A 113,945-nucleotide genomic window follows, 5' to 3' on the forward strand; every position below is an offset into this window, starting at 1 on the left:
GCTCCGGCGGAGGGCCGCCCTCGGCGCCGTACCGGGGTCCGTCACGGACGCCATCATTCCTCCGAGGGGCGGTCGGTTCGTACGTTCGCCCCAGTCTGTGCCGAACGGGCGACGCCCGGCCTCCTGGAGACCCCCGTACGATGGACCGCATGACTGCTGCCGCCCCTGTTCCCGCTTCCCGACGCGTCCTGCTCGCCGCCCCGCGCGGCTACTGCGCGGGCGTGGACCGAGCCGTGATCGCCGTCGAGAAGGCTCTCGAGCAGTACGGTGCGCCGGTCTACGTCCGCCACGAGATCGTGCACAACAAGTACGTCGTCCAGACGCTGGAGAAGAAGGGCGCCATCTTCGTCGAGCGGACGGAGGAGGTGCCCGAGGGCTCCATCGTGATGTTCTCCGCGCACGGCGTGGCTCCGGTGGTGCACGAGGAGGCGGCGCGCGGCAAGCTCGCGACGATCGACGCGACCTGCCCGCTGGTCACCAAGGTGCACAAGGAGGCCATCCGGTACGCGAACGAGGACTTCGACATCCTCCTCATCGGCCACGAGGGCCACGAGGAGGTCATCGGCACCTCGGGCGAGGCCCCGGACCACATCACGATCGTGGACGGCCCGGACGACGTGGACAAGGTCGTCGTGCGCGACGAGTCGAAGGTCGTGTGGCTGTCCCAGACCACCCTCTCGGTCGACGAGACCATGGAGACGGTCGACGCGCTGAAGACCAAGTTCCCGCTGCTCGTCTCGCCGCCGAGCGACGACATCTGCTACGCCACCTCGAACCGCCAGGCGGCGGTCAAGGTGATGGGCGCCGACTCCGACCTGGTCATCGTCGTCGGCTCCAAGAACTCCTCGAACTCGATCCGGCTGGTCGAGGTCGCCCTCGACGCCGGCGCGGGCGCCGCGTACCTCGTCGACTTCGCGAGCGAGATCGACGAGGCCTGGCTGGAGGGTGTCACCACGGTGGGCCTGACCTCGGGCGCCTCGGTGCCGGAGGTGCTGGTCGAGGAGGTCCTGGAGTGGCTGGCGGCACGCGGCTACGCGGACGTGGAGATCGTCAAGACCGCCGAGGAGTCGATCGTCTTCTCGCTGCCGAAGGAGCTGCGCCGCGACCTGCGCGCTGAAGCGGCCTCGCTGGTCGCCGAGAAGTAGACCGCTTCGTTTCGTACCGTGATTCCATGCAGATCTTCGGCGTGGACATCGGTGGTTCAGGGATCAAGGGCGCTCCCGTGGACCTGGACCGTGGCGAACTGGCGCAGGAGCGCCACAAGGTACTGACACCGCAGCCGGCCACCCCCGACGGGGTGGCCGGCTGCGTCGTCGAGGTGGTGCGCCACTTCGACTGGGACGGCCCCGTGGGGGTGACGTTCCCGGGGGTGGTCAGCGGCGGGGTCACCCGTACGGCGGCCAACATGGACCAGGGCTGGATCGGCGTCGACACGGCCACCCTGCTGTCGCGGCGGCTCGGGGGCCGGCCGGTCACGGTGCTCAACGACGCGGACGCGGCCGGGATCGCGGAGATGACGTACGGCGCGGGCAAGGGCCGCGGCGGGACGGTGATCATGCTGACGCTCGGCACGGGCATCGGCAGCGCGCTGTTCACGGACGGCCGGCTGGTGGCTAACACGGAGCTCGGCCACTTGGAGCTGAAGGGCCACGACGCGGAGAAGCGGGCGTCGGTCAAGGCCAAGGAGGACGGGGAGCTGACCTGGGAGCGCTGGGCGCACCGGGTGCAGCGCTACCTGGAGCACGTGGAGATGCTCTTCTCCCCGGACCTCTTCATCATCGGCGGCGGCGTCAGCCGCAAGCCGGAGAAGTTCCTTCCGCTGATCGAGGACGTACGGGCCGAGATCGTCCCGGCGAAGCTCCAGAACAATGCGGGCATCGTGGGCGCGGCGATGGCGGCGAGGGCGGCGGGGGGTTCGGCGACTTAGCCGGTCCGGCGGGGGAGCCTGCGCCGGGAGATAAGCACGGCCTTGCGTACGACGACGATCAGCGCGGAGACGAGGGTCCCCCCGTACAGCCAGCCGGCGTGCAGCGACAGGGCGGACACGATGCCCATGAGCTCCGCGCCGAAGCCACCGGAGCCGCCGGAGATGGGCCACAATCCGGCGGCGAAGGCGATCGGGGCGGAGATCGGCGCGGTGATCAGGTCGGCCGGGCGCACCCAGAGGGCGGTGGCGGCCGTGACGGGCAGGAAGAGCAGCCCGTACGCGAACAGCGAGCCGCCGAAGAGCAGCCAGGCGATCCCGGCGGCCAGGGTCATCGCGACGCAGGCGAACAGCCCGCCGCCGAGCCCGGTCAGGCGTGGCCGCGGCAGCCGCCGTGCGGGCGCGGGCCGGGGCCGGCCGCCACCGCCCTGGGCGGGTACGCCGCCGATGGGCTGCGCCGCCGGGGCCGGGCGGCGCGGCTGTTGCTGTCGCTGCGGGTGATCCACCGAACGCGTCCTGTAGTGCTCCACCCCACCACGCTAGGCGGGCCGAGCGCGGTATCGGTGTGGGGACACGCGTACAACGACTGCCACTCATCGGAAAGTAAACTGTCCGGTGGCCCACTCCCGGGCCGCCGCCCCCTCCAGCTACGGGAAGTCGCCAACGTGTCGCTCACGATCGGAATCGTCGGCCTGCCGAATGTCGGCAAGTCGACCCTGTTCAACGCCCTGACCAAGAACGACGTGCTGGCGGCCAACTACCCGTTCGCCACCATCGAGCCGAACGTCGGCGTCGTCGGCGTCCCGGACCCGCGCCTGGCCGTGCTCGCCGGCATCTTCGGCTCGCAGCGCATCCTCCCGGCGACGGTCGACTTCGTCGACATCGCGGGCATCGTGCGCGGCGCCTCGGAGGGCGAGGGCCTCGGCAACAAGTTCCTCGCGAACATCCGCGAGTCGGACGCGATCTGCCAGGTCATCCGTGCCTTCAAGGACGAGAACGTCGTGCACGTCGACGGCAAGGTCTCGCCGAAGGACGACATCGAGACGATCAACACCGAGCTGATCCTCGCCGACCTGCAGTCCATCGAGAAGGCGGTGCCGCGCCTGACGAAGGAGTCCCGCCTCCAGAAGGACAAGGTCGCGGTCCTGGCGGCGGTCGAGAAGGCCCAGAAGATCCTCGAAGCGGGCGACACCCTCTTCTCGCACGGCATCAAGAAGGGCACGGAGCAGGGCGACCTCCTCCACGAGCTGCACCTGCTGACCACGAAGCCGTTCCTCTACGTCTTCAACGTGGACGAGGACGAGCTGGTGGACGACGCCTTCAAGGCGGAGCAGAGCGCCCTGGTCGCCCCGGCGGAGGCCATCTTCCTGAACGCGAAGCTGGAGCAGGACCTCTCGGAGCTGGACGACGAGGAGGCCCTGGAGCTCCTGCAGTCGGTCGGCCAGGACGAGCCGGGCCTGGCCACCCTCGGCCGCGTCGGCTTCGCCACCCTGGGCCTGCAGACCTACCTGACGGCCGGCCCGAAGGAAACCCGCGCCTGGACGATCAAGCAGGGCGCGACGGCCCCCGAGGCGGCCGGCGTGATCCACACCGACTTCCAGCGCGGCTTCATCAAGGCCGAGGTCATCTCCTTCGCGGACCTGGTCGAATGCGGCTCGGTCCCCGAAGCCCGCGCCAAGGGCAAGGCCCGCATGGAGGGCAAGGACTACGTCATGCAGGACGGCGACGTAGTCGAATTCCGCTTCAACGTCTGATTGGATGTGTACAAACGGCCTGACCTGTGAGAAAGCAGGTCAGGCCGTTGTGCCGTCCGCAGCAGTCCGCAGAACCTGGAGTGGCTACGTGTCGTAGAGCGTGGAGCCGTGTCCGACGTGTACGACCCACACCACCAGCTCCCCGTTGTCGATCGTGTAGACGACACGGCAGTCGCCGACCCGTAGGCGGCGGCGCTCAGGCTGGGATACGAGTGCGGTGGTGTTGAAGCCGAAGGGGTCGCTCTTCAGCTCTGTCAGTTTGGCCAGGATGCGAAGCGCCATGTCACGCGGGATCTTGCACAGCTCGGCCTGGGCCTCGGGCCGGAACACCGTGCGGTAGTCACTCACCGCGTGCCAGTGTCTCCCTCATCACGTCCTCGATCGGGACGCCGGCGGCCGGGCTCGCCATGCGCTTGTCGATGACGCGGTTGATCTCGCGCTCTTCCCACTCCTGGTACTTGCGCAGTACCTCGATCGAGACCACGGCGGCGACCTGCTTGCCGCGACGGGTGATGGCAGTGGGCACGTCGTCGCGGTCGGCCCGTTCGACGGCCTCGGCCAAGTGGGCGCGTACGTCGCGGATGGACTCCATGTGCAGCGGCTGAGTCATGCCTCAAGGGTGCCGAGTGTGCCATGTGTACACAGCGGCTTCGGGCCACGGTCGGCGCCGGGGGTGGGGCTCAACATGCAGGCCGGCTCCGTCGCGTTCGGTCCGGGTGCACCGGCTGCTCACCACCCGCGGGGTGGACGAGCGGATGCCGGAGATGCTCAAGAACAAGACCCGACTGTTCGACGCGTACGCACGCCGCAGCGCGGTCGCCGAGTCGACGCCGGACGCGGCGGACGTCGACCCCTCCACCTGGGACACTTCAAAGGGACTCGGCCCCAACGACGCCAACGTCCAGAAGGTGTACGACATGCTGCCTGCCTATCGACGTCTTCTCCGCGACAATCCGGCGGAAGCGAAGCGGCTCATCGCCCTGCCGTTGAACGAGCGCGCCAAGGAGTTCCGGCGCATCACGCTCAACGGCGAGGGCTGATCCGGGATGCCGTACCGCGCCCGGCCCCTCGTCATCACCTTCGCCGCCGTCTCGGCCGCACTGCTTCTTCTTGGGTACCTGTACACGGCCCGGGAGGAGCCCAGTTCCGTGAAATGGGACCTGAGTCACAGTCATGCCAAATCGGATGTCAACTGGTCCGGCAAGAGCCGGAGTACCTGGGAAATCTCCTCGGCCGAGTACGACATCACGTTCTCCGGCGGAATTCACCTCACCGGAAAGCGCATGCTCCGGCTCGACGCGGACCCGGACACCGGCACTGTCGAGTCGGTGCACATCATTTATCCGAAGATGAGCACCGATGACGCCTACCGGGCCGCGAAGGAGCTGGCCAAGGAGCTGTCGATGGACACCGTGAACGTGGACCGCTGGTACAAGCAGCGGACCGGCGGGCGCGAGGCCGGGCACGAGGAAGTGGTGTCCACCAGCGGCATGTCTCCCGCGAAGCACACGCCGGGAACGCCATACATCGACGCATCCCTGCTGTACTCCTTCGACGAGGAGAAGCCGACGTTCATCGACCTCTCCTTCTACTGGCCGAAGACGGAGAAGTGAGCCAGGAGAAGTGAGCCTCTGAGGCAACGGCATCGGCCCTCGATCTCCGGATGGGTCAGGTGACCCGGATCTCCAGGACGTAGTCCCTGTTTCCGCCGAGGATGAGGCTGCCCGACCGATAGGTCATGCCTGGGGGCAGTGCACACTGCAGTTGCAGCGCGTCCATCGGATGCTGAATACGGCAGGGGCTGCCGGAGCTGATGCCGGGCTTCTCACGCGTGAGGACTTCGGCCCTCCCGGAATGGAGGTGCAGGACCGCGCCGTTGGAGCCCGACGCGTCGTAGACCTGCGCGAACATGCCGCTCGCGCCGTCGCCGGTCAGCCACGTCACCTTCAGCGAGGCAGGGGATCCGGGCAGCCCGGGGATCTCCGAGGGCAGCAGCGGCTTGCTCAACAGGCCGTCGGCGGCGATCGCCACCACATCGCCGAGACGTCCCGGCACGCGCTCAGGCACCTCAGGGGACACATACGCCGTGCCGGACGCGTCGACCGCGTTGTCCCAGCCGAGCAGGAGCGGCTCGCCGTCCGGAGACGTCGCGGTGGTGCGGTAGAGCTGTCTGAGTGTGCCGTCCTTGAGAGCCCACAAGACATCGTGATCCGCGATCAGAATGGTTCCGTCGGGCCTGACCCCGAACGGGCTCGGCGTAGCGCTGAAGCGGAATCCGGCGGCGGGTGCCGACACCGGAACGGGCGTCCCCGTCGTGCGGGCGGACCCGGAAGCGCCGGCCAGGACCGACACGCCGCCGTCCGGCCCCAGCTTCTTCACCTGTCCTTCGATGCCGAGCACAAGAGAGCCGTCGGCCAGCGCCACGACGCCGGTGGCGGCGCCCTCCTTCTCGCGGGCGAATTCGACCGTCGACACCGTCCGGTCGCGCTTCATCCGGACCAGCTTCTGTCCGAGTACGTAGACGCTGCCGTCCTGGCCGGTCGTCATACCGCCCGGGAAACCGTTGAAGCCGTAGAACGCCACCGTCCTGAGACTCGCGTCCCGGCCTTCGTCGGAGAAGTCCAGCAGCGCCGCGGCCTGGCCTTTGGCGGGCGCGGTCCAACTGCTGTCGTCGCCCCCGGCCGTGCAGGAGACGGCAGTGCCGCAGAGGACTGCCGTCACCACACCTGTCAGCACCTTGCGCAGCGTCATTCGGAAGTGCCTTTCATCTGTGCAGTCTTGTCGATGTGCCGGACGGCGGGCCATGGATTTCAGCGGCACCGGCCGCCGACGCGAGAGGGAAGACGCCTGCGTGCCGGCCGCCGTCCCGTCCTGCGTATCACTACTGATCGCGACCTGCCCAGACGGTCGTGGACCGGAGTCGGTGCGGCATGTTCCAGCCCCCGGCGAGTCTTGACGGGTGGACGTTGTCTCCCCCGCCGAAGAACTCGCAGAACTTCATGATCAGTGGGTCCCAGCCGAGCGGGTCCACGTAGTGGGTCCCCGGGATGACCAGGTCCTCCTCGACATGGGCGCGAAGGACCTCGACCTCGAAGGCGGTGGCGTGCGGTTCGCGACCCCCGAAGGGGCGGGCCGAGACGACTTCGCATTCCAGCTGGACCGGGCATTCCGCGACCCTGGGAGCCCGGACCAGGTCCGATGCCTGTTCGGTGAGGTGTGCTGCCGAGAACTTGTCCGGCTCGTACCGGTAGCCCTGCTTCGCCTTGTGGTCCGGCACGGCCGGCTTCCCGGTGGTGAGCGCGATCCGGTCGACGGCATCGACCATCGCCGACGAGGGCAGATTGAGCACGCACTCGCCCTCCCGCAGCAGGTTCGCGGTGGTCTGGGCATTGTTGCCGAGACCGAGCATGCAGGACTGGCCCAGCCACCATGCCGAGGACATCGGCGCGAGGTTCGCTGTGCCGTTCTCGTTGAGTGAGCTGATCAGCACCACCGGAGTTCCGAAGTACAGGACCTTGAGCCCGGGGACGACGTGCATGGCTGTGCCTTTCGCGGAGCGCCGGACGGACAGGCCCGCGATCAACAGCACGAGCCGTCGCTGACCCTCTCGTGAACAGGACCACCGACGCTGGCGGAAATGCGACTTCACATTTTCGGACGAGTGCGGCGATCGTCCGACGGTGAGCATGGTGACGAGGCCGGGCGAATGGGGTGGGTGGGCGGAGAGCCTCGTTGACGGGTGGATCTTGGTGAGTAGGGTCACGGAGCGCACGCGGTCTCGACAGCAGACCTGGGGGAAGCGTCGGCGCTCGGGAGGCTCGGGCCGTGACCAGATGTCGATTGCGCACGCGGCTGTGGACCGCGGTGACCACCACCGGCCTGTTGCTGGCCCTGACACCCGGACTGGCCACCGCCGCCCCGCAGGATGCCGCGGATCCCGCCGATCCGACCCTACGGCGTGATCCCGCCACCGGGCACGCCCGGATGATCTTCAACTCCGGGGGGTACCTGACCCCGCCGTCCAAGCGGGCTCCCGAGCACGTCGCGCTCGCCTACGTACGCGACCACCGCGGGGAGTTCGGGCTTTCCGCCCGGCAGGCCGAGCAGCTCGTCGTCGTCTCCTCGTACCCCACCCGGCACAACGGGGCACGGCAGGTGACGCTCGGCCAGAGCATCGACGGCATGCGCGTCCACGGCGGGCTCCTCACCGCCACCGTCGACAGGCGCGGCCGCCTCGTGATCCTCGGCGGCGCCGTCGTGACCGCCGAGCCGGCCGGCACCGTCGAGCTGACGGCCAAGCAGGCCCTCGACCAGGCGGCCGAGGCCCAGGGCGCGCGGCCCCAGCACACGATGACCGGCACCGACAACCGCGACAAGGGCCGGCAGAAGTTCAAGAACGTCTACGCCAAGCGGCTCACGAAGCCCAACGACGTGACCGCCGAACTGGTCTGGTTCCCCACCGACTCCGGCCGTGAGCTGCGCCCCGCCTGGCTCACCGACATCGAGGTCTCCGGTACGTCCTGGTACGAGACGGTGGTCGACGCCGCCGACGGCCGGGTCCTGAGCCGCGAGAGCCGGTACCACCACGCCGGCCCGGAAGGCACCGTCTTCACGGCCCAGCACCCCGACATCAGCGGCGCCACCCGCACCGTCACTCCGCTCACCGGCCGCGACGGCTCCTGGGTCGCGGACCGGCTGACGCAGGGCAACAACGCCAACGCCTACCGGGACGAGGACGGCGACAACACGGTGCCGGACACCGGGAACGACGCGCTGCGCCCGCAGTCCCCGGCGAGCGGCGACCCGGACTACCAAAACTTCGACTACACGTTCAACGACACCTGGCGCACCGACGCCGGCGCGACGCAGGCCAACCTCGACGCCGACATCGATCCGGTCATCACGCAGCTCTTCTACTACACCAACGTGATGCACGACTACCTCTACGACCTCGGGTTCGACGAGGCCTCGCGCAACTTCCAGGCCGACAACTTCGGCCGCGGCGGCTCGGGCAACGACCCCGTACTGGCCGAGGCGCAGGACGGCTGGGACCTCGGCTGCCTCGACGACGCCACCCCGCCGAACGCGATCCGCTGCACCAACAACGCCAACTTCGCCGCCCCCGCGGACGGCTCCAGCCCGCGCATGCAGATGTACATGTGGCAGCCGCCGGGCCGGCCGTTCCGCGACGGTTCGCTCGACGGCGACGTCATCGCGCACGAGTACGGACACGGCGTGTCCAACCGCCTCGTCGGCGGCGGCCACCTCGGCGGCGGCTCCCAGACCGGCGCCCTCGGGGAGGGCTGGAGCGATGTGATCTCCTTCCTCAAGTGGGGCGACGCGACGGTCGGCGAGTACGTCACCGGCAACACCGCCACCGGCATCCGCTCGCAGGCGTACGACACGTCCACGGAGAAGTGGGGCACCTTCAACCCCGCCCGCGGCGTGCACCGCAACGGCGAGATCTGGGCCGCGACGGTGTACGACATCCGAGAGGCGAAGGGCGTCGGGTTCACCCAGCAGCTCGTCATCGACGGCATGAAGAACACCGTCAGCACGCCGAGCTACCTCGACGCGCGCGACGGCGTCCTGGCCGCCGACATGACCAACAACGCGGGCGCGAACCAGTGCCTCCTGTGGCGGGTCTTCGCAGGTCGCGGCATGGGAGCGAACGCCGCCTCCAGTGCGGACCAGAACACCGTGACCGCCGACGAGACCGTCCCGGCCGCCTGCCTGCCGACCGAGAAGGCGGGCGGCCCGTACACGACGAACGAGGGGACGGACGTCACGCTCAGCGCGGCCGGCTCCACCAAAGGGACCGCGCCGTCGGCCGGGAACCCGACCGCGTACGCCTGGGACCTCGACAACGACGGGCAGTACGACGACGCCACCGGGGTCACCACCACCTTCGACGCGGTGGGCCAGGACGGCGTCTCCACCATCGGGCTGAAGGTGACCGACGCCGCCGGCAACACCGACACCGACTCGACGACGGTCACCGTCGCGAACGCCGCACCCGTCGTGACGCTCCAGCCGGTCCCCCCGGCCGGGGAGAACAGCCCCGTCACCCTCACGGGCAGGATCAGCGACCCGGGCTGGCTCGACCCGCTGACCGCCACGGTCGACTGGAAGGACGGAGCGGGCCCGCAGGAGCTCACCGGCACGCCGGAGAACGACCGCCCCGACGCGACGCTGACCTTCACCGCGGAGCACACGTACGGGGACGACGGGACCTTCCCGATCGAGGTCTGCGGCAGTGACGACCACACGAGCACCTGCCGGACCGTCGACGCGACGATCGCCGATGTCGACCCGACCGCGGCGATCTCGGGCGACGGGCAGACCACGTACAACGGGCAGAAGGCCTTCATCGCCCACGCCGGCACCCCGGTCGCCGTCACCGGCGCCTCCGCCGACCCGGGCAGCGACGACCTGACCCTGAACTGGCTTTGGGGCGACGGGGCCTCGGACGACCTGGTCTCGCTGGTCAACCCGCCGGCCACCGACCCGGACCCGAGCCCCTCGATCCAGCCGCGCGATGTGACGGAGACGAAGTCGCACGCGTACCCGGCCGCCTGCCTGTCCACGCTGACGTTCACGAGTACGGACGACGACGGCGGCTCCGCCTCCGACACGGCCTCCGTCATCACCACCGGCAATGTGAAGTGGGCACACGACCAGGCGTACTGGATGAAGGAGTTCGGCGGGCCTTCGCCGAAGCACTTCACGGCGGCGCAGCGGGCCTGCCTGCTGAGCGTGGCCTCCTTCATGAGCGCCGTGTACGGGCCGCTGACCGACGCCCAGGCGTACGCGATCCTCGGCTCGGGCTCCCCGCAGCCGCGCCCGCTGGTCTCCCAGCAGCTGCTCGCGGCGTGGCTCAACTTCGCGAACGGGTCGTACGACCTGTCCACGCCGGTCGACACCAACGGCGACCGGAGGACGGACTCGACCTTCGGGGCGGCGGTGGCCAACGCCGAGGCGGTCTACAACAACCCCGCGTCGACGCGGAACCAGCTGCTGAACCAGGTCGACGTACTGCTGCGCTTCAACGTGCGTGACGGTGGCTGACCGGCGCCTGGTTTGCCTCGCCGCCCTCGCCCTCTTCACGGGGTGCGGGGGCGGCGAGGTGCGTCCGCCGGCGAAAGGGACGCACGGGCCGGACGGTACGGGTGACCCGGCCGTCACCGGCGGTACGGGTGCCACGGCGGCCGGCGCGGCGACCCCGGCGCAGGGCCGCGTGCTCACCGGGGCCGACGACGGCTTCGCGGGGCGGCTCGCCGTCGGGCAGACGGCCCGCCTGCGCCTGCCCCTCCCGGAGGGCGGCCCGGAACCCACCGCCCGGGGCGATGCGGTGCTGCTGATCCGCATCAGCAACGTGACGGGCTCGGGCCACCGCGAATGGGAGCTCCGCGCGGTCCACCCGGGCACCACCCGCATCACCGTCCCCCGCCCCGCCGCCTCCCCGGCCACCCTGACCCTCACCGTCACGTGACCGGCGGAGACCGGTGGAGCCGGCGGACGGCATGATCCACAAGACGCCCCTAGGCGAAGTGGGCCGAGGCCAGGACCGAGCCTTCCGGGGTGAGGAGGCGGGCGCCGGCGAGGGTGGTGGCGTTCACGTCGGCCGTCGCGACCCAGTAGCCGTAGCCGTCCCGGAGCGAGAACGTGCCGAGGCGGGTCATCGTGCCGTCCCTGTGGTCCAGGACGCAGCTGATCTCGGGCATCGGCTTCTCCAGGTCCACCGACATGTACACCCAGCCCTGCGCGCCCGGGTGGGCGAAGACCCGGCCCACCTCCCGGCCGCCGGTGACCAGCGGGGCCTGGAGCAGCTCGGCGCCCGCGCGGGCGGTCGGGGACGCGGGTGGCGCCGAGGCCTGCTGGATCGCCGTGCCGGCCGCCCAGCCGCCGAACCCGCACGCCACCGCCAGCGCGGCCGCCACCGCCGCGACCCGGGGCCGCAGCAGCCACCGCCGGGCCGGAGCCGGGGCGGACGCAGGGGCCGGGGGCGGCGGCTGGAGGCCGGCCGTGACCCGGCTCTCGAAGCCGACCGGGGGCTCCGTCCCCGGCAGCAGGCCGAGCAGGTCGTCGCCGACCAGCGCCAGCTGCTCGATGTGCTCCCGGCAGCCGGGGCACTGGTCCAGGTGGGCGACGGCACGGGCGCGCTCCCGGGCCGGAAGGATGCCCAGCGCCAGCTCGGCGTCGCATTCCCTCAGCTGCTCGCAGGTCATCTCGCTCATCGCCGGACCTCCTCGGTCCCCAAGGTCCTGCGGAGCTTGTGCATCGCCGTCCGGATCCGCGTCTTGGCCGTCCCCAGCGGGACCCGCTCCATGTCCGCGATCTGCTGCGCGGTCAACCCGTAGATGCCCGCCATCACCAGGGCGCGAGCCTGCTCCCGGGGCAGGGCCGCCACGGCCGCCCGTACTCCGGCCGAGGTCTCGGCGGCCACGGCGTGCTGCTCGGGGGTCTCCGTCACGATGTCGAGGAGGGCGTCCAGGTCCTCCGGGGCGACCGGATTGGCCCGGCGGGCACGGACCGCGTCGATCGCCAGATGGTGGGCGATCGCCGTCAGCCAGGTCCGTACCGAACCGCGGCGCGAGTCGTAGACCTGCGCGTGCCGCCACGCCCGCTCGAACGTCTGCTGCGCGATGTCCTCGGCGAGCTGGGCGTCGCCGACCACGGCGATGGCCACGCCGAAGACCGTGCGCTGGAAGCGGCGCACGAACGCGACGGCGATCTCGGGATCACCCGTCGCAAGGCCCGACAGCAACGCTTCGTCCGGCGCACGCCCGAGCGGGAGGCCCATTCTCTGCACGTCAGTGGATACGTTCGGCCTCCCCGAATGGATTGATTCGGGTTCGTGCGGAAACACCCCTTCATTCTCCTCCTGTCCCCGTTCCCGCTCCTGTCCGCGGTCACCCGGCCGCCGCGCGCAGGTCACGGGGGACCCCGCCGGCGGCGGTAGGTTGCCTGCAGTCGGCCGTGCAGCAGGCCGTCACCCGGCGCGGCCGGGGGCAGTCGGGGGGTGAGGGGCATGCGGCGCAGGGCGGCGGTCGAGGTGATCGGCGCGGGCGAACGGCTGCACGCGGCCGCCGGCGCGCTGCTGGCCGACCACCGGCGGGCCGTCGAGGCCGTACGGGAGGCCTGGGCTCCGATCCACGCCGACCTGGCCCGCTCCGAGCTGCGCCGGATCCCCGCCGACCGGCTGGCCCACGTCACCGAGGGGCGGCTGCGGGCGGGTGCCGTGGCCGCCATCGAGGCGGCCGGGTTCGACACCGTGCAGCGGGTACTGGACGCCGGGCGCCACCGGCTCCGGCAGATCCCCGGGGTCGGGCAGCAGACCGCAGACCAGGCGCTCGGCGCCGCGCGGCAGCTCGCCGAAGCCGTCGGGGAGACCGTCGCCGTGCACCTCGACGTGGACCGCCCCGAGCCCCGGACCACCGCCCTGGTCGCCGCCCTGCACCCGCTCGTCGAGGCCGGGCCCGACGCCCGCCGGGCCGTCGAGGCGGCCACGGCCCTGGACGCCGGGCTCGGACCGCTCCTCGCCGGCGCCGGACCCGCCGCCGGCCGGCTGCGGGGGTGGTTCGCGGGCCGGGAGCGGCGCGAGCGGGCGCTCGCCGCCCTCGCCGAGATCGGCCGGCGGACCGGGCGGGCCGCCGCCGACGGAGTGCCCGTCCTGCTCGGGCAGGCCTCGGTGGACCTGCTGCGGGGCCCCGCCGACGAGGCGGCCGCCTGGGTCGACTTCGAGCTGCGCTCCGCCGAGTACTACGGCCTGCTCGCAGAGGTCATCGAGCGGCCCGGTGGCGGCGCCGACCCGGCCGCCGCCCAGGGGTTCCTGCCCGAGGCGCTGGTCGAACGCGTCCGCGCCCAGGCCCTCGACGGCACGTACCGCCGGGTCTCGCTGCGCGGATACCAGTCCTTCGGCGCCCGCTTCGCCCTCGCCCAGCGGCGGGTGATCCTCGGCGACGAGATGGGACTGGGCAAGACGATCCAGGCACTCGCCGCCCTCGCGCACCTCGCGGCGCAGGGGCACCGGCACTTCCTGGTGGTCTGCCCGGCCGGAGTCCTGATCAACTGGACCCGCGAGATCGAGGCGCGCAGCACCCTGCGCGCGGTCGCCCTGCACGGCCCCGACCGGCACGACGCCTTCGCGGACTGGCGAGGCGAGGGCGGGGTGGCCGTGACGACCTTCCAGGCACTGACCGGATTCCCCGAACCGGCCGAGGGCGGGCTGGGCATGCTCGTCGTGGACGAGGCGCACCACGTCAAGAACCCGCAGGCGCAGCGCTCGCTCGCGGTCGCCGCCTGGGCCGCGGGCTGTGCGTACGTCCTCTTCCTCACCGGCACCCCGATGGAGAACCGGGTTTCGGAGTTCCGCAGTCTCGTACGGATCCTGCGGCCCGAGGTGGCCTCCGGGATCGGCGACGTCGACACGGTGGCCGGGTCCAAGGCGTTCCGCAAGGCGGTGGCGCCCGCGTACCTGCGGCGCAACCAGCGCGACGTACTCGCCGAACTGCCCGAGCTCCAGTGGACCGACGAGTGGGAGGAGCTGAGCGCGGCCGACCGGGAGGCCTACCGGGCGGCGGTGCGGGCCGGCAATTTCATGGCGATGCGCAGAGCCGCGTACGCGGAGCCGGAGAAGTCGGCGAAGCTGCGGCGGCTGCGCGAACTGGTGGCGGAGGCCGCGGCCAACGGGCTGAAGGTCGTGGTGTTCTCCGCCTTCCGCGAGGTGCTGGGGGTGGTCGAGGAAGCGCTCGGCCAGCCGCCGCACACGGGCGGTGGTGACGGTGACGGTGGCGGCGCCGGCGTCCTCTTCGGGCCGATCTCCGGCAGCGTGCCGCCCGCCCGCCGCCAGCGGCTGGTCGACGGGTTCGGGGCGGCGGCCGGGCACGCGGTGCTGCTCGCGCAGATCGAGGCGGGCGGCATCGGGATCAACCTCCAGGCGGCGTCGGTGGTGATCCTGTGCGAGCCGCAGGTCAAGCCGACCACGGAGCAGCAGGCCGTGGCCCGCGCGCACCGGATGGGCCAGGTGCGCGCGGTACGGGTGCACCGGCTGCTCGCCACCGACGGCGTGGACCAGCGGATGCTGGAGGTGCTGGACCGCAAGGCGCGGCTCTTCGACGCGTACGCCCGGCGCAGCGTGGTGGCGGAGTCGGCGCCCGAGGCGGTCGACGTCTCGGACGCCTCACTGGCCCGCCGCATCGTCGAGGAGGAACAGGCCCGCCTCGGCGCCGCCCGCTGACGCTGCTGATGCCGCGGGCCCCGGCGGGCGGGCCGGCTACAGGCCGCGGACCGAGGCGATCGTGAAGGCCGTCGGCGTACCCGGGCCCATCGGGCCGCCCTTGTCGAACTGGGAGCGGACCACGAGCGTGCGGCCCGGGGTGTGGCTCAGCGTGGTCGGGATCTGCAGCGACGGGTCCGTGATCGTCCGGGTCAGCCGGGCCCGGGTGCCGTCGGGGCTGACGTGCCACCGGGTCAGGGTGTTCGTGATGTTGTGGGCCACCCGCAGGGTGCCGTCGGGCGCCAGATCGAGGCCGTCCGCGTGGGTGAGGTCCCCGCCCTGGAGGGCGACGCGGGAGATCGCGCCGGTGCGCAGGTCGATGCGGTGGAGGTCGCCCGCGGTCATGTCCACGGCCAGCAGGAAGCGGCCCGCCGGGTCCGAGACGATGCCGTTGAGGGCGAAGCTGCCCGCCGGGGACGGGGTGAGGTGCCCCTTCAGGTCGTACGCGGGGAGCAGCGCGCCCGAACCGGCCGCGAGCTGGGCCGGGGTGACCCGGTAGATCACCGAGCGCACGCTGTCGGTCAGGTAGGCGGTGCCGTCCGTGGTGATGGTCAGGTCGTTGACGAAGAGCCCGCCGGTCCCGGCGACCTCGAAGTGGGCCAGGCGGCGGCCGGACGCGGTGTCGTACACGGCGACGCCGGAGGTGGAGTCGGTCACCCACAGCCGGCCGCGGGCGTCGACGCGCAGGCCGTTCGCCGTGTGGCGGCCGTCGGTGCCGGCGGGCAGGAACACCTCGGCGGTGCGCTGCCCGGGGCGGGCCCGGTAGACGGTGCCGTCGGCGTACGAGCCCACGTAGACGCTGTGGTCACGGGGGTCGGTGGCTATGCCCTCGGGGTAGACCTTCCCGCCGGGGAGGGTGAAGGCGGTGGAAACGCGGCTGTCGGAGACCGGTGCGGCCGAGGAGGCGGCCGGGGCGGCCTGCGAGGCGTGCGCCGCCGGGACCGCGCCCAGCGTGAGCGCCGTGGTCAGGGTCAGGAGGGTCGCGGGCAGGAGCTTCTTCAGCACAGCAGGTGTCCTCTTCCGTGTGGGTGAACACGAAGATATGTTAGAGCTCTAATGCATGCAAGGGCCTTAGGATGCAGCAATGACCTCCATGCCTCCCGAGGAGCGCATCGGCTCGCACGTCAAGCGCGCCGAACAGGCGCTCCTCGCGGCCAAGAACGCCGCGCTCAAGCCCGCCGCGGTGACGGTTCCGCAGTACGCCGCGCTGCTCTGGCTCTCCGAGAAGCCGGGGATCTCGGCCGCCGCGCTCGCCCGCCTGTGCGGGGTGACGCCGCCGACGATGAACACCGTGCTGAAGAACCTCCAGGAGCGCGCGCTCATCGAGCGGACCCCGCACGAATGGCACCGCAACGTGCTCGAAACCCGGCTGACGGAGGAGGGGCGGATCGCGATGGAGCTCGCCGACGCCGGCGCCGTACGGGTGGAGCGGGCGCTGGCCGCCGCGTTCTCGGCGGAGGAGCGGGAGCAGCTGATCGACCTGCTCGGGCGGTGCGCGGAGGTACTCGGCGCCCAGCGGTGAGTTCTCGTACACCAGGACCAAGGCGATACCCAGCCGTTCTGTCCCGACCGGGACGGCGATGACCGTTCGGAGCGAAGTTCGTGCACCAGTCCCCGCCCGCCAGGCGCTCACGCCGCGCGATATGGATATCCGCCGCCGTGGCCTTCGCGCTCCTGCTCGGCGGCGCCGGCTTCGCCGCCTGGAAGCTCGAATGGCTCTCCGGCAACGGTGGGTCCGTGAGCTTCGGCAAGGCCCCCGCGTCCGATGCCTCCGCCTCCGCCGCCCCCGACGCGGGCAAGCCGTCCCCGGGTGCGCCGTCGCCCTCCGCCACGCCCGGCGGCGATCCGGACGTACTGCTGCCGACCGGCCCGAGGTCCGACTTCAAGCAGACCGCCAAGCTGGACGACGGCACGGTCATCGCGAAGGCCCGCCTCGCGGGCGCGAAGTCCGGCTTCGAGGGTGACGTCTGGGTCTGGACGCCCAAGGAGTACAACGAGGCGAAGTACGAGAAGAGCGCCTTCCCGGTGCTCATCGCCCTTCCCGGCGGCAACGGCTTCCCGAGCAACTACTGGTCCGACCGCAGCCTCGGACTCCAGAAGGCCATCAGCGAGGGCGTCCAGGCCGGCACCAGCCTGCCGTTCGTCGTGATCATGCCGGTGCTCAACCCGGACAGCAAGTACTACTACGACGGCGCCGACATCCCCGGCCAGCCCAAGATGGGCACTTGGATCGCCGAGGACGTCCCGGCCTTCACGAAGGCCAACTTCCGTACGTACAAGTCCCGCGACGGCTGGGCCTTCATGGGCTCCTCCTCCGGCGCCTTCGTCGGCATGAAGACCGTCCTGCAGTACCCGGACCGCTTCAAGGCCGTGATCGCCAGCGGCGGCGAGATCGTTCCCGACTCCCCGCTCTGGAAGGGCCACCAGGCGGAGATGGACGCGAACAACCCCGAGAAGCTCGCGAAGAAGCTGATCGACGGCAACGGCCCCGAGGTCTACATCAACTTCCAGATCGGCACCAAGGAGTCGGGGAGGGAGCGGATGACCAAGTTCCAGCAGTCCTTCGGCAAGGGCCCCGTCAAGACGACCATCCGCGACATCCAGAACGGCGAGCACAACGGCTGGCACTACGTCCGGGGCATGAAGGAAGGCTCCCTGGAGTGGATCAGCAAGGTACTCAAGGCCCCGCAGCCCTCCACCGGCTGACCGGCCCGTACGCACGGTGTGCCCGGACCCGCGTGGGACGCGCCACGTCCCGCCGGTCCCAGGCAACCCATCCGATCGTTGACACCTCTGTAAGGGGTGAAGGGGGACCGATCGGTCCGACCCGCGCTCTTCGGGAGCGCCGGAGAAGGAACGGGACAAATCCGTGCAGCATGACCAGCTTCAGGGTGATGGCGACCTCATGACCGAGGAAGGCCCGCAGACCACGGGCCGCCGCCGTCCCAAGCGCCTGCGCAGGCTTCTGATCAGTGGTGCGCTGGCGCTCACGCTCGCCGCCGGGGGCGGCGCCGCGGCGTACAAGTACGGGCTCTTCTCGGACATAGGGGATCCGGTCTCCTTCGGGAAGGTCCAGGAGTCGGCCGCCGCGGCCGAGGAGATCCGGCCGGGGGTGATCATGCCGACCGGACCGAAGGCCGACTTCGTCCGGACGTACCGGCTGCCCGACGGCACGCAGATCGGCCGGACGACCCTGACCGGCGCGAAGTCCGGGTTCACCGGTGACGTGTGGGTCTGGGTCCCCAAGCAGTACGACGACCCGAAGTACGCCAAGAGCGCCTTCCCGGTCCTGATCTCCCTGCCCGGAGGCCGCGGCTACCCCACGAACTACTGGGGCACGGGCCCCGGCCTCGGCCTCCAGAAGGCGGTGAGCGACGGGGCGAAGGCAGGTACGAGCCTGCCCTTCATCCTGGTCATGCCGGTGCACAACGCGGACACCAAGCACCACTTCGACGCCTCCGACATCCCCGGCGAGCCCAAGATGGGCACCTGGATGGCCGAGGACATCCCGGATTTCACGAGGGCCAATTTCCGGACCTTCGCCTCCCGGGACGGCTGGGCCTTCATGGGCTCCTCCGCGGGCGGTTTCGGCGCGTTCAAGCACGTCCTGAAGTACCCCGACCGCTTCAAGGCGGCCATCGCGAGCGGGGTCGACATCGTCCCCGATTCCCCGCTGTGGAAGGGGAACACGCAGGCCATGGACGAGAACAACCCCGAGAAGCTCGCCGAGAAGCTGATCAAGGAGGGCGGTCCGGACGTCTACATCAACTTCCAGATCGGCACCAAGGAGACCGGCCGCGAGAAGGCCGAGAAGTTCATGCAGGAGTACGGGAAGGGCCCCGTGCACACCACGCTCCAGGTGATCCAGGATGGTGAGCACAATGGGAAGTCGTACGTCCGCGGTATGAGGGAGGGTGCTCTGGAGTGGATCAGCAAGGTCATGCTGGCACCGACCCCCGATCCCGCCGTGCGATGAAGGCGGTCGTCCGGGGCGCCTCCGCGGCTGCCGCCGCCACCGTGGCGGCGGCCCTGGCCGTCGGCTTCGTCAAGGCGACGGACGAGGACCTGAACGCCGTGCACGCCTTCCCCGGTGTCGGCGTGCTCATGGCGAACGGCGAGCACTGGTGCACGGCGAGCGTCGTCGACAGCCCCAAGGGCACGGTCGTCGCCACCGCCGCGCACTGCGTGGCCCCGGCGGGCGAGGACGGTGTGCCCGGAGCGGTCGCGCACGACGGCATGGCCATCGGCACGCTCTCCTTCGCCCCCGCGTTCACCGGTGAGGGCGGGGGCCGCCAGCCCCTCGGGGTGTGGAAGGTCCGCGCGGTCCACGTGGACGAGCGTTGGACCAGATGGGGCGAGGACACCGCCGACTTCGCCTTCCTCAGCATCGAGCCGGACGAGGACGGCCGGACGGTGCAGCAGGCGGTCGGCGGCGCCGACGAAGCCCCGAAGCCCGACTGGACCTCCGGGTACGAGCGCGAGGTGACGGTCGTCGGCTATCCGGAGTCGGACCGCAACCCGCAGAACAAGCCGGTCTCCTGCACCACCCAGACCGGCCACGACCAGGAGGACCCCGCGATGCTCTACATCAGCTGCGCGGGCTTCTGGTCGGGCACCAGCGGAAGCCCCTGGATCGCCGACCGCGGCGGTCCGGGGAACCCGGGGCGGCTGATCGGGGTGCTGAGCGGCGGGGAGACGGACGTGGACTCCACGGCCGCGCTGTTCGACGAGAAGGCCAAAGCGCTGTACGAGCGGGCCGCGCGGGACTGAGGTCGCCGCGTACGGGCTCCTCGATACCGGCGTCTCAGCCCTTGAGAAGAGCGTTCAGCTCGCCGTACGGGAGGCCCGGGTCGAGCGCGGTGTACGTGCCGCCCGTGAGCAGCTCCTCGGTGGCGCGGCGGACCACGTCGTACGCGGCCGACGCGACCCCGGAGCCGAGGCTGACGCGGGCGACGCCGAGGGCGCCGAGCTCGGCGACGGCCGGGGCGCCCGGGCCGGCGAGGAGGTTGAGCGGGGCGTCGATGCCCTTGACCAGCTCGGTGACGGTGGCCGGGTCGGTGACGCCCGGGACGAAGATGCCGGAGGCGCCCGCGCGCAGGCACGCGGCGGCGCGGGCGAGCGTCTCGTCGAGGCGGTTCTCCTCCTCGCCGAGGCCGAAGAGGAACGTGTCGATGCGGGCGTTGATGAACAGCGGCACCCCGGCGGTGTCGGCGGCGGCGCGGGCCGCGGCCACCCGCTCCGCGTGGTCGGCGGGGGCCCGCGTGCCGTCCTCGATGTTGATGCCGACCGCGCCGGCTTCGAGCACCCCGGTGACGGTCTCGGCGACCCCGGCGGGGTCGGCGCCGAAGCCGCCCTCGATGTCGGCGGTCACCGGGACGGAGACGGCCGCGGCCACCCGGGCGATGAGGTCGAGGGCGCGGTCCCGGCTGAGGGCGTCCCCGTCGGGCGTGCCGAGGGACCAGGCGACCCCGGCGCTGGTGGTGGCGACGGCGGGGGCGCCCGCGGCCTCGACGAGGCGGGCGCTGAGTACGTCCCAGGCGTTGGCCAGGGCCAGCGGCGCGGCCGGGGTGTGCAGGGCGGTGAAACGGCGGGCGAGGTCAACGGTGGTGGTCATCGGGCCAGTTCATCAGAGTGGGCGAGGCTTCGGCTGGCGATTTTCCGACACGTACCCCGACGCGCGCGGCGTGATCCGAAAGGCGCGGCCTACGCCAGACCGGCCTTCAGGCCCGCTCCGCACAGCGGGAGGACCGCCGTGCGGCCCCGGAGGGGGTCGGCGGGGGCCAGTGGGCCCACCGCGGCCCAGCAGGCCGCCGCCGTCGGCTCCACGAAGAGTCCGCGTCGCGCCAGGTCCAGCTGAGCCGCGCGCAGGGCCGGGTCCGGGACCGTCAGGAAGGTGCCGCCGGACTTGCGGACCGCCGCCAGGATCTGGCGTGCCCGCGGCGGGGCCGGGATCGCGATCCCCTCGGCCAGGGTGGGCCGCTGCTCCACCGGATCGGCATCCTCCGCGCCCGCCGCGAAGGCCGCGGCCAGCGGGGACACCGCCTCCGCCTGGACGGCGATCAGCGCCGGCGGCTTCACCCCGCGCCGGGCCAGTTCCTCCACCGCCAGCGCGGCCCCCAGCAGCAGGGTGCCGTTGCCGACGGGGACGACGAGGGTCTCGGGGAGCCGGCCGCCGAGCTCCTCCCACACCTCGTACACGTACGTCTTCGTCCCGTGCAGGAAGTACGGGTTGAAGACGTGGCTCGCGTAGAAGACCCCGGGGAGGTCGGCGGCCTCCCGGGCCGCCACCGCCGTGGCCTCCCGGCCGCCCGGTACGACGCGGACCGCCGCCCCGTGCGCCCGGATCTGCTCCGTCTTCTTCTCCGAGGTGCCCTCGGGCACGAAAACTTCACATTGCAGTCCGGCCCGCGCGCAGTACGCCGCCACGGACGTCCCCGCGTTCCCGCTGCTGTCCGCGACCACCCGCTCCGGAGCCAGCCGCCGGGCCACTTCCGCGAGCATCACCGCGCCCCGGTCCTTGAACGACAGGGTCGGCATCAGGAAGTCGAGCTTGGCGTGAATGCGCTCCGCGAGCGGGACCAGCGGGGTGTTCCCCTCCGACAGCGTCACGGAGAACGCCCCCGGCAGCGGCAGCACGGAGCCGAAGCGCCAGAGCGAGTTGGGTCCGGCGGCCGGTTCGAGCGGACTGGCCGGATCCGGCGCGAAGTCGAGATCCCATGGTCCACCGCACAGCGGGCAGCACCAGGGGGCCGTCCGGGCATCGGCGCGCGTGGCGTCTTCGGGGCAGACGTAACCGGGGAGTGCGTGCGTCATGTGCGGAGCGCCTTTGCTCGTTCATGGCCGTTGTATGGCACGGATGTTAAGCGTTCGTCATCCTCTTGTGGGACCGCCGGAGCGTGCGTCAACCTTTCGGCAGCGGCAGCCGGCAGAACATGGGTGTCATTGTCATGGGCATGCCCATGCCTCCTTGCTCATCGCCCGTGGCCCGGATGTCCGCTCTTCATGTCACCGACGAGAAGGACCCCCCACATGTCCGCCATGCGTCACACCCGCCGGAAGATCGCCGGCCTCAGCGCGACCGCCGTCGCCGCCCTCGCGCTGGGCGCGGCCGCAGCGTTACCCGCTTCCGCCGCCGACAACGGGCCCCAAGGCGTCATCGAGAACGCCGGCGCCCCGGGCGCGGTCGCCGAGAGCTACATCGTGACCCTGAAGGACTCGGCCGCCCGTTCCACCGCCGACAGCGGCAAGGCCGTCGCCCGCCGCTACGGCGCGACGATCGGCCGTACGTACAGCGCCGCCCTCAACGGGTACTCCGTCAAGGTCTCCGAGGCGCAGGCCAAGAAGCTCGCCGCCGACCCGGCGGTCAAGTCCGTCGTACAGAACCGGACGTTCACCGTCGACGACGCCCAGGGCACCCAGCCCAGCCCGCCGTCCTGGGGCCTGGACCGCATCGACCAGCACCCGCTCCCGCTCGACAACAGCTACACCTACCCGGACAAGGCCGGCGAGGGCGTCACCGCGTACATCATCGACACCGGTGTCCGCATCAGCCACACCGAGTTCGGCGGGCGCGCCTCCTACGGCTACGACGCCATCGACAACGACAACACCGCCCAGGACGGCCACGGCCACGGCACGCACGTCGCCGGCACGGTCGCGGGCAACTCGTACGGCGTGGCCAAGAAGGCCAAGATCGTCGGCGTCCGCGTCCTCGACAACAACGGCTCCGGCACGACGGAACAGGTCGTCGCCGGCATCGACTGGGTGACCCAGCACGCCGTCAAGCCGGCCGTGGCGAACATGTCGCTCGGCGGCGGCGCCGACCCCGCGCTCGACACCGCCGTCCGCAACTCCATAGCCGCCGGCATCACGTACGCCGTCGCCGCGGGCAACGAGTCCACGGACGCGAGCACCAAGTCCCCGGCGCGCGTCGCCGAGGCCATCACGGTCGGCGCGACCACCAACACCGACGCCAAGGCGAGCTACTCCAACTACGGCTCCATCCTGGACATCTTCGCCCCCGGCTCCTCCATCACCTCCTCGTGGGGCACCGGCGACACCGCCACCAACACCATCTCGGGCACCTCGATGGCCACTCCGCACGTCGTCGGCGCGGCCGCGCTGTACCTCTCGCAGAACCCGGCGAGCACCCCGGCGCAGGTCTCCGCGGCCCTGGTGGCGGCGGCCACCCCGAACGTGGTGACCGGTCCCGGCTCCGGTTCCCCCAACCGGCTGCTGTACGTGGGCGGCGGCACCACCCCGCCGAACCCGGGCAAGCGCTTCGAGAACACCGCCGACTACGCGGTCAACGACAACGCGACCGTCGAGTCGCCGGTCACCGTCAGCGGGGTCACGGGCAACGCCCCGGCGGCGCTGAGCGTCTCGGTCGACATCAAGCACACGTACATCGGTGACCTGAAGGTCGACCTCGTCGCCCCCGACGGCTCGGTCTACAACCTGCACAACCGCAGCGGCGGCAGCGCGGACAACATCGTCAAGACGTACACCGTCAACGCCTCTTCGGAGGTCGCCAACGGGGTGTGGAAGCTCCGCGTGAACGACAACGCGAACGTCGACACCGGCAAGATCGACTCCTGGGCGCTCCAGTTCTGACGCGCTTCTGACGGACTTCTGACGCACCACCCACGCACGGGAACAGCGGGGGCGACCGTTACGGCGGTCGCCCCCTCTGCGTACTATTTCGCGCATTCGTTCGCGCACCACCCGTGATGGAGCCCCTCGCCCCATGAGCACCCCGCCGCCGCCCCACAGGCCCCCTCCGCCCGCGCGGCAGGCGTACGGCGAGCGGGGCAAGGCGCTCGCGATCACGGGCCTGGTGTTGTCGCTCGCGGTGACCGCGGCCCTGGTCCTCGTCACGGACCGGGTGGGGGAGCGGCTCTTCGACCGGCTGGACACGCTGGAGCGGTACCAGGACGTCGAGGGCGAGTTGACCGCCATGGACGACATGCGTGCGGGCGACTGCTTCAACGTCCCCGGCGGGGACCTGCTCGCCGAGCGCCCGTTCATCTACAAGATCGCCTGCACCGAGCCGCACGAAGGGGAGGTCACCTCCTCGACCCGGCTCCCGGGCGGCGCCTTCCCAGGCGACCCCGAGCTGAGGCGGACCTCCGTGGACGCCTGCTGGAAGGCGCAGGACGCGTACGCGATGGACTCGTGGGCGCTGCCCTCGTACGCGGAGATGTTCTACTTCGTGCCCTCGCACGAGTCGTGGGGCGGCGGCGACCGGCGGCTGCTCTGCGTCATCGGCACGGCGGAGCAGGAGCATCGCGGCAGCCTGCGCAAGGACGCCACGATGCTGACGCCGGAGCAGGTGGCCTTCCTGCGCGTGATGAACGAGACCGACCTGGCGCTGGGCGGCGAGCCGGAGGAGGAGATCGACGAGGCGCTGCCGCGGTACCGGGAGTGGGCCGGCGCGGTGGACCGGGCGCTGGGCGTGCAGGCGGGGCTGCTGGACGGGGTGCGGGAGCGGCCGGAGCTGGCCGGCCCGGCGGGGGCGCAGCTCAAGGAGGTCGAGGCGGCGCGCGCGGGGTGGCGGCGGGCGGCGCGGGCGACGAAGCCGGCGGAGTTCCAGGCCGCGTGGGACGAGGCCTCGGCCGCGCTGTCCGTGGACACGGAGAAGGCGCTGCGCGGGGCGTACGGGCTGGCGACCACGGTGCCGGAGTGGCTGGCGGGGCAGTCGGACGGCTCGGACGGCGACCCTGAGGACTCGGACGAAGGCTCGGCGGGGGGCTCGGCGGGCGATGCGGACCGGGCGTCCGCGTCCGTGGTCCGAGGAGCGTCGAGAATAGCGTGATGTAACGCGCGGTAACGGGTTTCAGTGACCTGGCTTCATCACTTCGGGTGAAACTCTGGCCCTTGCTTGCGATGTACAACCGTCGGTTGCCAGGGTGTAGCTGTCCGTCAAGCTGATGGGAGTGGCCAGTGACTTTCGGTGAGCAGCCGGCCTATCTGCGCGTCGCCGGGGATCTGCGACGGAAGATCGTCGATGGGTCCCTGCCCCCGCACGCCCGGCTCCCCTCGCAGGCCCGGATCCGCGAGGAGTACGGGGTCTCCGACACCGTGGCGCTGGAGGCGCGCAAGGTCCTCATGGCGGAGGGGCTGGTCGAGGGCCGTTCCGGGTCGGGTACGTACGTACGGGAGCAGCCCGTGCCGAGACGGGTCTCCCGCTCGGGATACCGCACGGGCGGGGCGTCGACGCCGTTCCGGCAGGAGCAGGCCGAGGCGGGCGCGCGCGGCACGTGGGAGTCCAGCAGCGAGCAGGCGGGCGCACCGGCGGAGATCGCCAAGCGGCTCGGCATCGAGCCGGGCGAGCGGGTGATGCGGACGCGGTACGTGTTCCGCGACGCGGGCGAGGCGATGATGCTGTCGACCTCCTGGGAGCCGCTCGCGGTCACCGGCCGGACCCCGGTGATGCTGCCGGAGGAGGGGCCGCTCGGCGGCTCGGGGGTCGTGGACCGGATGGCCGCCATCGATGTCGTCGTGGACAACGTGGTGGAGGAGGTCGGGGCACGGCCGGGCCTGGCGGAGGAGAACATGCTGCTGGGCGGGGTCCCGGGTCATGTGGTCCTGGTGATCGGCCGTACGTACTTCGCGTCCGGGCTGGCGGTCGAGACCGCCGACGTGGTGGTCCCGGCGGACCGCTACCGCCTCTCGTACCACCTGCCGGTCCGCTAGGCCGTGTCCCGCCGTGAGCGGCGTTCCCCGGGTGGTGTGACCCCGGGGGCCGCCGTCGCGTGACGGGGCGTCATGGACCCGGCGGATTTCGGCGCGATGGTGATCGCCCCCGCCGCGCCGGTCCTCGCCTTCTCCGTGCGTGCGCCCTCTGCGCCGAGGCCCGCGCCCGGTTCCGCGCCGTCCTCGCGGCCGGACTCGCCCTCGCCCCGTGCCTGTTGACCGCGCCATTCGCCGCGCGGTGCGCCGGGTTTGAACCGGCGTACACGGCCCGCTCGTACGCATGGCCGGATGCGTACGCCTGTGAGGTACCTCTTCGTGAAAAACCGTATCCGCTCCGTAAAGGTCGGGCGTAAGGTCGGGCATATGCGCAATGCGGTTTCCCGGGCAGGTACATCGGCGGAGGGTGAAACGCGATGAACGACAGCGGTGCCCTGCTCCCATGGCTGGTCATACGTCAGGACGACAACGGCAACCGCTACCGGGTGGGCCGCTATCCCACCCGGTCCGAGGCCCAGAAGGTCGTCGACAGCCTCGAAGACAAGGGCCACAAGCAGCTGTACTGGGTCGAGCGGATCGGTCAGACGGCCACGACGAACTGAGCGTCCGTGCGTTGACATAGGCTCCGCCCCATGACGGTACGAGTGGTCGTGGGCGGAGCCCTGTGTCATGAGGGCCGCCTGCTGGCCGCCCGCCGCAGCGCGCCCCCCGAGGTGGCCGGACGGTGGGAGCTGCCCGGCGGCAAGACCGAGCCCGGCGAGTCCGTGCCCGAGGCGCTCGTACGCGAACTGCGCGAGGAGCTCGGCGTCGAGGCCGAGGCGCTGGAGCGGATCCCGGGGGAGTGGCCGGTCAGGGCCGGGCTCGTGCTGCACGTGTGGACCGCGCGGCTGCTGTCCGGCGAGCCCGCGCCGCTGGAGGACCACGACGAGCTGCGCTGGCTCGGGCCGCAGGAGCTGGACTCCGTGGACTGGCTCGACCAGGACCGGCCGGCCGTCGCGGAGGTCGGCCGCCGGCTGCGCGGCGAGCGGGCCGGGCGCGATGGGCGCGCCGCGCGCCACGAACGGCACACCGGGTCGCACGGGGGCGCGTGACGCGCGTGCGCTGGGCCGTCTGCGCCACAGTGCGCCGGTGCGTGAGGGATCGGGTGGTACGGCGCCTCGAATATCGGGTATGTGGCTATTAGTCCCTATCGTGTACTGCCCCTCGTGGCTCTGTCCCTGCGGAATCGGACTGGGGCCGTTGCCGGCCCGGGAAGTGATCGGCGTGATCGACACAGACGGTGAATGCGCCGAGTGGGCCTTCCCCGCAGAGCCCGGCGCCGTCCGTACCGCCCGCCACGCCGTACGCGGCACGCTGAGCTCCTGGGGCCTCGACTCCGTCGGCGATGTCACCGTCCTGCTGGTCAGCGAGTTGGTCACCAATTCACTGCGCTACGCTTCCGGCCCCATCGGGGTCCGTCTGGTGCGGCAGAATTCGGCCAGTGGGAGTCCCACGGGGGGCGCCGCGCTGTTGGTGGAGGTATCCGATCCGCTTCCGGATCCGCCCCGCGAGCGGGTCGCGACGCCGGACGACGAGGGCGGGAGGGGGCTTCATCTGGTCTCCGTCTCGGCGCAGCGCTGGGGAACCCGGCACGGGAAATCGGGTAAGACCGTGTGGTTCGAGTTGGCACTTCCTGGTGAGTAACAAGGTGACGGATGGCCGACGATCACGGGGCATGGCTCGAAATAGTCGGGACCTTTTTGTGATCGTGAACGCCGTGCCGTGCGGGGCCGTGGTGCTGAATACTTCGGTCATGGCCGGTCCGGTTGCGGTGAGCTGGAGGGGACGGTCGCGTGAGCGAGATACCTGCGCAGGCACATCAGGCCCGTGTGTCCGGGGAGACATGGCATGACTCCCTGTGGCACAGCAGCCCGCCTGGCTCGATATATGACTACATAAAGGTCGCGTCCTTTTCCATCGGACCCGACGGGCTCATCGACCAGTGGAGCCTGCGCGCCGAGGAGCTGTTCGGGCTGACCGCCGCGCAGACCGTGGGCCGGGACCCGGTGGACGCCTTCATGCCGCCGGAGCTGCGCGCCGGCGGCCACCGCAGAATGGCCGAGATCCTCGACGGCAAGGAATGGACCGGCCTCGTCCCCTTCCGCATTCCCGGCGGGGACGGCGCGCACGGCGTGGCCGAGATCTACGTGATGCCCACCCAGACCGAGACCGCCGAGCGGGCCGCGCTGTGCGTCGTCGTCGACGTACGCGCACTGCGCCGCATCGAATCCGATCTTGCCGCTTCGCAGGCCATATTCGGCCAATCTCCTTTCGGCTTCCTGCTCTTCGGCACGGACCTCACCGTGCAGCGCGCCAACCGCCGTTTCGCGACCGTTTTCGGCGGTGCGGTCGAGGAACACCGCGGCCGCACCGTCCACGACTACCTGCCGCCCCAGGAGGCCGACCGGATGACCGAGGCCCTGCGGCGGGTCCTGGAGACCGGCGACTCCGTCACCGACCTCCGGATCACCGGCGCCGCCCCCGGCAGCCGGGACCACCGTCACTGGTCCATCAACCTCTACCGCGTCCACGGCGGCACCGGCCGCCCCATCGGCGTCGCGGGCCTGGGCACCGATGTCACCCGCCGCCACCTCGCCGCCCGCGAGGCCGCCGGGGTCCGGCGCAATCTCGCCCTGCTCAACGAGGCCGGGCACCGCATCGGGAACTCCCTCGACCTGGAGACCACCGCCCGCGAACTGCTGGACGTGACCGTCCCGGGCTTCTGCGACCTCGCCGCCGTCGACCTCTACCAGGGGCTGCTGCTCGGCGACGACGACCGGCCCGCCCGGCCGCACGGACCCGGCGTACCCCCGCTGCCGCACGGGCGGGGACCCGAACGGGCACCCTCCCCGCCGCTGCGGCGGGTCGCCTTCGCCTCGGCCGTCTCGGACGGTCCGCTGACGAATCCGGGCACACCGGTGTCCGTGGGGGAGGTCCACCGCTATCCGGCGGCCTCGCCGGGGGCGCTGGCCCTGCGGACCGCGCGGCCCCGGCTCATCGAGGGCGGCGGAGCGGACGACCTCGTCCAGTCGACGCTCGTCGTCCCGATGGTCGCCCACGACACCGTGGTCGGGCTCGCCCAGTTCTCCCGTACGAAGGGCAGCGAGCCCTTCGGGGAACGGGACCGGGCGGTGGCCGTGGAGCTCGCCGCCCGCGCCGCCGTCTGCATCGACAACGCCCGCCTGTACCGGCGCGAGCACGAGCGGGCACTGATCCTCCAGCGCAGCCTGCTGCCGCCCGGCGACCCCGAGGCGGCCGGCCTCGACATCGCCTGCCGGTACCTGCCCGGCAACGCGGCCACCGAGGTCGGCGGGGACTGGTTCGACGTCATCGAGCTGCCCGGGCACCGCACCGCGCTGGTCGTCGGCGACGTCATGGGCCGCGGGCTTCGGGCCGCCGTCGCGATGGGCGAACTGCGCACCGCCGTACGGACCCTGGCGCTGCTGGACCTGGAGCCGGCGGAGGTGCTGACCGCGCTGGACGAGATCGCCCGCGGGCTCGGCGCGCCCGGCGGCGCCCAGCAGGCCTCCCGGGCGGCCCTGCACTCGCGGGACGCGGACCGATCGGAGGTGTACCTCGCGACCTGCGTGTACGCCGTCTACGACCCGGTGACCCGGCGCTGCACCATCGCCAACGCCGGCCACATGCCGCCGGTGCTGGTGGAACCGGCGGAACCGGGCGCCCCGCCGCGGCCCGCCCTGCTGCTGGAGGTGCCGCCCGGGATGCCGCTCGGGGTGGGCGGGGAGCCGTTCGAGGAGGTGGAGGTCGACCTTCCCGAAGGCGCCCTGCTGGCCCTCTACACGGACGGGCTGGTCGAATCGCGCGACCACCCGCTGGAAGAAGGGCTGCGCGGGCTGCGGGACGCGCTCGCCGACCCGGTGCGGCCGCTGGAGGACGTCTGCGACCACGTGCTGAACACGCTGGACACGCGGCACGGCGAGGACGACATCGCGCTGCTGATGGCGCGGGTGCAGGGGCTGCCGATGGACGCCGTCGGGGACTGGCAGCTGCCGCGCGAGGCCCGCTCGGTGGGCCGGGCGCGGGAGCTGGCGCGGGCGAAGCTGCCCTCGTGGGGGCTGGAGGGGCTGCTGGACACCACCGAACTGCTGGTCAGCGAGCTGGTGACGAACGCCCTCCGGTACGGCGAGGGTGAGATCCGGCTGCGGTTGCTGCTCGACCGCACCCTGGTCTGCGAGGTCTGGGACGGCAACCTGGTGCAGCCGCGCCGCCGCCGCGCCCGGGACACCGACGAGGGCGGGCGTGGCCTCCAGCTGGTCGGCATGCTGTCGGCGGGCTGGGGTACGCGGCGGACCCACCGGGGCAAGACGGTGTGGTTCGAACTGCCGCTGCCCGGCGGCGGGTCGGAGCCCGTGACGGAGCTCTCCGCGGAGCAGCTGCTGAGCATGTACGGCTGACCGCGGGCGGGCGGGCGGGCAGGCGGGGCCAGTGGGCAGGTCCGCCGGGCGGGTCCGCTGCGCGGGGGGAAGGCCTCCGCGCAGCGGGAGCGTCAGGCGGCCCGGGACTTCAGCGCCGCCAGGCGGGTCTCGATCTCCGAGGACTTGTCGAGGTCGTCCAGGGCCTCGAACTGGGCGTCCAGGGAGGAGGCCGCCAGTTCCTGCCGGCCCAGGGCCCTGGCCTCCTCCCGGCGGACCTTGTCCTCGAAGCGGGAGATGTCGCTCGTCGGGTCCATGACGTCGATGTTCTTCACCGCGTCCATCATCGTGTTCTGCGCCTGCGCGGTCTTCGCCCGGGCCACCAGCTCGTCGCGCTTCGCCGTCAGCTCCGTCAGCTTGTTCTTCATCGAGTCCAGCCCGGACTTGAGCTTGTCCACGATCTCCGTCTGGGCGGCGATCGTCGGCTCCGCCGTCTTCGCCTCCTTCTCCGACTGGAGCTGGCGGCCCAGGGCGACCTTCGCGAGGTTGTCGAACTTGTCGGCGCTGTCGGCGTCTCCCGCCGCCCCCGACGCCCGCAGCCCGTCCGCCTTCCGGCTCGCCGCGAGCGCCTTGCCGCCCCATTCCGCGGCCGCCTCCACGTCCTCCTTGTGGTCCGCCTCCAGCATCCGCAGATTGCCGATCGTGGTGGCGGCCGCCTGCTCCGCCTCCGCGATGTTGTTCGTGTAGTCGCGGATCAGCTGGTCCAGCATCTTCTGCGGGTCCTCCGCCTGGTCCAGCAGCGCGTTGATGTTGGCCTTCGCGAGCTGGGTGACGCGGCCCAGGATGGTCTGCTTGCTCATCGGTGCCCTTTCGTGGAGAGGGAAGATCGGGTCAGAAACGGCCGCCGCCGCCCATGCGGCCGCGGGTGCCCCCGCCGCCGAACGAGCCCGGGCCCGGCCCCCCGCCGCCGAAGCCGCCACCCCCGAAGCCCCCGCCGCCGCCGAACCCGCCGCCTCCGAATCCCCCGCCCCGGCCCCGGCCGCCGCCCAGGATCTCGCCCAGGATGATCCCGCCGAGGACCGCGCCGCCCATGCCCCCGCGCTGCTGCCGCTGCCCGCCGTACGGGTTCTCGTACGCCCGTACGTCCTGCTCCGCCAACTCCTGCGCCTGCCGCGCCAGCCCGTCCGCCCGCTGCGCCTCCGCCAGCGCGCCCGCCGGGTCCGAGCCCGCCAGGGCCGCCGACCGCTCCATGTGCCGCTGCGCCTCCGCGAGCCGGGTACGGGCCTGGCTGGCGACCGCGCCCCGGCTGGTGGTGATGTAGTCCGTCGCCGCGCCGATCGCGCTGCGCGCCGAGAGCACCGCCTGGTCCAGCAGAGCGGCCGCCCGCTGCCGTCCCGTCTCGCGCTCCCGGGCCCCGGCCAGCGCCTCGTCAAGGACGGCATCGGCCTCCTCCACCCGGCGCAGGGCGTCGATCGGGTCGTACCGGCCGGCCGCCTGCTCCCGCCGTACGTCGGCCAGGACCGCCTCCGCCCGGCCGATCCGGCCGCGCAGGTCCGCCGTCGAGGCGCCCTCCGCGGTGCCGCTCAGCAGGCCGCGCGCATCGGCGAGGTCGGTGTCCGTCTCCGTGAGCGCCCCGGGCAGCTTCCCGGCCGCCTCCGCCAGTTCCTGCGCCCGCCGTTCCACCGCGTCGACCAGCGTCGCCGCCTGGTCCACCGCGCCCTCGGCGGCCCGTACGTGCACGGCCGCCTTCCCGTTGTCGCCGCCGTCGATCGCCGCCCGCGCCTCGCCGAGGCTGGTCGTCGCGAACAGCAGCCGGTCCTCGGCCTGTTCGGCGTTGGAGGCCACCGGCGCGGCCGCCGAGTCCGCGTAGCGACCGGCCAGTGCGGTCAGCGTCGCCACGGCCGTCGTCGTACGGCCCGTCAGCGCGCGGAAGTGCGCCTCCACCGTGGCGAGCGCCTGCGGGGCGTTCTTCTCCAGGTCCCGCAGCCGGTCGAAGTCCGCCGACTCGGCGTCGAGCCGCCGGTTCGCCTCGGTGCAGCGGGCCACGATCTCGTCCAGCATCCGCCGCCGCGTCGGATCGTCCTCGGGGTACGCGTCGTCGAGCTGCTGGCGCAGCCGGAACGCGGCCGTCAGCTCGCTCTGCGCGAAGGCCACGGCCTCGGTGAACGTGCCCACCGCCGCGTCGCCGAACTGCGCGGACGCGAAGCCGAGCTCCTCGTTGCTCGTACGGATCGCGTCGTCGGTCTCCACCAGCAGGCTCTTGGCCTTGGCGTCCAGTTCGGGCAGCGGGAGCGCGGTCGTGGTTGCGGGCTGCTCGCCCCAGCCCGTCGTACCGGAGCCGCCGCCCCGGCCGCCCTTGCGCTTGCGGCGGCTGTACGCGTACGCCCCGAGGGCGCCCGCCGCGCCGACGACCACCACCGGCAGCACGTAGTCCCCGGCCCCGCCGTCCTCGTCCGCGCCGCCGCCGGGGTCCGCCACGCCGGGGGTGATCGCCGGCACCGGTACGGGCTTCCCGTCGAGCACGGCCCCGTACCCGTCGGCGGCGCCGATCGCGGCGCCCGCCCAGTCGTTCTGCTTCAGCGCGGGCTCGATGGCCGTGCGGGCGACGTCCGCGAGCTGCGCCGCGGTGAAACCGGAGTCGACATCGGCCGAATAGGCGTACTGGCGGGCCCCGGTCGCCACCGCCAGCAGCACGTCGTCCTGGCCGAGGCCGTTCTTCTGCGCGGTGGCGTCCGCCCAGCTCTGCGCGGAACGCCCGGAGAAATCGTCCACGTACGTCACGAAGAGCTGGATCCGGTGGCCGGCGTACAGCCTCTCCAGCGCGGTGGTGACGGCGGCCGTCCGGTCGCCGAGGGCCCCCACGCGGTCGGTGATCTGCCCCTGCTGTGACAGCGTGACGGGATCCTCGGCCCGGGCGGCCGGAGCCCCGGCCACCCCCCAGCAGCCGAGCCCCAGCAGCGCGGCGGCCAGGACGAGCCCGGCCCGTACGGATATCCCGGCGGTGGTGCGTCGCTTCGACCTGCTCTTGGGCGGCATCACATTTGGGAGGGTATGGGCGGTTCGAGCCCCTCGCACCCGGAGCCGGACCCCGGCTAAGGAAGGGTGTACGCCGACAGCTCCGGGCGGGAGAGGACGAGCCGGTCGCCGACCAGCAGGGCGTCCCCGTCGGCGAGCCCCGGCTGCTCCCACTGGCGGCGCGGCTTGCCCGTCGCCGGATCCAGCACCGCGACGAACGGCCCCGACTCCCGGCCCAGCCGCCCGCGCCGGCCGCGGGCGGCCTTCACGTACAGCCCGCCCGGCCGCAGGCCCAGCAGTTCGAGCGCGCACCCGGTGCTCTCCTCACTCCGCCCCACGGCCCGCTGCCAGCGCAGCGCCCCCGTCTGCACGTCGAGCGCGAACACCTGGTCTCCCTGGCGGGGGTGGCGCGCCGCCGCGTACACCGTGCCGTGCTCGACCAGCAGCCGCTCCGCCGGCGTATACAGATCGAACCGCCACAGTTCCTTGCCGGTGTCGCGGTCCGGGGCGTGCAGGCACCACCCGTCCAGCAGGTGCAGCGGCTGCTGGCCGGACGCCGGCTCGAAGGGCACGTAGCCCCGCCGCCGGGTCCACAGCCGCCGCCCGTTCCGCAGGTCCAGGGCCTGGAGCCACTGGCCGTCCGCCACGACGAGGCGGTCGCCCGCCACCGCCAGGGAACGGGCGCGGTCCGGCAGCGACCGCTGCCACTCCACCTCACCCGTGGTCGCCCGCAGCGCCGTCAGCTCGCCCTGCGCCTCGTGCAGCAGCACCGGCCCGGCACCGCGCAGTGCCGGGCCGGCCTTCGGCAGGTCCCGCCACCACCGCACCCGCCCGTCGCGCGGCTCCCGCGCCACGATCCGTACGCCCGGCCCGTCGTCCCGGCGTACGTCGACGTACACCGTGGCGGCGTCGGCCACGCAGGACACCAGCACCCGCCCGGCCCCCGGCAGCGACGGCGCGGCCGCGCCCTCGTCCGCGTGGGCCGACCAGCGGGTCGCGCCCGTGTCGGCCCGTACGCAGCCCACCTCGCTCCCCGCCCGCCACACCACGTGAGCCCCTGCGGCGTACAGAGCGTCGGGCCGCGCCCCCGTGTGCCAGGCGCGTGTCCCGGGCCCCGCGGGCAGTGCCGCGGGGGCCACGGCGGGCCCGGTGTCCGGACCGCCCAGGGCCGCCGTGCCGGGCGGCGGGGGGCTCCCCACGGCAGCGGCGGCCTCCGCCAGCCAGGGCATCCCGTCCGTCGCCAGGCACTCCCGCGCGGTACGGGCCAGCGCGCGGGCCCGTACCGCCGGGTCCGGCAGAGCGCGGGCGGCGTCCGCGCCCTCCCGGGCCGCCGCCGGGTCCAGCGGCCGCAGGGTCGCCCGCCGGACCTGGTCCCGGGCCTCGGCCAGCGAGGCCAGGGCGTGGCCGGCCTTTTCGTCGCCGGCCTCCTCCGGGTCGTGGCTCAGCAGGGCGGCCGCCTGGGTACGCAGCCGCTCGGACCGTACGAGCCGCCCCTGCTCGGCGTGGTGCGCCGCCTCCTCGCGCAGCCAGGCGGCCCGCTCCTCCAGGAACCGCGGAAGCTCCTCCTCGGCCTGCTCCAGCGCCAGTGACCCGCCCGCCGCGTCCCCGGCCTCGGCGCGGTCGCGCGCCACCTGACACAGAGCCAACAGCCGGGCCCCGGCGGAGCCGATCCGCTCGCTCAGGCGCAGGGCGGTCTCCAGGTCCCGCGGGGCGACGGCCAGCACCGTGTCGTACGTGGCGGCCGCGCGCTGGCCCGGGTCCTGGATCAGGGTCAGCCGCTGCTCGGCCTCCTCGGGCCGCTCCGCGGCGAGGGCCGCCTCGATCCGGGCGCGGAGCCCGCCGGGCGCCGGGCGCCCGCCGAGGTGGTACCCGGCGATCCGGGAGGCCTGTTCGGGGGCCACCTTGATCAGTTCCTCCGCCAGTGCGCGCAGCGGCGCCTCCCGCCGGGAGCCGGGCACCGTGAACAGCGCCTGCTGCGCGTCGGTCAGCAGCCGCCGGGCCCGCGCCGGGGCGTGCGGGGCGGTGTTCCGGGCCAGCGCCGTCAGCAGCCGGGCCACCCGGGCCCCGTCGCCCCCGCCGTCGGCCCACGCCGCGCGCTCGGCGTCGGCCAGCAGCCGGGCCGCGAGGTCCGCGTCGAAGCGGGCCGCGGCGTCGGCGGCGATGGCCAGTACCTCGACGCGGGCGTCCGCGCCACCCGGCAGCTCCCGCAGCGCGTCCTGCGCCTCGGCGAGCAGCCCCCGTACGAACTCCCGCACCCCGGAGCCCGCACCCCCGGCCGCCCCGGAAGCGGCCGCCACCCCGGCCGCCCGCCCGGCGCCGGAGTCGGGCACCGACGCCTGCCCGGCCCCGGGCCCGGCCACTGCCCCGGCCCCGGCCACTGCCCCGGGCCCGGCCACTGCCCCGGCCCCGGCCACTGCCCCGGCCCCGGCCACTGCCCCGGGCCCGGCCTCGGCCACTGCCTCGGCCCCGGCCCCTGGTCCGACCACGGCCTCGGCCACGGACCCTGATCCGGTCGGCTGTTCGCCCCCGGCCTGCGGGCCCGTACCCGGCTCCTGGCCGGACACCAGCCCGTGACCGGACACCGCCTCCCGGTCGGGCGGGGGGTACCCCGGGCCGCCCGGGCCGTCCCCGTCCTCGCCCCCGCGAAGGCCGTGCATCCCCCGCAGCGCCTTGCCCACCGCCTCCGCCGACTCCGGACGGTCCGCCGGGTCCTTCGCCAGCAGGGCCAGCACCAGCCGGTCCAGCTCCGCCGGAACCGGTGTCCCCGCCTCGCGCAGCGGGAGCGGCGCCTCCGCGACGTGCCGGTGCATCAGGACGTACGGCCCCTCGGTCTGCCCGAACGGCGGCGCCCCGCTCACCAGCGCGTACAGCACGCACCCCAGCGCGTACAGATCGCACCGCGCGCCCACCCGCTCGCCCCGCCACTGCTCCGGCGCCATGTACGCGGGGGTGCCGATGATCCGGCCCGTGACCGTCCAGCCCGCCGTCGCGTCCGCGGAGTGCGCGATGCCGAAGTCGCATATCTTGATCCGCCGGCCCGGCAGCAGGAAGAGGTTGCCCGGCTTCAGGTCCCGGTGGACCACGGCCTGTCCGTGCGCGACGGCCAGTGCCTCCGCCGTCTGCGCGGCCAGGTCCACCGCGAGGTCCACCGCCAGCGCACCCTCCCGCGCGAGCCTCGTGGCCAGGTCCTCGCCGGAGAGGAGCTCCATCACGATGAACAGCCGGCCGTCCTGCTGTCCCACGTCGTGCACCACGGTGATCCCGGGGTGCTGGAGCCGCGCCCCGATCGTGGCCTCGCGTCTGAACCGCGCGACCACCTCGTCGTTCGTGGCCGCCTCCAGCAGCACCTTGACCGCCACGGATCGGTCCAGCATCAGGTCGTGCCCGCGCCACACCTCGCCCATGCCGCCCTGGCCGAGCCGTTGCTCCAGCCGGTACCGGCCGGCCAGTTCGTCCCCCACCCGCACCGCAAAGCCCCCTGACATCACGTCATGCGACGTTTTCCCAGGGGGCATTGTGTCCTGCGAAGTGAACGGCCGGGGGTGCTACAGATCAGCGCGCCTGCGGATCTTGCTGCCCAGCCACACCAGCGGGTCGTACTTGCGGTCCACCGCCCGCTCCTTCAGCGGGATCAGCGCGTTGTCGGTGATCTTGATGCCCTCCGGGCAGACCTCCGTACAGCACTTGGTGATGTTGCAGTAGCCGAGCCCGTGCTCCTCCTGGGCCGTGCGCTTGCGGTCCAGGCCCGCCTCGGCCGCCGCGTCCAGCGGGTGCATGTCCAGCTCCGCCACCCGCATCAGGAAGCGGGGACCGGCGAAGGCGGGCTTGTTCTCCTCGTGGTCGCGCACCACGTGGCAGGTGTCCTGGCACAGGAAGCACTCGATGCACTTCCTGAACTCCTGCGAGCGGTCCACGTCCACCTGCTGCATCCGGTACGCGCCGGGAGCCACCCCCTGCGGCGGTACGAACGCGGGGACCTCGCGCGCCTTCTGGTAGTTGAACGACACGTCCGTCACCAGGTCCCGGACGACCGGGAAGGCGCGCAGCGGCGTGACCGTGATCGTCTCGGACCGTTCGAAGGTGGACATGCGCGTCATGCACATCAGCCGCGGCCGGCCGTTGATCTCCGCACTGCACGAACCGCATTTGCCCGCCTTGCAGTTCCAGCGCACCGCGAGGTCCGAGGCCTGGGTCGCCTGCAGCCGGTGGACGATGTCCAGGACCACCTCGCCGTCGTGCACCTCGACGGTGAAGTCCCGCAGTTCCCCGCCTTCCGCGTCGCCCCGCCAGATCCGGAAGCTCGCGTCGTACGTACTCATTGGTGGAGCTCCTCTTCGGCGAGGTACTTGACCAGCTCTTCCTTCTCGAAGAGCGCGAGCAGGTCGGGGCGGATGGGTTCGGTACGGGTCCGGACCAGGGAGATCCGGTCGGCGGCCGGGTCGGCGTCGGAACCGGGTGCCGGCTCCACCGGTCGGCACAGCAGGTTCACCGGGCGCCAGGTGCGCTCCATCGACGGGCAGTCCTCCCGGGTGTGCCCGCCGCGGCTCTCGGTCCGCTCAAGGGCCGCGCGGGCCACGCACTCGCTGACCAGCAGCATGTTCCGCAGGTCCAGGGCGAGGTGCCAGCCAGGGTTGAACTGCCGGTGCCCCTCGACGCCGGCCCGTGCCGCCCGTACGCGCAGGCCCGACAGCCTCTCCAGGGCCTCGGCCATCTCGCCCTCCCGGCGGATGATCCCGACCAGGTCGTTCATGGTCGTCTGGAGCTCCTGGTGGAGCGTGTACGGGTTCTCCGCGCCCTCGGCGGCGTGGAACGGGGCCAGCGCCTCCGCCGCGGCCGCGTCGATCTCCGCCTGGGAGACCGCGGGCAGCGCTCCGGCGAGGCCGTCGGCGTACTCGGCCGCGTGCAGTCCGGCCCGCCGGCCGAACACCAGCAGGTCGGAGAGGGAGTTCCCGCCGAGCCGGTTCGAGCCGTGCATGCCGCCCGCGACCTCGCCGGCCGCGAACAGGCCGGGGACCCCGACGGTGGCGGCGCTGTCGGAGTCCACCGCGATCCCGCCCATCACGTAGTGGCAGGTCGGGCCGACCTCCATCGGCTCGGCGGTGATGTCCACGTCCGCCAGTTCCTTGAACTGGTGGTACATGGAGGGCAGCCGCCGTTTGATCCGCTCGGCCGGCATCCGGGTGGACACGTCGAGGAACACCCCGCCGTGCGGGGAGCCGCGGCCCGCCTTGACCTCGGAGTTGATGGCCCGGGCCACCTCGTCGCGGGGGAGCAGCTCGGGCGGGCGCCGGTTGTGGTCGGGGTCCTCGTACCAGCGGTCGCCCTCTTCCTCGGACTCCGCGTACTTCTCCTTGAAGACGTCCGGGACGTAGTCGAACATGAACCGCTTGCCCTCGCTGTTGCGCAGTACCCCGCCGTCGCCGCGCACCGACTCGGTCACGAGGATGCCCTTGACGGAGGGCGGCCAGACCATGCCGGTCGGGTGGAACTGCACGAACTCCATGTTGAGCAGGGGCGCCCCGGCGAGCAGGGCCAGCGCGTGGCCGTCGCCGGTGTACTCCCAGGAGTTGGACGTGGTCTTGAAGGACTTGCCGATCCCGCCCGTGGCCAGGACCACCGCCGGGGCCTCCAGGACGAAGAACCGGCCGGACTCGCGCTCGTAGCAGAAGGCCCCCGAGACCCTCTGCCCTTCCTTCAGCACGCGAGTAACCGTGCACTCCTGGAAGACCTTGAGCCGGGCCTCGTAGTCCCCGAACTCCTTGAAGTCCTCCTGCTGGAGCTGGACGATCTTCTGCTGGAGGGTGCGGATCAGCTCCAGGCCGGTCCGGTCGCCCACGTGCGCCAGGCGCGGGTACTCGTGGCCGCCGAAGTTGCGCTGGGAGATCTTCCCGTCCGGGGTGCGGTCGAAGAGCGCGCCCCAGGTCTCCAGCTCCCAGACCCGGTCGGGAGCCTCCTTCGCGTGGAGCTCCGCCATCCGCCACTGGTTGAGGAACTTCCCGCCGCGCATGGTGTCGCGGAAGTGCACCTGCCAGTTGTCGCCCTCGTTGACGTTGCCCATGGAGGCGGCGATCCCGCCCTCCGCCATCACCGTATGGGCCTTGCCGAACAGGGACTTGCAGATCACGGCCGTACGCTTGCCCCGCTCGCGCGCCTCGATCGCGGCCCGCAGCCCGGCGCCGCCCGCACCGACCACGACCACGTCCCACTGCTGCCGGTCGACTTGAGCCATCTCAGAAGAACCTCGGATCGGTGAAGGTGCCGCTGGCCAGCAGGTACACGTAGAAGTCGCACAGGGCGACGCTGATCAGGGAGGCCCACGCGAGCTGCATGTGGCGGGTGTTGAGCCTGCTGACCCAGCCCCACAGCCGGTAGCGCACCGGGTGCTTGGAGAAGTGGCGCAGGCGGCCGCCCATGATGTGCCGGCAGGAGTGGCAGGAGAGCGTATAGGCCCAGATCAGCGTGATGTTGACGAGGAACAGCAGCGTCCCGAGGCCCATGTGGCCCCACTCGTAGCGGTCGTTGCGGAACGTCAGCACCGTGTCGTACGTGAGGATGCCCGCGACCGGCAGCGCCGCGTAGAAGAAGTACCGGTGGATGTTCTGGAGGATCAGCGGGAAGCGCGTCTCGCCGGTGTACTTCGCGTGCGGCTCGGCGACGGCGCAGGCGGGCGGCGAGGCCCAGAAGCCGCGGTAGTACGCCTTGCGGTAGTAGTAGCAGGTCAGCCGGAAGCCGAGCGGGAAGACCAGGATCAGCAGGGCGGGGGACAGTCCCCACCAACTGCCGAACAGGTCCAGGTTCGGGCCGCCGCGCATCTCCTGGCAGTTCTCCGCGAGACACGGGGAGTAGAACGGGGACACGTACGGGGCCGCGTAGTAGTCGGCGTTCGCGAAGGCCCGCCAGGTCGAGTAGACGATGAAGGCGAGCAGCCCGGCCGCGGTGACGGCGGGGGCCAGCCACCACCGGTCGGTGCGCAGGTGCCGGGCGGGGATCGCGGCCCGGGAAGCGTCGTGGACGCCGGTCAGCTGCCGGGGTGGTTCCGTGCCTGTGGCCAAAGGGGACTCCGGGTGGAGTGATGAGGGGTGACCCACGAGGCCCAGCCGCGGACGGCTGGGCCGGGTGGGGTGCTGGGGTGTGCGGGGGTGCGGGGCGCGGGTGCGCCGGTGCGCCCGCCGGGTCAGGGTGCCCGGCGGTCGCGGGCGCCGAGACCCTCGTCGTCGACGTCCTTCCACAGCGAGCTGTCGTACGGGGCGTCCGGGACCTGGACCATCGCCTCCTGCCGTGAGGCCCGCGGGGTGGCCGGAGCCTGCCGAGCGATGTCCTGCTCCAGCCGTTCCACCGAGCGGACCAGCTCGTTCAGGTTGCGTCGTACGGCGGTCAAATCGTCTTGCAGGGACATGACTTGCCCTCACTTCCGCTGGTTGCGGTGGCAACGCTCATGTGCGCCTGCGAGTGTCGCGCCTCCCGTCCCCGCTTGTGAAGGGACGTGCAGCGATTGCGGGCGCGCAGGCGCAATCTGTGCGCCCCTCCCTGCTCCCAGTTTGATCCCTCTTACGAGCGAACGCCCGTCCGCGGCGCAAGCCGGATTGGTCCGCACGGGTGGGGTTCGCGGCGTGGCGAGGGTCTGCTGCGAGAGGTGCGGCGAGCTGTGGATTTCAGTGTGTTGCGGCACCCAGTGTGATCAGCTCCATATACCGCCAAACGTGATCAAGCTGCCCCTTTCACGCCCCGCCCCGGAGGTACCACCCATGTCCCAGAGAAGGCGCAGGTCCTTGGCGCTCCTGACCTCGGGAGTCCTCGCACTGCCGCTGCTCGCGGGCTGCGGCTCTGGTGACGACGAGGGCGGCCCGGTGGCCGCCGGACAGGACATCGCGGCGACGGCCCGAGACAAGGTCGCCGACGGCGGCGTGCTGCGCTGGGCCGTGGACTCCCTCCCGGACACCCTGAACACCTTCCAGGCCGACGCGGACGCCACCACCACCCGGATCGCCGGGGCGGTGCTGCCGCAGCTGTTCGTCCTCAACGACAAGGGCCGGCCGGTCGCCAACCCGGACTATCTGGAGAAGGCCGAGGTCGTCGAGCGCGAGCCCAAGCAGGTCGTCCTGTACAAGCTGAACCAGCAGGCGGTGTGGAGCGACGGCCGCGAGATCGGCGCCGCCGACTTCGTGGCGCAGTGGCGGGCCCTGAACGGCAAGGACTCGGCGTACTGGACGGCCCGCAACGCCGGGTACGACCGGATCGAGAAGATCGAGCGCGGCAAGACCGACCTGGAGGTCAAGGTCACCTTCACCAAGCCGTACACCGACTGGCGCTCCCTGTTCTCCCCGCTCTACCCCAAGCAGGTCACCGGCACCCCGGACGCCTTCAACGAGGGCGCCCGCGGCACCATCAAGGTCACCGCCGGGCCGTTCAACCTCGGGGCCATCGACAAGAAGACGGGCACCGCCGCACTGACCCGCAACGCCCGCTGGTGGGGCCGGCCGGCCAAGCTGGACTCGCTGGTCCTGACCGCGGTGCCCCGCGCCGAGCGCCCGGCGGCGCTGGCCGCGGGCAAGGTGGACCTGGCGGAGATCGACCGCGCGGGCGCCGACCGGATCGCGCTGGCCCACCGGGACGCGGCGCGCAGCCCGAGCCCGGGCGGGGCCCCGGCGCACGGGCCGGCCGCGGCGATGACCCCGGCGCAGGCCACGATGTCCTGGGCGATCGCGTACGGCTCCGACGAGGGCAAGGCGGCGACGGAGCGAGAGACCCGGGCACAGAACGCCGAGGCGGCCAAGAACTACGCGGACGAGCAGTCGGCCCTGCGCTCCTTCACGGTCCGCAAGTCCCTGGAGCCGGCCTACACGCAGCTCGCCATGAACGGGGCCTCCGGCCCGCTGGCCGACGAGCGGGTCCGGCGGGCGGTGGCCCGGGCCCTTGACCGCAAGGAATTGGCCGAGATCGTACTGAAGCCCCTGGGCCTCCCGGCGAAGCCGGTCGGCAGCCACGTGGCACTGGCCGGGCAGCGGGCGTACGCCGACAACAGCGACGCGCTCGGCGGCAAGGACCTCCAGGCGTCCCAGGCCCTGCTCGCCGACGCGGGCTGGCGCCGGGGCGGCAAGATCACCGAGCCGGCGGGCGCGAAGGCCGGTCCGGAGGGGGAGGAGGGCCAGGACGACTCGAAGACCCCCTCGGGCCCGGGCACCGGCAACGACGGCCTCTACATCGTGGGCGAGACCGACGGACGCAACGGGGACAGCCTGGAGCGGGGGATCCCGGTGGTGGAGTCCGCGATCAAGACGGGTGCGGAAACGTCTCCCCAGGGCATGCGGGGCGAGCGGATCGACCCGTCGGGCCAGGAGGGCGAGGCCGCCGACCCGGGCGCCGTGGAGGACGACAAGCGGGGCCCCGCCCGCGACGGCCAGGCGCCCGATCCCGGCAAGGCCGCCAGCGCCTCCCCGGCGCCGGCCCCGGCCAAGCAGGTCCGTAACTCCGGAAACATGCTCGCCAAGGACGGCAAGGCCCTCAACCTGCGCTTCGTCCTCCCGGCCGGCCCCGGCTCGGAGGCCCTGCGCACGGTCGGCGAGCGGATCGCCCAGATGCTCAAGAAGGTCGGTGTGAGCACCGAGGTGACCAAGGTCGCCGACGAGAGCTTCTTCAAGGACCACATCGCCTCGGGCCAGTACGACCTGGCGCTCTACTCCTGGCCGGCCACGGCCTACCCGGCCACCGACGCCCGCCCGATCTTCGCCAAGCCGGAGCCGGCCGCGGACGGCTCGCTCCTCGTCGAACAGAACTACACCCGCGTGGGCACCGACCACATCGACCAGCTCTTCGACCAGGCCCTCGGCGAGCTGGACGAGGAGGCCTCGCGCGAGCTGATGCGCAAGGCGGACGCCCGGATCTGGGCCGCCGCCGGGTCCATCCCGCTCTTCCAGCGCCCCGAGCTGGTGGCCGCCAAGCCGAGCCTGGCCAACGCCGGCGCCTTCGGCCTCGGCACCCCCCGCTTCCAGGACATCGGCTGGAAGAAGCCGCCGGCCGCCAAGGAAGACCTGAAGAAGAAGAAGTGACAAAACGGGGCCGGACAGGTTGAGCTTCGGCTCCCAAGCTCAGATGTGACTCAAGTCGCTTGCCCGCCGGTTCTCCGGCGGGCAAGGTCGTTCCATACCCGTTGACCCGCGGCAATACCCGCAGTACCCACAGCCGGGAACCCCCCCACCCCGTACCCGGCCCTCCTCAGCCTTCCGGCCCCTTGACAGACCCCCCGGCGGGCGGTTCCCGCCACGCGACGTACGATGGGGTAAGGCCGTGGCAGGTTTTCCGCCCGGTCGAGGCGCGCGTGCCGGACCGTACGCGCCGCCATCCACGATCCCGGGAGAAGCGCCGAAGTGCCCACGCGCCACGACATCCGTAACGTCGCCATCGTCGCCCACGTCGACCATGGCAAGACGACCATCGTCGATGCCATGCTCAAGCAGGCCGGTGCCTTCGCCGCCCACCAGCACCTCGACGACCGCATGATGGACTCGAACGACCTGGAGCGTGAGAAGGGCATCACGATCCTCGCCAAGAACACGGCGGTGAAGTATCACCCCAAGGACGGCGGGGCCCCGATCACGATCAACATCATCGACACCCCCGGCCACGCCGACTTCGGTGGCGAGGTCGAGCGCGGTCTGTCGATGGTCGACGCCGTCGTTCTGCTGGTGGACGCCTCCGAGGGTCCGCTGCCCCAGACCCGCTTCGTCCTGCGCAAGGCCCTGCAGGCGAACATGCCGGTCATCCTCTGCATCAACAAGACGGACCGTCCGGACTCCCGGATCGACGAGGTCGTCAACGACACGTACGACCTCTTCCTGGACCTGGACGCCACCGAGGAGCAGATCGAGTTCCCGATCGTCTACGCCTGTGGCCGTGACGGCGTCGCCTCGCTGACCAAGCCCGAGGACGGCACCGTCCCCGCGGACAGCGACAGCCTGGAGCCGTTCTTCTCCACCATCCTGGAGCACGTCCCCGCCCCGGTGTACGACGACGAGGCGCCCCTCCAGGCCCACGTCACCAACCTGGACGCCGACAACTTCCTCGGCCGCATCGCCCTGGTCCGCGTCGAGCAGGGTGAGCTCCGCAAGGGCCAGACCGTCGCGTGGATCAAGCGTGACGGCACGATCTCCAACGTCCGCATCACCGAGCTGATGATGACCGAGGCGCTCACCCGCAAGCCGGCCGAGGTGGCCGGCCCGGGTGACATCTGCGCGGTCGCCGGTTTCCCCGACATCATGATCGGTGAGACCCTGGCCGACCCGGAGAACCCGATCGCGCTCCCGCTGATCTCGGTCGACGAGCCGGCGATCTCGATGACCATCGGTACGAACACCTCCCCGATGGTCGGCCGCGGCGGCAGCGGCAAGGGCGCGGACGCCAAGTCCGCGGTCAAGGACCGCAAGGTCACCGCCCGCCAGGTCAAGGACCGTCTGGACCGCGAGCTGATCGGTAACGTCTCGCTCCGCGTCCTCGACACCGAGCGCCCGGACGCCTGGGAGGTCCAGGGCCGCGGTGAGCTCGCGCTCGCCATCCTGGTCGAGCAGATGCGCCGCGAGGGCTTCGAGCTCACCATCGGCAAGCCGCAGGTGGTCACGCAGGAGATCGACGGCAAGACCCACGAGCCGGTCGAGCGCATGACGGTCGACGTCCCCGAGGAGCACATGGGCGCGGTCACGCAGCTCATGGGCGTCCGCAAGGGCCGCATGGACAACATGTCGAACCACGGCTCCGGCTGGGTCCGCATGGAGTTCGTCGTCCCGTCGCGCGGCCTCATCGGCTTCCGTACGGAGTTCCTGACGAACACCCGCGGTACGGGTATCGCCCACTCGATCCACGAGGGCCACGAGCCGTGGTTCGGCCAGCTGGTGACCCGTAACAACGGTTCGCTGGTCGCCGACCGCGCCGGTTCGGTCACGCCGTTCGCGATGATCAACCTGCAGGAGCGCGGCGTCCTGTTCACCGAGCCCGGCACCGAGGTGTACGAGGGCATGATCGTCGGCGAGAACTCGCGCTCCGACGACATGGACGTGAACATCACCAAGGAGAAGAAGCTCACCAACATGCGTGCGGCTTCCGCGGACAACACCGAGAACGTGGTGCCGCCCCGCAGGCTCTCCCTGGAGCAGTCCCTGGAGTTCTGCCGCGACGACGAGTGCGTCGAGGTGACCCCGGAGGCCGTCCGCATCCGCAAGGTCGTCCTGGACCAGAAGGAGCGCTCGCGCACCGCGTCGCGCGCCAAGTCCGGGAAGTAACGCCAAGTCGGTCCGGCCGGGCCGCCGTTGCGTCGGCAACCCCTTCACCACGGTTTCGTGGGGGAGGGGTTGTTGTCGTTTGTCAACCGGATTATTGCGTTCCAGTGTCCGCGGTGTCCGCATACCGACCGTGACGCTCCGGAAGATGAACTAACAGTCCGTTTCGCACGTGTCTGTCTCCTATCCGTTTGTCCGGATTTCGGGTTTTCGCCATGCGGTGATGTTGTGAAAACGAGACCAGTTAAGTGTGGTTTACGGTCAGGCAGTCCCTGAGGATGGCTCCATTGAGCTCGGGTCAATGGGTCACACGCTGTGGGGAGCGTCGACTCACGAGCACACTCGGGGCACTGTTCAACTCGCCGTCAGGGGTGTCGGCGAAACGTATCGGTGTCCTTCACATCAGACAGTGGACTCATGAGGAGGAAACCCATGCGCGGTGCCAAGAGCGCCAAGTGGGTAACGGGCGCGATCGTCGTCGCCCTGGCGGCGACCGCCTGCGGTGGCAACGACAAGGGCGCTGCCGGCAAGGGTGAGGTTGACCCGAACGGCATCTACTCCGTCGAGGTGGGCGAGCCCGAGAAGCTCCTCCAGCCGGCCGACACGATGGAGTCCAACGGCTCGATCGTCATGTCCGGGCTGTTCTCGCAGCTCGTCGACTACGACGCCGACGGCAAGCTCGTCATGGTGAACGCCGAGTCGGTGGACTCCAAGGACAGCAAGCTCTGGACCGTCAAGCTCAAGCCGGGCTGGACCTTCCACGACGGCACCAAGGTGACCGCCGACTCGTACGTCAAGGCCTGGAACTGGGCCGCGAACATCAACAACAAGCAGGGCAACGCGTCCTGGTTCGCGGACATCAAGGGCTACGAGGCGCTCCACCCCGAGGCCGAGGGCGCCAAGCCCACCGCCGAGGCGCTGGAGGGTCTGAAGGTCGTCGACGAGAACACCTTCACCATCGAGCTCGCCAACGCCGTTCCGTACTTCGCGTACAAGCTCGGCTACGAGGTCTTCTCCCCGCTGCCCGAGTCCTTCTACAAGGACCCGAAGGCCGCCGGTGAGAAGCCGGTCGGCAACGGCCCGTACAAGTTCAAGTCGTGGGAGCACAAGAAGCAGATCGAGCTCACCCGCTTCGACGACTACAAGGGCGAGAACAAGGCCAAGAACGGTGGCGTGATTCTCAAGAACTACTCCACCCTTGAGACCGCCTACGAGGACCTGAAGTCGGGCAACGTCGACGTCCTGCGTCAGATCGGTCCGAAGGACCTCCCGGTCTACCGCAACGACCTCGGTGACCGCGCCGTGGACCAGGCGTACTCGGCCGTCCAGACCCTGGCCATCGCGTTCTACGCCGACCAGTGGAAGACCCCGAAGCCGGTCGACCCCAAGGTCATCCAGGGTCTGTCGATGGCGATCGACCGTGACACCATCACCAAGACGGTGCTCCAGGGCACCCGCGAGCCGGCCACGGGCTGGGTCGCCAAGGGCGTCCTCGGCTACACGCCGAACGCCACGGGTGACGTCACCAAGTTCAACCCGGCCAAGGCCAAGGAGCTCATCACCGCCGGTGGTGGCGTTCCGAACAACGAGATCTCCATCCAGTTCAACTCGGACGGCGGTCACAAGGAATGGGTCGACGCTGTCTGCAACAGCATCACCCAGGCCACCGGCGTCAAGTGCACCGGCGACGCCAAGCCGGACTTCCAGGCCGACCTCCAGGCCCGTAAGTCCAAGCAGGTCAAGTCGATCTACCGCTCCGGCTGGGTCCTCGACTACCCGGTGAACGCCAACTTCATCAGCGACCTGTTCCGTACGGGCGCGGGCGGCAACCAGGGTGGCTTCTCCAACGCCGACCTGGACGCCAAGATCGCCGCGGCGGACACCGCTCCGTCGCTCGACGAGTCGGTGAAGGCGTACCAGCAGGTCGAGAAGGACCTGGTGAACTACATGCCGTCGATCCCGCTCTGGTACTACAAGGTCAACGCGGGCTTCTCGGAGAAGGTCCAGAACGTGAAGTACGCCCAGGACGGCGACCCGATCCTCGAAGGCGTCGAGGTCAAGAAGTAAGTCCCACAGCGTAATTCCGCTCGACGGATGTGGGCCGGCGGGGAGCCGGCCCACATCCGGGCCTAAATGCAGAGCCCGGGGGGCCCTTTCGCGACGCAGTGACGGTTCCGTCACGTGCGTGCGTGGCGAAAGGGCCCGTCCGGCTGCCTCTGCCGCATCTTCTACGGAGGCATGATGGGGCGCTATGTCGCACGACGACTGCTCCAGATGATCCCGGTCTTCTTCGGGACGACCCTGCTCATCTTCTTTATGGTCTACAGCCTGCCCGGCGACCCCGTGGCCGGACTCTTCGGCGACAAGGGCGCAGACCCCGCCACTCTGGCCGCACTCCGGCACGAGCACGGGTTGGACTTGCCGTGGTGGCAGCAGTACTACAACTACATGACCGGCATCCTGTTCCACTTCGACTTCGGACAGCAGATCCGCAGTGGACGTGAGATCACGGACGTCATCGGCTCCGCTTTCCCGGTCACGCTCCGACTGGCCTTCCTGGCCTTCGCCATCGAGATCGTCCTGGGCCTGGCCCTCGGGATCGTCGCCGGCCTCAAGGCCGGCAAGCTGGTCGACAACCTGGTCCTGATCCTCACCCTGCTGATCATCTCGATGCCGGTCTTCGTGCTCGGCTTCATCGTCAAGTCGGTGTTCGCCTTCCAGCTGGGCTGGATCGACCCCAACGTCAGCAACAAGGAGACGTGGGCCGAACTCATAGCGCCGGCCATCGTGCTCGGCTCGCTGTCGCTGGCCTATGTGGCCCGCCTGACGCGTACTTCGATGGCCGAGAACCTGCGCGCGGACTACATGCGCACCGCCGTCGCCAAGGGTCTTCCCAAGCGCCGGGTCGTCGGTGTGCACCTGATGCGCAACTCGATGATCCCCGTCGTGACCTTCCTGGGTACCGACATCGGCGCCCTCATGGGCGGAGCCGTCGTCACCGAGGGCATCTTCAACGTCAAGGGCGTCGGTGGTCTGATCTACGACTCGGTCGTCCGCCGCGAAGGCCTGACCGTGGTCGGTGTGGTCACCGTCCTGGTCGTCGTCTACCTCATAGCCAGCCTGCTCGTCGACCTCCTCTACGCGGTCATGGACCCGAGGATCCGGTATGCCTGACATGACCAAGACCGAAGTCGTTTCGACCGAGGGCGCCCTGGCACCCGTCGACGCGATCGCGCCCGTCACCCACGAGAAGGCGCGCAGCCTTTGGGGCGACGCGTGGGCCGACCTGCGTCGCAACCCGTACTTCGTCGTCTCCGCGGCGCTGATCCTCGTACTCCTGGTGATCGCTGTCTTCCCGGGCTGGTTCACCAGCGCCGACCCCACCAAGGGCGACCTGGTCCACCACTTCCTCGGCAAGCCGGAACTCTCCAAGGTCGGTACGCCGGACTGGTTCGGGTACGACGGCCAGGGGCGCAGTGTTTACGCGCGCCTCATCTACGGCACCCGGGCCTCGCTCATCGTCGCCACCTGCGTGACCGCGATCGTGACCCTCGTCGGCGGTATCACGGGCATGATCGCCGGCTACTTCGGCGGCCTGACGGACACGCTCATCTCCGGGATCACCAACATCTTCTTCGGTATCCCGTTCCTGCTCGGCTCGATGGTCGTCCTCCAGGCCTTCACCAAGCGCACGGTGTGGACGGTCGTCTTCGCCCTGGCCTTCCTGGGCTGGACGCAGATCACCCGCGTCATGCGCGGTTCGGTCATCACCGTGAAGCAGGCCGACTACGTGCATGCCGCGAAGGCACTGGGCGCCGGCACCACCCGGATCCTGCTGCGGCACATCCTTCCCAACGCCATGGCACCCGTGATCGTGGTGTCCACGATCGCGCTCGGCGGCTACATCGCGGCCGAGGCCACCCTGTCCTACCTGGGTCTGGGTCTCGCGGCCCCCACCATCTCGTGGGGTGTGGACATCTCCGCCGGTGCCGCACAGATCCGAGTGGCGCAGCACATCCTGCTGTACCCCTCGATCATGCTGAGCATCACCGTCCTCGCCTTCATCATGCTCGGCGAAGCGGTCCGCAACGCCCTCGACCCCAAGCTGCGCTGAGGAGGGCGTACGTGATCACCATGGACAACACCAGCACTGTTCCCTCCCCGCGTGACGGGAACCCGCAGACCCCGCTCCTCGAAGTGCGCGACCTGCACGTCGAGTTCCACACCCGTGACGGTGTGGCCAAGGCCGTCAACGGCGTCAACTACAGCGTGAGCGCCGGTGAGACCCTCGCCGTCCTCGGCGAGTCCGGCTCGGGCAAGTCCGTGACGGCGCAGGCCATCATGGGCATCCTCGACATGCCTCCCGGCAAGATCCCGCAGGGCGAGATCTTCTTCCGCGGCCAGGACATGCTCAAGATGAGCTTCGAGGAGCGGCGCAAGCTGCGCGGCCGGAAGATCGCCATGATCTTCCAGGACGCCCTCTCCTCGCTGAACCCGGTGCTCTCCGTCGGCTACCAGCTGGGCGAGATGTTCCGCGTCCACCAGGGCCTGTCGAAGAAGGAAGCCCGCCTCAAGGCCATCGAGCTGATGGACAAGGTCAAGATCCCGGCGGCGAAGGAGCGTGTGGACGACTACCCGCACCACTTCTCCGGCGGTATGCGCCAGCGCATCATGATCGCCATGGCGATCGCGCTGGAGCCGGACCTGATCATCGCCGACGAGCCGACCACGGCCCTCGACGTGACCGTCCAGGCCCAGGTCATGGACCTGCTCGCGGAACTCCAGCGCGAGCTCAACATGGGTCTGATCCTGATCACCCACGACCTCGGCGTCGTCGCCGACGTCGCGGACAAGATCGCGGTCATGTACGCCGGCCGGATCGTCGAGACGGCCCCGGTGCACGAGATCTACAAGCGCCCGGCGCACCCGTACACCCGCGGTCTGCTGGACTCGATCCCGCGCCTGGACCAGAAGGGCCAGGACCTCTTCGCGATCAAGGGTCTGCCGCCCAACCTCCTGCGGCTGCCGACCGGCTGCTCGTTCAACCCGCGCTGCACCGTCGCGCAGGACATCTGCCGTACCGACGTGCCCCTGCTCCAGGTGGTCAGCGAGCAGGACGGCTCCGAGCTGCCCGGCCGCGCCAGCGCCTGCCACTTCTGGAAGGAGCAGCTCCATGGCTGAGCTCACCAAGAACGCCCCCGAGCGCGAGCCGATCCTCCAGGTCCGCAACCTGGTCAAGCACTTCCCGCTGACGCAGGGCATCCTGTTCAAGAAGCAGGTCGGCGCGGTCAAGGCCGTCGACGGCATCAGCTTCGACCTGTACCGGGGCGAGACGCTGGGCATCGTCGGCGAGTCCGGCTGTGGCAAGTCCACCGTCGCCAAGCTGCTGATGAACCTGGAGCGGGCCACCGCCGGCGAGGTCTTCTACAAGGGCCAGGACATCACCAAGCTGTCCGGGCGCGCGCTGAAGGCCGTCCGCCGCAACATCCAGATGGTGTTCCAGGACCCGTACACCTCGCTGAACCCGCGCATGACGGTCGGCGACATCATCGGGGAGACCTACGAGATCCACCCCGAGGTGGCTCCCAAGGGCGACCGGCGCCGCAAGGTCCAGGATCTCCTGGACGTCGTGGGCCTCAACCCGGAGTACATCAACCGCTACCCGCACCAGTTCTCCGGCGGTCAGCGCCAGCGCATCGGCATCGCCCGCGGCCTCGCGCTCAACCCGGAGATCATCATCTGCGACGAGCCGGTCTCCGCGCTCGACGTGTCGGTGCAGGCGCAGGTCATCAACCTGATGGAGAAGCTGCAGGAGGAGTTCAACCTCTCCTACATCTTCATCGCGCACGACCTCTCGATCGTCCGGCACATCTCGGACCGCGTGGGCGTCATGTACCTGGGCAAGCTGGCCGAGATCGGCACCGACGCGCAGATCTACGAGCACCCGACGCACCCGTACACCCAGGCGCTGCTGTCGGCCGTCCCGGTCCCGGACCCGGAGGCGCGCGAGGGCCGCGAGCGGATCATCCTCACCGGTGACGTCCCCTCGCCGGCCAACCCGCCGTCGGGCTGCCGCTTCCGCACCCGCTGCTGGAAGGCCGAGGAGCGCTGCTCCACGGAGGAGCCGCTGCTGGCGATCCCGACGCGCTTCCAGGGCGTGAACACCCTGGCCGCGCACGAGTCGGCGTGCCACTTCGCGGAGGAGAAGGCCGTCCTGGCCGTCTGATCCCGCCGGAAAACGGTACGGGGCCCAGCCGATCCCGGCTGGGCCCCGTACCGTTTTCCCGCACCACCGAACGTGACTCCCGAGGAGGCAACCACCCATGCGCACAGCGAGCGCCCAGTGGATCGTCGGTGCCGTCGTCGTGGCGATGGCCGCCACGGCGTGCGGCCCCGGCGAGGACACGAAGACCGGCAAGGCCGGCGGGCACATCACCGTGGTCCTCGGCGAGCCGCAGCACGGGCTGGTGGGGCAGGAGACCGCCGAGACCGAGGGCGCCGAAGTCCTTCACGCGCTGTTCACGGGCCTGGTCGCGTACGACACCAAGACCAACGAGCCCAAGCTGGCCATCGCCGAGTCCGTCGACACCACGGACTCGAAGACCTGGACGATCAGGATCAAGGACGGGTACACCTTCCACAACGGCGAGAAGGTCGACGCACAGTCCTTCGTCCGGGCCTGGAACTGGGGTGCCGACCAGGAGAACACCGCCGAGTCGATGGGCTTCTTCTCGAAGATCGAGGGCTCGCAGGAACTGGCCCCGGGCAAGGGCAAGACGCCCACCGCCAAGGAGCTCAAGGGCCTGCGGGTCATCGACGACAGGACCTTCACCGTCACCCTGAAAGCGCCGTTCTCACAGTTCAGGACCATGCTGGGGTACGACGCCTTCTACCCGCTGCCCAAGGCGTTCGAGGCCGACCCGAAGGGGTTCGGCGAGTCCCCGATCGGAAACGGCCCGTTCCGCATGGACGGTACGTGGGAGCACCACAAGCAGATCAAGGTCAGGAAGTACGACAAGTACCCGGCCGAGGGCCGCGCCAAGCTCGACGCCGTGACCTTCAAGATCTACGACAACCTGGACACCGCCTACAACGACCTGCACAAGAACGCCCTGCAGATCACCGACAAGCTGCCGGTCTCCGCGCTCGCCACCGTCTCCGAGGAGTTCGGCGACCGCTACATCTACAAGCCGGAAGCCTCCGTCGGCTACCTCGGCTTCCCGCTGGAGGCCAACCCCGAGGCCTTCGGCAAGGCCGAGATCCGCAAGGCGATCTCGATGGCCATCGACCGGGAGGCCATCTCCAAGAAGATCTTCCAGGGCACCCGGAAACCGGCCGACGACTTCATCAGCCCGATCGTCCCCGGCTACCGCAGGGGCGCCCTGGGCGAGGCCGGCACGTACAACCCGATCAAGGCGAAGGCGCTGTTCCAGCAGGCCGGCGGCATTCCGGGAAACAAGCTGGAGCTCGGCTACAACGACGACGGCGGCCACAAGGAGTGGATCGAGGCCGTCGCCGCGCAGCTGAAGGCGAACCTGGGCATCGAGGCCACCGCCAAGCCGTACCAGAGCTCCGCCGCCCTGATCGACGACGTGAAGTCGCAGAAGTTCAAGGGCGCCTTCCGCATGGGCTGGGCCATGGACTACCCGGCGGCGGAGAACTACCTGCGCCCGGTCTTCTCCAAGGAGGCCATCGCGAACGGCTCCAACTTCGGGCGCTACGGCAACGACGAGTTCGAGGCCGTCCTCGCCGCCGCCGACCGCGCGACCGACCCGGCCGAGAGCCTGAAGCTCTACCAGCAGGCCGACGACATCGTCATCAGGGACCTCCCGTACATCCCGGTCTTCACCTACATGTCGGCCGTGGCCTACTCCAAGACCGTGAAGAACGTCGGGGTCGACGCGCAGGGCCGCATGGACCTGGCGCACGTCGAGCTCAACTGACACCCCACCGGGGGCCGCGCCGAAACGGAGTTGCGGGGGCGCCTCCGGCGGGCGGACAGTGGGCGGGTGACCGCGACACCGTACGGCCGCCGGAGCCGGCGCACGCTGACCCGGCGCACGCTGACCGTACGGCCCGCCGGGCCCGGGGACGCGTCCGACATCTGCGCCCTGCTCAACGCCGTCGACGTCATCGAGATCGGCAGACCGGAGACCGACCTCGCCGCCGTCGAGGCCGACCTCCACCACCCCGACACCGACCTGGCCAAGGACTCCTGGCTGGCCTTCGAAGGCGGCCGGCTCGTGGCCTGCGCCCAGGTGTGGAACGACTCCGGGCCCGGCAGGGTCGACTGCGACCACTACGTGCTGCCCGGCCACCGCGAGGCCGCCGTCCGGCTGCTGGAGCGGACGGAGATCCGGGCCCGCGAGCTCACCGCCGGGACGGGGGACGCCGTCATGCGGCTCCAGCTCAACGCGAAGCCCGTCCTCGACGCCGACGTGCTGCCCGGGCGCGGATACCGGTCCGTGCGCCGCCACCACGTGATGACCCGCGCCCTGTCCCCGGCCGCCGACCCGCCGCCCGCCCCTCCCGGGGGGCTCGTCCTGCGCGACTGCGCCGCCGGCGAGGCCGACCGGCGCCGGGTCCACGCCCTCGTCGAGGAGACCTTCGCCGCCCACTTCGGCCATGTGCACCGCCCGTACGAGGCATGGCTGGACCACCTCGACGCCCGCACCCTCGACTGGTCGCTGGTCTGGATCGCGAGCCTGCCCGGCGCCGGCGACGCCGGCGTCCTGCTGACCCGCGACGACCGCACCAGCATGGCCTGGCTGAGCCACCTCGGCGTCCGCGCCGACCTGCGCGGCCGCGGCATCGGCGGTTTCCTGCTGCGCCATGCCTTCGCCGCCTACGCGGCCCGCGGCCGGGACACCGTAGGCCTCGGCGTGGACACCCGCAACGCGACCGGCGCGCTCGCGCTGTACGAGGCGCACGGCATGACCCTGCACTACGCGGTGGACACCTGGGAGCTGAGTTTGCACTCGCGCGGGTGACAGGCGCGGGACGCGAGGGTGCAATCGGTCCAACCAGGAGCTTTCCGGCCCCCGCATAGGGTGACATTGGGCCCTAAGTGAGTCTTGGGAGCCTTAGGAGGCACTCCATGCGCGGAGCCACCCACGCCAAGTGGGCCGCATGTGCGGTGGCCGTAGCCCTCGCGGCGACGGCCTGCGGCGGTAGCGACAGCGGCGGGGACGGCGGCGGTGGCGCGGGAATCGTCAGCTCCTCCTGGGGTGATCCGCAGAACCCGCTGGAGCCGGCCAACACCAATGAGGTGCAGGGCGGCAAGGTTCTCGACATGATCTTCCGGGGCCTCAAGCGGTACGACCCGAAGACCGGCGCGGCCGAGAACATGCTCGCCGAGAAGATCGATACGACCGACAGTCAGAACTTCACCGTCACGCTGAAGGACGGCTGGAAGTTCAGCAACGACGAGCCGGTCACCGCGCAGTCCTTCGTGGACGCCTGGAATTACGGCGCGGACGTGCGCAACAAGCAGAACAACTCGCCGTTCTTCTCCAACATCGTGGGCTACGACGACCTCCACCCCGCCTCCGGGGAGCCCAAGGCCAAGACGATGTCCGGACTGGTCGTCAAGAACCCCACGACCTTCACCGTCGCCCTGAAGAACAAGTTCTCCACCTGGCCCGAGACCCTCGGCTACCAGGCCTTCTCCCCGCTGCCCAAGGCCTTCTTCACCGACCACGCCGGCTGGCTCAACAAGCCGATCGGCAACGGACCGTACACGGTGGACTCGTACACCAAGGGCACCGGCATGAAGCTGCGCACCTGGGACGGCTACCCGGGCGAGGACAAGGCGCAGAACAGCGGAGTCGACCTCAAGGTCTACACCGACAACAACACCGCCTACACGGACCTGATCTCCGGCAACCTCGACCTCGTCGACGACATCCCCGCGCAGCAGCTGAAGAACGTCAAGAACGACCTCGGCGACCGGTACATCAACCAGCCGGCCCTCATCATCCAGACCCTCACCTTCCCGCTGTACGACCCGCAGTGGAGCAAGGAGGGCATGGAGAACGTCCGCCGCGGCATCTCGATGGCGATCAACCGCGACGAGATCACCAAGCAGATCTTCCGCGAGACCCGCACCCCGGCCAAGGACTGGACCTCCCCGGCCCTCGGCGAGAAGGGCGGCTTCAGCGCCACGCTCTGCGGCGACGCCTGCAAGTACGACCCGGCCGCGGCCAAGAAGCTCATCCAGGACGCCGGCGGGCTCCCCGGCGGCAAGGTCACGCTGACGTCCAACGTGGACACCGGTTCGCACCGCGAATGGATGGACGCCGTCTGCAACAGCATCAACAACACGGTCGGCGAAGGTCCGGTCTGCACGGTGAACCCGATCGGCACCTTCGCCGACTTCCGCAACCAGCAGAGCTCCTTCAAGCTGACCGGCCCCTTCCGCTCCGGCTGGCAGGCCGACTACCCGCTGATCCAGAACTTCCTCCAGCCGCTCTACTACACCGGCGCCTCCTCCAACTACGGGAAGTTCAGCAACCCGGAGTTCGACAAGCTCGTCGACGAGGCCAACCAGGAGAGCGACGCGGCCAAGGCCATCGCGAAGTTCCAGGACTCCGAGAAGATCCTCGCCGCGCAGATGCCCTCCATCCCGCTCTGGTACCAGAACGGCAGCGCGGGCTACGCCGAGCGGCTCACGGACGTGGCGCTCAACCAGTTCAGCGTCCCCGTCTACAACGAGATCAAGGTCAGCTGACCCCCTGTCGGATCGATCCTGGAGCAGTCCATGGGACGTTATGTGATCCGGCGGCTGCTCCAGATGATCCCGGTGTTCATCGGCAGCACGTTCCTGATCTTCTTCATGGTGTACGCGCTCGGCGACCCGGTCGCCGCCCTCTTCGGCGACAAGGCGCCCGACCCCGCCACCGCCGCGCGCATCCGCAAGGACCTCTACCTCGACCGGCCCCTGTGGGAGCAGTACCTCCACTACATGGGCCAGATCTTCCAGGGCGACTTCGGCACCGCCTTCAACGGCCAGCCCGTCACCGAGCTGATGGCCTCGGCCTTCCCCGTCACCCTGCGCCTGACCATGGTCGCGATCTTCTTCGAGGTCGTCATCGGCATCACCCTCGGCGTCATCAGCGGGCTGCGCCGGGGCAAGTCCGTCGACACGAGCGTGCTGGTGCTCACCCTCGTCGTCATCTCCGTGCCCACGTTCGTGACGGGCTACGTGCTCCAGTACCTCTTCGGCGTCAAATGGGGCTGGGTCCGGCCCACCGTCTCCCCGGACGCCCCCTTCAACGAGCTGATCCTGCCCGGCATCGTGCTCGCGCTGGTCTCGCTCGCGTACGTCACCCGGCTCTCGCGCACCTCCATCGCCGAGAACGTCAAGGCCGACTACGTGCGCACCGCCGTCGCCAAGGGCCTGCCGCGCCACCGGGTCGTCACCCGCCACCTGCTGCGCAACTCGCTCATCCCCGTCGTCACCTTCATCGGCACCGACATCGGCGCCCTGATGGGCGGCGCCATCGTCACCGAGCGGATCTTCAACATCCACGGCGTCGGATACCAGCTCTACCAGGGCATCCTGCGCAACAACTCCCCGACGGTGGTCGGCTTCGTGACCATCCTCGTCATCGTCTTCCTGCTGGCGAACCTGCTCGTCGACCTGTTCTACGCGGTCCTGGACCCGAGGATCCGTTATGCCTGAGCGCAGCGAGCCCGCCTACGACCCACTGGAACCCGCAAAGGGGGAGGCCATCGCCCCCACCGGCCAGGGCGGCCCCATGGATCTCGCGCTCGACGAGGCCGAGAGCCTGGAGAAGACGCTCGGCGACGTACCCGGCGGTCCGGGCGAGAAGGCCCGCTCCCTGTGGTCCGACGCCTGGCACCAGCTGGTCCGCAACCCCGTCTTCGTCATCTCCTCGCTGATGATCCTGTTCCTCGTGATCATCGCGATCTGGCCGCAGCTCATCGCGAGCGGCGACCCGCTCCAGTGCGACCTGTCCAAGTCCCAGCAGGGCTCCTCACCCGGCCACCCCTTCGGCTACGACACCCAGGGCTGCGACGTCTACACCCGCACCGTCTACGGAGCCCGCGCCTCCATCACCGTCGGCGTCTGCGCCACCGTCGGCGCCGCCCTGCTCGGCTCGGTGCTCGGCGGTCTCGCCGGGTTCTTCGGCGGCTGGGGCGACTCGCTGCTCTCCCGGGTCGCGGACATCTTCTTCGGCATCCCCGTCGTCCTCGGCGGCCTGGTCTTCCTGTCGGTGGTCACCAGCACCACCGTCTGGCCGGTCGTCGGCTTCATCGTGCTCCTCGGCTGGCCGCAGATCGCCCGCATCGGTCGCGGCTCCGTCATCACCGCCAAACAGAACGACTACGTCCAGGCCGCCCGGGCCCTCGGCGCCGGCAACGGCCGGATGCTGCTGCGGCACGTCGCGCCCAACGCCATCGCCCCCGTCATCGTCGTCGCCACCATCGCCCTGGGCACGTACATCGCCCTGGAGGCCACCCTGTCCTTCCTCGGCGTCGGCCTGCGCCCGCCCACCGTCTCCTGGGGCATCGACATCTCCAACGCGGCCCCGCAGATCCGCAACGCCCCGCACATGCTGCTCTGGCCGGCGGGCGCGCTGAGCCTGACCGTGCTCGCGTTCATCATGCTCGGCGACGCGGTCCGCGACGCCCTCGACCCCAAGCTGCGCTGAGGAGTGGGCACCATGCTGCTCGAAGTCCGCGACCTCCATGTGGAGTTCCGTACGCGGGACGGAGTCGCCAAGGCCGTCAACGGCGTCAACTACTCGGTGGACGAGGGCGAGACGCTCGCCGTGCTCGGCGAGTCCGGCTCGGGCAAATCGGTGACCGCCCAGGCCGTGATGGGCATCCTCGACGTCCCGCCGGGCCGGATCGCGGGCGGCGAGATCCTCTTCAAGGGCAAGGACCTGCTGAAGATGAAGGAGGACGAGCGGCGGAAGATCCGGGGCGCCGAGATGGCGATGATCTTCCAGGACGCCCTGTCCTCCCTGAACCCGGTCCTCAGCGTGGGCGCCCAGCTCGGCGAGATGTACGAGGTCCACCGCGGGATGTCCCGCAAGGACGCCAAGGCCAAGGCCGTCGAGCTGATGGACCGGGTGAAGATCCCGGCGGCGCGGGAGCGGGTGGGGGACTACCCGCACCAGTTCTCGGGCGGCATGCGCCAGCGCATCATGATCGCGATGGCGCTGGCCCTGGAGCCCTCCCTGATCATCGCGGACGAGCCGACGACGGCCCTGGACGTCACCGTCCAGGCCCAGGTGATGGACCTGCTCGCCGAGCTCCAGCGCGAGCTCAACATGGGGCTCATCCTCATCACCCACGACCTCGGTGTGGTCGCCGACGTGGCCGACAAGATCGCCGTCATGTACGCGGGCCGGATCGTCGAGGCGGCCCCCGTCCACGAGATCTACGCCGCGCCGGCGCACCCGTACACCCGCGGCCTGCTCGACTCCATCCCGCGCCTCGACCAGAAGGGCCAGGAGCTGTACGCGATCAAGGGCCTGCCGCCGAACCTGCTGGCCATCCCGCCCGGCTGCGCCTTCAACCCGCGCTGCCCGATGGCGCAGGCGGTCTGCCGCACCGACGTCCCGCCGCTCGCGCAGGTGGGCCAAGGCCGCACGAGCGCCTGCTTCTTCTGGAAGGAGTGCCTCGGTGGCTGAGACCATCCTGGAGGTCAAGGACCTCGTCAAGCACTACCCGCTGACCCAGGGAATCCTGTTCAAGAAGCAGGTCGGCGCGGTCAAGGCGGTCGACGGGGTCTCCTTCGGCCTCGCGCGCGGCGAGACGCTGGGCATCGTCGGCGAGTCCGGCTGCGGCAAGTCCACCGTGGCCAAGATGCTGGTCAACCTGGAGCGCCCGACGGCCGGGTCGATCTCGTACAAGGGTGAGGACATCACCAAACTGTCCGGCAGGGCCCTCAAGGCGGTCCGCCGCAACATCCAGATGGTGTTCCAGGACCCGTACACCTCGCTCAACCCGCGCATGACGGTCGGCGACATCATCGGGGAGCCGTACGACATCCACCCCGAGGTGGCGCCGAAGGGCGACCGGCGCCGCAAGGTCCAGGAACTCCTCGACGTGGTCGGGCTCAACCCCGAGTACATCAACCGGTACCCGCACCAGTTCTCCGGCGGCCAGCGACAGCGCATCGGCATCGCCCGCGGCCTCGCCCTGCGGCCCGAGGTCATCGTGGCGGACGAGCCGGTCTCCGCGCTCGACGTGTCCGTCCAGGCCCAGGTGATCAACCTCCTGGAGCGGCTCCAGAACGAGTTCGACCTGTCGTACGTGTTCATCGCGCACGACCTCTCGATCGTGCGGCACATCTCCGACCGGGTCGGCGTGATGTACCTGGGCCGGGTGGTGGAGATCGGCACCGACACGCAGATCTACGACCATCCCACCCACCCGTACACCCAGGCCCTGCTGTCGGCCGTGCCCGTCCCGGACCCGCAGGCCCGCGCCCACCGCGAGCGGATCATCCTGACCGGCGACGTGCCCTCCCCGGCCAATCCGCCGTCCGGGTGCCCGTTCCGCACCCGCTGCTGGAAGGCCCAGCAGCGCTGCACGGACGAGGTCCCGCTGCTGGCCGTTCCGGAGGCCTTTCCGTCCGGCCCGGCGGCCCACCCGTCGGCCTGTCATTTCGCAGGCGAAATCCGGCCACCCCGCGCGGATTCGCTCCGTTAGGGTCACCTTTCCGCCAACCCGGTTTACATGCAGGCAACTTGACCGTTTCTGTCCCGAGATCTGGGGCGTGCAGCCTGGGTCCCGTGCGGCCGTGCGGGTGCCGACAGCCGGCCGGGGAGGCGTACAGACTCCCCGGCCGGCCTCCCCCGTGACCCTGCGCATGCGCGGCGTGCGCCCCCCGTGCTGCCGGAATTCGATCGATGCGCTGGTACGGATAGTTATGATCCGTAGCGCACGGTGGGTATGTACTCCGCCGAGCACTGAGTACGAGTACGCGTACCGATGTCCGCTCGACGTGGAGGTGAAACGCCGTGGCACTCTCGATCTCGGCCGTGGTGCTGCTGGCGATCGTCGTCTTCCTGCTGGTCCGCCGGTCGGGCCTGAAGGCGGGCCACGCCGCTGTCTGTGTGCTCCTCGGGTTCTACTTGGCGAGTTCGACCATCGCACCGACCCTCAGCCAGCTGACCACCAACGTGGCCAGCATGATCAGCGGCCTCAAGCTGTAGGCCGCACGCCGCTTGATCGTAGGCTTGGCCCCATGAACGGTCTTCCCGCCCGTCGGCTGCTCCTCGTGCACGCGCACCCGGACGACGAGTCGATCAACAATGGCGTCACCATGGCCAAGTACGCGGCCGAGGGTGCCCACGTCACGCTCGTGACCTGCACCCTCGGCGAGGAGGGCGAGGTCATCCCGCCCGGGCTGGCGCACCTGGCGCCCGACCGCGACGACACCCTGGGCCCCCACCGCATCGGCGAGCTCGCCGCCGCCATGGCGGAACTCGGCGTCACCGACCACCGGTTCCTCGGCGGCCCCGGCCGCTTCCGGGACTCCGGGATGATGGGCGCCGAGCAGAACCGCCGACCCGGGTCCTTCTGGTCCACCGACGTGGACGAGGCCGCCGCCCACCTCGTCCAGGTCATCCGCGAGGTCCGCCCGCAGGTGCTCGTCACGTACGACCCGGACGGCGGCTACGGGCACCCCGACCACATCCAGGCCCACCGCGTCGCCACGCGCGGCGCGGAGCTGGCCGCGGAGGCCACGTACCGCCGCGACCTCGGCGACCCGTGGCGGATCGGCAAGATCTACTGGAACCGGGTGCCGCGCTCGGTGGTCGAGGAGGGCTTCGCCCGGCTGAAGGCGGCGGACCCCAAGGCGCCGTTCCCGGGGCTTGCTTCGCCGGACGACGTGCCCGGGGTCGTCGCCGACGACCGGGTCACCGCCGAGATCGGGGCCGACGAGGCGTTCGTGGCGGCCAAGGCGGCCGCGATGCGCGCCCACGCCACCCAGATCGCCGTGGACGGGCCCTTCTTCGCGCTCTCCAACGACCTCGCGCAGCCGCTGTTCACCCGTGAGTACTACGAGCTGGTCGCGGGCCGCCCGGGCGCCCCGGCGGGCGAGCGCGAGCACGACCTGTTCGCGGGGGTGGACGCGTGACCGGCACCCTGACCCCCGGGCGGATCGCCACCCTGCTCGGCCTGTTCGTCGTCGGCCTGCTGACCGGCGCGGCCGGCTGGCTCGTCGTGGACCTGTGGTTCCCCGCCGGGCTGCTGCTGGGCCTGCTGGCGCTCTTCGGGCTGTTCCTCGGCGGCCGGATCGCCGTCGGGACCGGGCTCGGCGTGGGCGCCGGGGCGCTCGGCTGGTTCCTCGCGTACGTGGTGCTCGCCATGCCGCGCCCCGAGGGGGACTTCCTGCTCGGTTCGTCCGGAATCGGCATGTACGTCTACCTTTTGGGCGGGACGGTGCTGGCTGTGATGTGTGCCACGCTGCGCGGCCCGTTCGAGGGGCCGGTTTCGGCCGCGCGGTCCGGCAAGTGACGTGCCGTTGAACACGGTCGGGGTGCGCGTTCACGGGGGTTGGGCGAGGGTCCGCGGGCTGCTCGGAGGGGGCGCGAGGGGGTTGAAGGGGAACCCCTGATTCCCCTAGGACAGTTGCGCGAGGGCGGCGGCCAGTATGGTGGTCGGGCCGCCGAGCTGCCCGCGCACGGCACGCGGGCGGCGGAGCCAACCGGGAGAACCTGCCTTGAGTCGTGAAACCGACAGTTCGTCCTCCGGGCCCCAGGGGCGCGGTGGAGCCGCTTACCCCTCGGGTACACCGCCGTACGGAACCGGCCGGAACCCGTCCTTGCCTGTGCCGCCTGGGCCTGGCGCGGCGACTGCCTCGGAGGAGAACCCTGTGACCTCGAACCCGTCCACGCCCGACACCGACGGGCCGAAGACAGAGACCACCCTGACGACCCGGATCCGGATCAACATCCCGGGTTCGCGGCCGATCCCGCCGGTGGTCGTACGCAAGCCGATGGCGGCCGTCGCCGAGTCGGAGCCGGAGGCCGCGGTCGAGGCCGCCGCCGTTCCCGTCGCCGGGCCCGCCGCGGCGGAGCCCGCCGGGAGCGCGCCCGCCGCCGAGGCCGAGGAGCCGGCCAGCAACTGGTTCGCCCCCCGCAAGCCGGCCGCCCCGGCGCCCGCGCCCGCCGCGGCTCCGGCCCCGGCGCTGCCGACCCGTACCCCGGCCGCGGCCGGCCCCGCGCCCGTACTGCCCACCCGCACTCCGGCCGGTCCCGGCCCGGTGCCGCCCGGCCCGGGGGCCGGCTTCGCGCCGGGCCGCCCGGCCGGCCCGGGTCCCCGTACGGGCGCCCCGGCGGGCCCCGGCTACGGCCCGGGCCCCGGTCCCGAGGCACCGCTCGCCCCCCGGATGCCCGGCGGCCCCGGCGTCGGCACGCCCCTGGGCCACGCCGGCTACGGCGACACCGACGGCGGTCCCGCCACCGAGGCGTTCCCCGCGTACGGCGGCCCGGTCGGTACCGGCGCCCCCGCGGGCCCCACCGGCGGCCCCGCGCTCGGCTCCGTCCCGGTCGGCTCCCCCCGCGGCGACGAGGCCCGCTGGCCCGGACCCGAGCTGGACGACCCGCTCCCGCCGATCCCCGGCCCGGGCGGTCCGCGCCCGGTCCCGACGCCGGTCCCGACCCCGGTCCCCGCCCCGGCGGCGGCGGCCCCCGCACGCCCGAAGCCGGCCTCCATGACGCCGACCAAGGTCAAGAAGGGCCGCTCCAGGCTGGTCCTCCTCGGCGGCGGCCTCATCGCCCTGCTCGGCGTGGCCTACGGCGCCGGGTTGCTCCTCAACCACTCCGACGTCCCCAAGGGCACCACCGTCATGGGCGTCGACATCAGCGGCAGCCGCGACGAGGCCGTCGGCAAGCTCATGACGGCCTTCGGCAACCGCGCCGCCACCCCGCTCGCGCTCACCGTCGGCGGCAAGCAGGTCGAGCTCAAGCCCGAGAAGGCCGGTCTGAGTCTGGACGCCCAGACCACCGTCCGCAACGCGGCGGGCAGCGACTACAACCCCGTCACGGTCATCGGCTCGCTCCTCGGCAACGAGCGCATCGCGGAAGCCGAGTTGCCGGTCGACGAGGAGAAGCTCCAGGTCGCGCTCCAGGAGCTGGCCGGCACCGCCGGTACGGCCACCGAGGGCACCATCACCTTCGACACCGGCAAGGCCGTCGCCGTCCCCGGCAAGCCCGGCACCACCCTGGACGCGGGCGCCTCCGCCGAGCGGGTCAAGAAGGCCTTCCGCGATCTGGTCGCCACCGGCAAGGCGGCCCCGGTCGAACTCCCGGTCACCACCAAGAACCCGGTCGTCGACCAGGCCGAACTGGACCGGGCCATGAAGGAGTTCGCCGAGCCCGCCATGTCCGGCGTCGCCACCGTCAAGGCCGGCGGCAAGTCCCTCCCGTTCGGCGCCAAGTCCCTGCCCAAGATCCTCAGCATGCAGGTCGTGGACGGGCACCTGACCGAGAAGTACGACCTGGAAGCGCTCAAGGCGACGTACGGGAACACCTTCGACGGCGTCCTGATCACGCGCGGTACGGGCGAGAAGACCGCGGTCACCCCGCAGGACGTCGTCGGCGCCCTGCGCCAGGCGCTGCGCGGCAAGACCGCGGCCGAGCGGACGGTCGCGATCAACACCAACGGCAGCTAGCGGCCGAACCGGCCTGCCGGAGCCCCCGTCCGACCTCTCGGGCGGGGGCTGCGCCATGTCCGCCGCCGGCCCGGCCTTGCCTGCTCACAGGGGATGTCATGCCGACCGCATGACATCTGTCATCCACCAGTCACGACCGCAGACACTGCCGCGCACACCCCCGTACGAGGGAATCTTCAGTCATGACGACGACGACCTCGGCGCACACCGCCGCCGCCGCCGCGAAGGACACCGGCCCCGGCGCCGGCCCCGTGGTGGCCTTCCAGAACGTGACCAAGAGCTACGGCTCGGTCCGTGCTGTCGACGGCCTCTCCCTGGAACTCCACCCCGGCGAGACCGTCGCACTGCTCGGCCCCAACGGCGCCGGCAAGTCCTCCACCCTCGACCTGCTGCTGGGCCTGCGCCCTGCCGACTCCGGTACCGTCCGGCTCTTCGGCACCACCCCCCGCGAGGCCATCGCGGCCGGCCGGGTCGGCGCGATGCTCCAGAGCGGCGGCCTGATGGAGGACGTGACCGTACGGGAGGTCGTCGCCCTCGGCTGCGCCCTGCACCCCCGCCGCTACCCGGTCGAGGAGGTGCTCGGCCGCGCCGGGATCACCGAGATCGCCGACCGCATGGTCAACAAGCTCTCCGGCGGCCAGGAGCAGCGCGTGCGCTTCGCCCTCGCCACCGCCGGAGCGAACGACCTGATCGTCCTCGACGAGCCGACCACCGGCATGGACGTCACCTCCCGCCAGGCCTTCTGGGCGACGATGCGGGAGCAGGCCGCCCAGGGTCGCACGGTCCTGTTCGCCACCCACTACCTGGAAGAGGCCGACGCGATAGCCGACCGGGTCCTGGTCCTCAACAAGGGCCGGCTGCTCGCCGACGGCACCGCCGCCGAGATCAAGGCCAAGGCCGGCGCCCGCCGGATCGCCTTCGACCTGGCCGCGGACGCCCCCGTGGACGAGACGGCGCTGCGCGCCCTCCCGCACCTGACGGCCTACGAGCGCCACGGCGACACCATCAGGCTCCAGTCGCGCGACGCCGACGCCACGGTCCACGCCCTCTACGCGCTGGGCCTCTACCCCCGGAACCTGGAAGTCGCCGGGCTGGGCCTGGAGCAGGCCTTCATCGCCCTCACCGAGGCCGAGGAGGCCCACTGATGCTGACCACCGGAACCCTCAAGCTCATCAAGCTGGAGATCAGCCGCGCCCTGCGCAACAAGAAGTACCTGTTCTTCACCGTCCTCTACCCGGCCGCGCTGTTCCTGATGCTCGGCGGCACCCTGAGCGGCACCACGAAGGTCATGGGCACCGAACTGACCATGCCCGCCTTCTACATGGTCGCCATGGCCTCCTTCGGCGCCCTGACCGCCGTCCTGATGGGCAACAGCGAGCGCATCGCCAAGGAGCGCGAGAAGGGCTGGGTCCGCCAGCTGCGGCTGACCGCGCTGCCCGGCCGCGGCTACGTCCTCGGCAAGACCGCCAGCGCGGGCGTGCTCTCGCTGCCCGCCATCCTGGTCGTGTTCGCGGTCGCCGCGATCGTCAAGGGCGTACGGTTCGACGCCTGGCAGTGGCTCGCCCTGACCGGTTCCATCTGGGCCGGCAGCCTGGTCTTCGCCGCCCTCGGCGTGGCGATCGGCTACCTGGCGAGCGGGGACACCGTCCGCCCGATCACGATGCTGTTCTACTTCGGCCTGTCGATCCTCGGCGGCCTGTGGATGCCGACCGCGAACTTCCCCCAGTGGCTGCAGAACATCTGCGAATGGCTGCCGACCCGGGCGTACGCGGGCCTCGGCCAGGCCATCGAGCTCGGGGGAGCGCCGCACCTGAAGGACGTGGCGATCCTGGGGGTGTACTTCGTACTGTTCACCGGTGCCGCCGCATGGCTGTACCGCAAGGACTCGCTGAAGGCATGACGGGTGTGACGAGCGTGACGGGCGTGACGGGTGCGACGGGGACGACCGGTGGAACCGGCGCGGCGGAGCCGATGACCGAGACCGGCCTGATGGGAACGAAGGGCGGGCCCCGGGTCGGGCTCCGCCCCGAGAACCGCCGGCAGAAGATCGTGAAGTCGCTGTGGATCAGCGTCTGGCTGTTCTACCTCAGCGCCCCCGTCACCGACCTGGTCAGCGGCGGACACAGCCTCGGGGCCCGGCTGCTCGGCGGCCTGGGCCTCGTGGCCTTCGTCGCCTGGTACCTGGTCCTGGTCTTCCGCACCGCCCGGCAGATCGAGGCGTGGCGGGTACTGCTCTCGGTGGCGGTCCTCTCCGCGCAGGCCACGATCCTGTCGCTGGCCCTGGGCCGCGAATGGCTCGTCCTCTTCGTCTACGTGGCGATAGCCTCCGGCGCCGCGCTGCCGGGGGAGATCTCCCGGTTCACGGTGCCCGGCGCCACCGCCCTGCTCGCGCTGACGGCCTTGGCCGTGCCGGGCGGCGAGGACTACCTGGCCGGGCTGCTGATCCCGGCCCTGATGGGCGGGTTCGCGATGGTCGGCATCCGCGCGATGATCCGCACGACGATGGAACTGCGCGAGGCGCGGGCCACGGTGGCGCAGCTCGCGGCCAACGAGGAGCGGCTGAGGATGGCCCGGGACCTGCACGACCTCCTCGGCCACTCGCTGTCCCTGATCACGCTAAAGAGCGAGCTGGCGGGGCGGATGCTGCCGGAGCACCCCGAGCAGGCGGCCCAGCAGGTGGCGGACATCGAGCAGGTCAGCCGGCAGGCGCTGGTCGACGTACGGGAGGCCGTGAGCGGCTACCGGCGGCCGACCCTGCCGGGCGAACTGGCGGGCGCCCGCACCGCGCTGACGGCGGCGGGCGTGGTGGCGGACCTCCCGGCGGAGCCGGTGGAGGACCTCCCCGAGGAGGTGGAGTCGGCGCTGGCCTGGTCGCTGCGCGAGGCGGTGACGAACGTGGTCCGGCACAGCGGGGCGCAGCGGTGCACCGTCCGGCTGGAGACCCTGCAGACCCTGGCCGGACCGGTGGTGGAGCTGTCGGTCGCCGACGACGGCGGGGGCGGACCCGCGAAGGCGGGCAACGGGCTGACGGGCCTGACGGAACGCCTGGAGGCGGTCGGCGGCACGCTGTCTGCCGGACAGACGGGCAAGAAGGGCTTCCGCCTGCTGGCCCGCATCCACCTAGGATCGGAATCATGAGCAGACGCCCCATCCGGATCCTCCTTGCGGAGGACCAGTCCATGGTCCGGGAAGCCCTCGCGGCCCTCCTCGGACTGGAGCCGGACATCGAGGTGCTGGCCCAGGTCGCCCGCGGCGACGAGGTGGTGCCGGCGGCCCGGGCGCACGACGTGAACGTCGCACTGCTCGACATAGAGATGCCGGGCATGACGGGCATCGAGGCGGCGGCGGCCCTGCGGACCGCGGTCCCGGATCTCAAGATCGTCGTCCTGACCACCTTCGGCCGCCCCGGCTACCTGCGCGGGGCGATGGAGGCGGGGGCCTCCGCGTTCCTGGTCAAGGACGCCCCGGCCGCGCAACTGGCCGAGGCGGTGCGCAAGGTCCTGGCGGGCGAGCGCGTCATCGACCCCACCCTGGCGGCGGCGGCCCTGGCGGAGGGCGCGAACCCGCTGACGGACCGCGAACGGGAGGTCCTGCGCGCCGCCGAGGACGGAGCCACGAACGCCGAACTCGCGGCCCGCCTCCACCTCTCCCAGGGCACGGTCCGCAACTACCTCTCGACGGCGATCCAGAAACTGGCCTCCCGCAACCGCGCGGAAGCCATCCGCGCGGCCCGCGAAAAGGGCTGGCTGTAGCGGCTGCGGCCCCGCGCCGCGGCGCCCGCCCCGGGGGTCAGTTCAGCAGCGCCCTGGCCGACAGGGCCTCGCTGCGGATCCGCGCCGCGGCCGGCGGATCGATCGCGTCGACGACCTCCGCGTAGGACTCCATCTCGGCGGCGCCGAACGCGAACTGCCCCCGCTCGACCAGCAGCTTCGCCCGTTCGTACCGCAGCGACGCCGGATGCGAGGGCAGCAGCAGCGACAGCTCCAGCGCCCACAGCGCCACCCCCGACTGCTCCGGCCGCGCCGACGCCCACGCCCTGATGTTGTTCAGGATCCGCAGGACGATGTCCAGCGTCCGCGCGGGCGTCCGCGGCTCGGCCGCCTGCTCCGCGGGCCCGGCCCCCAGTGAGGCGCCCCCGGCGAACGGGTCCACCACCAGCCCCTCGTCCGGATCCCCGAACCCCACCACGAAGTGCCCCGGCAGCCCCAGTCCGTACACCGGCGCACCCGCGCGCCGCGCGACCTCCAGCCAGACGACGGACAGGAGGATCGGCAGGCCCCGGCGCCGCCGCAGCACCTCGTGCAGCAGCGAGGACGACAGCCGGTCGTAGTCCGCGGGCGTGCCGTGGAAGCCCATCCGGCCGCCCAGCAGCTCCGTCACCGCCGAGGCCCAGGCCTTCCCGCCGCGCAGTCCGTACGGCAGCATCCCCGCCAGCCGGTCCAGTTCGATCTGCGCCCAGTCCATGGCCCGTTCGTCCAGCTCCGGATCCGCCTCCGCGGCCAGCAGCAGGCACAGCAGGGCCAGGTCCGGACGCTCCGAGCGGGCCTCCTCCGCGAACCGAGCCCGGGACTCCGCGCTCATCGCGCGCCCCCTGCGGCCCGGAACCGGAAGTGGTGGTACGCGTGGTGCGCCGCGAAGCCCAGCCCGTCGTACAGCGCCAGCGCCCCCGCATTGTCCGCCTCCACCTGGAGCCACGCCGCCGACGCGCCCTCCTCCAGCGCCCGCCGGGCCAGTACCGCCATCACCACCGTGCCCAGGCCCCCGCGCCGGTGCTCCGGGTCGACCTCGACCGCGGCGAAGCCGGCCCACCGGCCGTCCACCACCAGTCGCCCTATCGCCCGCCCTGGCAGCGTCGCGAACCACACCGACGGCCCCGCGACCAGTACCCGCCGGGCCACCTCCGGGTCCTTGACCCGCCCGTACATCCCGAGCCACTCCTCGTCCGGGGTGCGGGTCAGCCGTACCTCGGAGGCGGCGGCGCCGGTGTCCACGTCCGCGATCGGCGCCAGCGCCGCGATCCGGACCTCCGCCGACACCTCGTTCACCCAGCCCCGGCGCTCCAGCTCGGCGCCCAGCAGCTCCTGCGTGCCGACCGCGCCGGTCGCCGTCTGCACGTACGCCGGAAGTTCACGTTCCGCGTACCAGGCCGTCACTCGCGCGAGTGCTTCGTCCAGCGGGAGCCCCGGGTCGCCGAGCGGCAGCACGGAGTTCGCCCGCCGGGTGAAGCCGCCGGCCGCCCGCAGCGTCCACTCGCCCAGCGGCTCGCTCTCCAGCGGCTGCCAGGCCCGCGCGCCGACCCGCGCCAGCTCCTCGAAAGAGGCCGCGGGACCCCGCCGCCGGGCCGGCGCCGGGGGCACGATCTTGCCCGCGACCAGCGACGATTCCGAGATGTGGACGGACTCGCCGCTCTTTCGTGTGATCGTCAGCACACCCTGGTCCCAGGATGTGAGAACCCCTACCGTGTCAGTGAACGAGGGCGCCTCGTCCGCCCCGCCCTCCACCCGTCGTACAGAGACTCGTTTACCCACGTCAGCCGGGGTAATACGGATCTCCAGCAGCCCACCGGCAGTGATTTCCACAGCTCTGTCCGCCCCTCCTGTTCGGATCGTGCCCGGGAACGGAGATACTAGGCGTGGGCATCGACGACGCCGCGCTCCCGCGCGATATGGAAAGCCCTACCGAGGAGGAACGAGAGCGTGACCTACGTCATCGCGGAGCCTTGTGTCGACGTCAAGGACAAGGCATGCATCGAAGAGTGCCCCGTCGACTGCATCTACGAGGGCCAGCGGTCCTTGTACATCCACCCCGACGAGTGCGTCGACTGTGGTGCGTGTGAGCCGGTCTGCCCGGTCGAGGCCATCTTCTACGAGGACGACACTCCGGAAGAGTGGAAGGACTACTACAAGGCGAACGTCGAGTTCTTCGACGAGCTCGGTTCGCCCGGTGGTGCCTCCAAGCTGGGCCTGATCGAGCGCGATCACCCCTTCATCGCGGCGCTTCCGGCGGACATCAACCCGAGTCACTGACGACGGCCGGTACCGCCAGAACCGCCCCTCGGTCCCGTACGGCCCTCGTGCCGCGCGGGACCGAGCCGTTTGCCCGCACGCACAGCCGGTACGTCCAGCACCAGTAGAGAGCAGAGAACACCGTGGCCGCAGTATCCGCACGTCTTCCCGCCTTCCCCTGGGACAAGCTGGAGCCGTACAAGAAGACGGCGGCGGCCCACCCGGACGGCATCGTGGACCTGTCCGTGGGCACGCCCGTGGACCCGGTTCCGCAGCTGGTCCAGGACGCCCTCGTCGCGGCCGCCGACTCCCCGGGCTACCCCACGGTGTGGGGAACCGGCGCGCTGCGCGACGCGATCACCGGCTGGCTGAAGGGCCGCCTCGGCGCGAGCGCCGCCGGGCACCGCAATGTCCTGCCGGTCGTCGGTTCCAAGGAGCTGGTGGCCTGGCTGCCGACCCAGCTGGGTCTGGGCGCCGGGGACAAGGTGGCGTACCCCCGGCTCGCGTACCCCACGTACGAGGTCGGCGCGCGGCTGTGCGGCGCGGAGGCGGTCGTCTACGACGACCCCCGGGACCTCGACCCGGCCGGCGTGAAGCTGCTGTGGCTCAACTCCCCGTCCAACCCCACCGGAAAGGTCATCCCGAAGGAAGACCTGGTCCGGATCGTGGCCTGGGCGCGCGAGCACGGGATCCTGCTCTTCAGCGACGAGTGCTACCTGGAGCTGGGCTGGGAGGCCGAGCCCGTCTCCGTCCTGCACGACGACGTCTGCGGCGGCTCGTACGAGGGCATCGTCGCGGTCCACTCGCTCTCGAAGCGCTCGAACCTGGCGGGCTACCGGGCCGCGTTCATCGCCGGTGACGCCGAGGTGCTCGGCGAGCTGCTGGAGATCCGCAAGCACGGCGGCATGATGACCCCGGCGCCGGTGCAGGCGGCCACGGTCGCCGCGCTCGGCGACGACGCGCACGTCGCGGAGCAGCGCGGGCGCTACGCGGCGCGGCGCGAGGCGCTGCGGGCGGCCCTGGAGGCGCACGGCTTCCGGGTCGAGCACAGCGAGGCCAGCCTGTACCTGTGGGTCACCCGGGACGAGCCCTGCTGGGACACGGTCGCCCACCTCGCCGAGCTGGGCATCCTGGTCGCGCCGGGCGATTTCTACGGTACGGCGGGCGCGGAGTTCGTCCGCGTCGCCCTCACGGCGACGGACGAGCGCGTCGAAGCGGCGGTCAAGCGCCTCGCCTGACCCGGCGTCGGTGCGGCCGCGGTCCGCAGACGGCCCGAGGGGCCGGGAGTTCGTGCTCCCGGCCCCTCGGTGTTCCTGCGTGCGGCGGGTCAGCCGCCCAGCGGGAGCCCGCCCAGCGGCAGCCCCTGGGTGGGGAGCGCGCCGGTCAGGCCCCCGGGGACGGCGTCGGTCGGCAGCGCGCCGGTGGGCAGGTCGCCGGTCGGCAGGTTGCCGGTGGGCAGACCCTTGGCCGGCAGACCCTTGGCCGGCAGCCCGCCGAGCAGGCCGGTCGCGGTGTCGGTGACCTCGGCGGGGGCGCCGGGTACGGCCTTGGCGGCGGTGTCCGTCGCGGTGGTGGCAGCGGCCTCACCGGTGCCGACCACGTCGCCCGCGGAGCCGGTGGCGTCCGAGGCGTCCGGGCTGGTGAGCGCGCCCAGCTGCGGCACGGACCCCAGGTCCGCGGCGCTGGCCGCGCCGGCCGCACCGACCACGGGAGCTGCCCCGGCTGCGAGCAGCAGCGCGGTACGGGCGATCCGGCGGGTCAGGGGGAGGGACATGATGCTCCTAAGCGGTAGCGGCTGAGTACGCCGTGTACAACCGCTCAGGGGGCGGGTGGAGTTGCGGAGGCACCGGGTAAAGGATCAGTAACGCATCGTTTAATCGGCCTGCGCTACAAGCTCATCGGAACCGCGCCCACCAGGGGTTCCGCCCTTCCGGAGGCGGATCGGGCCGCCGCCCGGTCACCCCCGCACGGGGGACGCCTCGTACAGGCGAGCCCACGGCGGCGGCGCGTCACTGGGCCACGAAGATCCGTACCGAGCCGTCCTGCGCGCGGTGGGGATCGACGGCCCCGGTCTTGCCCTGCGGGCCGGCGGGCCCCAGCTGCTGCCACTCGCCCTTCGCCTGGCCCGCCACCCAGCTCGCCGGGCCGTACGAGACCCGGACGACTCCCATCCCGCGCGAGTTGGCCACCGCCCAGCCCGCCATCACCTTGCTGCCGCGCGCCGCCGAGGCCCCGCCGTCCTTCTTCTCGACGATGGTCACCTCGGCCTCCTTGACCTTCCCGGCCGCGTCCTGCGTACGGCGCGGCTCCGCCGGAGCGTCGTGCATCTTGGCCTTGGCGAAGATCCGGGTGAGCTCCGTGCGCACCTTCTCCGGGTCGCCCGGCGCGGTCGGCGCGGGCCCGCCGCAGGTCAGCTCGCCGTCCCCGGCGAAGGCCGCCGCCATCACGACCGCGTCCGTCTCGTGCTTCGCGTACGCCTCGGGATAGCCGCTGCGCTGCACCTCCTGCGCGGCCTCCGTCAGCGGGAGCTGCGCGTACCCCTTGATCTCGACGAGGTGGTCGTAGAACTTCCCGGCCGAGTACACCGGGTCCATGATCTGCTCCTCGGTGCCCCAGCCCATCGAGGTCCGCTGCTGGAACAGGCCCAGCGAATCCCGGTCGCCGTGGGGGAGGTTGCGCAGCCCCGACTCCTGCATCGCGGTCGCCAGCGCGATGGCCAGGGCCCGGTCCGGCAGGCCCTTGGCAACGCCGACCGCGGCTATGGTCGCGGCGTTGCCCGCCTGTTCCGGGGTCATGTCGACGCCGGTCGGACTCGTCCGCACGCTGGCCGTGCAGTGCGGCGCGCCGCCACCGCCGTTCGTGGTGTTGTACTGCACGGCGAAGTAGCCGATCAGTGCGAGCAGCACCAACACACCGGCGCACGTGAGCAGCGGCCGGCGGCGGCGACGAGGACGGGGGGGATCGTTCCGGGTCACGGCGCCCACCGTACTTGAGCCATGTGACGCGTCCACCGGCCGGACGTGAGAGCTTCGCCGCAGTCCTGGGCATTAGGGTCAGAGCCATGTCCGAATCCGAGCTGGACCTCACCCTGGACGCCGCCGAGCTGACCGCCCGGCTCGTCGACATCCCGTCCGTGAGCGGCGACGAAAAGGTCCTCGCCGACCTGGTGGAGCACGCGCTGCGCGCCCTGCCGCACCTCACGGTCGACCGGTACGGCAACAACGTCGTGGCCCGTACGAACCTCGGCAGGGCCGAGCGCGTCGTCCTCGCCGGCCACCTCGACACCGTGCCGATCGCCGACAACGTCCCGTCCCGCCTGGACGAGAACGACGTCCTGTGGGGTTGCGGAACGACCGACATGAAATCCGGCGTCGCCGTACAGCTGCGCATCGCCGCGACCGTGCCCGAGCCCAACCGCGACCTCACCTTCGTCTTCTACGACCAGGAGGAGGTCGCCGCCGACCTCAACGGCCTGGGCAAGGTCGCCGAGGCCCACCCCGACTGGCTGACCGGCGACTTCGCGGTCCTGCTGGAGCCGTCGAACGCCGAGGTCGAGGGCGGCTGTCAGGGCACCCTGCGCGTCCTGCTCCGCACGTCCGGCGAGCGCGCCCACTCCGCGCGCAGCTGGATGGGCTCCAACGCCATCCACGCGGCGGCCCCGATTCTCGCCAAACTCGCGGCGTACGAGCCCCGCAAGCCCGTGATCGACGGCCTGGAGTACCACGAGGGCCTGAACGCGGTCCGCATCGAGGGCGGCGTCGCCAACAACGTCATCCCTGACGCATGCACCGTGACGGTCAACTTCCGCTTCGCCCCGGACCGCAGCATGGACGAGGCGATCGCCCACGTCCGTGAGGTCTTCGCGGACTGCGGCGTCGACGAGTTCGTGATCGACGACTTCTCGGGCGGCGCCCTCCCCGGCCTCTCCCACCCCGCCGCGGCCGCGTTCATGGAGGCGGTCGGCGGCCGCGCCATGCCGAAGTTCGGCTGGACGGACGTCTCCCGCTTCAGCGCCCTCGGCGTTCCGGCGGTCAACTACGGCCCGGGCGACGCCCTGCTGGCCCACAAGGTCGACGAGCGCGTGGAGACGAAGGCGATCCTGCACTGCGAGGAACGACTCCGCGCCTGGCTGACCTCCTGAATTCCGCTTCTCGTCACCTTTGTGCGCCTAGGCTGATCCAACGATCAGCAGGAGGGAGCACATCATGGGCAACCACCGCACTTCCGACGGGGACGCTCGTCGTCGGCCCGAGGAGCAGCAGCTCGGGCCGGTGCTGCGCAGGCGGAGCCAGGTGCAGGCGGGCAGTACGACGGACCAGCGGCTGCTGGATTCCGCCGGGCCCACCGAGTGGGTGCACACCGATCCCTGGCGGGTCCTGCGCATCCAGTCGGAATTCATCGAGGGCTTCGGCACGCTGGCGGAGCTTCCGCCGGCGATCAGCGTGTTCGGCTCGGCCCGTACGCCCGTCGGCTCGCCGGAGTACGAGGCCGGCGTGCAGATCGGCAGCGCGCTCGTGGAGGCGGGCTTCGCGGTGATCACGGGCGGCGGCCCGGGCGCGATGGAGGCGGCCAACAAGGGCGCCCGGGAGGCCAACGGGATCTCCGTGGGCCTGGGCATCGAGCTCCCCTTCGAGCAGGGGCTCAACCAGCACGTGGACCTCGGGCTGAACTTCCGGTACTTCTTCGTCCGCAAGACGATGTTCGTGAAGTACAGCCAGGGCTTCGTGGTCCTGCCGGGCGGACTCGGCACGCTGGACGAGCTGTTCGAGGCCCTGACCCTGGTCCAGACCCAGAAGATCACCCGGTTCCCGATCGTGCTGTTCGGGTCGGAGTACTGGTCGGGCCTGGTCGACTGGCTGAGGAACACGGTGATCGCGCAGGGCAAGGCCTCGGAGCGCGACCTTTACCTCTTCCACGTCACGGACGACGTGGACGAGGCGATCGCGCTGGTGACCAAGGAAGTCGGCAAGTAGCCGCGGCGGCGGCCGCCGCGCCGCCGCTACGCGAGCCCCCGGCGGGCCACCGCCGGGGGCCGGTGGCCCTGGATCGAGGCCACCATGTCCAGGAGCCGCTTCTTCACGCCGCTCTCGCGAGGTTCGGCGCCGGGGCGCCTCACCGGCTTCGAGCGGCTGCGCCGGCCTCCGGCCGTCGGGTCGTGTGGCTCAGGCCAGTCCGCGGCGGGCGACCGCGGGCGGCCGGTGGCCCTGGATCGAGGCCACCATGTCCAGGATCTGCTTGGTCTCCGCGACCTCGTGGACCCGGTAGACCTGGGCGCCGAGCCAGGCCGAGACGGCCGTCGTGGCCAGGGTGCCCAGCAGGCGCTCCTTGACCGGCTTGTCGAGGGTCTCGCCGACGAAGTCCTTGTTGGACAGGGAGACCAGCACCGGCCAGCCGGTGTCCGTCATCTCGCCCAGCCGGCGCGTGGCCTCCAGCGAGTGGCGGGTGTTCTTCCCGAAGTCGTGGCCCGGGTCGATCATGATCGCGTCGCGCCGGACACCGAGCGCGGCCGCGCGCTCCGCGAGACCGACCGTGACCCGCAGGATGTCCTCCACCACGTCGTCGTACGTGATCCGGTGCGGCCGGGTGCGCGGCTCGACCCCGCCCGCGTGGGTGCAGACCAGGCCGGCGCCGTGGCGGGCCGCGACCTCGGCCAGCTTCGGGTCCACCCCGCCCCAGGCGTCGTTCAGGACGTCGGCCCCGGCTTCGCAGACGGCCTCGCCGACCTCGTGCCGCCAGGTGTCGACGCTGATCACCACGTCCGGGTGACGGCGCCGCACCTCGGCCACGAAACCGACCGTGCGCCGGGCCTCCTCGGCCGCGTCCACGTGCTCGCCCGGACCTGCCTTGACCCCGCCGATGTCGATGATCGCGGCGCCCTCGGCGACCGCCTGCTCGACCCGGTCCAGCGCGGGCTCGTCGCGGAACGTCGCACCCTGGTCGTAGAAGGAGTCCGGAGTCCGGTTCACGATGGCCATGATCACCGGCTCGTGGGTGTCGAACTCGCGCCTGCCCAGTCGCAGCATCCCGTTCTTTCCTCCTCCGGCGGCCCTCGCGCCTCGCTGCGACCTTAACCTGGTGGCCGGTGGCCCGATGTCTCTCAGGGAGTTGCTCGTGTTCTGGTTCTTGCTGATCGCGCTGGTCGTGGTCGTCGCGGCGGTCACCCTGGCCGTGGTGGGCGGTGGTTCCGAGGCAGTGCTCCCGGAGGCGGAGCCGGACCGGGTGGCCGACGCGCTGCCGGAGAGCCGCCCGGTCGTACGGGGCGACATCGACGCCCTGCGCCTGCCGGTCGCGCCGCGCGGGTACCGGATGGCCGAGGTGGACGACGTACTGGAGCGGCTCGCGGCGGAGCTCGCCGAGCGGGACGCGCGGATCGCGGAGCTGACGACCGCGGCCGCACAGGGCCGCGCCGCGCAGGCCCCGGGCACCGCGGTCGACCTGCACAAGGACGCCCACCAGGAGGGGCAGTGACGGCGGTCGCGGGTCCGGACGGCGGCCTGCGCTGTCCCTGGGCACTGGCCACCGAGGACTACATCGCGTACCACGACACGGAGTGGGGGCGCGCGGTGCACGGGGACGACGCCCTGTACGAGCGGCTGTGCCTGGAGGCGTTCCAGTCGGGGCTGTCCTGGCTGACGATCCTGCGCCGGAGGGAGGGCTTCCGTAAGGCCTTCTCGGGGTTCGTGATCGCCGAGGTCGCCGCTTTCGGGCCGGCCGACGCGGAGCGGCTGCTCGCCGACGAGGGGATCATCCGCAACCGGGCCAAGATCGAGGCCACGCTCGCCAACGCGAAGGTGCTGGCCGAGTGGGAGCCGGGCGAACTGGACGCGCTGATCTGGTCGTACGCGCCGGAGCCGGGCCGCCCGGCCCCGAAGGCGATCTCCGAGGTGCCGGCGGTGACGCCCGAGTCCACGGCCCTGTCCAAGGCGCTGAAGAAGGCGGGGATCCGGTTCGTCGGGCCCACGACCGCCTATGCGCTGATGCAGGCCTGCGGGCTGGTCAACGACCACCTGGCCGCCTGCGCCGCCCGTACCCCCGCCTGAGGCGGAGGAGGGCGGGGGCAGGCGGCAACGGGGGTGGCGGACTCAGCGGCCGCTCAACGGCCCAGGTACTTCGGCGGCTGCTTCGCGAGGAAGGCCTGGACGGCGATCGAGTGGTCCTCGGAGGAGCCTGCGCGGGCCTGCAGGGTGTCCTCGTGGGCCAGCGCCTCGGCCAGCGAGCGGGAGGCCCCGTAGGCGAGGGACTCCTTGAGGGCCGCGTAGGCCACCGTCGGGCCGGCCGCCAGGGTGCGGGCCACCGCCTCGGCCTCCGCGTGCAGGGAGTCCGAGGGGACCAGGCGGTTCACGATGCCGAGCTCGTACGCCTCCTGCGCCTTCACCGAGCGGGGGAAGAGCAGCAGGTCGGAGGCGCGGGAGGCGCCGATCAGGCGGGGGAGGGTCCAGGAGACGCCCGAGTCGGCGGTCAGCGCCACCCCCGCGAAGGAGGTGTTGAAGGAGGCCGTGTCGGCGACGACCCGGAAATCCGCCGCCAGTGCGAAGCCGAAGCCCGCCCCGGCCGCCACGCCGTTGACGCCCGCCACCACCGGCTTGGGCATCTCGGTCAGGGCGCGCACGATCGGGTTGTAGTGCTCTGCGACCGTGTTCATGGTCAGCGAGGAACCGGTCTCGCGGTCCGCCGCCAGGTTCCCGATGTGCTCCTTGAGGTCCTGGCCGACGCAGAACGCCCGGTTTCCGGCCGCCGTCAGCAGCACCGCGCGGACGGCCGGATCGGCGGCCGCCGCTTGGACCGCGTCGCGCAGCGCGACCTTGGCCTCGGTGTTCATCGCGTTCATGGCGTCGGGACGGTTGATCGTGATCTTCGCGAGTCCGTCGGTCACTTCGTAGAGCACGCTGTCGGCCATGGCAGGGGGTCCCCCTTCGTCGCGGGCTTGGCTACCGGCCGGTACCGGCCGGTGCAAGGGCCAGCATGGCGGACCGGACCGCTGCGGGGCATGTGATGTGCGTCAAAGAAAGCGGAGGGCGGACGCCGGGTGCGACGGCGAAGTATCGCAGGCACGTCCCCGAAATGAGTGGTTTTGGCCGAGCGCGTTGCGCAAGCGTTCCCTGCCGATGTTGGTCATCGGGTCCTGACATGCGGGATAATGGCCAGGAAGCAATGTGTTCGATGCCGGGTTCCAGGCGCCTGAATGGGGCCGTCGGCTGACGATGAGCTGGTTTCAGGAAGGGGAACGAGCATGGCGGCCATGAAGCCGCGGACGGGCGACGGCCCGCTCGAGGTCACCAAGGAGGGGCGGGGCATCGTCATGCGCGTACCGCTCGAGGGCGGCGGTCGGCTTGTCGTCGAGCTGACTCCGGACGAGGCGGACGCCCTGGGTGACGCCCTGAAGAAGGTCGTCGGCTAACCCGTCGGCAGCACCGCAGCACCACCAGTATTCTCTGCGCCGCCCCGGCCGCTTCCCGCGGTCGGGGCGGCGTTGTGTCATGTCCGGGTCCCTCCGAGCCGTACGGGCGCTCAGCGCCGGACCGCGCACAGCAGGCCGTCGCCCACCGGGAGCAGGGCCGCCTCCAGCGCCGGGCTCTCGCGGACGCTGCGCAGCAGCTCCCGTACGCGCAGGACCTCGGTCTGCTGGGCCGCCCCGTCGACGGTGCGGCCGTCCGAGAAGACCCCCTCGAAGCACACCAGCCCGCCGGGGCGCAGCAGGCGCAACGATTCGGCGAGGTAGTCGAGGGACTCGGAGGGGTCGCCGTCGCAGAAGACGAGGTCGTACCCGCCGTCGGCGAGCCGGGGGAGCACGTCGAGTGCGCGTCCGGGGATGAACCGGGCGCGGTTGCCCGCGAAGCCGGCGGCGCGGAAGGCCTGGCGGGCGAAGGCCTGCCGGTCGGCCTCGGGATCCACGGTGGTCAGCACCCCGTCAGGGCGCATGCCGTGGAGGAGGTGGATGCCGGAGACGCCGGTGCCGGTGCCGATCTCGGCCACCGCCTTGGCGTCCGCGGTGGCGGCGAGCAGGCGCAGCGCGGCCCCGGTGCCCGGGGAGACGGAGCGCAGGCCCGCTTCCCTGGCCCGGTCGCGGGCCCACCGCAGAGCGTCGTCCTCGGCGACAAACGCGTCGGCGAACGCCCAGCTCGTCTGCCGGTTGCCGGTAATGACCCTCTCCTGTCCCCATAGTTGGCGCAACGGTGACTGTATCCGCTGACGTCGGGAACCCGCAGATGGGACCGGGCGTTGGAGAAAACAGCGGCGGATCGAACCAGCGAGGCGAAAAGGGGCGTATGGGCCGGGCACAGCCGGGATAGATGGGGCGGCAGCGGGCAGATCGACGGCCCGGCCAGTCGCAGGCACGTGCAAAGTTACTGCAAAAACGCTTATCCGGAGCTGACGGGAGGGGTGGCTATGGTAGGGACTCCACTGGACACCACCAGAGCCGATAGGGGAGGTGCGGCTGCGCCTGTGGATCGTGGAGGCGTATTCAGACGCCTCTTCTGGTCGGCGGGTGAGCCGAAATCCGTGACCAACATTGCTGACCGCTTCCACACCGCTGCCACCGCAACCACCGCGACCTTTGCCGCCGATGCGGGCACCCAGGCGTGGACCCCTCCTTCATGGGAGGAGATCGTCAGCACGCACAGTGCGCGGGTCTACCGCCTTGCCTACCGTCTGACGGGCAACCAGCACGACGCCGAGGACCTCACGCAGGAAGTCTTCGTCCGCGTCTTCCGCTCGCTGTCCACGTACACGCCGGGCACCTTCGAGGGCTGGCTGCACCGGATCACCACCAACCTGTTCCTCGACATGGTCCGCCGCAAGCAGCGGATCCGCTTCGATGCGCTCGCCGACGACGCCGCCGAGCGGCTGCCGAGCCGCGAGCCGTCCCCGCAGCAGGTCCTGCACGACACCCACTTCGACGCGGACGTGCAGCAGGCGCTGGACACCCTTGCGCCCGAGTTCCGCGCGGCCGTGGTGCTGTGTGACATCGAGGGCCTGTCGTACGAGGAGATCGCCGCGACGCTCGGCGTGAAGCTCGGCACCGTGCGCAGCCGTATCCACCGGGGCCGGTCGCACCTGCGCAAGGCGCTCAAGCACCGGTCCCCCGAGGCCCGGGCCGAGCAGCGGGCGCTGGCGGGAGTGGCGGTGGGCGCGCCGGGCGCCGGGGGAGAGGGCGGAACCGAGTGAGCGGAGTCAGTCCCTCTCCTGCCGAACAGCACCTGGGTGACCGGCTGGCCGCCCTGGTCGACGGGGAACTGAGCCATGACGCGCGCGAGCGGGTCCTGGCCCATCTGGCCACGTGTGCCAAGTGCAAGGCCGAGGCCGATGCGCAGCGCCGCCTGAAGAGCATGTTCGTCGAGAGCGCGCCGCCGCCGCTGTCGGCCGGGCTGTTGGCCCGGTTGCAGGGGCTGCCGGGCGGCGGTCCCGACGGGCCGTCGGGTCCCCCTTCCGGTCCGCTCGGTCCACCCGGCGCGGATCTCTTCGGGTACGTGGCTCCGGCCCCGCCGCAGCAGGGCTTCCGCATACACGAGGTGGGGCGGCCGCGCCGCCGCTTCGCGTTCGTGGCGGCCGGGGCGGTCTCGCTGGCCGCGATCGCGCTGGGCGGCTCGCTGCCGATCGACTCGCTGGATCCGACCGTACGGGGCGAGGCCCCGGCATCGCGTCCGGGCCCGGCGGTGTCGGTGACGGATGCGGTGGTCCGCGACCGCGCTCCCGGCACCGGATTCGTGGCGGGCACGCGCCCCACGGCTCCCCTCCCCCCGGTGCATCCCTCGATCTCTCCCCGCCCGGTCTCCCTGACCCGCTGAGGTGCGGGGGGCCGGGGGCGCAGCCCCCGGTGGGCGGAGGACCTGGTTGAATCTGCGGCAGATGCGCCGCCCGGCGGTGCTACAGGTACCTCCCCCAGGCTCCGCCGGGGGGACCCCCAGGGGGAGCGCCCATGGCCGACCAGCAGCAGTCCGACACGGCCCCGACGTGGTGGAGCCGCCCCGCCCCGCAAGCGGAACCGGAGGCGGCTTCGGGCCCTGCGGCCGAGCCCGCGCCACAGGCCCCCGAGGCCGCGGCGGGACCCCGGTACGACCCCTGGGGCGAGCAGCCGCTGCAGGTGGTGGACCAGGGCAAGACGGCCGGCGCCGGCCACGTGGTACGGATGCGGCACGCCCTCGCGCTCGGGCTCGGTATCGCCCTGCTCGCCGGGGGCATCGGCGGGTGGCTCGGCGTGCTCGCCGAGCGGCAGAGCAGCACGCGCCTCGAACTGCCCCAGGCCGCCGTCGAGAACAAGGGCCGCGCCCCCGAGAGCGTGGCCGGGATCGCCGCCACCGCGCTGCCCGGAGTCGTCACCCTCCACGTACGCGGTACCACCGGCAGCGGTACCGGAACCGGGTTCGTCCTCGACGGGCAGGGGCACATCCTGACCAACAACCACGTCGTCTCCGACGCGAAGGACATAACGGTCACCTTCAGCACCGGTGAGAGCGTCACCGCCCAGCTGGTCGGCCGCGACAGCGGCTACGACCTGGCCGTGGTCAAGGTCGACGGCGTACGGGGCCTGCAGCCGCTCTCCCTCGGGAACTCCGAGAACGTGAAGGTCGGCGACCCGGTCGTGGCCATCGGCGCGCCCTTCGACCTCTCCAACACCGTCACCGCAGGCATCATCAGCGCCACCGGCCGGCCCATCACCGCCGGCGGCGACAAGGGCGACGGCAGCGACATCAGCTACGTCGACGCCCTCCAGACCGACGCCCCGATCAACCCCGGCAACTCCGGCGGCCCCCTCCTCGACGCCAAGGCCCGCGTGATCGGCATCAACAGTGCGATCAGGGGGGCGGACAAGGGGGACCAGGGGGACTCCGAGAAGCAGAGCGGCAGCATCGGGCTCGGCTTCGCCATCCCGGTCAACCAGGGCAAGCGCGTCGCCGAGGAGCTGATCCGCACCGGCCGCGCCACCCACCCCGTCATCGGCGTCACCCTCGACATGGAGTACACCGGCGACGGGGCCCGCGTCGGCACCAAGGGCGAGGGCGGCAAGCCCGCCGTCACCCCCGACGGCCCCGGGGCCCGGGCCGGGATCCAGGGCGGCGACGTGATCACCAAGGTGGACGGCGTGCGCGTGCACGGCGGCGACGAGCTCGTCATCAAGATCCGCGCCCACCGCCCAGGCGACCCGCTCACCCTGACCGTGCTGCGCGACGGCCGCGAGCGCACCCTGGAACTCGTCCTCGGTTCGGCGAACGGATCATGACCAGATGGAGAATCCCCGGCTGATGCGGCACCGATGTATGGGCCCGCAGACGAGGCCGGGTACCGTGTGTCGTGGCCCGAAGTGAAAAGAGCCGAGGAGCGGCAAGGTGTTCAACGACATAGGCGCACTCGAGCTCGTCACGATCGTGGTGCTCGCCATCCTCATCTTCGGCCCGGACAAGCTGCCGAAGGTGATCCAGGACGTCACCGGGGTCATCCGGAAGATCCGCGCGTTCTCCGACAGCGCCAAGCAGGACATCCGGTCCGAACTCGGCCCCGAGTTCAAGGACTTCGAGTTCGAGGACCTGAACCCGAAGACGTTCCTGCGCAAGCAGCTGAGCGAGAACGAGGACCTGAAGGAGATCCGCAGCACCTTCGATCTCCGCAAGGAGCTGAACGACGTCACCGACGCCGTGAACAGCCGTGAGGCGGACCCGGCCCCGGCCGCCGCGGGCGCCTCCGCCGCGCCCGCCGCCACCGGCCCGGACCTGCTGAAGAAGCCCGCCGCCCCGGCCGCCGAGCAGCGCACCCCGTACGACGCCGACGCCACCTGAGACACCCCCTGGTTTCGAGCCTTCCGGGCGATTCGGGGTCCGCTGGCTATCCTCCATGAGTCCGGACCCAGGACGCCCCAGGGTGGGGGTCCCCCCGACGACACGTGGGGGAGGGCGCGTTCCGGACCCCACGGAACGAGAGGCCGCATCGATGGAGACGACGAGCAGTAGCCGGGTAGGGGTGCAGCCCGCCGAGGCGCCCGCTGCCGCTACCGCACCAGCCGCGCAGTCGCAGCCCGCGCAGTCGCAGCCCGCGCCGGCCGAGACCGGTGCACCCCCGCAGCCGGCGCCCGCGCAGCCCCAGGAGGCCGCCGCGCCCGTCCCGGCGGCCCGCCGGACGGCCGAGGGGTACCTGCGGGCCGATTTCCCCTGGTACGGGCTGGACGGGGCCTTCACCGGCCCGCGCTGGCTCATGCAGGTGGGTACCGGGGCCGACGGCACCGTCGAGCACGGTTCCACCGGCCACGGTGACGAGCCCTCCGCGCGCGGAGAGCTCGCGACCGGCGAGAAGGAGCGCTTCGCGGTGGTCGTCACCGTCGCGAGCAACCCGCTGCGCCGCAGCAGCGACGGCACCGGCGTCCTGGAGGCCACCTCGGTCTCCTCGGCGGCCTGGCTGGCCGGCTCGGGGCTGCTGGCGTACAGCTGGCCGGGGCAGATGGACCACACCCTGCGCGACGACTGGCTCGACCAGCAGACCGAGGCCGCGTGGGAGCTCGCAGACGACCTCGCCGGGCCGGACTGGTCGACGCTGTCGCTCCCGGTCGACGGGGAGCCGACGCCGTTCCACTACCGCGAGTCGGAGTTCGGCTGGGTCCTGGCCGGGTCGACGAAGGGCGGCGTGCACGTGGGTGCGTACGGGCGGGGGATGAGCGCGTACGGACTCGGCTTCTCGGTGATCGGCGACATCGCGTCGTACGAGTAGCCCGGGTACGGGAAAGGGCACCGCCGGCCGGCGGTGCCCTCCTCGCTCAGGACGTGCTCAGGACGCGCTCAGAACTTGTTGCGCGGGGTGATGCCCAGGGACATGCCGGCCAGGCCGCGGGCGCGGCCGCCGAGCTTGCCCGCGATGGAGCGCAGCGCCGCACCGGCCGGGGAGTCCGGGTCCGACAGGACGACCGGCTTGCCCTCGTCGCCGCCCTCGCGCAGCCGTACGTCGATCGGGATCGAGCCGAGCACCGGCACCGTCGCGCCGACCGTCTTCGTCAGGCCGTCGGCGACCTTCTGGCCACCGCCCGAGCCGAACACGTCGACCATCTCGTCGCAGTGCGGGCAGGGCAGCCCGGACATGTTCTCGACGACGCCGACGATCTTCTGGTGCGTCTGCACCGCGATCGAGCCGGCCCGCTCCGCGACCTCGGCCGCCGCCTGCTGCGGGGTGGTCACGACCAGGATCTCCGCGTTCGGCACCAGCTGCGCGACCGAGATCGCGATATCGCCCGTACCCGGCGGCAGGTCCAGCAGCAGCACGTCCAGGTCGCCCCAGAACACGTCGGCCAGGAACTGCTGCAGCGCCCGGTGGAGCATCGGGCCGCGCCACACCACCGGCGCGTTGCCCGGCGTGAACATGCCGATGGAGATGACCTTCACGCCGTTCGCCGAGGGCGGCATGATCATGTTCTCGACCTGGGTCGGGCGGCCCTCCACGCCCAGCATGCGCGGCACGCTGTGGCCGTAGATGTCCGCGTCGACGACGCCGACCTTCAGGCCGTCCGCGGCCATCGCCGCGGCCAGGTTCACCGTCACCGAGGACTTGCCGACGCCGCCCTTGCCGGAGGCCACCGCGTAGACGCGGGTCAGCGAGCCCGGCTTGGCGAACGGGACCTCGCGCTCGGCGGTGCCGCCGCGCAGCGTCGCCGCCAGCTCCTTGCGCTGCTCGTCGCTCATCACGTCCAGCGTGACCGCGACCGAGGTGACGCCCGCGACCCGCTCGACGGCCTCGGTGACGTTCTTGGTGATCGTCTCGCGCATGGGGCAGCCCGACACCGTCAGGTAGACGGTGACCGCGACCTCGCCGCCGTCGCCGATCTCCACCGATTTGACCATGCCGAGCTCGGTGATCGGCCGGTGGATCTCGGGGTCGTTCACCGTCGCCAGCGCGTCGAGGATCGCGTCCTGCTCAGGCACGGCGGCGGAGCTTGTGTCGGTAGCCATGCCCCGATGGTACGGCTCGGTAGCCTGCCTCAGGAAAGGCCGCTAGCGGTCGCCTTCGTCACTCTCCGCCGGGAATAGCCGCCGCTCGTCCATCTCCTTGATCAGGTCCTGGAACTCCGACCGGATCCAGTCGCGGGTCGCGACCTCGCCCAGGCCCATCCGCAGCGCCGCGATCTCCCGGGTCAGGTACTCGGTGTCGGCGATGGAGCGTTCGTTCTGCTTGCGGTCCTGCTCCAGGTTGACCCGGTCGCGGTCGTCCTGCCGGTTCTGCGCGAGCAGGATCAGCGGAGCCGCGTACGAGGCCTGCAGCGACAGCATCAGCGTCAGGAAGATGAACGGGTACTCGTCGAACCGCAGGTGCTGCGGCGCGAAGATGTTCCACAGCACCCAGACGATGATGACCAGCGTCATGTAGACGATGAACCGGCCCGTGCCGAGGAACCGCGCCACCCGCTCCGACAGCCGCCCGAACGCCTCCGGGTCGTACACCGGAAGCAGCCGCCGCCGGTCCGGCCGGGGCTGGTCCAGGCGGGCCCGCGTCGAGCGGGTCAGCGCGGTCGACCCGGTCGAGGAAGCGGCCGCCTTGGACCGCAGCCGCTCGGCGGACTCCTCCTCCCGGCCCGTGAGCCCCTGCTCGCGCGCGTACTCACGGGCGTGCTCGCGCGCCAGCTCGCGCCGCACGCGGATCTGCTCGCGGCGCCGTTCGCGCGCCGGCTCGCCCCGTCGCTCACTGCCCACCGGAGACCTCCTCGGCGTGGAAGTCCGTCTCCCGCCAGTCGTCCGGCAGCAGGTGGTCCAGTACGTCGTCCACGGTCACCGCGCCCAGCAGAGAGCCGCTCTCGTCGACCACCGGCACCGCGACCATGTTGTAGGCGGCGAGGTAGCTCGTCACCTGGGGCAGCGAGGCGTCCGGACGCAGCGGCGGCAGGCCCGTGTCCACGATCGAGCTCACCAGCGTGAACGGGGGGTCCCGCAGCAGCCGCTGGAAGTGCACCATGCCCAGGTACTTGCCCGTGGGCGTCTCGTCCGGCGGCCGGCACACGTACACCTGCGCGGCCAGCGCCGGCGACAGGTCCGACTGCCGTACGCGGGCCAGCGCGTCCGCGACCGTCGCGTCGGGCCGCAGCACGATCGGCTCCGTCGTCATCAGACCGCCCGCGGTGTTCTCCTCGTACGACAGCAGGCGCCGCACGTCGGCCGCGTCGTCCGGCTGCATCAGCGTCAGCAGCCGTTCCTTGTCGTCCTCCGGGAGCTCCGAGAGCAGGTCGGCCGCATCGTCCGGGTCCATCGCCTCCAGGACGTCGGCGGCGCGCTCCTCCTTCAGCTTGCCGAGGATCTCCACCTGCTCGTCCTCGGGCAGCTCCTCCATGACGTCCGCGAGCCGGTCGTCGTCGAGCGCGTTGGCCACCTCGGCGCGGCGCTTCGGCGACAGGTGGTGCAGGACGTTCGCCACGTCGGCCGGGCGCATCTGCTCGAAGGTGGCCACCAGGTTCTCGGCGCCCTGGCCGTCCTCCTCCAGCGAGAAGCCGGTCACCGCCGACCACTCCACGGTCAGGGTCTCGCCGCGGCGGCGCAGCGCGCCGCCCTTGCCCTTGCGCACGAAGATCTTGTCGATCTCCCAGTCGCGGCGGGCCGGCAGCTGCTGGATGGCCACGTCGAGGACGGTGACCTCCTCGCCGGTGGCCCCCAGCGTCACCCGGCGGTCCAGGAGTTCGCCGAGGACCAGGCGCTCGGTGGGCCGCTGCTCGAAGCGCCGCATGTTGACGACACCGGTGGTGATGACCTGTCCGGACTCCACGCCCGTGACCCGGGTCATCGGGAGGAAGATCCGGCGCCGGCTGACCACCTCGACCACCAGGCCCAGCAGCCGCGGCGGACGCCCGCCGACGCGCAGCATCGCGACGAGGTCGCGGACGCGGCCGACCTGGTCGCCGTTGGGGTCGAACACAGGCACACCCGACAGATGCGAGACGAAGATCCGCGGGGCGCCACCAGCCATGCGAGCGCCTCCTAGAGCGTCGATCCTCAGTCCTGCCGCCCCTCAGGCTAGCCCGTGCCCCGGGAGAGCGTCCTGGTGGGGCGGTCCGCCCGTGGGTACGGCCGACCACCCGCCCGGGGCGGTGGCTACGGGCGGGTACGCTGCCTGCTGCTCCAAGACGCACGACGAGAGGCACCTGCCCGTGACCGCCTACCTCCCCGCCGTTCGGCTGCGCCGGGCGGCCTTCGTCGGTGTCCTGTTCGCGGGCCTGGCCGTCGCCGGCACGGGCTGCGGCGCGGACCCGGACGAGGGCACCAACGGGGTCGGCAAGCTCTCCGCCGACCAGATCGAGGACAAGGCGAAGGCCGCGGCCGGCGCCGCCGCCTCGGTGCACCTGTCCGGCACGCTCGTCAGCGGCGGCAAGTCCTTCACGCTCGACATGCGGCTGGGCAAGGACGGCGGCTCCGGCGAGGTGAAGTCGCAGGAGGACACCTTCCAGGTGCTGCGCGTGGGCGAGCAGCTCTACCTCAAGGCGAGCGCCGCCTTCTGGGGCAAGTCCGACTCGGCCGGCAAGCTCGGCGACAAGTACGTGAAGGTGCCCCAGGGCGACCCCACGTACAAGCAGTTCCGCGGGTTCACCGACATGCGGGTGCTGCTCGACGGGCTGCTCGGACTCGACGGCAAGCTCGCCAAGGAGGACGACTACACCAAGGTCGGGCACACCCGCGCGGTCCTGGTCACGGCGGACAAGGGCAAGGGCGGCAAGCTGTCGGTCTCCCTGGAGGGGACCCCGTACCCGCTGCGCCTGGAGCGGGCCGGCGGGGCCGGGCAGGTCGACCTCGCGGAGTGGGGCAAGACCTTCCCGCTGGAGGCGCCGGCGCAGGACCAGACCGTCGACTACGGCACCCAGATGCCGACGACCAAGGACCAGGGCGGGGGCTCCGGCCCCTCGCCGAGCCCGGGCAAGAGCGCCGGACAGGGCTCGAACCCGACCAAGTAGAGGTACGGGGTACCGGCGGGCGCGGGGGCGCGGACTCCCCTCAGCGGGCCGCCTTCTTCCGCTTGAGCAGCAGCTTCGGCAGCCCGGCCGGAACGGGCTGGCGGGTGACCGCCGGCGAGCCCAGCGGGGCGGCCGCCAGCGATCCGCCGGGCAGGTCCGTGATCACCGCCACCGGCTCCAGCCGCAGCAGCCGGCACTCGCGCGCCCACCGCTCGGTCATCTGCTCCGAGTCGGGCGCGTTCAGCCGCTTCCCCTTCAGCTCGGCCACGGCGGCCTGCCACTCCTCGCTGCGGGGCGGGAGCTCCCGTACGGCCGCGGTCCAGGCGACCAACCGGCCGCCCTTGTCCTTGCTGCGCACGGTCACCTCGGCGGTCCCGCCGTCCGCGAGCCCCGGGAACGGCTGCTCCCCGGGCCCGTCGCCCAGTACGTGGGCCGCGCCGTCGACCCAGGCGTGCCACAGGGCCCGGTCGGCCCCGGAGCCGCGGACCCAGATCAGGCCGGACTTCTTGGTGGCCTCCTCGACGAGGGCCAGGTCGAGCGCGCTGAGAGTCATGCGCAACAGAGTAGGGGGTGGCTGAAGGGCCGCTAGAGCCAGCCGTGGCGGCGCAGCGCGCGGTGGATGGTGAAGCAGATGCCGACGATGGTGGCCATCACCATCGGGTAGCCGTACTTCCACTGGAGCTCGGGCATGTGCTCGAAGTTCATCCCGTAGACCCCGCAGATCATCGTCGGTACGGCGATGATCGCCGCCCACGAGGTGATCTTGCGCATGTCCTCGTTCTGCGCGACGGTCGCCTGCGCGAGGTTGGCCTGGAGGATCGAGTTCAGGAGCTCGTCGAAGCCGATGACCTGCTCGTGCACGCGCGCCAGGTGGTCGGCGACGTCGCGGAAGTACTTCTGGATGTCCGGGTCCACCAGCCGCATCGGACGCTCGCTCAGCAGCTCCATCGGCCGCAGCAGCGGGGAGACGGCCCGCTTGAACTCCAGCACCTCGCGCTTGAGCTGGTAGATGCGGCCCGCGTCGCCGCCGCGCGCACCGCCCTTGGCGGGCGCGGCGAACACCGCGCTCTCCACTTCGTCGATGTCGTCCTGGACGGCCGCCGCGACCGCGATGTACCCGTCGACGACGTGGTCGGCGATGGAGTGCAGGACGGCCGAGGGGCCCTTGGCGAGCAGCTCGGGGTCGTCCTGGAGGCGGTGGCGCAGGGACCGCAGGGAACCCTGGCCGCCGTGCCGGACCGTGATGACGAAGTCGGGGCCGGTGAAGCACATCACCTCGCCGGTCTCCACCACCTCGCTGGTGGCGGTCAGTTCGGCGTGCTCCACGTAGTGGATCGTCTTGAAGACGGTGAAGAGCGTGTCGTCGTAGCGCTCCAGCTTCGGCCGCTGGTGCGCGTGCACCGCGTCCTCCACGGCGAGCGGGTGCAGGCCGAAGGTGGCCGCGATCCCCGCGAACTCGGCCTCGGTCGGCTCGTGCAGGCCGATCCAGGCGAACCCGCCGCTCTCGCGGACGCGGGCCATCGCCTCACGCGGGGTCAGACAGGCCGATCCCAGGGCGCGTCGGCCGTCGCGGTACACGGCGCAGTCGACGACCGCGCTGCTCGCGGAGGGATCGCGGGTGGTGTCGTAGCCGGGCTGGGACGGGGTGGACCTGCGCAGGGCCGGACGTACGGCGGCACGCAGGTAGGGCAGCATCGACATGGCAGGCTCCTTCGCACGCACGGCTGCGGACCGTACGGGTGGGAGGTCCCTTCCGAGTGGCACGGCCGCGGCAGGCGGGCAGGCCCGGGGCGGACGGAAGGAACAGGACGGGAGGACAAAGTTCCGCCGTCGCTCTTCTACTGATCAGATGATCAAACGGGCGGGAACGTGCCCGTGGTGCCCGTACAAGGAGTGGAAGAGCGCTTGGTACTGCACGATCGACTTCGATCCATTGCAGCCCCACCTCCTCCGGCCGGTCCTCCGTGGAGGACGTCCTGTCGTCGGCTGCCCCGAAACAGCTCTTCAAGAGTGTGGCCCCGACCAGCGGTCAACATTATCAGCCGACGGATGGTCAAGACCCGCCCTTTACCCGCCTCATACGAGTTCTATGCTCGCTTCATGGCACAAATTCTGGCTCTCGTCGAAGCCCGGCTGCGCAGCGCGCTCGGCGAACCCGACGCCCGCGCCGCCGTCACGTTCCTCGGCACCGACCGCATCGAAGTGCTGCGCTTCACCGACGGCGACCTCGTGCGGTACGCGACCCTCGGCATGTCCGCACATCCCATGGCCGACCCGACCGTCGTCGTCGCCGACCCGCTGCGCGGGCCGCGCGCCGAGCTCGTGCTGACCGTACGGGCGGGGCTCGCGCCCACCGACAAGCTGCTGCGGCCGCTCGCGGTGCTGGGGGCCGCGCCGCAGGTGGAGGGACTGGTCGTGACCCCCGGCGCCTCACTCGACGTGGGCGAGCCGCTGTGGGACGGGGCGCCGTTCACCTCCGTACTCGTCGCGGAGCCCGGCGGGCTGGTCGAGGACCTCGAACTCGACCAGCCCATGGACCCGGTGCACTTCCTCCCGCTCCTGCCGATGACGGCGAACGAGGCCGCCTGGAAGCGGGTGCACGGCGCGGCGGCCCTCCAGGAACGCTGGCTGTCGCACGGCACGGATCTGCGGGATCCTCTTCGTACCGCTGTGCCGCTGGACTGAGACATCCGCACCGGGGCATCCGGACGGGTGATCGTGTCTTGACGGGGCGCCGGGCGGGGAGGAGCGTGGCTTCCTATGAGGGGTGAACCAACGTGCCCGAAGTGCGGAGGCCGGGTCAGGGCGCCCGGGCTCTTCTCCGACTCGTGGCAGTGTGCGGTGCACGGCACGGTGCACCCCCTGCAGCCCGTCATCCCGCCCAGCGTCGAAGGCCTGGGCGTGGTGGTGAACCGGGCGAACGTGCCGGTGTGGATGCCGTGGCCGCTGCCGGTGGGGTGGCTGTTCACCGGAGTGGCGGCGGCCGGTGACGACCGCAGCGGGGGCCGGGCGACGGCGGTGGCCTGCTCGGGCCCCGGTCCGCTCGGCGGAATCGGCGAGCTGCTGCTGGTCGCGGAGGAGTTGGGAGTCGGCCTCGGCGCGCGGTACGCGGGGATCGACGGACCCGACCCCGGCACGTACATCGACGTTTCGGCGCCGCCGCACGTCAAGGTCGTCGCGGCGGGCCGCCCGACACCGCTGTGGCACGTGAAGGGAGCCCCGGACGACCGGGCCGTGTTCGCCGGCGAGGCGCGCGGGCTGTGGCTGTGGGCCGTCGTCTGGCCGGAGCAGTCGGGCCTGCTGATGTACGACGAACTGGTGCTGACGGACCTGCGGGACGCGGGCGCCGAGGTCGAACTCCTGCCGTGCGGCGCGCTGAGCCCGCGCGTCCTCGGTCCGTAGCCGCCCCTGCCCCCTCGTCCCTCCCGGGCCCGCACCGGGGCCGGGCGGCGGGTGGCGTGGCGCCCGGACGGCGGGCGGGCGTTATCCTGGGGTGTCCCCCCGTACCCGCGAGACCCCTGGAGCACCGGCCGTGCGCATCGATCTGCACGCCCACTCCACGGCCTCCGACGGGACCGACACCCCCGCGGAGCTGGTCCGTAACGCGGCCGCCGCCGGGCTCGACGTGGTCGCGCTGACCGATCACGACACCGTCGGGGGATACGCCGAAGCCCTCGCCGCACTGCCGCATGGGCTCACCCTCGTCACCGGCATGGAGCTCTCCTGCCGGCTCGACGGCATCGGGATGCACCTGCTCGCGTACCTCTTCGACCCCGAGGAGCCCGAGCTCGCCCGCGAGCGGGAGCTCGTCCGCGACGACCGCACCCCGCGCGCCCACGCCATGATCGGCAAGCTCCAGGAGCTCGGCGTCGACATCACCTGGGAGCAGGTGGCCCGGATCGCCGGCGAAGGCTCCGTCGGGCGGCCGCACATCGCCACCGCGCTCGTCGAGCTCGGCGTCGTCCCCACCGTGTCCGACGCGTTCACGACGGACTGGATCGCCGACGGCGGCCGCGCGCACGCCGAGAAGCACGAGCTCGACCCCTTCGACGCCATCCGCCTGGTCAAGGCGGCCGGCGGGGTCACCGTCTTCGCCCACCCGGCCGCCGTCAAGCGCGGCCGGTGCGTCCCCGAGTCCGCGATAGCCGAGCTCGCGTCCGCAGGCCTGGACGGCATCGAGGTGGACCACATGGACCACGACACCGACACGCGCGCGCGGCTGCGCGCCCTGGCCGGTGACCTCGGAATCCTCACGACCGGGTCCAGCGACTACCACGGCAGCCGCAAGACGTGCCGCCTAGGGGAGTACACGACCGACCCCGAGATCTACGGCGAGATCACGCGCCGCGCGACGGGGGCCTTCCCCGTTCCGGGCGCCGGCGGAGCGACCGGCGCGTAACGCGCCGACCGGCGCGCGAGCGCGCCTCTGCGCCCCTTTTTCCTCTTTTCGAAACACCCCTCTCTCCTGCAAGGCATCACTGTGTTCGACTTCGCCGTCTTCGGATCCCTATTTCTCACGCTTTTTGTGATTATGGACCCCCCGGGGATCACGCCGATCTTCCTCGCCCTGACCTCGGGCCGACCCGCCAAGGTGCAGCGCCGCATGGCCTGGCAGGCCGTCTGCGTGGCCTTCGGCGTCATCGCCGTCTTCGGCGTCTGCGGCCAGCAGATCCTGGACTACCTGCACGTCTCCGTCCCGGCGCTGATGATCGCGGGTGGTCTGCTGCTCCTGCTCATCGCGCTCGACCTGCTCACCGGCAAGAACGACGAGCCCAAGCAGACCAAGGACGTGAACGTCGCCCTCGTGCCGCTCGGCATGCCGCTGCTCGCCGGCCCCGGTGCGATCGTCTCCGTCATCCTCGCCGTGCAGAAGGCGGACGGGGTCTCCGCACAGGTCTCGGTCTGGCTGGCGATCATCGCCATGCACGTCGTTCTGTGGATCACGATGCGCTACTCGCTGGTGATCATCAGGGTCATCAAGGACGGCGGCGTCGTCCTCGTGACGCGCCTCGCCGGCATGATGCTCTCCGCGATCGCCGTCCAGCAGATCATCAACGGCGTGCTTCAGGTCATCCACACGGCCTGACAGCCGTCCGGTCTCCGGCCCGCTCCCGCGTATGCGAACGCCCCCGCACCGGATCGGTGCGGGGGCGTCGACGTCTTCGTACGGATGGTGCGGAAGCGTCAGGAGGACGCACTCTCGGCCGGTCGGATCAGAATGCGCTGGCCTACGGCGGCCGCCTGCTGCACGATCCGGTTGACGGAGGCCGCGTCCACGACGGTGCTGTCCACGGCGGATCCGTCGACATCGTCCAGGCGCAGAATCTCGAAGCGCACGGGGCTTCTCCCTTCGTCAGTGTTCTCCTTGCACTGTTCCAACGAAGTGTAAGAGGCAAACATTCCCTACGCTAAAGAAATTTTTTCACTCGCTAACTAACCCTGCGGGTGGGCGTCCCAGAACGAGGCCAGCGCACCCGCTGTGACCTGCGGATTCTCCGCATTGGGGGAGTGCTCGGCACCCGCCACGACCACCCGGGCCGCACCCAGTCGCCGTGTCATCTCGTCCATCAGCGGCACCGGCCACGCGTAGTCGACCTCGCCGGACAGCACCAGCTTCGGCAGCTCCACGGAGCTCAGCCCGTCCACCCGGTCCGGCTCGGAGACCAGGATCCGGCCCGTGCCGATCAGCTGCTCGGGCACCGTGGCCAGCCACCGCTCGCGCAGGAACTCCGCGAGCTCGGGGGAGTCGGGCACCGCGTCCTCGGGGTCGAAGGACCGCATCGCCGTCCAGACGCCTGGCATGTCGTCGCGCATCGCCTCCAACGCGGCGACCAGCAGCTTCGTACGCTCCCGCTGGTCCTCGGCGATCGCGGCCGGCCCGCTGCTCATCAGCGTGAGGGAGGCGAAGGGCGCCGCGTCGCGCAGTACGGCGGCCCGCGCGATCAGCCCGCCCAGCGAGTGGCCGACCAGGTGGACCGGACCCCCGTCCACGGCGGCGGCCTGGGCCAGCACGTCCTGCGCGAGCTCCGCCAGCGCGTACGCCGACTCCTCGCGCGGGCCGGGGCTCTCGTGCTGCCCCCGCCCGTCGACCGCGACCACCCGGTACCCGGCGGTGGCCAGCGGCTCCAGGAGACCGATGAAGTCCTCCTTGCTGCCCGTGAACCCGGGGACCAGCAGGGCGGTGCCGCGGACCGGCTCGCCGGCCTCGTGCACGGCGAAATCGCCGCGGGCGGTGGACAGGAGGTACGCGCGGGCACCGGAGGGCAGTGTGAGGCGGGGCGGCTTGCTCATGGGCCAGAGGCTACCGGCCCGAGGTTACCGGCGCGTAGGGGCAGTGTGTACGGCCCGGATACGCCGGTGGCCCGGCCCCCTCGGAAGGGGACCGGGCCACCGGGCGGTGGATCGGGGATCAGGCTTCCGTGGTCTCCGCGACGGGAGCGACGGCCTTGCGGGTCCGGGTGCGCTTCGGCTTCGCGGGGGCCTCCTCGGCCACCGGCGCGGCCGGAGCCTCGACGACGGCAGCGGCGGCCTTGCGGGTCCGGGTGCGCTTCGGCTTGGCCGCGGCCTCCTCGGTCACCGCGGCGGCCTCGGCGGCCGGAGCGGCCTCCGCGACCTTGCGGGTCCGGGTGGTGGGAGCCGTACGGCGGGCCTTGACCGGGGGCTCCACGGGCGGGGCCACCTGGAAGTCGGGCTCCGGGGCCGCGTCGACGACCCTGCGGGTCCGGGTCCTGCGGGCCTTGACCACGGTCTCCGCGGCCGGAGCCTCGGCGATCGGGGTCACCTGGGCGAGGACGGGCTTCTGGGTCGGGACCCGGCGGGCCCGGACCGGCTCGGCCTTGACCGGCTCGGCCGGCGCGGCCTGCTGGAACTCCGGCTCCGCGAAGACCGGAGCCTCCGCGACCTTGCGGGTGCGGGTACGGCGGGCCTTGACCGGGGCCTCCTCGGCCGGAGCCTCGGCGACCGCGACCGCGGCGACGGGGGCGGCCTCGATGACCGCAGCGACCGGGGCCGCCTCGGCCACGGCGGCGGCAGCCGCAGCGGCCGTGGTCACCGAACGCGTCCGGCGGCGGCGCGGCTTGCGCGCCTCGTCACCGGCCGGAACCTCGGTGGCCTCCGGGGCCTCGGCCACCGGCGTCACGGCAGCGGCCTCGGCGCCGAGCTCGCTACCGCCCCGCGTCCGGCGGCGCTGGCGCGGGGTGCGCGTACGGGCCTCGCGCTCCTCGACCGGAGCGGCGGCGGCCGGACCGCGGTCACCGCGCTCACCGCGACCGCCACGGCCACCGCGGCCGCCGGTCTCGCCCAGGTCCTCCAGCTGCTCCGCCTTCAGGCCCTCTCGCGTGCGCTCGGCGCGCGGCAGGATGCCCTTGGTGCCGGCCGGGATGTTCATCTCCTCGAACAGGTGCGGAGACGTGGAGTACGTCTCGACCGGGTCGTGGAAGTCCAGCTCCAGCGCCTTGTTGATCAGCTGCCAGCGCGGGATGTCGTCCCAGTCGACCAGGGTGACGGCGATGCCCTTGTTGCCCGCGCGGCCGGTACGGCCCACGCGGTGCAGGAAGGTCTTCTCGTCTTCCGGCGTCTGGTAGTTGATGACGTGGGTGACACCCTCGACATCGATGCCGCGCGCGGCGACGTCGGTGCACACCAGCACGTCGACCTTGCCGTTGCGGAACGCGCGCAGCGCCTGCTCGCGCGCGCCCTGGCCCAGGTCGCCGTGGACGGCGCCGGACGCGAAGCCGCGCTTCTCCAGCTGCTCGGCGATGTCGGCCGCCGTGCGCTTGGTACGGCAGAAGATCATGGCCAGCCCGCGGCCCTCGGCCTGCAGGATGCGGGAGACGAGCTCCGGCTTGTCCATGTTGTGCGCACGGAAGACGTGCTGCTTGATGTTGGCGACGGTCACGCCCTCGCCCTCGGGCGAGGTGGCGCGGATGTGCGTCGGCTGCGTCATGTAGCGGCGGGCCAGGCCGATGACCGCGCCCGGCATGGTCGCCGAGAACAGCATCGTCTGGCGCTTGGCCGGCAGGTAGTTGATGATCTTCTCGACGTCGGGCAGGAAGCCCAGGTCGAGCATCTCGTCGGCCTCGTCCAGGACGAGGGCCTTGACGTGCGACAGGTCGAGCTTCCGCTGGCCGGCCAGGTCGAGCAGGCGGCCCGGGGTGCCGACGATCACGTCGACGCCCTTCTTGAGCGCCTCGACCTGGGGCTCGTACGCGCGGCCGCCGTATATGGCGAGGACGCGGACGTTGCGGACCTTGCCCGCGGTCAGCAGGTCGTTGGTGACCTGGGTGCACAGCTCGCGCGTCGGGACGACGACGAGGGCCTGCGGGGCGTCGGTCAGCTGATCGGGCGTTGCCCGGCCGGCCTCGACGTCCGCGGGGACGACGACCCGCTCCAGCAGCGGAAGGCCGAAACCGAGCGTCTTGCCGGTTCCGGTCTTCGCCTGGCCGATGACGTCCGTGCCGGAAAGGGCGACGGGGAGGGTCATCTCCTGGATCGGGAAGGGGGACACAATGCCGACGGCCTCAAGGGCTTCGGCCGTCTCGGGAAAGATCCCGAGGTCTCGGAACGTAGTCAGGGTGCTGCCTCTTCTGTGAGACGCGGCGCGAGGCGGCGAGGGGGGTCGTACCGTGCCTGGCTTGCAGTACTGCGCCCTCCCAGAAATCGGGAGAGCGATTACGAAGCTGCGCGGGACCACTGGCCTTCGCTCAAGCGCTTGTGCCGCTGAGGGGGCCCCTCGTGGAGAGGTCGTACGCATGTACGTACGCATCACGCCGAGGGCGGTCGGGTGGAGCCGATCGGGCCACCGACCGGGCATCCTCATTCGGATGGCCCGCCGAGTATCCGGCAGGCGCATTACCACTGTACCCCGGAATCGCGCAGGTGTGTCGGGTGAATTCACCTGGTAGTCCCGTTTAGGCGGGCCGGTAGTGACCTGATGCGGTGCCTTGAGCGGGGTTCCGGCGGGCTATTGTGCGGAGCATGTCGACCGTTGAAAACGCATCGCCCTCCGACGACAGCGCCGGCGCCGAGGCGACCGGGATCGCCGCCCAGGACTGGGCGACCGCCTCCGCCTCGCCGCAGTACCGGGCAGCCGTCGTGGACCTGCTGGGAGCGCTCGCGTACGGAGAGCTCGCGGCCTTCGAGCGCCTGGCGGAGGACGCGAAGCTCGCGCCCACCCTCGACGACAAGGCCGAGCTCGCGAAGATGGCCTCCGCGGAGTTCCACCACTTCGAGCGGCTGCGCGACCGCCTCGCGGCGATCGACGTCGAGCCCACCGCCGCCATGGAGCCCTTCGCCAAGGGCGTCGACGACTTCCACCGCCAGACCGCGCCCTCGGACTGGCTGGAGGGCCTGGTCAAGGCCTACGTCGGCGACTCCATCGCCAGCGACTTCTACCGCGAGGTCGCCAGCCACCTGGACACCGACACCCGCGCCCTCGTCGTGAGCGTGCTCGACGACACCGGCCACGGCGGCTTCGCCGTCGAGAAGGTGCGCGCCGCCATCGAGGCCGACCCGCGCTGCGGTGGCCGGCTCGCGCTGTGGGCCCGCCGGCTGATGGGCGAGGCGCTCTCGCAGGCGCAGCGCGTGGTCGCCGAGCGCGACGCGCTCTCCACGATGCTGGTGGGCGGTGTGGACGGGATGGCGGTCGGCTTCGACCTGGCGGCCGTCGGCGAGATGTTCACCCGGATCACCAAGGCGCACACCAAGCGCATGGCCGCACTGGGCCTCGCCGCCTGATCGTTCCACCTGCCTGTCCTGACCCGCTCGAACGTCGGCCCCGGCGCGGAATCCCGCGCCGGGGCCGACGTACGAGGTGACGTGGTACGGGTTCGGTCGGGGTGACGGCTTCAGTCGGGCGCACGGGCCCGGCCGGAGGGCCGGTCAGCCCTGCGAGGGGAGCGAAAACGGAGCCCGGCGGGATGAGCGCCGGGGTCCCGCGCCGGGGCGCAGCAGCAGCGACAGCACCACCGCGGACACCAGCACCGAGCCGACCAGGGTCGCGAAGAGCGTGTTGTGCCCGGGGCCGAGCGCGAACTGTGTCAGGTACGCCCCGAAGAGGGCGCCCAGAACCCCGCTGACCAGCACCATCCTCGGTGACGGCAGCCGCCGGGCCAGCACTCGCAGGGCCACTCCGGCAAGGGCGAGGCCCAGGAGGGCGGAGCCGAGCGCTTCCAACAGCAGCATGGGGGTCTCCCGCAGGTCAGGGGCAAACCGGTTCACTGCGGTCCTACCCGAAGCGGAGGAAAGGGAAACGGCCCGGTGGAATCAACCACCGGGCCGTTTCACCCAGTTCTTCCGAATGCCGGTCGCGATGCGTCAGAGCGCGCCGAAACCGACCTTGCGCACGCTCGGCTCGCCCAGGTCGACGTACGACAGGCGGTCGGCCGGCACCAGGACCTTGCGGCCCTTGTTGTCGGTGAGGCTCAGCAGCGGCTCCGAACCGGTCAGCGCGGCGGTGACGATGCGCTCCAGCTCCTCGGCGCTCAAGTCGCTCTCCAGCACGATCTCCCGGGGTGCGTGCTGCACGCCGATCTTGACCTCCACGGCTTTGTCCCTCCGATGGTCGGTTGTGCGCGATCAGCCGCGCCGTACCCGGACCACATTAGCCCGGAGAGGGGACCCGGATGCGGCGCTCCGGACACGCTCGCAGCGAACACCGGCGGGTCAGGGCCCCTCGGGCCGTACCGAGGTCAGGCCCACGCTGCTCGGTCAGGCCTGCGGCGCCTGGCCGCCCTCCGTACCGTGCAGCGGGAAGCCGGCGATGCCGCGCCAGGCCAGCGAGGTCAGCAGGCCCACCGCGGTGTCCCGGGCGACCGGGCTCTCGCTGGAGAGCCAGTACCGGGCCACGACCTGCGAGACCCCGCCCAGGCCCACGGCCAGCAGCATCGACTCGTCCTTGGACAGGCCGGTGTCCTCGGCGATGACGTCCGAGATGGCCTCGGCGCACTGGAGGGAGACGCGGTCGACGCGCTCACGCACCGCCGGCTCGTTCGTCAGGTCGGACTCGAAGACAAGCCGGAACGCGCCGCCCTCGTCCTCCACGTACGCGAAGTACGCGTCCATGGTCGCGGCCACGCGCAGCTTGTTGTCCGTCGTCGACGCGAGCGCAGTGCGCACGGCGAGCAGCAGGGCCTCGCAGTGCTGGTCCAGCAGCGCCAGGTAGAGGTCGAGCTTGCCCGGGAAGTGCTGGTACAGCACGGGCTTGCTGACACCGGCCCGCTCCGCGATGTCGTCCATCGCGGCCGCGTGGTAACCCTGCGCGACGAAGACCTCCTGGGCCGCGCCCAAGAGCTGATTGCGTCGGGCTCGGCGCGGCAGTCGCGTGCCCCGGGGACGCGCTGCCTCCGTCTGCTCGATGGCTGTCACGCCGCCTCCCACTTTCTCTAAGAACACAGTGCGCCATGCGCCGCGCGGCCATCGTACTTTTCGGTAACCGAATCTGTAGGGTCCAAGCCGAGTTTTCTCGCTTGACGGACCGGCCGGAGACGCTGGTCAGCGGTAGTCGTCCTCGTCCAGGGTCACCACCCGCGCCTGCTCGGCGGCGTCCCCGTCCGCGGCCTCGTCGCGGTCCACCCCGGTGACCCGGTCGTCGTCGTCCGGCTGCAACTCGGCCAGCTGTTCCGCCGCATCGGCCTCGGGCGCCTCGGCGTCGAGGGTCTCCGGGAAGCGCTCCTGGAAGGTTTCCGGCTCTGCGGGGTCGACGGTCATGTGGCTCCCCTTCTTCCCTCGCCCCTCGTGGGCACGCCTCGTCGGTGGCTGCCTCATCTATGAGCGTAGGAGGATCGCGGATACCCCGCTACGCGGATCCCCAAGCATCTGTGATGCCGAACACAGGAGTCCGGACGTGATCGTCTCGTAACATTGGCCGCATGTCTTCGACCGAGCCGCCGGGTGTGCGATCCGCATCCGAAGCGTCCCCCCAGGTGGGAGCCGTCCACGTCGCCGAGGGGGAGCAGCTGCGCACCGCGGTGCTGCCCGGACTGGAGCTCGCCGTCCGGTCCCGGCCCCCGGTGCGCACGGGGCTGCCGCCCGCGCTGTTCGTGCACGGACTCGGCGGTTCGTCGACGAACTGGACGGCCCTCATGGCACAGCTGGAGGACAGCGTCGACGGCGAGGCCCTCGACCTGCCCGGCTTCGGCTGGTCCCCGCCGCCCGCCGACCGGGACTACTCGGTCACGGCGCTGGCCCGCGCCGTCATCCGGCACCTGGACGCCGCCGGCCGCGGCCCCGTCCACCTCTTCGGGAACTCCCTCGGCGGCGCCGTCTCCACCCGCGTCGCGGCCGTCCGCCCCGACCTGGTGCGCACGCTCACGCTGATCTCGCCCGCGCTGCCCGAGCTGCGCGTGCAGAAGTCGGCCGTGCCGACCGCCCTGCTCGCCGTACCCGGGATGGCCTCGCTGGTCGGCCGGCTCACCCGCGGGCTGAGCGCCGAGGAGCGCACCCGCGGGGTGACGGCCCTCTGTTACGGGGACCCCTCCCGGGTGTCGCAGGAGGGCTTCGCGCACGCCGTCGCGGAGATGGAGCGGCGGATGGCCCTGCCGTACTTCTGGGACGCGATGACCCGCTCCTCGCGCGGCATCGTCGACGCGTACACCCTCGGCGGCCAGCACGGACTGTGGCGCCAGGCGCAGCGGGTGCTCGCCCCGACCCTGCTGGTCTACGGTGGCCGGGACCAGCTGGTCTCGTACCGTATGGCGCGGAAGGCGGCGGCGGCCTTCCGGGGTTCGCGGCTGCTGACCCTGCCCGAGGCCGGGCACGTGGCGATGATGGAGTACCCCGACGCGGTGGCGCAGGCCTTCCGGGAGCTGCTGCACGACACCGACCCGGACACGCACGACACGCACGACACGCCGGGCATCCGAGACACCGAAGACGGCAGAGGCTGAGGACCGTGGGACGACATAGTCGCAAGGGGCCCGCTCCGGCCCCCGCCCCTGTCCGCCCGGAGCCGGTACCGGAGGCGGAGCCCGCGCCGGCGTTCCCGTACGAGGAGCGCCGCACGTACGAGGAGCACCTGCCGTACGCGGAGTACGAGGAGCAGGCTCCGTACGCGGAGCGGTCCGTCTTCGAGGAGCGCCGCCCGTACGGGGAGCAGCGCGCGCACGACGACGGGCACCGGCCGTACGAGGAGCAGTGGCCCTCCGGCGGCTACCCCGCGTACGAGGAGCCGCGCGGCGGCCACCCCGAACAGCGCGAGCCCGGCGGCGCCTGGGGCGCGGCATCCGACGCGGTGTACGGGGACTGGCGCGGCGTACCGCGGGCGCGGCAGTCCGCGCACAACGCCTCGGCCGCCGCCGTGCCGGACACCGACACCCCGGCCTTCGGCACCCCCGCGGTCGGCTTCCCGCAGGTGACCCTCCCGCAGCCCGCGGCCGACCCCTCGACCTCCACCGGCCCGCAGCGCCTGGTGCCGGGGCCGCGTACGCCGATGGCCGCGCCGGCCCCGGCCGCTCCCGCCCCGCCTGCCGAACCGCTCGCGCCGGCCGCGCCCGCCGCTCCCGACGAGGAGCCGTCCGCCCCCGGGCGCGGACGGAAGGTCCGTACGTACACCGGGATGGCCGCGGCGGCCGTCACCACCGCGCTCGCCGTCGTCGTCGCCGTGCAGGTGGCCACCGACGGCGACGGCGGCTTCTCGCCCACCGCACGCTCCGCCGGCGACACCCAGAAGCGTGCCGAGCCCGGCAAGTCCGCCGCCTCCCGCTCCGACGGCCGGGCGACCCCCGCCCCTCCCGCCGCGCCGGCCGCGCCCGCGGTGGAGCTGTCGTACGAGCAGAAGATGGCCCAGCAGTTCCCCATCGACGAGAAGCTGAAGGGCCCCGGCACCTTCGACACCGTCCCCGGGGTGGCGCCGGCGCCCGGCAAGGGCAAGAAGATCCGCTACCGGGTCGACGTCGAGCAGGGGATCGGCCTGGACGCGCAGCTGTTCGCCGAGGCCGTTCACCGCACCCTCAACGACGACCGCAGCTGGGGCCACGGCGGGACGAAGACCTTCGAGCGGGTGCCGGGCGGCGAGGCCGACTTCGTCATCACGCTGGCCAGCCCCGGCACCACCGGCGTGTGGTGCGCGAAGTCCGACCTGGACACCACCGTCGACAACGTCAGCTGCGACTCCGCCTCCACCGAGCGGGTCATGATCAACGCGTTCCGCTGGGCGCAGGGCTCGACGACGTACGGCGCGGACCAGATGTTCACCTACCGGCAGATGCTCATCAATCACGAGGTCGGCCACCGGCTCGGGCACGGGCACGTGAACTGTCAGACCCCGGGCGCGCTCGCGCCGATCATGCAGCAGCAGACGAAGTCCCTCGACATCGGCGGGATCCAGTGCAAGCCCAACCCCTGGGTGTTCCCCGGGAGTTGACGGGAAGGGGTGGTGAATGGCGAGATATCGCGTTGATAACTTGTCCGATGATCGGTAATCGTTCTCCGCATGTCGCACCGCCACACCACCGCCGCGAGCGCCGCCATTGAGCTGGCGCTGCTTGGTGTGACCGCGCACAGCGTGGCCGACATCCTCTGTCGCTGACGCCCACCCGATCGCGCCGCGACTCCCTTTCTTTCCTCTTCCTTCGCCGCGCCCGGGTGCATCCATGCCCGCAGGCGCGGCTTTCTCGTTCCACCGGCATGCAGCCGTATAGGCGTGCTGCCGGTTTCCGACTGCTGACCGCTGCCCCTCGCGTGGCCTTCTCCGTCATTCCATTCGGTGCCCGAAGCCGAGCAATCCACGCCGAGAGGTCCCTTTTCCCATGTCCCGTCAGTCCCATACATCGCTCCGCGTGGCCGCGGTCGCCGTCAGCCTCGTCCTGGCCGGAGGCGCCGCGGCGTGCGGGCCCAAGGACGCGGCGGACCAGTCCTCCGGGAAGCCCGGCGCCGCGGGCGGCGCCCCGCAGAAGGGCGGCACCCTGACCGTCCTCAACTCCGAGCCGCAGAACGACTTCGACCCGGCGCGCCTCTACACCTCCGGCGGCGGCAACATCCCCTCGCTGGTCTTCCGTACGCTCACCACCCGCAACCGCGAGGACGGCGCCGCGGGCACCAAGGTCGTGCCCGACCTGGCCACCGACACCGGCAGGCCCAACGCCGACGCCACCGAGTGGACGTACACGCTCAAGGACGGGCTGACGTACGAGGACGGCACCCCGATCACCACCGCCGACATCAAGTACGGCATCGAGCGGTCCTTCGCCGCCGAGCTGTCGGGCGGAGCCCCGTACCTGCGGGACTGGCTCGTCGGTGGGGAGAGCTACGAGGGCCCGTACAAGGACGGCGGCAAGGGCCTCGACTCGATCCTCGTGCCCGACGCGAAGACGATCACCTTCAAACTGCGCAAGCCCGAGGGCGAGTTCCCCTTCGTGGCCACGCAGACGCAGTTCGCGCCCGTCCCCAAGGCCAAGGACACCGGGGTGAAGTACGAGGAGCACCCCGTCTCCTCCGGCCCGTACAAGGTCGTCAAGAACGAGAACGACGGCGAGCACCTCACCCTGGAGCGCAACGGGAACTGGGGCCCGAAGACCGACGAGGAGCGCAAGGCCTACCCGGACCGCATCGACGTCCGCTCGGGACTCGACGCCGCGGTCATCAACCAGCGGCTGTCCACCAGTTCGGGCGCCGACGCGGCCGCCGTCACCACCGACACCAACCTGGGGCCGGCGGAGCTCGCCCAGATCGGCGGCTCCGGCGACAAGAGCGAGCTGGCCTCGCGGGTCGGCACCGGGCACTTCGGCTACACCAACTACCTCGCCTTCAACCCGAAGGTCGCCCCCTTCGACAACCCGAAGGTGCGCCAGGCCATCTCGTACGCGATCAATCGCACCAGCGTGATCAACGCGGCCGGCGGCTCCGCGCTCGCCGAGCCGGCCACCACCTTCCTGCCCGAGCAGAAGGCCTTCGGCCACACCCCGTACGACCACTTCCCGGCCGGCAAGACCGGCGACCCGGCCAAGGCCAAGGAACTGCTGAAGGAGGTCGGCTTCCCGGACGGGCTGAGCATCACCCTCACCCACTCCACCGCGCAGAACCGGCAGACCAGCCCCGAGGTCGCGACCGCCGCGCAGCAGGCGCTCGCCGCCGCCGGGATCACCGTCAAGCTGGAGGGCCTGGAGAACAACGCGTTCAACGAGAAGCGCTGGGACGTCAAGAACACCCCCGGCTTCTTCCTCTCCCGCTGGGGAGCCGACTGGCCCTCCGGCGGCCCCTTCCTCGCGCCGATCTTCGACGGCCGGCAGATCGTGACCAACGGCACCAACTACAACCACGCGCAGCTGAACGACCCGGCCGTCAACGCCGAGATCGACGAGATCGCCAAGCTGACCGACCTCACCGAGGCGGGCAAGCGCTGGGGCGCGCTCGACAAGAAGATCGGTGAGCAGGCCCTCGACGTGCCGCTCTTCCACCCGGTCTACAAGCGGATCGTCGGCAAGGACGTCAAGAACGTCGTGATCAGCGACTGGACCGGTGTCCTCGACGTCTCGCAGGCCGCGGTCAAGTGACGCTCCTCGCCGCCCACCCGTCGGCGTCCGGGCCCGGGGCCACCGCCCCGGGCCCGGACGCCGGACGGCAGGTCTGGCGGCGGCTGCGAGCACGGCCCTCGGCCGTGCTCGCAGCCGCCGTCCTGGCCCTCCTCGTCCTCCTCACCCTCGCCGCACCGCTGTTCGCGCACCTCGCCGGCCAGGACCCGAACGCCTACCACGACGAGCTGGTGGACTCCGCGCGCGGCGGCGTCCCGATCGGCTCCTTCGGCGGGATCTCCACGGAGCACTGGCTCGGCGTCGAGCCGGGCACCGGCCGCGACCTGTTCACCCGGCTGCTCTACGGAGCCAGGGTCTCGCTGCTCGTCGCGCTCGGCGCGACCGTCGTGCAGGTCCTCATCGGAGTGGCCGCCGGACTCCTCGGCGCGCTCGGCAACCGCTACGTCGGCCAGTTCATCGGCCGCGTCACCGACGTGATGATCGCCCTGCCCATGCTCGTGCTCGCCATCGCGCTGACCGCCGTCGTCCCGCCCGACTTCCCGCGTCCGCTGCTGCTGATCGTGGTCATCGGGCTCCTCGACTGGGGCGGCACCGCGCGCATGGTGCGCGCCCAGACCCTCACCCTGCGCGGCCTGGACTTCGTCGAGGCCGCCCGGCTCTCGGGCAACAGCACGCTGCGGATCGCCCGCCGCGAGCTGCTGCCCTCGCTGGCCGCGCCCGTCATCACCTTCGCCGCGATCAAGGTCCCCACCAACATGGTGGTCGAGGCCTCGCTCTCCTTCCTCGGCGTCGGCGTGAAACCGCCCACCCCGTCCTGGGGGCAGATGCTGTCCAGCGCGCAGACCTGGTTCCGCGCCGACCCCACCTACGTCCTGCTGCCCGCCGGGCTGCTCTTCGTCACCGTGCTCGCCTTCACCGTCCTCGGCGACGGGGTCCGCACCGCCCTCGACCCGCGCGAGGGCTCTCGCCTGCGGGTCGGCACCAGGAAGGGGCTGGGCGCATGACGCGCTTCACGCTCAAACGGCTCGGCGGGGCACTGCTGGTCCTGCTCGCCCTGTCCGTCGCCGTCTACGCCCTCTTCTACGTCGCCCCCGGCGACCCCGCCCGCCTCGCGTGCGGGGAGCGGTGCAACCCGGCGCAGGTCGCCCAGGTGCGCGAGCAGCTCGGGCTGAACGACTCGGTGGTCGTCCAGTACCTGCACTTCCTCCAGGGGCTGTTCACCGGCCGCGACTACTCCGGCGGCGCCGGACTGGTGCTGCACTGCGACGCGCCCTGCCTGGGGTTCTCGTACCAGAACGACCAGCAGGTGACCGAGCTGCTGCTGGACCGGCTGCCGGCCACCCTGTCGCTGGCGTTCGGAGCCCTGGTGATCTGGCTCGTCGTCGGCGTCGGCACCGGACTGCTGTCCGCGCTGCGCCGCGGGGGGCTGACGGAACGCGCCCTGACCGTGCTGACCCTGGCCGGGACCGGGACGCCCGTGTTCATCCTCGGACTGCTGCTGCTCATGGCGGTCTGCGCGTACCTGCAGTGGCTGCCGTTCCCGACGTACGTGCCGCTGGGCGAGGACCCCGAGCAGTGGGCCTGGAACATGCTGCCGCCCTGGATCACCCTCGGCTTCTTCGAGAGCGCCAAGTACGCCCGCCTCACCCGCAGTTCCACCCTGGAGACGCTGGCCGAGGACCACATCCGCACCTTCCGCGCCTACGGGGTGGGGGAGCGGGCGATCGTCACCCGGCACGCGGTGCGCGGAGCGGTGGCCCCCGTGATCGCGCTCAGCGCCGTGGACTTCGGCACGATGATCGGCGGCGCGGTGCTCACCGAGTCGCTGTTCGGGATCCCCGGGCTCGGCAAGACGCTGATCGACGGGGTGCGGGTCGTGGACCTGCCGGTGGTGGTCGGCGTCGTCCTGGCCATCGGCGCGGCCGTGGTCGTCGCGGGCGCCGTGGCCGACCTGCTGTACGCGCTCGCGGACCGAAGGGTGGCGCTGACATGAGCGGATTGCTGGTGGAGGTGGCCGGCCTCACGGTCGAGTTCCCGGTCGACGGGCCCGCGCAGTACGTACGGGCCGTCGACGGGGTCTCCTTCACGCTGGAGGCGGGCGGCGCCCTGGGCGTCGTCGGCGAGTCCGGCAGCGGCAAGTCCACCGTCGCCGCGGCCTTGCTGGGGCTGCACCGCGGGACCGGCGCCCGGCTCGGCGGCTCGGTCCGGGTCGGCGGCACGGACGTCGGTACGGCCCCGGCCGCGGAACTGCGCGCGCTGCGCGGCGGCACCGCCGCCATGGTCTTCCAGGACCCGCTCAGCTCCCTGGACCCGTACTACGCCGTCGGCGACCAGATCGCCGAGGTGCACCGGATCCACGCGGACGTCTCGCGGCGCGCCGCGCGGGCGCGGGCGGTCGAGGTACTGGACCGGGTGGGCATCCCCGACGCGGCGCGCCGCGCGCGGGCGCGCCCGCACGAGTTCAGCGGCGGCATGCGGCAGCGGGTGCTGATCGCCATGGCGCTGGCCTGCGAGCCGCGGCTGCTGATCGCCGACGAGCCGACCACCGCGCTCGACGTCACCGTGCAGGCCCAGATCCTGGAACTGCTGCACGGGCTGCGCGAGGAGCGCGGGCTCGGGCTGGTGCTGGTCACGCACGACGTCGGCGTGGCCGCGCAGAGCGTGGACGAAGTGCTGGTCATGCGGGACGGCGCCGTCGTGGAACGCGGCCCGGTGGGGCGGGTCCTGACCGCGCCGGTCCACGCGTACACGAAGGACCTGCTGGCGGCCGTACCGAGGCTGGACGGTCCGCGGGAGCCGCGGCCGGCCGGTGCGGCAGCCGGTGCCGAGTCGGGCGTGCCCGTCGTCGAAGCCGTCTCGCTGCGGCGGGAGTTCGGGCGGGGCAAGCGGCGCGTCACCGCCGTCGGCGGGGTTTCGCTCTCCGTACGGGCGGGGGAGACGCTGGGCATCGTGGGGGAGAGCGGCAGCGGCAAGAGCACCCTCGGGCGGATGCTCGTCGGCCTGCTGGAGCCCGGCTCCGGGCAGGTCCGCCACGACGGCCGGGCGACCGCGGGCGTGGTCCCCGGAGTCCAGATGGTGTTCCAGGACCCGGCGTCCTCCCTCAACCCGCGCCGCACCGTCGGCGAGTCCATCGCCGACCCGCTGCGTGCGGCCGGGGAGCGCGACGAGGCCGCGATCCGGGCCCGGGTCGGGGAACTCCTGGCCCGCGTCGGGCTGGAGGCCGGGCACCGCGACCGCTACCCGCACGAGTTCAGCGGCGGCCAGCGCCAGCGGGTCGGCATCGCCCGGGCCCTGGCGCCCCGGCCGCGGCTGATCGTCTGCGACGAGCCCGTCTCCGCACTCGACGTGACCACGCAGGCGCAGGTCACGGCCCTGCTGGCCGAGCTCCAGCGGGAGCTGGGGATCGCGCTGGTCTTCATCGCGCACGACCTCGCCGTGGTCCGGCAGGTCAGCGACCGGGTCGCCGTCATGCGGGGCGGCCTGGTCGTCGAGGAGGGCCCGGTGGACGAGGTGTACGACCGCCCCCGGCACGCGTACACGCGGCAACTGCTGGCCGCCGTACCGGCCCTGGCGGCTGCCGTGCCGGCCCGGAAGGTTGTCGCGCCGGCCCTGAGGGGTGCGGGAGTCGTGGGAGGCGCGGGAGCCACGGGAGGCGCGTGAGGTACACGAGGGCCGCAGGCCCTTTCTAGCGCGCTCGAACGCGGACCGTGGGCGAAAGTTACGACTCTTCACCCCTTCCGGTGGCGCGACGGACAACCGTCCGTCGCGCCTTCGGCATATCCGCTTGAGTTTCCCGCGGCGGGTCACCGGACCACGGCGACCGCCTGAACGGGAGATCGGGGGTGCCACTCGTGCGGATCGGACTGCTCACGGAAGGTGGTTATCCGTATGCGACGGGAGAGGCGCGGCTGTGGTGCGACCGGCTGGTCCGCGGTCTGCCGCAGCACGAGTTCGAGCTCTACGCGCTGAGCCGCAGCGCCGAGCAGGAGGAGCGCGGCCGGGTCGTCCTGCCCGAGCACGTCACCCGCGTCTGGACCGCCCCGCTCTGGGCCCCGGCGGACGACGGGCGCACGTACTCCCGGCGTGAGCGCCGGCGCTTCGCCGACAGCTTCAAGGAGCTGGTCCGCGGGATCTGCGCGGGCGAGCCCGAGCCCGAGGCCTTCGCCGCCGGGCTGTACGGGCTGGCCGAACTCGCCCGCGAAGAGGGCGGAATGTACGCGGCGCTGCGCTCCGAGACCGCGGTACGGGCGGTGGAGTCCGGCTGCCGGGCCCCCGGCGCGCGCCGCTCCGTACAGCGCGCCCAGGTGGCCGATCTGCTGGACTTCGTCGACGAACTGGAGCGGCTGCTGCGGCCGTTGTCCCTCGACTGGTACGAGGACCTGCGCGAGGTCGACGTCTGCCACGCTGCGGCGGGCGGGATCGCGGCGCTCCCCGGCCTCCTGGCCAAACGCTTCTTCGGGGTTCCGCTGCTGGTCACGGAGTACGGGGTCCAGCTCCGGGCCCACTACCTGGAGCACGCGGTGGACCCCCCGGCTCCCGGCGGGACGGGCGGGACGGGCGGAACCGGTGGGCGGGGAACCGCACCGCGGCCCGCCGTACGGGCCCTGCTCTCGGCCTTCCACATGCGGCTGGCCACCGAGATCTACGCCGAGGCCGACCTCCTCACCCCCGGCAACGCGCACGCCCGGCGCTGGCAGGAGCGCTGCGGCGCCACCCGCGACCGGCTGCGGACGGTGTACCCGGGGATGGAGGCGGACCGATTCGCCACCGTCGGCGAGGACCCGGACTGCGGGGACCCGGACACCCTGGTCTGGGTCGGCCGGATAGAGCCCGCCAAGGACCTGATCGCCCTGCTGCACGCCTTCGCCGAGGTGCGCCGGGCCGCGCCGGACACCCGGCTGCGGATCTTCGCCACCGCCGTGGTCCCCGGCTACCTCGCCGACTGCCGCTCCCTCGCCGCGCAGCTCTTCCCGGACGAGGCCGCCGACGCCGTCACGGTCGGGGAGAACCCCGTCACCTTCGAGGAGATCGGCGGACCCGAGGCCCCCTCGCCGGCCCACGCGTACGGCTCCGGGCGGGTGGTCGTGCTGTCCTCGGTGATCGAGGGCTTCCCGATCACGCTGGCCGAGGCGATGCTCTGCGGCCGGGCCACCGTCTCCACCGACGTAGGCGCCGTGTGCGAGGTCATCGGCGGTACGGGTCTGGTCGTCCCGCCGCGCAACCCGCGGGCGCTGGCCGACGCCTGCCTGTCGCTGCTGCGGGACCCCGAGCGGGCCCAGCGGCTCGGCGCGGCCGCCCGCGCGCGGGCCCTGGAGCTGTTCACCGTAGAGCAGAACGTGGCCGCTTTCCGGGAGATCTACCTCCAGCTGCTGGCCCGCGGACCGGCCCGGGCGGAGGGCGGGATCCCGTTCGAACAGCCCCCGGAGGCCCGGGTTCCGGGGCACTGGACGAGCCCGACGTGGGCGGGTCCGGGGGCGGACCGGACGGTCGTCCCGGGGCGGGGTGCGGGTTCCGCTTCGGCGCGGAGAGAGAGCGCGACGGCCCCGGGCGCGCAGACCCCGACCGGGACGGCCCCGGGCGCGCCGACCCCGGGCGCACACGCCGCGGGCGCGACGGCCCCGGGCGCGCCGACCGCAGGCATGACGACCGCAGGCATGACGACCTCGGGTGGGCAGACCGCCGGCATGACGGCCCCGGGTATGCAGACCGCGGGCGTGCAGGCCGCGGTCGCGGTGGTCCCGGGCGCGCAGGGCGCGGCCGCGACGGTCCCGGGCGCGCAGAACCCGAGTACGACCACCACCACGGCCACGGAGGCGACCGTATGACCCTGGACGAAGCCGCCCCCGTCGCCTCGGCCCCCCGCCGCAGGTCCGCCGGGGATCCCGTCAAGACCCTGCTGCACCGCCACCGGGCGCTCTGCGAGCGCGCCGTGGACCCGCTGGAGATCGCCGCCGGGCTGGAGGCGCAGGGCATCACCGACCGCACCGCCGCCCGCTTCCGGCACCGGGACGTGTTCTCGCTCGCCGAGGAGCTCTACGCCCGCACCCCGCGCGGGGACGAGCCGGCCGTGCCCTCCGTCGTCCGGCCCTCCGACGCCCGGGCATTACGGGGCTTCGGGTACGCCGTGCTCCCCGGGGCGCTCGCGCTCGGGGCGAGCGCCGCCGGAGTGCCGTTCGCCGCGCCCCTCGCCGTGCTCGTCACCGTCGCCGCCCTGGTGTGGCCCGCCCGGCCCGGGCGGCCCGCCGCAGGGCGGTTCCCGTACGCCGTGCTCCTGCTCGCCGCGGCCGCCGTCGGCTGGGCGGTGTACCGCGAAGGCGCCGCGCTCGGGGTCGGCCTCGCACTGGCCGCGGCCCCCGGACACCTGGTCGGCGCCGTGTTCGCCGGCCGCGCCCGGAGCCGGCTCGCCGGGAGCCGGGCCCTGGAGGACTTCGCCGACCGGGCCCGGCCGCTGCTCGTCGCGGCCGCCTCGGCCTTCGGCGCGGCCGCCGCGGGGGCGGCCGAGCTCGCCGGGACCCCGCTCGCCGTCGCCGTACCGCTCGCCGTGCTGCTGTTCCTGACCCGCCTGCTGCTCGGGCACGGGGCCCCGCGCGGGCCCGTCGCCGCAGCCCTGGTCCTCGCCCTGGTCCCGACCCCGCTGGCGGTGACCGCCGCCGCGGCGGGACTCCTCGTACACGCCGTCCTCGCGCTGTCCCGGGCGTCCGCGCACGCCCGGCCCTGAGCCCGGCCGCCCCGCCCCCCCATCCCGCCGCCGCTCTACGGAGCCGTACCCACCCCTACCCCCGATCCCCCCGACCACCGACCAAGGAGACACAGGATGACCGGCCAGCCAACCAACCAAGGGGACGCGCGATGAGGGTGCTGCTGATCGGAGCCAACGGATACCTCGGCCGCTACGTCGCCGACCGGCTGCTCGCAGATCCCGCCGTGCAGCTCACCGCGCTCGGCCGCGGCGACGACGCGGACGTCCGCTTCGACCTCGCCACCGGCAGCCCCGGCGCCCTCACCCGGTTCCTCGACGCCGTCCACCCCGGCGTCGTCATCAACTGCGCCGGGGCCACCCGCGGCGGGGCCCGGGAGCTGACCCGGCACAACACCGTCGCCGTGGCCACCATCTGCGAGTCCCTGCGGCGCAGCGGCTGCGGGGCCCGTCTCGTCCAGCTGGGCTGCGCCGCCGAGTACGGGCCCAGCCAGCCCGGATCGTCCACGGCCGAGGACGCCGTCCCGAGACCGGGCGGGCCGTACGGCGTCAGCAAGCTGGCCGCCACCGAGCTGGTGCTCGGGTCGGGGCTGGACGCAGTGGTGCTGCGGATCTTCTCGCCCGTCGGGCCCGGCACCCCCGCCGGATCCCCGCTCGGGCGGCTGGCCGAGGCGATGCGCCGCGCGATGCAGAACGGGGACGGCGAGCTCAAGCTCAGCGGGCTCGGCGTCCAGCGCGACTTCGTGGACGTACGGGACGTGGCGCGGGCCGTGCACGCCGCCTCGCTCTCGGCCGCCCAGGGCGTCGTCAACATCGGCACCGGGCGCGCGGTCCGGCTGCGGGACGCGGCGGCGGTGCTGGCCCGGGTCGCCGGGTACGGGGGCGCCCTGCACGAGCTGGACGTACCGCAGCAGGGCCAGCACGGGCCGGGCCACGGGCAGGGGCACGGCCACGGACCGGGTCACGGGCCCGGGCAGGGCCACGGTCACGGCCACGGCCTCCAGGGCGGCGGCCGGCCGCCGGGGCTCGCCGCCATCGGCTCCCCGCGCTCCGAGGCGACGGCCGAACAGCTCGCCGCCGGTGCGGTGACGCCCCCGTACCCGTACCCCGACGGCTGCGGCGCCTGGCAGCAGGCCGATGTGCGCACGGCCCGGGACCGGCTGGGCTGGCGGCCCCGGATCGGCCTGGAGGAATCCCTCGCGGACATCTGGATGGAGGCGGCGTGCCGCATCTGACGACCGCGGCCACGGCGGCCGCCGCGACCGAGGCGGGCCGCCTCGGCCTCGGCGTCCCCGGGTACGCCCACCCGCTGCTCGCGCCCGTCGAGTGGGCCGAGCTGACCCGGCCCGGGACCCCGCTGCACTGGACGGTGCTCAACGTCACGGACGGGCCGGGCGGCCGGCCCGACCCGCACTGCACGGAGGCCGCGGCCAAGCTCCGGGAGGCCGGCGGGACCGTCCTCGGCCATCTCGCGATGCGAGACGGTACCCGCTCGTTCGGCGAGCTGGTCTCCGACGCCCACCGCTTCCTCGACTGGTACCGGGTCGGCGGCTTCTACCTGGCCGAGGCCCCGGCGGACCGGGCCGAGCTGGCCGCCGTGCGCCGGGTCGCCGACACCCTGCGCAGCCTCGGCGAGGGCCTCCGTATCGTGCTGGGACACGGCACGCACCCGTATGAGGGCTACGCGGAGGCCGCCGACCAGCTGGTCACCTTCTCCGGGGCGTGGGCCGACTACCGCTGGTCGCAGGTGGCGGAATGGACCGCCGAGCACCCGCACGAGCGCTTCTGCCACCTGGTCCACGGGGTGCCGCGGACACATCTGGAGGAGGCCGTCCGGATCGCCCGCTGGCAGGGCGCCGGCACGATCTGGTTCACCGACCGGGGCGGGGACGCAGGCCGCGATCCGTGGGCCTCGATGCCCGCGTACTGGGACGAAATCGTCTCGCGGATCGGACCGGGTGTCTCGGAATGAAGAAGGGCGTGGCAGTGTTACGGGAAGAACCACCGTTAAGACTTAACCATCTACGGAGTCCCCGTGTCGCTGCCACCCCTGGTCGAGCCAGCTGCTGAGCTCACCGTTGACGAGGTCCGTCGGTACTCCCGCCACCTGATCATCCCGGACGTCGGGATGGACGGCCAGAAGCGCCTGAAGAACGCCAAGGTGCTGGCCGTGGGCGCGGGCGGCCTCGGCTCCCCCGCCCTCATGTACCTGGCCGCGGCCGGCGTCGGCACGCTGGGCATCGTGGAGTTCGACGAGGTCGACGAGTCGAACCTCCAGCGCCAGATCATCCACAGCCAGGCGGACATCGGCCGCTCCAAGGCCGAGTCGGCTCGCGACAGCGTGCTGGGCATCAACCCGTACGTGAACGTGGTCCTTCACGAAGAGCGGCTCGAAGCCGAGAACGTGATGGAGATCTTCAGCCAGTACGACCTCATCGTCGACGGCACGGACAACTTCGCCACGCGCTACCTCGTCAACGACGCCTGCGTGCTGCTGAACAAGCCGTACGTGTGGGGCTCGATCTACCGCTTCGACGGCCAGGCCTCGGTCTTCTGGTCCGAGCACGGGCCGTGCTACCGCTGCCTGTACCCGGAGCCCCCGCCGCCGGGCATGGTTCCGAGCTGCGCCGAGGGCGGCGTGCTGGGCGTGCTCTGCGCGTCCATCGGGTCCATCCAGGTGACGGAGGCCATCAAGGTCCTCACGGGCATCGGCGAGCCGCTGGTCGGCCGCCTGATGATCTACGACGCCCTGGAGATGCAGTACCGCCAGGTCAAGGTCCGCAAGGACCCCGACTGCGCGGTCTGCGGTCCGAACGCGACGGTCACCGAGCTCATCGACTACGAGGCCTTCTGCGGCGTCGTGTCGGAGGAGG

107 protein-coding genes and 1 pseudogene (2 of these 108 cut by a window edge) are annotated in these 113,945 nt (G+C 71.8%); 71 read left to right on the plus strand and 37 right to left on the minus strand.

What is annotated here, in order from left to right; all coding sequences use genetic code 11:
- A protein-coding gene (locus OG509_RS24250; RefSeq protein ID WP_406184596.1) for an APC family permease crosses the window boundary here: on the minus strand, nt 1-54 show its 5' portion. The gene continues 1,329 nt to the left of window position 1, outside the view; 54 of the gene's 1,383 nt are visible here — the first part of the coding sequence; the start codon lies at nt 52-54; its stop codon lies off the left edge, out of view.
- Between the two features lie 86 nt (nt 55-140).
- On the opposite strand from OG509_RS24250, the gene OG509_RS24255 reads away from it, so the two are divergent.
- Both OG509_RS24255 and ppgK read left to right on the plus strand, forming a co-directional pair.
- Nucleotides 141-1,145, plus strand: a complete 1,005-nt coding sequence (locus OG509_RS24255) for a 4-hydroxy-3-methylbut-2-enyl diphosphate reductase (protein ID WP_385590450.1) — start codon at nt 141-143, stop codon at nt 1,143-1,145.
- A gap of 26 nt (nt 1,146-1,171) precedes the next feature.
- Nucleotides 1,172-1,927, plus strand: coding sequence for a polyphosphate--glucose phosphotransferase (gene ppgK / locus OG509_RS24260; RefSeq protein WP_406184597.1), 756 nt, complete (start codon nt 1,172-1,174; stop codon nt 1,925-1,927).
- On the opposite strand, the gene OG509_RS24265 is transcribed toward ppgK, so the two are convergent.
- Nucleotides 1,924-2,454, minus strand: a complete 531-nt coding sequence (locus OG509_RS24265; protein WP_406184598.1) for a DUF6542 domain-containing protein — start codon at nt 2,452-2,454, stop codon at nt 1,924-1,926. The two genes, ppgK and OG509_RS24265, sit on opposite strands and share 4 nt — an antisense overlap.
- Before the next feature lie 135 nt (nt 2,455-2,589).
- Between OG509_RS24265 and ychF the strand changes: the two genes are divergently transcribed.
- Nucleotides 2,590-3,678 (plus strand): redox-regulated ATPase YchF, encoded by a 1,089-nt coding sequence (ychF, locus tag OG509_RS24270; RefSeq protein ID WP_406184600.1) that lies wholly within the window; start codon nt 2,590-2,592, stop codon nt 3,676-3,678.
- Between the two features lie 84 nt (nt 3,679-3,762).
- Here the strand turns inward: ychF and OG509_RS24275 are convergent, their stop codons facing one another.
- Nucleotides 3,763-4,026, minus strand: a complete 264-nt coding sequence (locus OG509_RS24275; RefSeq protein ID WP_406184602.1) for a type II toxin-antitoxin system RelE/ParE family toxin — start codon at nt 4,024-4,026, stop codon at nt 3,763-3,765.
- Complete coding sequence (locus tag OG509_RS24280) at nt 4,019-4,288, minus strand: type II toxin-antitoxin system prevent-host-death family antitoxin (RefSeq protein WP_406184603.1); 270 nt, start codon at nt 4,286-4,288, stop codon at nt 4,019-4,021. Before OG509_RS24280 ends, OG509_RS24275 begins: the two co-directional genes overlap by 8 nt.
- A 94-nt stretch (nt 4,289-4,382) precedes the next feature.
- On the opposite strand from OG509_RS24280, the pseudogene OG509_RS24285 reads away from it, so the two are divergent.
- A pseudogene (locus OG509_RS24285) lies at nt 4,383-4,718 on the plus strand (hypothetical protein); the annotation flags it as partial.
- Between the two features lie 6 nt (nt 4,719-4,724).
- Nucleotides 4,725-5,291 carry a hypothetical protein gene (locus OG509_RS24290; RefSeq protein ID WP_406184604.1) on the plus strand — a complete coding sequence of 189 codons (567 nt, stop codon included), beginning with the start codon at nt 4,725-4,727 and terminating at the stop codon, nt 5,289-5,291.
- A gap of 55 nt (nt 5,292-5,346) precedes the next feature.
- Here OG509_RS24290 and OG509_RS24295 read toward each other — a convergent pair whose 3' ends face one another.
- Both OG509_RS24295 and OG509_RS24300 read right to left on the minus strand, forming a co-directional pair.
- Nucleotides 5,347-6,429 (minus strand): hypothetical protein, encoded by a 1,083-nt coding sequence (locus tag OG509_RS24295; protein WP_406184605.1) that lies wholly within the window; start codon nt 6,427-6,429, stop codon nt 5,347-5,349.
- Between the two features lie 130 nt (nt 6,430-6,559).
- Complete coding sequence (locus OG509_RS24300; RefSeq protein WP_406184606.1) at nt 6,560-7,216, minus strand: flavin reductase family protein; 657 nt, start codon at nt 7,214-7,216, stop codon at nt 6,560-6,562.
- 287 nt (nt 7,217-7,503) lie between these two features.
- On the opposite strand from OG509_RS24300, the gene OG509_RS24305 reads away from it, so the two are divergent.
- On the plus strand, nt 7,504-10,746 hold the full coding sequence (locus tag OG509_RS24305) for a M36 family metallopeptidase (RefSeq protein ID WP_406184607.1): 3,243 nt from the start codon (nt 7,504-7,506) through the stop codon (nt 10,744-10,746).
- Nucleotides 10,739-11,170, plus strand: coding sequence for a hypothetical protein (locus OG509_RS24310; RefSeq protein WP_406184608.1), 432 nt, complete (start codon nt 10,739-10,741; stop codon nt 11,168-11,170). The genes OG509_RS24305 and OG509_RS24310 overlap by 8 nt, the downstream gene beginning before the upstream one ends.
- A 49-nt stretch (nt 11,171-11,219) precedes the next feature.
- Here the strand turns inward: OG509_RS24310 and OG509_RS24315 are convergent, their stop codons facing one another.
- Together OG509_RS24315 and OG509_RS24320 are read right to left on the minus strand one after the other, a co-directional pair.
- Entirely contained in the window at nt 11,220-11,915 is a 696-nt protein-coding gene (locus tag OG509_RS24315; protein WP_406184609.1) for an anti-sigma factor family protein, read from the minus strand.
- Nucleotides 11,912-12,481 carry an RNA polymerase sigma factor gene (locus OG509_RS24320; protein ID WP_385590473.1) on the minus strand — a complete coding sequence of 190 codons (570 nt, stop codon included), beginning with the start codon at nt 12,479-12,481 and terminating at the stop codon, nt 11,912-11,914. Before OG509_RS24320 ends, OG509_RS24315 begins: the two co-directional genes overlap by 4 nt.
- 228 nt (nt 12,482-12,709) lie before the next feature.
- Between OG509_RS24320 and OG509_RS24325 the strand changes: the two genes are divergently transcribed.
- A complete protein-coding gene (locus OG509_RS24325) occupies nt 12,710-14,917 on the plus strand; it encodes a DEAD/DEAH box helicase (RefSeq protein ID WP_406184610.1) in 2,208 nt (735 codons plus the stop codon).
- A gap of 36 nt (nt 14,918-14,953) precedes the next feature.
- Here the strand turns inward: OG509_RS24325 and OG509_RS24330 are convergent, their stop codons facing one another.
- Nucleotides 14,954-15,961: an SMP-30/gluconolactonase/LRE family protein gene (locus OG509_RS24330; RefSeq protein WP_406184611.1), complete on the minus strand. Its 1,008-nt coding sequence runs from the start codon at nt 15,959-15,961 to the stop codon at nt 14,954-14,956.
- Nucleotides 15,962-16,040: 79 nt separating this feature from the next.
- Here OG509_RS24330 and OG509_RS24335 point away from each other — a divergent pair, with 79 nt between their 5' ends.
- The 4 genes from OG509_RS24335 (at nt 16,041) to OG509_RS24350 (ending at nt 19,726) form a co-directional block, all read left to right on the plus strand.
- Nucleotides 16,041-16,478, plus strand: coding sequence for a MarR family winged helix-turn-helix transcriptional regulator (locus OG509_RS24335; RefSeq protein WP_406184612.1), 438 nt, complete (start codon nt 16,041-16,043; stop codon nt 16,476-16,478).
- Nucleotides 16,479-16,615: 137 nt separating this feature from the next.
- Complete coding sequence (locus tag OG509_RS24340) at nt 16,616-17,662, plus strand: alpha/beta hydrolase (protein WP_406184614.1); 1,047 nt, start codon at nt 16,616-16,618, stop codon at nt 17,660-17,662.
- Nucleotides 17,663-17,861: 199 nt separating this feature from the next.
- Nucleotides 17,862-18,932, plus strand: coding sequence for an alpha/beta hydrolase (locus OG509_RS24345; protein WP_387282110.1), 1,071 nt, complete (start codon nt 17,862-17,864; stop codon nt 18,930-18,932).
- Nucleotides 18,929-19,726 carry a trypsin-like serine peptidase gene (locus tag OG509_RS24350; protein ID WP_406184616.1) on the plus strand — a complete coding sequence of 266 codons (798 nt, stop codon included), beginning with the start codon at nt 18,929-18,931 and terminating at the stop codon, nt 19,724-19,726. The genes OG509_RS24345 and OG509_RS24350 overlap by 4 nt, the downstream gene beginning before the upstream one ends.
- Nucleotides 19,727-19,760: 34 nt before the next feature.
- On the opposite strand, the gene OG509_RS24355 is transcribed toward OG509_RS24350, so the two are convergent.
- Nucleotides 19,761-20,570 carry an isocitrate lyase/phosphoenolpyruvate mutase family protein gene (locus OG509_RS24355; protein WP_406184617.1) on the minus strand — a complete coding sequence of 270 codons (810 nt, stop codon included), beginning with the start codon at nt 20,568-20,570 and terminating at the stop codon, nt 19,761-19,763.
- A gap of 89 nt (nt 20,571-20,659) precedes the next feature.
- The gene (locus OG509_RS24360; protein WP_406184618.1) at nt 20,660-21,769 is read right to left on the minus strand and encodes a threonine synthase; all 1,110 of its coding nucleotides are present in this window, start codon (nt 21,767-21,769) and stop codon (nt 20,660-20,662) included.
- A 216-nt stretch (nt 21,770-21,985) separates the two neighbouring features.
- On the opposite strand from OG509_RS24360, the gene OG509_RS24365 reads away from it, so the two are divergent.
- The 7 genes from OG509_RS24365 (at nt 21,986) to OG509_RS24395 (ending at nt 30,102) form a co-directional block, all read left to right on the plus strand.
- On the plus strand, nt 21,986-23,569 hold the full coding sequence (locus tag OG509_RS24365) for a S8 family peptidase (RefSeq protein ID WP_406184620.1): 1,584 nt from the start codon (nt 21,986-21,988) through the stop codon (nt 23,567-23,569).
- A gap of 133 nt (nt 23,570-23,702) precedes the next feature.
- Entirely contained in the window at nt 23,703-24,770 is a 1,068-nt protein-coding gene (locus OG509_RS24370) for a septum formation family protein (RefSeq protein WP_406184622.1), read from the plus strand.
- Between the two features lie 128 nt (nt 24,771-24,898).
- Nucleotides 24,899-25,651, plus strand: a complete 753-nt coding sequence (locus tag OG509_RS24375; protein WP_406184623.1) for a GntR family transcriptional regulator — start codon at nt 24,899-24,901, stop codon at nt 25,649-25,651.
- A gap of 413 nt (nt 25,652-26,064) precedes the next feature.
- A complete protein-coding gene (locus tag OG509_RS24380; protein ID WP_385590548.1) occupies nt 26,065-26,250 on the plus strand; it encodes an SPOR domain-containing protein in 186 nt (61 codons plus the stop codon).
- 30 nt (nt 26,251-26,280) lie between these two features.
- Nucleotides 26,281-26,739, plus strand: a complete 459-nt coding sequence (locus tag OG509_RS24385; RefSeq protein WP_406184626.1) for a (deoxy)nucleoside triphosphate pyrophosphohydrolase — start codon at nt 26,281-26,283, stop codon at nt 26,737-26,739.
- A 163-nt stretch (nt 26,740-26,902) separates the two neighbouring features.
- Nucleotides 26,903-27,331 (plus strand): ATP-binding protein, encoded by a 429-nt coding sequence (locus tag OG509_RS24390; RefSeq protein ID WP_403725967.1) that lies wholly within the window; start codon nt 26,903-26,905, stop codon nt 27,329-27,331.
- Nucleotides 27,332-27,489: 158 nt separating this feature from the next.
- Nucleotides 27,490-30,102 (plus strand): SpoIIE family protein phosphatase, encoded by a 2,613-nt coding sequence (locus tag OG509_RS24395; protein ID WP_406187665.1) that lies wholly within the window; start codon nt 27,490-27,492, stop codon nt 30,100-30,102.
- Between the two features lie 92 nt (nt 30,103-30,194).
- On the opposite strand, the gene OG509_RS24400 is transcribed toward OG509_RS24395, so the two are convergent.
- The 7 genes from OG509_RS24400 to OG509_RS24430 all read right to left on the minus strand — a co-directional run bounded on the left by OG509_RS24400 (nt 30,195) and on the right by OG509_RS24430 (nt 40,471).
- Nucleotides 30,195-30,920: a PspA/IM30 family protein gene (locus tag OG509_RS24400; protein ID WP_406184628.1), complete on the minus strand. Its 726-nt coding sequence runs from the start codon at nt 30,918-30,920 to the stop codon at nt 30,195-30,197.
- 31 nt (nt 30,921-30,951) lie between these two features.
- Entirely contained in the window at nt 30,952-33,096 is a 2,145-nt protein-coding gene (locus OG509_RS24405; protein WP_406184630.1) for a TPM domain-containing protein, read from the minus strand.
- A 56-nt stretch (nt 33,097-33,152) separates the two neighbouring features.
- The gene (locus OG509_RS24410; protein ID WP_406184632.1) at nt 33,153-36,560 is read right to left on the minus strand and encodes a protein kinase domain-containing protein; all 3,408 of its coding nucleotides are present in this window, start codon (nt 36,558-36,560) and stop codon (nt 33,153-33,155) included.
- A gap of 60 nt (nt 36,561-36,620) precedes the next feature.
- A complete protein-coding gene (locus OG509_RS24415; protein WP_403725052.1) occupies nt 36,621-37,394 on the minus strand; it encodes a succinate dehydrogenase/fumarate reductase iron-sulfur subunit in 774 nt (257 codons plus the stop codon).
- Complete coding sequence (locus tag OG509_RS24420) at nt 37,391-39,304, minus strand: fumarate reductase/succinate dehydrogenase flavoprotein subunit (RefSeq protein ID WP_406184634.1); 1,914 nt, start codon at nt 39,302-39,304, stop codon at nt 37,391-37,393. Before OG509_RS24420 ends, OG509_RS24415 begins: the two co-directional genes overlap by 4 nt.
- 1 nt (nt 39,305) lies before the next feature.
- Nucleotides 39,306-40,127, minus strand: a complete 822-nt coding sequence (locus OG509_RS24425; protein ID WP_406184635.1) for a hypothetical protein — start codon at nt 40,125-40,127, stop codon at nt 39,306-39,308.
- A 122-nt stretch (nt 40,128-40,249) separates the two neighbouring features.
- Nucleotides 40,250-40,471 (minus strand): hypothetical protein, encoded by a 222-nt coding sequence (locus OG509_RS24430; protein ID WP_406184636.1) that lies wholly within the window; start codon nt 40,469-40,471, stop codon nt 40,250-40,252.
- 349 nt (nt 40,472-40,820) lie between these two features.
- On the opposite strand from OG509_RS24430, the gene OG509_RS24435 reads away from it, so the two are divergent.
- From OG509_RS24435 to OG509_RS24540, 22 genes are all read left to right on the plus strand, one after another.
- Nucleotides 40,821-43,121 (plus strand): ABC transporter family substrate-binding protein, encoded by a 2,301-nt coding sequence (locus OG509_RS24435; RefSeq protein ID WP_406184637.1) that lies wholly within the window; start codon nt 40,821-40,823, stop codon nt 43,119-43,121.
- A 318-nt stretch (nt 43,122-43,439) separates the two neighbouring features.
- A complete protein-coding gene (typA, locus tag OG509_RS24440; protein WP_214352693.1) occupies nt 43,440-45,344 on the plus strand; it encodes a translational GTPase TypA in 1,905 nt (634 codons plus the stop codon).
- Nucleotides 45,345-45,773: 429 nt separating this feature from the next.
- On the plus strand, nt 45,774-47,408 hold the full coding sequence (locus OG509_RS24445; protein ID WP_406184638.1) for an ABC transporter substrate-binding protein: 1,635 nt from the start codon (nt 45,774-45,776) through the stop codon (nt 47,406-47,408).
- Nucleotides 47,409-47,582: 174 nt separating this feature from the next.
- Entirely contained in the window at nt 47,583-48,515 is a 933-nt protein-coding gene (locus OG509_RS24450) for an ABC transporter permease (protein ID WP_406187666.1), read from the plus strand.
- The gene (locus OG509_RS24455; RefSeq protein WP_406184639.1) at nt 48,508-49,455 is read left to right on the plus strand and encodes an ABC transporter permease; all 948 of its coding nucleotides are present in this window, start codon (nt 48,508-48,510) and stop codon (nt 49,453-49,455) included. Before OG509_RS24450 ends, OG509_RS24455 begins: the two co-directional genes overlap by 8 nt.
- A 20-nt stretch (nt 49,456-49,475) precedes the next feature.
- Complete coding sequence (locus OG509_RS24460) at nt 49,476-50,522, plus strand: ABC transporter ATP-binding protein (RefSeq protein WP_406187667.1); 1,047 nt, start codon at nt 49,476-49,478, stop codon at nt 50,520-50,522.
- Nucleotides 50,515-51,567 carry an ABC transporter ATP-binding protein gene (locus OG509_RS24465; RefSeq protein ID WP_406184641.1) on the plus strand — a complete coding sequence of 351 codons (1,053 nt, stop codon included), beginning with the start codon at nt 50,515-50,517 and terminating at the stop codon, nt 51,565-51,567. The genes OG509_RS24460 and OG509_RS24465 overlap by 8 nt, the downstream gene beginning before the upstream one ends.
- A gap of 97 nt (nt 51,568-51,664) precedes the next feature.
- Nucleotides 51,665-53,284: an ABC transporter substrate-binding protein gene (locus OG509_RS24470; RefSeq protein WP_406184642.1), complete on the plus strand. Its 1,620-nt coding sequence runs from the start codon at nt 51,665-51,667 to the stop codon at nt 53,282-53,284.
- Nucleotides 53,285-53,350: 66 nt separating this feature from the next.
- Complete coding sequence (locus tag OG509_RS24475; RefSeq protein WP_406184643.1) at nt 53,351-54,331, plus strand: GNAT family N-acetyltransferase; 981 nt, start codon at nt 53,351-53,353, stop codon at nt 54,329-54,331.
- Between the two features lie 107 nt (nt 54,332-54,438).
- On the plus strand, nt 54,439-56,070 hold the full coding sequence (locus OG509_RS24480) for an ABC transporter substrate-binding protein (protein WP_406184645.1): 1,632 nt from the start codon (nt 54,439-54,441) through the stop codon (nt 56,068-56,070).
- Between the two features lie 30 nt (nt 56,071-56,100).
- Nucleotides 56,101-57,024 carry an ABC transporter permease gene (locus tag OG509_RS24485; RefSeq protein WP_406184646.1) on the plus strand — a complete coding sequence of 308 codons (924 nt, stop codon included), beginning with the start codon at nt 56,101-56,103 and terminating at the stop codon, nt 57,022-57,024.
- Complete coding sequence (locus OG509_RS24490; protein WP_406184647.1) at nt 57,017-58,018, plus strand: ABC transporter permease; 1,002 nt, start codon at nt 57,017-57,019, stop codon at nt 58,016-58,018. The genes OG509_RS24485 and OG509_RS24490 overlap by 8 nt, the downstream gene beginning before the upstream one ends.
- Before the next feature lie 12 nt (nt 58,019-58,030).
- Nucleotides 58,031-59,005 (plus strand): ABC transporter ATP-binding protein, encoded by a 975-nt coding sequence (locus OG509_RS24495; RefSeq protein ID WP_406184649.1) that lies wholly within the window; start codon nt 58,031-58,033, stop codon nt 59,003-59,005.
- Nucleotides 58,998-60,029 (plus strand): ABC transporter ATP-binding protein, encoded by a 1,032-nt coding sequence (locus tag OG509_RS24500; RefSeq protein WP_406184650.1) that lies wholly within the window; start codon nt 58,998-59,000, stop codon nt 60,027-60,029. The genes OG509_RS24495 and OG509_RS24500 overlap by 8 nt, the downstream gene beginning before the upstream one ends.
- Nucleotides 60,030-60,340: 311 nt before the next feature.
- On the plus strand, nt 60,341-60,535 hold the full coding sequence (locus OG509_RS24505) for a hypothetical protein (RefSeq protein WP_030153401.1): 195 nt from the start codon (nt 60,341-60,343) through the stop codon (nt 60,533-60,535).
- 32 nt (nt 60,536-60,567) lie between these two features.
- Complete coding sequence (mshB, locus tag OG509_RS24510) at nt 60,568-61,464, plus strand: N-acetyl-1-D-myo-inositol-2-amino-2-deoxy-alpha-D-glucopyranoside deacetylase (protein WP_406184651.1); 897 nt, start codon at nt 60,568-60,570, stop codon at nt 61,462-61,464.
- Entirely contained in the window at nt 61,461-61,844 is a 384-nt protein-coding gene (locus OG509_RS24515; protein ID WP_406184652.1) for a DUF6113 family protein, read from the plus strand. The genes mshB and OG509_RS24515 overlap by 4 nt, the downstream gene beginning before the upstream one ends.
- 358 nt (nt 61,845-62,202) lie before the next feature.
- Nucleotides 62,203-64,002, plus strand: coding sequence for a hypothetical protein (locus tag OG509_RS24520; RefSeq protein ID WP_406184653.1), 1,800 nt, complete (start codon nt 62,203-62,205; stop codon nt 64,000-64,002).
- Nucleotides 64,003-64,184: 182 nt separating this feature from the next.
- Nucleotides 64,185-65,147 carry an ABC transporter ATP-binding protein gene (locus OG509_RS24525; protein WP_406184654.1) on the plus strand — a complete coding sequence of 321 codons (963 nt, stop codon included), beginning with the start codon at nt 64,185-64,187 and terminating at the stop codon, nt 65,145-65,147.
- Nucleotides 65,147-65,902, plus strand: a complete 756-nt coding sequence (locus OG509_RS24530; RefSeq protein ID WP_406184656.1) for an ABC transporter permease — start codon at nt 65,147-65,149, stop codon at nt 65,900-65,902. Before OG509_RS24525 ends, OG509_RS24530 begins: the two co-directional genes overlap by 1 nt.
- 89 nt (nt 65,903-65,991) lie before the next feature.
- Entirely contained in the window at nt 65,992-67,140 is a 1,149-nt protein-coding gene (locus OG509_RS24535; protein WP_406187668.1) for a sensor histidine kinase, read from the plus strand.
- Nucleotides 67,137-67,754, plus strand: a complete 618-nt coding sequence (locus OG509_RS24540) for a response regulator (RefSeq protein WP_406184658.1) — start codon at nt 67,137-67,139, stop codon at nt 67,752-67,754. Before OG509_RS24535 ends, OG509_RS24540 begins: the two co-directional genes overlap by 4 nt.
- Before the next feature lie 37 nt (nt 67,755-67,791).
- On the opposite strand, the gene OG509_RS24545 is transcribed toward OG509_RS24540, so the two are convergent.
- Nucleotides 67,792-68,583, minus strand: coding sequence for a transglutaminase-like domain-containing protein (locus tag OG509_RS24545; RefSeq protein ID WP_385584061.1), 792 nt, complete (start codon nt 68,581-68,583; stop codon nt 67,792-67,794).
- Nucleotides 68,580-69,581 (minus strand): GNAT family N-acetyltransferase, encoded by a 1,002-nt coding sequence (locus OG509_RS24550; protein ID WP_406184659.1) that lies wholly within the window; start codon nt 69,579-69,581, stop codon nt 68,580-68,582. Before OG509_RS24550 ends, OG509_RS24545 begins: the two co-directional genes overlap by 4 nt.
- 117 nt (nt 69,582-69,698) lie before the next feature.
- Here OG509_RS24550 and fdxA point away from each other — a divergent pair, with 117 nt between their 5' ends.
- A complete protein-coding gene (gene fdxA / locus OG509_RS24555; RefSeq protein ID WP_030868357.1) occupies nt 69,699-70,028 on the plus strand; it encodes a ferredoxin in 330 nt (109 codons plus the stop codon).
- 122 nt (nt 70,029-70,150) lie between these two features.
- A complete protein-coding gene (dapC, locus tag OG509_RS24560; RefSeq protein ID WP_406184660.1) occupies nt 70,151-71,245 on the plus strand; it encodes a succinyldiaminopimelate transaminase in 1,095 nt (364 codons plus the stop codon).
- Nucleotides 71,246-71,334: 89 nt separating this feature from the next.
- Here dapC and OG509_RS24565 read toward each other — a convergent pair whose 3' ends face one another.
- Nucleotides 71,335-71,781, minus strand: coding sequence for an ATP-binding protein (locus tag OG509_RS24565; protein WP_406184661.1), 447 nt, complete (start codon nt 71,779-71,781; stop codon nt 71,335-71,337).
- A 235-nt stretch (nt 71,782-72,016) separates the two neighbouring features.
- Nucleotides 72,017-72,982: a hypothetical protein gene (locus OG509_RS24570; protein WP_406184663.1), complete on the minus strand. Its 966-nt coding sequence runs from the start codon at nt 72,980-72,982 to the stop codon at nt 72,017-72,019.
- Between the two features lie 86 nt (nt 72,983-73,068).
- Between OG509_RS24570 and dapE the strand changes: the two genes are divergently transcribed.
- Both dapE and OG509_RS24580 read left to right on the plus strand, forming a co-directional pair.
- On the plus strand, nt 73,069-74,148 hold the full coding sequence (dapE, locus tag OG509_RS24575; RefSeq protein WP_053691737.1) for a succinyl-diaminopimelate desuccinylase: 1,080 nt from the start codon (nt 73,069-73,071) through the stop codon (nt 74,146-74,148).
- 64 nt (nt 74,149-74,212) lie between these two features.
- On the plus strand, nt 74,213-74,980 hold the full coding sequence (locus tag OG509_RS24580; RefSeq protein WP_406184664.1) for a TIGR00730 family Rossman fold protein: 768 nt from the start codon (nt 74,213-74,215) through the stop codon (nt 74,978-74,980).
- Nucleotides 74,981-75,169: 189 nt separating this feature from the next.
- Here the strand turns inward: OG509_RS24580 and folP are convergent, their stop codons facing one another.
- Nucleotides 75,170-76,030, minus strand: a complete 861-nt coding sequence (gene folP / locus OG509_RS24585; RefSeq protein WP_406184666.1) for a dihydropteroate synthase — start codon at nt 76,028-76,030, stop codon at nt 75,170-75,172.
- An 82-nt stretch (nt 76,031-76,112) separates the two neighbouring features.
- Between folP and OG509_RS24590 the strand changes: the two genes are divergently transcribed.
- Nucleotides 76,113-76,475: a DivIVA domain-containing protein gene (locus OG509_RS24590; protein ID WP_406187669.1), complete on the plus strand. Its 363-nt coding sequence runs from the start codon at nt 76,113-76,115 to the stop codon at nt 76,473-76,475.
- Entirely contained in the window at nt 76,472-77,047 is a 576-nt protein-coding gene (locus OG509_RS24595; protein ID WP_406184668.1) for a DNA-3-methyladenine glycosylase I, read from the plus strand. Before OG509_RS24590 ends, OG509_RS24595 begins: the two co-directional genes overlap by 4 nt.
- A 53-nt stretch (nt 77,048-77,100) precedes the next feature.
- Here the strand turns inward: OG509_RS24595 and OG509_RS24600 are convergent, their stop codons facing one another.
- Complete coding sequence (locus OG509_RS24600; protein WP_385584037.1) at nt 77,101-77,904, minus strand: enoyl-CoA hydratase/isomerase family protein; 804 nt, start codon at nt 77,902-77,904, stop codon at nt 77,101-77,103.
- Nucleotides 77,905-78,237: 333 nt separating this feature from the next.
- Here OG509_RS24600 and OG509_RS24605 point away from each other — a divergent pair, with 333 nt between their 5' ends.
- Nucleotides 78,238-78,405 carry a DUF3117 domain-containing protein gene (locus OG509_RS24605; RefSeq protein WP_003966491.1) on the plus strand — a complete coding sequence of 56 codons (168 nt, stop codon included), beginning with the start codon at nt 78,238-78,240 and terminating at the stop codon, nt 78,403-78,405.
- A 110-nt stretch (nt 78,406-78,515) separates the two neighbouring features.
- Here the strand turns inward: OG509_RS24605 and OG509_RS24610 are convergent, their stop codons facing one another.
- Nucleotides 78,516-79,178, minus strand: a complete 663-nt coding sequence (locus OG509_RS24610) for an O-methyltransferase (protein ID WP_030153432.1) — start codon at nt 79,176-79,178, stop codon at nt 78,516-78,518.
- A 216-nt stretch (nt 79,179-79,394) separates the two neighbouring features.
- Between OG509_RS24610 and sigE the strand changes: the two genes are divergently transcribed.
- The 5 genes from sigE (at nt 79,395) to OG509_RS24635 (ending at nt 83,702) form a co-directional block, all read left to right on the plus strand.
- Nucleotides 79,395-80,174: an RNA polymerase sigma factor SigE gene (gene sigE / locus OG509_RS24615; RefSeq protein WP_389409855.1), complete on the plus strand. Its 780-nt coding sequence runs from the start codon at nt 79,395-79,397 to the stop codon at nt 80,172-80,174.
- Nucleotides 80,171-80,794 carry an anti-sigma factor family protein gene (locus OG509_RS24620; protein ID WP_406184670.1) on the plus strand — a complete coding sequence of 208 codons (624 nt, stop codon included), beginning with the start codon at nt 80,171-80,173 and terminating at the stop codon, nt 80,792-80,794. Before sigE ends, OG509_RS24620 begins: the two co-directional genes overlap by 4 nt.
- 131 nt (nt 80,795-80,925) lie before the next feature.
- Nucleotides 80,926-82,227 carry a S1C family serine protease gene (locus tag OG509_RS24625; RefSeq protein WP_406184671.1) on the plus strand — a complete coding sequence of 434 codons (1,302 nt, stop codon included), beginning with the start codon at nt 80,926-80,928 and terminating at the stop codon, nt 82,225-82,227.
- 106 nt (nt 82,228-82,333) lie between these two features.
- A complete protein-coding gene (locus OG509_RS24630; protein ID WP_406184672.1) occupies nt 82,334-82,780 on the plus strand; it encodes a sec-independent translocase in 447 nt (148 codons plus the stop codon).
- 151 nt (nt 82,781-82,931) lie between these two features.
- On the plus strand, nt 82,932-83,702 hold the full coding sequence (locus OG509_RS24635) for a hypothetical protein (protein ID WP_406184673.1): 771 nt from the start codon (nt 82,932-82,934) through the stop codon (nt 83,700-83,702).
- 68 nt (nt 83,703-83,770) lie between these two features.
- Here OG509_RS24635 and OG509_RS24640 read toward each other — a convergent pair whose 3' ends face one another.
- From OG509_RS24640 to OG509_RS24650, 3 genes are all read right to left on the minus strand, one after another.
- A complete protein-coding gene (locus OG509_RS24640; protein WP_030153441.1) occupies nt 83,771-84,886 on the minus strand; it encodes an Mrp/NBP35 family ATP-binding protein in 1,116 nt (371 codons plus the stop codon).
- An 87-nt stretch (nt 84,887-84,973) separates the two neighbouring features.
- Entirely contained in the window at nt 84,974-85,525 is a 552-nt protein-coding gene (locus tag OG509_RS24645) for a DUF1003 domain-containing protein (RefSeq protein WP_406187670.1), read from the minus strand.
- A gap of 133 nt (nt 85,526-85,658) precedes the next feature.
- Nucleotides 85,659-86,930 (minus strand): magnesium transporter MgtE N-terminal domain-containing protein, encoded by a 1,272-nt coding sequence (locus OG509_RS24650; RefSeq protein ID WP_406184674.1) that lies wholly within the window; start codon nt 86,928-86,930, stop codon nt 85,659-85,661.
- A 181-nt stretch (nt 86,931-87,111) separates the two neighbouring features.
- Between OG509_RS24650 and OG509_RS24655 the strand changes: the two genes are divergently transcribed.
- Nucleotides 87,112-87,909, plus strand: coding sequence for a hypothetical protein (locus tag OG509_RS24655; protein ID WP_406187671.1), 798 nt, complete (start codon nt 87,112-87,114; stop codon nt 87,907-87,909).
- A gap of 40 nt (nt 87,910-87,949) precedes the next feature.
- On the opposite strand, the gene OG509_RS24660 is transcribed toward OG509_RS24655, so the two are convergent.
- Nucleotides 87,950-88,462: a hypothetical protein gene (locus OG509_RS24660; protein WP_406184676.1), complete on the minus strand. Its 513-nt coding sequence runs from the start codon at nt 88,460-88,462 to the stop codon at nt 87,950-87,952.
- A gap of 32 nt (nt 88,463-88,494) precedes the next feature.
- The gene (locus tag OG509_RS24665) at nt 88,495-89,610 is read right to left on the minus strand and encodes a magnesium and cobalt transport protein CorA (RefSeq protein ID WP_406184677.1); all 1,116 of its coding nucleotides are present in this window, start codon (nt 89,608-89,610) and stop codon (nt 88,495-88,497) included.
- A 399-nt stretch (nt 89,611-90,009) separates the two neighbouring features.
- On the opposite strand from OG509_RS24665, the gene OG509_RS24670 reads away from it, so the two are divergent.
- The 4 genes from OG509_RS24670 (at nt 90,010) to OG509_RS24685 (ending at nt 92,995) form a co-directional block, all read left to right on the plus strand.
- On the plus strand, nt 90,010-90,594 hold the full coding sequence (locus tag OG509_RS24670) for a suppressor of fused domain protein (protein WP_406184678.1): 585 nt from the start codon (nt 90,010-90,012) through the stop codon (nt 90,592-90,594).
- 75 nt (nt 90,595-90,669) lie between these two features.
- A complete protein-coding gene (locus OG509_RS24675; RefSeq protein WP_406184679.1) occupies nt 90,670-91,311 on the plus strand; it encodes a DUF6758 family protein in 642 nt (213 codons plus the stop codon).
- A 130-nt stretch (nt 91,312-91,441) separates the two neighbouring features.
- Nucleotides 91,442-92,308: a PHP domain-containing protein gene (locus OG509_RS24680; RefSeq protein WP_406184681.1), complete on the plus strand. Its 867-nt coding sequence runs from the start codon at nt 91,442-91,444 to the stop codon at nt 92,306-92,308.
- Nucleotides 92,309-92,389: 81 nt separating this feature from the next.
- A complete protein-coding gene (locus OG509_RS24685) occupies nt 92,390-92,995 on the plus strand; it encodes a MarC family protein (RefSeq protein WP_406184683.1) in 606 nt (201 codons plus the stop codon).
- 98 nt (nt 92,996-93,093) lie between these two features.
- Here the strand turns inward: OG509_RS24685 and OG509_RS24690 are convergent, their stop codons facing one another.
- From OG509_RS24690 to OG509_RS24700, 3 genes are all read right to left on the minus strand, one after another.
- The gene (locus OG509_RS24690) at nt 93,094-93,246 is read right to left on the minus strand and encodes a hypothetical protein (RefSeq protein WP_166663124.1); all 153 of its coding nucleotides are present in this window, start codon (nt 93,244-93,246) and stop codon (nt 93,094-93,096) included.
- A gap of 96 nt (nt 93,247-93,342) precedes the next feature.
- On the minus strand, nt 93,343-94,200 hold the full coding sequence (locus tag OG509_RS24695) for an alpha/beta fold hydrolase (RefSeq protein WP_406184684.1): 858 nt from the start codon (nt 94,198-94,200) through the stop codon (nt 93,343-93,345).
- A 118-nt stretch (nt 94,201-94,318) separates the two neighbouring features.
- On the minus strand, nt 94,319-96,391 hold the full coding sequence (locus OG509_RS24700) for a DEAD/DEAH box helicase (RefSeq protein ID WP_406184686.1): 2,073 nt from the start codon (nt 96,389-96,391) through the stop codon (nt 94,319-94,321).
- A 494-nt stretch (nt 96,392-96,885) separates the two neighbouring features.
- Here OG509_RS24700 and OG509_RS24705 point away from each other — a divergent pair, with 494 nt between their 5' ends.
- On the plus strand, nt 96,886-97,644 hold the full coding sequence (locus tag OG509_RS24705) for a ferritin-like fold-containing protein (RefSeq protein WP_406184687.1): 759 nt from the start codon (nt 96,886-96,888) through the stop codon (nt 97,642-97,644).
- A 144-nt stretch (nt 97,645-97,788) separates the two neighbouring features.
- Here the strand turns inward: OG509_RS24705 and OG509_RS24710 are convergent, their stop codons facing one another.
- The 4 genes from OG509_RS24710 to OG509_RS24725 form a co-directional block, all read right to left on the minus strand.
- Nucleotides 97,789-98,091 carry a hypothetical protein gene (locus tag OG509_RS24710; RefSeq protein ID WP_385583992.1) on the minus strand — a complete coding sequence of 101 codons (303 nt, stop codon included), beginning with the start codon at nt 98,089-98,091 and terminating at the stop codon, nt 97,789-97,791.
- 132 nt (nt 98,092-98,223) lie between these two features.
- Nucleotides 98,224-98,451, minus strand: a complete 228-nt coding sequence (locus tag OG509_RS24715; RefSeq protein ID WP_030153467.1) for a DUF3107 domain-containing protein — start codon at nt 98,449-98,451, stop codon at nt 98,224-98,226.
- Between the two features lie 165 nt (nt 98,452-98,616).
- Nucleotides 98,617-99,273 carry a TetR/AcrR family transcriptional regulator gene (locus OG509_RS24720; RefSeq protein WP_030153469.1) on the minus strand — a complete coding sequence of 219 codons (657 nt, stop codon included), beginning with the start codon at nt 99,271-99,273 and terminating at the stop codon, nt 98,617-98,619.
- Nucleotides 99,274-99,399: 126 nt separating this feature from the next.
- Nucleotides 99,400-99,615, minus strand: a complete 216-nt coding sequence (locus OG509_RS24725) for a hypothetical protein (RefSeq protein ID WP_030153470.1) — start codon at nt 99,613-99,615, stop codon at nt 99,400-99,402.
- 161 nt (nt 99,616-99,776) lie between these two features.
- Between OG509_RS24725 and OG509_RS24730 the strand changes: the two genes are divergently transcribed.
- From OG509_RS24730 to moeZ, 12 genes are all read left to right on the plus strand, one after another.
- Nucleotides 99,777-100,793 (plus strand): alpha/beta fold hydrolase, encoded by a 1,017-nt coding sequence (locus OG509_RS24730; RefSeq protein WP_406184689.1) that lies wholly within the window; start codon nt 99,777-99,779, stop codon nt 100,791-100,793.
- A 5-nt stretch (nt 100,794-100,798) separates the two neighbouring features.
- Complete coding sequence (locus tag OG509_RS24735; protein WP_406184691.1) at nt 100,799-102,268, plus strand: DUF3152 domain-containing protein; 1,470 nt, start codon at nt 100,799-100,801, stop codon at nt 102,266-102,268.
- 69 nt (nt 102,269-102,337) lie between these two features.
- Nucleotides 102,338-102,433, plus strand: a complete 96-nt coding sequence (locus OG509_RS24740) for an Ms4533A family Cys-rich leader peptide (RefSeq protein ID WP_311318607.1) — start codon at nt 102,338-102,340, stop codon at nt 102,431-102,433.
- Nucleotides 102,434-102,653: 220 nt separating this feature from the next.
- Complete coding sequence (locus tag OG509_RS24745; protein ID WP_406184692.1) at nt 102,654-104,396, plus strand: ABC transporter substrate-binding protein; 1,743 nt, start codon at nt 102,654-102,656, stop codon at nt 104,394-104,396.
- Entirely contained in the window at nt 104,393-105,379 is a 987-nt protein-coding gene (locus OG509_RS24750; RefSeq protein WP_406184693.1) for an ABC transporter permease, read from the plus strand. Before OG509_RS24745 ends, OG509_RS24750 begins: the two co-directional genes overlap by 4 nt.
- Nucleotides 105,376-106,368, plus strand: coding sequence for an ABC transporter permease (locus OG509_RS24755; protein WP_406184695.1), 993 nt, complete (start codon nt 105,376-105,378; stop codon nt 106,366-106,368). The genes OG509_RS24750 and OG509_RS24755 overlap by 4 nt, the downstream gene beginning before the upstream one ends.
- Nucleotides 106,365-108,035, plus strand: coding sequence for a dipeptide ABC transporter ATP-binding protein (locus OG509_RS24760; RefSeq protein WP_406184697.1), 1,671 nt, complete (start codon nt 106,365-106,367; stop codon nt 108,033-108,035). Before OG509_RS24755 ends, OG509_RS24760 begins: the two co-directional genes overlap by 4 nt.
- A 191-nt stretch (nt 108,036-108,226) precedes the next feature.
- Nucleotides 108,227-110,200 carry a GT4 family glycosyltransferase PelF gene (gene pelF / locus OG509_RS24765; protein WP_406187672.1) on the plus strand — a complete coding sequence of 658 codons (1,974 nt, stop codon included), beginning with the start codon at nt 108,227-108,229 and terminating at the stop codon, nt 110,198-110,200.
- On the plus strand, nt 110,197-111,093 hold the full coding sequence (locus tag OG509_RS24770; protein WP_406184698.1) for a hypothetical protein: 897 nt from the start codon (nt 110,197-110,199) through the stop codon (nt 111,091-111,093). Before pelF ends, OG509_RS24770 begins: the two co-directional genes overlap by 4 nt.
- Nucleotides 111,094-111,224: 131 nt before the next feature.
- Nucleotides 111,225-112,307 (plus strand): NAD-dependent epimerase/dehydratase family protein, encoded by a 1,083-nt coding sequence (locus OG509_RS24775; RefSeq protein WP_387282841.1) that lies wholly within the window; start codon nt 111,225-111,227, stop codon nt 112,305-112,307.
- On the plus strand, nt 112,295-113,044 hold the full coding sequence (locus OG509_RS24780; RefSeq protein ID WP_406184700.1) for a spherulation-specific family 4 protein: 750 nt from the start codon (nt 112,295-112,297) through the stop codon (nt 113,042-113,044). Before OG509_RS24775 ends, OG509_RS24780 begins: the two co-directional genes overlap by 13 nt.
- Before the next feature lie 63 nt (nt 113,045-113,107).
- A protein-coding gene (gene moeZ / locus OG509_RS24785; RefSeq protein WP_403724902.1) for an adenylyltransferase/sulfurtransferase MoeZ crosses the window boundary here: on the plus strand, nt 113,108-113,945 show its 5' portion. The gene runs 341 nt beyond the window's last position; the window shows 838 of its 1,179 coding nt (coding positions 1-838); the start codon lies at nt 113,108-113,110; the stop codon falls past the right edge of the window.

Source organism: Streptomyces sp. NBC_01006 (genome assembly GCF_045162725.1).
Classification (GTDB): Bacteria; Actinomycetota; Actinomycetes; order Streptomycetales; family Streptomycetaceae; genus Streptomyces.

What these genes read in the sequence shown, in the direction of transcription:
- OG509_RS24370 (WP_406184622.1), top strand. Translation starts at nt 23,703, where the DNA reads ATGAGCACCCCGCCGCCGCCCCACAGGCCCCCTCCGCCCGCGCGGCAG.
- OG509_RS24430 (WP_406184636.1), bottom strand. Translation starts at nt 40,471, where the DNA reads ATGTCCCTGCAAGACGATTTGACCGCCGTACGACGCAACCTGAACGAG.
- OG509_RS24700 (WP_406184686.1), bottom strand. Translation starts at nt 96,391, where the DNA reads ATGACCCTCCCCGTCGCCCTTTCCGGCACGGACGTCATCGGCCAGGCG.
- OG509_RS24540 (WP_406184658.1), top strand. Translation starts at nt 67,137, where the DNA reads ATGAGCAGACGCCCCATCCGGATCCTCCTTGCGGAGGACCAGTCCATG.
- OG509_RS24350 (WP_406184616.1), top strand. Translation starts at nt 18,929, where the DNA reads ATGAAGGCGGTCGTCCGGGGCGCCTCCGCGGCTGCCGCCGCCACCGTG.
- OG509_RS24315 (WP_406184609.1), bottom strand. Translation starts at nt 11,915, where the DNA reads ATGAGCGAGATGACCTGCGAGCAGCTGAGGGAATGCGACGCCGAGCTG.
- OG509_RS24405 (WP_406184630.1), bottom strand. Translation starts at nt 33,096, where the DNA reads ATGCCGCCCAAGAGCAGGTCGAAGCGACGCACCACCGCCGGGATATCC.
- OG509_RS24290 (WP_406184604.1), top strand. Translation starts at nt 4,725, where the DNA reads ATGCCGTACCGCGCCCGGCCCCTCGTCATCACCTTCGCCGCCGTCTCG.
- OG509_RS24320 (WP_385590473.1), bottom strand. Translation starts at nt 12,481, where the DNA reads ATGGGCCTCCCGCTCGGGCGTGCGCCGGACGAAGCGTTGCTGTCGGGC.
- OG509_RS24600 (WP_385584037.1), bottom strand. Translation starts at nt 77,904, where the DNA reads ATGGCCGACAGCGTGCTCTACGAAGTGACCGACGGACTCGCGAAGATC.
- OG509_RS24255 (WP_385590450.1), top strand. Translation starts at nt 141, where the DNA reads ATGGACCGCATGACTGCTGCCGCCCCTGTTCCCGCTTCCCGACGCGTC.
- OG509_RS24300 (WP_406184606.1), bottom strand. Translation starts at nt 7,216, where the DNA reads ATGCACGTCGTCCCCGGGCTCAAGGTCCTGTACTTCGGAACTCCGGTG.
- OG509_RS24435 (WP_406184637.1), top strand. Translation starts at nt 40,821, where the DNA reads ATGTCCCAGAGAAGGCGCAGGTCCTTGGCGCTCCTGACCTCGGGAGTC.
- OG509_RS24535 (WP_406187668.1), top strand. Translation starts at nt 65,992, where the DNA reads ATGGGAACGAAGGGCGGGCCCCGGGTCGGGCTCCGCCCCGAGAACCGC.
- OG509_RS24295 (WP_406184605.1), bottom strand. Translation starts at nt 6,429, where the DNA reads ATGACGCTGCGCAAGGTGCTGACAGGTGTGGTGACGGCAGTCCTCTGC.
- OG509_RS24400 (WP_406184628.1), bottom strand. Translation starts at nt 30,920, where the DNA reads ATGAGCAAGCAGACCATCCTGGGCCGCGTCACCCAGCTCGCGAAGGCC.
- OG509_RS24740 (WP_311318607.1), top strand. Translation starts at nt 102,338, where the DNA reads ATGTCGCACCGCCACACCACCGCCGCGAGCGCCGCCATTGAGCTGGCG.
- OG509_RS24760 (WP_406184697.1), top strand. Translation starts at nt 106,365, where the DNA reads ATGAGCGGATTGCTGGTGGAGGTGGCCGGCCTCACGGTCGAGTTCCCG.
- OG509_RS24755 (WP_406184695.1), top strand. Translation starts at nt 105,376, where the DNA reads ATGACGCGCTTCACGCTCAAACGGCTCGGCGGGGCACTGCTGGTCCTG.
- OG509_RS24650 (WP_406184674.1), bottom strand. Translation starts at nt 86,930, where the DNA reads ATGGCTGGTGGCGCCCCGCGGATCTTCGTCTCGCATCTGTCGGGTGTG.
- folP (WP_406184666.1), bottom strand. Translation starts at nt 76,030, where the DNA reads ATGCTGCGACTGGGCAGGCGCGAGTTCGACACCCACGAGCCGGTGATC.
- OG509_RS24365 (WP_406184620.1), top strand. Translation starts at nt 21,986, where the DNA reads ATGTCCGCCATGCGTCACACCCGCCGGAAGATCGCCGGCCTCAGCGCG.
- OG509_RS24490 (WP_406184647.1), top strand. Translation starts at nt 57,017, where the DNA reads ATGCCTGAGCGCAGCGAGCCCGCCTACGACCCACTGGAACCCGCAAAG.
- OG509_RS24725 (WP_030153470.1), bottom strand. Translation starts at nt 99,615, where the DNA reads ATGACCGTCGACCCCGCAGAGCCGGAAACCTTCCAGGAGCGCTTCCCG.
- OG509_RS24465 (WP_406184641.1), top strand. Translation starts at nt 50,515, where the DNA reads ATGGCTGAGCTCACCAAGAACGCCCCCGAGCGCGAGCCGATCCTCCAG.
- mshB (WP_406184651.1), top strand. Translation starts at nt 60,568, where the DNA reads ATGAACGGTCTTCCCGCCCGTCGGCTGCTCCTCGTGCACGCGCACCCG.
- OG509_RS24710 (WP_385583992.1), bottom strand. Translation starts at nt 98,091, where the DNA reads ATGCTGCTGTTGGAAGCGCTCGGCTCCGCCCTCCTGGGCCTCGCCCTT.
- OG509_RS24380 (WP_385590548.1), top strand. Translation starts at nt 26,065, where the DNA reads ATGAACGACAGCGGTGCCCTGCTCCCATGGCTGGTCATACGTCAGGAC.
- OG509_RS24355 (WP_406184617.1), bottom strand. Translation starts at nt 20,570, where the DNA reads ATGACCACCACCGTTGACCTCGCCCGCCGTTTCACCGCCCTGCACACC.
- OG509_RS24625 (WP_406184671.1), top strand. Translation starts at nt 80,926, where the DNA reads ATGGCCGACCAGCAGCAGTCCGACACGGCCCCGACGTGGTGGAGCCGC.
- OG509_RS24460 (WP_406187667.1), top strand. Translation starts at nt 49,476, where the DNA reads ATGGACAACACCAGCACTGTTCCCTCCCCGCGTGACGGGAACCCGCAG.
- OG509_RS24385 (WP_406184626.1), top strand. Translation starts at nt 26,281, where the DNA reads ATGACGGTACGAGTGGTCGTGGGCGGAGCCCTGTGTCATGAGGGCCGC.
- OG509_RS24410 (WP_406184632.1), bottom strand. Translation starts at nt 36,560, where the DNA reads ATGTCAGGGGGCTTTGCGGTGCGGGTGGGGGACGAACTGGCCGGCCGG.
- OG509_RS24580 (WP_406184664.1), top strand. Translation starts at nt 74,213, where the DNA reads ATGGGCAACCACCGCACTTCCGACGGGGACGCTCGTCGTCGGCCCGAG.
- OG509_RS24335 (WP_406184612.1), top strand. Translation starts at nt 16,041, where the DNA reads ATGACCTCCATGCCTCCCGAGGAGCGCATCGGCTCGCACGTCAAGCGC.
- OG509_RS24420 (WP_406184634.1), bottom strand. Translation starts at nt 39,304, where the DNA reads ATGGCTCAAGTCGACCGGCAGCAGTGGGACGTGGTCGTGGTCGGTGCG.
- OG509_RS24770 (WP_406184698.1), top strand. Translation starts at nt 110,197, where the DNA reads ATGACCCTGGACGAAGCCGCCCCCGTCGCCTCGGCCCCCCGCCGCAGG.
- OG509_RS24280 (WP_406184603.1), bottom strand. Translation starts at nt 4,288, where the DNA reads ATGACTCAGCCGCTGCACATGGAGTCCATCCGCGACGTACGCGCCCAC.
- OG509_RS24495 (WP_406184649.1), top strand. Translation starts at nt 58,031, where the DNA reads ATGCTGCTCGAAGTCCGCGACCTCCATGTGGAGTTCCGTACGCGGGAC.
- OG509_RS24695 (WP_406184684.1), bottom strand. Translation starts at nt 94,200, where the DNA reads ATGAGCAAGCCGCCCCGCCTCACACTGCCCTCCGGTGCCCGCGCGTAC.
- OG509_RS24605 (WP_003966491.1), top strand. Translation starts at nt 78,238, where the DNA reads ATGGCGGCCATGAAGCCGCGGACGGGCGACGGCCCGCTCGAGGTCACC.
- OG509_RS24545 (WP_385584061.1), bottom strand. Translation starts at nt 68,583, where the DNA reads ATGAGCGCGGAGTCCCGGGCTCGGTTCGCGGAGGAGGCCCGCTCGGAG.
- OG509_RS24730 (WP_406184689.1), top strand. Translation starts at nt 99,777, where the DNA reads ATGTCTTCGACCGAGCCGCCGGGTGTGCGATCCGCATCCGAAGCGTCC.
- sigE (WP_389409855.1), top strand. Translation starts at nt 79,395, where the DNA reads ATGGTAGGGACTCCACTGGACACCACCAGAGCCGATAGGGGAGGTGCG.
- OG509_RS24565 (WP_406184661.1), bottom strand. Translation starts at nt 71,781, where the DNA reads ATGTCCCTCCCCCTGACCCGCCGGATCGCCCGTACCGCGCTGCTGCTC.
- OG509_RS24745 (WP_406184692.1), top strand. Translation starts at nt 102,654, where the DNA reads ATGTCCCGTCAGTCCCATACATCGCTCCGCGTGGCCGCGGTCGCCGTC.
- OG509_RS24360 (WP_406184618.1), bottom strand. Translation starts at nt 21,769, where the DNA reads ATGACGCACGCACTCCCCGGTTACGTCTGCCCCGAAGACGCCACGCGC.
- OG509_RS24525 (WP_406184654.1), top strand. Translation starts at nt 64,185, where the DNA reads ATGACGACGACGACCTCGGCGCACACCGCCGCCGCCGCCGCGAAGGAC.
- OG509_RS24675 (WP_406184679.1), top strand. Translation starts at nt 90,670, where the DNA reads ATGAGGGGTGAACCAACGTGCCCGAAGTGCGGAGGCCGGGTCAGGGCG.
- OG509_RS24635 (WP_406184673.1), top strand. Translation starts at nt 82,932, where the DNA reads ATGGAGACGACGAGCAGTAGCCGGGTAGGGGTGCAGCCCGCCGAGGCG.
- OG509_RS24450 (WP_406187666.1), top strand. Translation starts at nt 47,583, where the DNA reads ATGGGGCGCTATGTCGCACGACGACTGCTCCAGATGATCCCGGTCTTC.
- OG509_RS24455 (WP_406184639.1), top strand. Translation starts at nt 48,508, where the DNA reads ATGCCTGACATGACCAAGACCGAAGTCGTTTCGACCGAGGGCGCCCTG.
- OG509_RS24775 (WP_387282841.1), top strand. Translation starts at nt 111,225, where the DNA reads ATGAGGGTGCTGCTGATCGGAGCCAACGGATACCTCGGCCGCTACGTC.
- ppgK (WP_406184597.1), top strand. Translation starts at nt 1,172, where the DNA reads ATGCAGATCTTCGGCGTGGACATCGGTGGTTCAGGGATCAAGGGCGCT.
- OG509_RS24470 (WP_406184642.1), top strand. Translation starts at nt 51,665, where the DNA reads ATGCGCACAGCGAGCGCCCAGTGGATCGTCGGTGCCGTCGTCGTGGCG.
- OG509_RS24705 (WP_406184687.1), top strand. Translation starts at nt 96,886, where the DNA reads ATGTCGACCGTTGAAAACGCATCGCCCTCCGACGACAGCGCCGGCGCC.
- OG509_RS24415 (WP_403725052.1), bottom strand. Translation starts at nt 37,394, where the DNA reads ATGAGTACGTACGACGCGAGCTTCCGGATCTGGCGGGGCGACGCGGAA.
- OG509_RS24325 (WP_406184610.1), top strand. Translation starts at nt 12,710, where the DNA reads ATGCGGCGCAGGGCGGCGGTCGAGGTGATCGGCGCGGGCGAACGGCTG.
- OG509_RS24480 (WP_406184645.1), top strand. Translation starts at nt 54,439, where the DNA reads ATGCGCGGAGCCACCCACGCCAAGTGGGCCGCATGTGCGGTGGCCGTA.
- dapE (WP_053691737.1), top strand. Translation starts at nt 73,069, where the DNA reads ATGTCCGAATCCGAGCTGGACCTCACCCTGGACGCCGCCGAGCTGACC.
- OG509_RS24660 (WP_406184676.1), bottom strand. Translation starts at nt 88,462, where the DNA reads ATGACTCTCAGCGCGCTCGACCTGGCCCTCGTCGAGGAGGCCACCAAG.
- OG509_RS24345 (WP_387282110.1), top strand. Translation starts at nt 17,862, where the DNA reads ATGACCGAGGAAGGCCCGCAGACCACGGGCCGCCGCCGTCCCAAGCGC.
- OG509_RS24530 (WP_406184656.1), top strand. Translation starts at nt 65,147, where the DNA reads ATGCTGACCACCGGAACCCTCAAGCTCATCAAGCTGGAGATCAGCCGC.
- OG509_RS24670 (WP_406184678.1), top strand. Translation starts at nt 90,010, where the DNA reads ATGGCACAAATTCTGGCTCTCGTCGAAGCCCGGCTGCGCAGCGCGCTC.
- OG509_RS24665 (WP_406184677.1), bottom strand. Translation starts at nt 89,610, where the DNA reads ATGTCGATGCTGCCCTACCTGCGTGCCGCCGTACGTCCGGCCCTGCGC.
- OG509_RS24485 (WP_406184646.1), top strand. Translation starts at nt 56,101, where the DNA reads ATGGGACGTTATGTGATCCGGCGGCTGCTCCAGATGATCCCGGTGTTC.
- OG509_RS24445 (WP_406184638.1), top strand. Translation starts at nt 45,774, where the DNA reads ATGCGCGGTGCCAAGAGCGCCAAGTGGGTAACGGGCGCGATCGTCGTC.